This is a genomic window from Brevibacillus reuszeri, from assembly GCF_001187725.1.
Lineage (GTDB): Bacteria > Bacillota > Bacilli > Brevibacillales > Brevibacillaceae > Brevibacillus > Brevibacillus reuszeri.
The window spans coordinates 57,672-173,014 of the sequence record NZ_LGIQ01000017.1; the positions used below are offsets into that span (position 1 = coordinate 57,672).

General features: G+C 48.9%; 109 protein-coding genes, 1 pseudogene and 1 riboswitch (2 of these 111 cut by a window edge). Of the genes and pseudogenes, 26 read left to right on the top strand and 84 right to left on the bottom strand.

Annotation, left to right across the window (positions count from 1 at the left end; all coding sequences use genetic code 11):
- Positions 1-172, top strand: the final stretch of a protein-coding gene (locus tag ADS79_RS31720) for a DUF4386 domain-containing protein (protein WP_049742487.1). 527 nt of this gene lie to the left of the window's left edge; 172 of the gene's 699 nt are visible here — the last part of the coding sequence; its start codon lies beyond the left edge, outside the window; the stop codon is at positions 170-172.
- Between the two features lie 304 nt (positions 173-476).
- Here the strand turns inward: ADS79_RS31720 and ADS79_RS31725 are convergent, their stop codons facing one another.
- The 4 genes from ADS79_RS31725 to ADS79_RS31740 all read right to left on the bottom strand — a co-directional run bounded on the left by ADS79_RS31725 (position 477) and on the right by ADS79_RS31740 (position 4,103).
- Positions 477-1,409, bottom strand: coding sequence for a 5'-methylthioadenosine/adenosylhomocysteine nucleosidase (locus ADS79_RS31725; protein ID WP_049742488.1), 933 nt, complete (start codon positions 1,407-1,409; stop codon positions 477-479).
- A gap of 42 nt (positions 1,410-1,451) precedes the next feature.
- Complete coding sequence (gene ccpA, locus ADS79_RS31730) at positions 1,452-2,462, bottom strand: catabolite control protein A (RefSeq protein ID WP_049742489.1); 1,011 nt, start codon at positions 2,460-2,462, stop codon at positions 1,452-1,454.
- Positions 2,463-2,578: 116 nt separating this feature from the next.
- The gene (locus ADS79_RS31735; RefSeq protein WP_049742490.1) at positions 2,579-2,887 is read right to left on the bottom strand and encodes a metal-sensitive transcriptional regulator; all 309 of its coding nucleotides are present in this window, start codon (positions 2,885-2,887) and stop codon (positions 2,579-2,581) included.
- Positions 2,888-3,005: 118 nt separating this feature from the next.
- Positions 3,006-4,103: a bifunctional 3-deoxy-7-phosphoheptulonate synthase/chorismate mutase gene (locus ADS79_RS31740; protein WP_049742491.1), complete on the bottom strand. Its 1,098-nt coding sequence runs from the start codon at positions 4,101-4,103 to the stop codon at positions 3,006-3,008.
- Positions 4,104-4,376: 273 nt separating this feature from the next.
- Between ADS79_RS31740 and ADS79_RS31745 the strand changes: the two genes are divergently transcribed.
- Entirely contained in the window at positions 4,377-6,554 is a 2,178-nt protein-coding gene (locus ADS79_RS31745; protein WP_049742492.1) for a cell division protein FtsA, read from the top strand.
- Positions 6,555-6,615: 61 nt separating this feature from the next.
- On the opposite strand, the gene ytxJ is transcribed toward ADS79_RS31745, so the two are convergent.
- The 3 genes from ytxJ to ADS79_RS31760 form a co-directional block, all read right to left on the bottom strand.
- Positions 6,616-6,942 carry a bacillithiol system redox-active protein YtxJ gene (gene ytxJ, locus ADS79_RS31750; RefSeq protein WP_049742493.1) on the bottom strand — a complete coding sequence of 109 codons (327 nt, stop codon included), beginning with the start codon at positions 6,940-6,942 and terminating at the stop codon, positions 6,616-6,618.
- Positions 6,943-7,151: 209 nt separating this feature from the next.
- A complete protein-coding gene (locus ADS79_RS31755; RefSeq protein ID WP_236700173.1) occupies positions 7,152-7,550 on the bottom strand; it encodes a hypothetical protein in 399 nt (132 codons plus the stop codon).
- A 156-nt stretch (positions 7,551-7,706) separates the two neighbouring features.
- On the bottom strand, positions 7,707-7,940 hold the full coding sequence (locus ADS79_RS31760; RefSeq protein ID WP_049742494.1) for a hypothetical protein: 234 nt from the start codon (positions 7,938-7,940) through the stop codon (positions 7,707-7,709).
- A gap of 237 nt (positions 7,941-8,177) precedes the next feature.
- On the opposite strand from ADS79_RS31760, the gene ADS79_RS34755 reads away from it, so the two are divergent.
- Together ADS79_RS34755 and ADS79_RS31765 are read left to right on the top strand one after the other, a co-directional pair.
- Positions 8,178-8,270 carry a YjcZ family sporulation protein gene (locus ADS79_RS34755; protein ID WP_084766158.1) on the top strand — a complete coding sequence of 31 codons (93 nt, stop codon included), beginning with the start codon at positions 8,178-8,180 and terminating at the stop codon, positions 8,268-8,270.
- A 167-nt stretch (positions 8,271-8,437) separates the two neighbouring features.
- Positions 8,438-9,550 (top strand): aminopeptidase, encoded by a 1,113-nt coding sequence (locus ADS79_RS31765; RefSeq protein WP_049742796.1) that lies wholly within the window; start codon positions 8,438-8,440, stop codon positions 9,548-9,550.
- Positions 9,551-9,639: 89 nt separating this feature from the next.
- Here ADS79_RS31765 and ADS79_RS31770 read toward each other — a convergent pair whose 3' ends face one another.
- Positions 9,640-10,179 carry a PadR family transcriptional regulator gene (locus tag ADS79_RS31770; protein ID WP_049742495.1) on the bottom strand — a complete coding sequence of 180 codons (540 nt, stop codon included), beginning with the start codon at positions 10,177-10,179 and terminating at the stop codon, positions 9,640-9,642.
- A gap of 283 nt (positions 10,180-10,462) precedes the next feature.
- On the opposite strand from ADS79_RS31770, the gene ADS79_RS34760 reads away from it, so the two are divergent.
- On the top strand, positions 10,463-11,077 hold the full coding sequence (locus tag ADS79_RS34760; protein ID WP_236700174.1) for a S1C family serine protease: 615 nt from the start codon (positions 10,463-10,465) through the stop codon (positions 11,075-11,077).
- Here the strand turns inward: ADS79_RS34760 and ADS79_RS31780 are convergent.
- Positions 10,960-12,072, bottom strand: coding sequence for a YheC/YheD family endospore coat-associated protein (locus ADS79_RS31780; protein WP_049742497.1), 1,113 nt, complete (start codon positions 12,070-12,072; stop codon positions 10,960-10,962). The two genes, ADS79_RS34760 and ADS79_RS31780, sit on opposite strands and share 118 nt — an antisense overlap.
- Positions 12,073-12,316: 244 nt before the next feature.
- Between ADS79_RS31780 and ADS79_RS31785 the strand changes: the two genes are divergently transcribed.
- The 3 genes from ADS79_RS31785 to ADS79_RS31795 all read left to right on the top strand — a co-directional run bounded on the left by ADS79_RS31785 (position 12,317) and on the right by ADS79_RS31795 (position 14,351).
- Positions 12,317-12,637 (top strand): winged helix-turn-helix transcriptional regulator, encoded by a 321-nt coding sequence (locus ADS79_RS31785; RefSeq protein WP_049742498.1) that lies wholly within the window; start codon positions 12,317-12,319, stop codon positions 12,635-12,637.
- A 114-nt stretch (positions 12,638-12,751) separates the two neighbouring features.
- Entirely contained in the window at positions 12,752-14,056 is a 1,305-nt protein-coding gene (locus tag ADS79_RS31790) for a recombinase family protein (RefSeq protein WP_049742499.1), read from the top strand.
- A gap of 16 nt (positions 14,057-14,072) precedes the next feature.
- Positions 14,073-14,351: a S1C family serine protease gene (locus ADS79_RS31795; protein ID WP_049742500.1), complete on the top strand. Its 279-nt coding sequence runs from the start codon at positions 14,073-14,075 to the stop codon at positions 14,349-14,351.
- Between the two features lie 30 nt (positions 14,352-14,381).
- On the opposite strand, the gene ADS79_RS35785 is transcribed toward ADS79_RS31795, so the two are convergent.
- Positions 14,382-14,528, bottom strand: a complete 147-nt coding sequence (locus ADS79_RS35785) for a hypothetical protein (protein ID WP_162839560.1) — start codon at positions 14,526-14,528, stop codon at positions 14,382-14,384.
- 65 nt (positions 14,529-14,593) lie between these two features.
- On the bottom strand, positions 14,594-14,875 hold the full coding sequence (locus ADS79_RS31800; RefSeq protein WP_049742501.1) for a DUF2325 domain-containing protein: 282 nt from the start codon (positions 14,873-14,875) through the stop codon (positions 14,594-14,596).
- A 277-nt stretch (positions 14,876-15,152) separates the two neighbouring features.
- On the opposite strand from ADS79_RS31800, the gene ADS79_RS31805 reads away from it, so the two are divergent.
- On the top strand, positions 15,153-15,752 hold the full coding sequence (locus tag ADS79_RS31805; protein WP_049742502.1) for an IMEF encapsulin system ferritin-like cargo protein: 600 nt from the start codon (positions 15,153-15,155) through the stop codon (positions 15,750-15,752).
- A 36-nt stretch (positions 15,753-15,788) separates the two neighbouring features.
- Positions 15,789-16,637 carry a family 1 encapsulin nanocompartment shell protein gene (locus ADS79_RS31810; RefSeq protein ID WP_049742503.1) on the top strand — a complete coding sequence of 283 codons (849 nt, stop codon included), beginning with the start codon at positions 15,789-15,791 and terminating at the stop codon, positions 16,635-16,637.
- Positions 16,638-16,684: 47 nt separating this feature from the next.
- Here the strand turns inward: ADS79_RS31810 and ADS79_RS31815 are convergent, their stop codons facing one another.
- The 10 genes from ADS79_RS31815 to ADS79_RS31860 all read right to left on the bottom strand — a co-directional run bounded on the left by ADS79_RS31815 (position 16,685) and on the right by ADS79_RS31860 (position 27,651).
- A complete protein-coding gene (locus ADS79_RS31815) occupies positions 16,685-17,803 on the bottom strand; it encodes a GerAB/ArcD/ProY family transporter (protein WP_049742504.1) in 1,119 nt (372 codons plus the stop codon).
- The gene (locus ADS79_RS35420) at positions 17,796-18,032 is read right to left on the bottom strand and encodes a hypothetical protein (protein ID WP_049742505.1); all 237 of its coding nucleotides are present in this window, start codon (positions 18,030-18,032) and stop codon (positions 17,796-17,798) included. Before ADS79_RS35420 ends, ADS79_RS31815 begins: the two co-directional genes overlap by 8 nt.
- Positions 18,029-19,234: a Ger(x)C family spore germination protein gene (locus ADS79_RS31825; protein ID WP_049742506.1), complete on the bottom strand. Its 1,206-nt coding sequence runs from the start codon at positions 19,232-19,234 to the stop codon at positions 18,029-18,031. Before ADS79_RS31825 ends, ADS79_RS35420 begins: the two co-directional genes overlap by 4 nt.
- A complete protein-coding gene (locus ADS79_RS31830; protein ID WP_049742507.1) occupies positions 19,231-20,775 on the bottom strand; it encodes a spore germination protein in 1,545 nt (514 codons plus the stop codon). The genes ADS79_RS31825 and ADS79_RS31830 overlap by 4 nt, the downstream gene beginning before the upstream one ends.
- Before the next feature lie 166 nt (positions 20,776-20,941).
- On the bottom strand, positions 20,942-22,150 hold the full coding sequence (locus ADS79_RS31835; RefSeq protein WP_049742508.1) for an aminotransferase-like domain-containing protein: 1,209 nt from the start codon (positions 22,148-22,150) through the stop codon (positions 20,942-20,944).
- Positions 22,151-22,357: 207 nt separating this feature from the next.
- The gene (locus ADS79_RS31840) at positions 22,358-22,828 is read right to left on the bottom strand and encodes a hypothetical protein (RefSeq protein WP_049742509.1); all 471 of its coding nucleotides are present in this window, start codon (positions 22,826-22,828) and stop codon (positions 22,358-22,360) included.
- Positions 22,829-23,055: 227 nt separating this feature from the next.
- A complete protein-coding gene (locus ADS79_RS31845) occupies positions 23,056-24,237 on the bottom strand; it encodes a pyridoxal phosphate-dependent aminotransferase (protein ID WP_049742510.1) in 1,182 nt (393 codons plus the stop codon).
- An 82-nt stretch (positions 24,238-24,319) separates the two neighbouring features.
- A riboswitch (SAM riboswitch) is annotated at positions 24,320-24,426 on the bottom strand.
- A 395-nt stretch (positions 24,427-24,821) separates the two neighbouring features.
- Positions 24,822-26,078 (bottom strand): MFS transporter, encoded by a 1,257-nt coding sequence (locus tag ADS79_RS31850; RefSeq protein ID WP_049742511.1) that lies wholly within the window; start codon positions 26,076-26,078, stop codon positions 24,822-24,824.
- Between the two features lie 3 nt (positions 26,079-26,081).
- Positions 26,082-26,564, bottom strand: a complete 483-nt coding sequence (gene moaC / locus ADS79_RS31855) for a cyclic pyranopterin monophosphate synthase MoaC (RefSeq protein WP_049742512.1) — start codon at positions 26,562-26,564, stop codon at positions 26,082-26,084.
- Positions 26,565-26,703: 139 nt separating this feature from the next.
- A complete protein-coding gene (locus tag ADS79_RS31860) occupies positions 26,704-27,651 on the bottom strand; it encodes a DNA-3-methyladenine glycosylase family protein (protein ID WP_049742513.1) in 948 nt (315 codons plus the stop codon).
- Between the two features lie 171 nt (positions 27,652-27,822).
- Here ADS79_RS31860 and ADS79_RS31865 point away from each other — a divergent pair, with 171 nt between their 5' ends.
- The 5 genes from ADS79_RS31865 to ADS79_RS31885 all read left to right on the top strand — a co-directional run bounded on the left by ADS79_RS31865 (position 27,823) and on the right by ADS79_RS31885 (position 31,749).
- Positions 27,823-28,371 carry a methylated-DNA--[protein]-cysteine S-methyltransferase gene (locus ADS79_RS31865; RefSeq protein ID WP_049742514.1) on the top strand — a complete coding sequence of 183 codons (549 nt, stop codon included), beginning with the start codon at positions 27,823-27,825 and terminating at the stop codon, positions 28,369-28,371.
- Positions 28,364-29,077, top strand: coding sequence for a 2OG-Fe(II) oxygenase (locus ADS79_RS31870; RefSeq protein WP_049742515.1), 714 nt, complete (start codon positions 28,364-28,366; stop codon positions 29,075-29,077). The genes ADS79_RS31865 and ADS79_RS31870 overlap by 8 nt, the downstream gene beginning before the upstream one ends.
- Positions 29,078-29,088: 11 nt before the next feature.
- Positions 29,089-29,907, top strand: coding sequence for an SPL family radical SAM protein (locus ADS79_RS31875; protein WP_049742516.1), 819 nt, complete (start codon positions 29,089-29,091; stop codon positions 29,905-29,907).
- A 104-nt stretch (positions 29,908-30,011) separates the two neighbouring features.
- Complete coding sequence (locus ADS79_RS31880) at positions 30,012-30,719, top strand: molybdenum cofactor biosynthesis protein (RefSeq protein ID WP_049742517.1); 708 nt, start codon at positions 30,012-30,014, stop codon at positions 30,717-30,719.
- A 4-nt stretch (positions 30,720-30,723) separates the two neighbouring features.
- Positions 30,724-31,749 (top strand): ThiF family adenylyltransferase, encoded by a 1,026-nt coding sequence (locus ADS79_RS31885; RefSeq protein WP_049742518.1) that lies wholly within the window; start codon positions 30,724-30,726, stop codon positions 31,747-31,749.
- 641 nt (positions 31,750-32,390) lie between these two features.
- Here the strand turns inward: ADS79_RS31885 and ADS79_RS31895 are convergent.
- From ADS79_RS31895 to ADS79_RS31905, 3 genes are read right to left on the bottom strand one after another with little or no spacing between them, the layout of a single operon-like run.
- Complete coding sequence (locus tag ADS79_RS31895; protein ID WP_049742520.1) at positions 32,391-33,473, bottom strand: HAMP domain-containing sensor histidine kinase; 1,083 nt, start codon at positions 33,471-33,473, stop codon at positions 32,391-32,393.
- Positions 33,470-34,147: a response regulator transcription factor gene (locus ADS79_RS31900; protein ID WP_049742521.1), complete on the bottom strand. Its 678-nt coding sequence runs from the start codon at positions 34,145-34,147 to the stop codon at positions 33,470-33,472. The genes ADS79_RS31895 and ADS79_RS31900 overlap by 4 nt, the downstream gene beginning before the upstream one ends.
- A gap of 2 nt (positions 34,148-34,149) precedes the next feature.
- Positions 34,150-35,904, bottom strand: coding sequence for an ABC transporter ATP-binding protein (locus ADS79_RS31905; RefSeq protein WP_049742522.1), 1,755 nt, complete (start codon positions 35,902-35,904; stop codon positions 34,150-34,152).
- Positions 35,905-36,242: 338 nt separating this feature from the next.
- Between ADS79_RS31905 and acnA the strand changes: the two genes are divergently transcribed.
- Complete coding sequence (gene acnA / locus ADS79_RS31910; protein ID WP_049742523.1) at positions 36,243-38,975, top strand: aconitate hydratase AcnA; 2,733 nt, start codon at positions 36,243-36,245, stop codon at positions 38,973-38,975.
- Positions 38,976-39,198: 223 nt separating this feature from the next.
- On the opposite strand, the gene ADS79_RS31915 is transcribed toward acnA, so the two are convergent.
- The 4 genes from ADS79_RS31915 to ADS79_RS31930 all read right to left on the bottom strand — a co-directional run bounded on the left by ADS79_RS31915 (position 39,199) and on the right by ADS79_RS31930 (position 44,279).
- Positions 39,199-41,046, bottom strand: coding sequence for an ABC transporter ATP-binding protein (locus ADS79_RS31915; protein ID WP_049742797.1), 1,848 nt, complete (start codon positions 41,044-41,046; stop codon positions 39,199-39,201).
- Between the two features lie 59 nt (positions 41,047-41,105).
- Positions 41,106-42,836, bottom strand: coding sequence for an ABC transporter ATP-binding protein (locus tag ADS79_RS31920; protein WP_049742524.1), 1,731 nt, complete (start codon positions 42,834-42,836; stop codon positions 41,106-41,108).
- A gap of 139 nt (positions 42,837-42,975) precedes the next feature.
- Complete coding sequence (locus tag ADS79_RS31925; protein WP_049742525.1) at positions 42,976-43,563, bottom strand: NAD(P)H-dependent oxidoreductase; 588 nt, start codon at positions 43,561-43,563, stop codon at positions 42,976-42,978.
- 62 nt (positions 43,564-43,625) lie between these two features.
- The gene (locus ADS79_RS31930) at positions 43,626-44,279 is read right to left on the bottom strand and encodes a TetR/AcrR family transcriptional regulator (protein ID WP_084766170.1); all 654 of its coding nucleotides are present in this window, start codon (positions 44,277-44,279) and stop codon (positions 43,626-43,628) included.
- A 253-nt stretch (positions 44,280-44,532) separates the two neighbouring features.
- Between ADS79_RS31930 and ADS79_RS31935 the strand changes: the two genes are divergently transcribed.
- Positions 44,533-44,859, top strand: a complete 327-nt coding sequence (locus tag ADS79_RS31935) for a DUF3892 domain-containing protein (protein ID WP_049742526.1) — start codon at positions 44,533-44,535, stop codon at positions 44,857-44,859.
- Positions 44,860-44,909: 50 nt separating this feature from the next.
- On the opposite strand, the gene ADS79_RS31940 is transcribed toward ADS79_RS31935, so the two are convergent.
- Together ADS79_RS31940 and ADS79_RS31945 are read right to left on the bottom strand one after the other, a co-directional pair.
- Complete coding sequence (locus ADS79_RS31940) at positions 44,910-45,383, bottom strand: DUF4188 domain-containing protein (protein ID WP_049742527.1); 474 nt, start codon at positions 45,381-45,383, stop codon at positions 44,910-44,912.
- A 9-nt stretch (positions 45,384-45,392) separates the two neighbouring features.
- Positions 45,393-46,028, bottom strand: coding sequence for a TetR/AcrR family transcriptional regulator (locus ADS79_RS31945; protein ID WP_049742528.1), 636 nt, complete (start codon positions 46,026-46,028; stop codon positions 45,393-45,395).
- A gap of 162 nt (positions 46,029-46,190) precedes the next feature.
- Here ADS79_RS31945 and ADS79_RS31950 point away from each other — a divergent pair, with 162 nt between their 5' ends.
- The gene (locus tag ADS79_RS31950) at positions 46,191-47,357 is read left to right on the top strand and encodes a glycosyltransferase family protein (protein WP_049742529.1); all 1,167 of its coding nucleotides are present in this window, start codon (positions 46,191-46,193) and stop codon (positions 47,355-47,357) included.
- Between the two features lie 20 nt (positions 47,358-47,377).
- On the opposite strand, the gene ADS79_RS31955 is transcribed toward ADS79_RS31950, so the two are convergent.
- From ADS79_RS31955 to ADS79_RS32010, 12 genes are all read right to left on the bottom strand, one after another.
- Complete coding sequence (locus ADS79_RS31955) at positions 47,378-48,121, bottom strand: IclR family transcriptional regulator (protein WP_049742530.1); 744 nt, start codon at positions 48,119-48,121, stop codon at positions 47,378-47,380.
- Positions 48,122-48,433: 312 nt separating this feature from the next.
- The gene (locus ADS79_RS31960) at positions 48,434-49,258 is read right to left on the bottom strand and encodes an aldo/keto reductase (protein ID WP_049742531.1); all 825 of its coding nucleotides are present in this window, start codon (positions 49,256-49,258) and stop codon (positions 48,434-48,436) included.
- A 118-nt stretch (positions 49,259-49,376) separates the two neighbouring features.
- The gene (locus ADS79_RS31965; protein WP_049742532.1) at positions 49,377-50,015 is read right to left on the bottom strand and encodes a pyridoxamine 5'-phosphate oxidase family protein; all 639 of its coding nucleotides are present in this window, start codon (positions 50,013-50,015) and stop codon (positions 49,377-49,379) included.
- Between the two features lie 63 nt (positions 50,016-50,078).
- The gene (locus ADS79_RS31970; RefSeq protein WP_049742533.1) at positions 50,079-50,957 is read right to left on the bottom strand and encodes a pentapeptide repeat-containing protein; all 879 of its coding nucleotides are present in this window, start codon (positions 50,955-50,957) and stop codon (positions 50,079-50,081) included.
- A 134-nt stretch (positions 50,958-51,091) separates the two neighbouring features.
- A complete protein-coding gene (locus ADS79_RS31975; protein ID WP_049742534.1) occupies positions 51,092-52,123 on the bottom strand; it encodes an agmatinase family protein in 1,032 nt (343 codons plus the stop codon).
- The gene (hutI, locus tag ADS79_RS31980) at positions 52,120-53,391 is read right to left on the bottom strand and encodes an imidazolonepropionase (RefSeq protein ID WP_174769609.1); all 1,272 of its coding nucleotides are present in this window, start codon (positions 53,389-53,391) and stop codon (positions 52,120-52,122) included. The genes ADS79_RS31975 and hutI overlap by 4 nt, the downstream gene beginning before the upstream one ends.
- An 8-nt stretch (positions 53,392-53,399) precedes the next feature.
- Positions 53,400-55,070 (bottom strand): urocanate hydratase, encoded by a 1,671-nt coding sequence (gene hutU, locus ADS79_RS31985; RefSeq protein WP_049742799.1) that lies wholly within the window; start codon positions 55,068-55,070, stop codon positions 53,400-53,402.
- Between the two features lie 164 nt (positions 55,071-55,234).
- Positions 55,235-56,731 (bottom strand): response regulator transcription factor, encoded by a 1,497-nt coding sequence (locus ADS79_RS31990; protein WP_049742536.1) that lies wholly within the window; start codon positions 56,729-56,731, stop codon positions 55,235-55,237.
- Positions 56,732-56,838: 107 nt separating this feature from the next.
- On the bottom strand, positions 56,839-57,396 hold the full coding sequence (lepB, locus tag ADS79_RS31995; protein WP_084766171.1) for a signal peptidase I: 558 nt from the start codon (positions 57,394-57,396) through the stop codon (positions 56,839-56,841).
- 116 nt (positions 57,397-57,512) lie between these two features.
- A complete protein-coding gene (locus ADS79_RS32000) occupies positions 57,513-59,303 on the bottom strand; it encodes a sigma-54-dependent Fis family transcriptional regulator (RefSeq protein ID WP_049742538.1) in 1,791 nt (596 codons plus the stop codon).
- Between the two features lie 66 nt (positions 59,304-59,369).
- Positions 59,370-59,783 carry a VOC family protein gene (locus tag ADS79_RS32005; protein WP_049742539.1) on the bottom strand — a complete coding sequence of 138 codons (414 nt, stop codon included), beginning with the start codon at positions 59,781-59,783 and terminating at the stop codon, positions 59,370-59,372.
- 83 nt (positions 59,784-59,866) lie between these two features.
- A complete protein-coding gene (locus tag ADS79_RS32010; RefSeq protein WP_049742540.1) occupies positions 59,867-60,601 on the bottom strand; it encodes a sigma-70 family RNA polymerase sigma factor in 735 nt (244 codons plus the stop codon).
- A gap of 212 nt (positions 60,602-60,813) precedes the next feature.
- On the opposite strand from ADS79_RS32010, the gene ADS79_RS32015 reads away from it, so the two are divergent.
- Positions 60,814-61,476: a CPBP family intramembrane glutamic endopeptidase gene (locus tag ADS79_RS32015; protein WP_049742541.1), complete on the top strand. Its 663-nt coding sequence runs from the start codon at positions 60,814-60,816 to the stop codon at positions 61,474-61,476.
- A gap of 89 nt (positions 61,477-61,565) precedes the next feature.
- Here ADS79_RS32015 and ADS79_RS32020 read toward each other — a convergent pair whose 3' ends face one another.
- Complete coding sequence (locus tag ADS79_RS32020; protein WP_049742542.1) at positions 61,566-63,311, bottom strand: glycoside hydrolase family 9 protein; 1,746 nt, start codon at positions 63,309-63,311, stop codon at positions 61,566-61,568.
- A gap of 174 nt (positions 63,312-63,485) precedes the next feature.
- On the opposite strand from ADS79_RS32020, the gene ADS79_RS32025 reads away from it, so the two are divergent.
- The gene (locus ADS79_RS32025) at positions 63,486-65,831 is read left to right on the top strand and encodes an endo-1,4-beta-xylanase (protein WP_049742543.1); all 2,346 of its coding nucleotides are present in this window, start codon (positions 63,486-63,488) and stop codon (positions 65,829-65,831) included.
- Here ADS79_RS32025 and ADS79_RS32030 read toward each other — a convergent pair.
- From ADS79_RS32030 to ADS79_RS32110, 17 genes are all read right to left on the bottom strand, one after another.
- Positions 65,812-66,930, bottom strand: coding sequence for an acyltransferase family protein (locus ADS79_RS32030; RefSeq protein ID WP_049742544.1), 1,119 nt, complete (start codon positions 66,928-66,930; stop codon positions 65,812-65,814). The two genes, ADS79_RS32025 and ADS79_RS32030, sit on opposite strands and share 20 nt — an antisense overlap.
- Before the next feature lie 44 nt (positions 66,931-66,974).
- Positions 66,975-67,781, bottom strand: coding sequence for a WecB/TagA/CpsF family glycosyltransferase (locus ADS79_RS32035; protein WP_049742545.1), 807 nt, complete (start codon positions 67,779-67,781; stop codon positions 66,975-66,977).
- Positions 67,778-68,854 carry an NAD-dependent epimerase/dehydratase family protein gene (locus tag ADS79_RS32040; protein WP_049742546.1) on the bottom strand — a complete coding sequence of 359 codons (1,077 nt, stop codon included), beginning with the start codon at positions 68,852-68,854 and terminating at the stop codon, positions 67,778-67,780. Before ADS79_RS32040 ends, ADS79_RS32035 begins: the two co-directional genes overlap by 4 nt.
- Positions 68,842-70,044, bottom strand: coding sequence for a glycosyltransferase family 4 protein (locus tag ADS79_RS32045; protein ID WP_049742547.1), 1,203 nt, complete (start codon positions 70,042-70,044; stop codon positions 68,842-68,844). The genes ADS79_RS32040 and ADS79_RS32045 overlap by 13 nt, the downstream gene beginning before the upstream one ends.
- Complete coding sequence (locus ADS79_RS32050) at positions 70,041-71,564, bottom strand: class II glutamine amidotransferase domain-containing protein (RefSeq protein ID WP_049742548.1); 1,524 nt, start codon at positions 71,562-71,564, stop codon at positions 70,041-70,043. The genes ADS79_RS32045 and ADS79_RS32050 overlap by 4 nt, the downstream gene beginning before the upstream one ends.
- Positions 71,565-71,577: 13 nt before the next feature.
- The gene (locus ADS79_RS32055; protein ID WP_049742549.1) at positions 71,578-73,158 is read right to left on the bottom strand and encodes a N,N-dimethylformamidase beta subunit family domain-containing protein; all 1,581 of its coding nucleotides are present in this window, start codon (positions 73,156-73,158) and stop codon (positions 71,578-71,580) included.
- Positions 73,155-74,567: a UDP-glucose dehydrogenase family protein gene (locus ADS79_RS32060; RefSeq protein WP_049742550.1), complete on the bottom strand. Its 1,413-nt coding sequence runs from the start codon at positions 74,565-74,567 to the stop codon at positions 73,155-73,157. The genes ADS79_RS32055 and ADS79_RS32060 overlap by 4 nt, the downstream gene beginning before the upstream one ends.
- A gap of 29 nt (positions 74,568-74,596) precedes the next feature.
- Complete coding sequence (locus ADS79_RS32065) at positions 74,597-75,553, bottom strand: NAD-dependent epimerase/dehydratase family protein (RefSeq protein ID WP_049742551.1); 957 nt, start codon at positions 75,551-75,553, stop codon at positions 74,597-74,599.
- A gap of 27 nt (positions 75,554-75,580) precedes the next feature.
- Positions 75,581-76,507 (bottom strand): glycosyltransferase family 2 protein, encoded by a 927-nt coding sequence (locus tag ADS79_RS32070; RefSeq protein ID WP_049742552.1) that lies wholly within the window; start codon positions 76,505-76,507, stop codon positions 75,581-75,583.
- On the bottom strand, positions 76,504-77,829 hold the full coding sequence (locus tag ADS79_RS32075) for an O-antigen ligase family protein (RefSeq protein ID WP_049742553.1): 1,326 nt from the start codon (positions 77,827-77,829) through the stop codon (positions 76,504-76,506). Before ADS79_RS32075 ends, ADS79_RS32070 begins: the two co-directional genes overlap by 4 nt.
- 11 nt (positions 77,830-77,840) lie before the next feature.
- Positions 77,841-79,157 (bottom strand): lipopolysaccharide biosynthesis protein, encoded by a 1,317-nt coding sequence (locus tag ADS79_RS32080; RefSeq protein ID WP_049742554.1) that lies wholly within the window; start codon positions 79,155-79,157, stop codon positions 77,841-77,843.
- Complete coding sequence (locus tag ADS79_RS32085) at positions 79,151-79,762, bottom strand: sugar transferase (protein ID WP_161807334.1); 612 nt, start codon at positions 79,760-79,762, stop codon at positions 79,151-79,153. Before ADS79_RS32085 ends, ADS79_RS32080 begins: the two co-directional genes overlap by 7 nt.
- Before the next feature lie 17 nt (positions 79,763-79,779).
- On the bottom strand, positions 79,780-80,679 hold the full coding sequence (gene galU, locus ADS79_RS32090) for a UTP--glucose-1-phosphate uridylyltransferase GalU (RefSeq protein WP_049742556.1): 900 nt from the start codon (positions 80,677-80,679) through the stop codon (positions 79,780-79,782).
- 12 nt (positions 80,680-80,691) lie between these two features.
- Complete coding sequence (locus ADS79_RS32095; RefSeq protein ID WP_049742557.1) at positions 80,692-81,351, bottom strand: YveK family protein; 660 nt, start codon at positions 81,349-81,351, stop codon at positions 80,692-80,694.
- Between the two features lie 284 nt (positions 81,352-81,635).
- Positions 81,636-82,631: an LCP family glycopolymer transferase gene (locus tag ADS79_RS32100; RefSeq protein ID WP_049742558.1), complete on the bottom strand. Its 996-nt coding sequence runs from the start codon at positions 82,629-82,631 to the stop codon at positions 81,636-81,638.
- A 204-nt stretch (positions 82,632-82,835) separates the two neighbouring features.
- Positions 82,836-83,231 (bottom strand): hypothetical protein, encoded by a 396-nt coding sequence (locus ADS79_RS32105; RefSeq protein ID WP_049742559.1) that lies wholly within the window; start codon positions 83,229-83,231, stop codon positions 82,836-82,838.
- A gap of 174 nt (positions 83,232-83,405) precedes the next feature.
- Entirely contained in the window at positions 83,406-86,501 is a 3,096-nt protein-coding gene (locus ADS79_RS32110; protein ID WP_049742560.1) for a DNA translocase FtsK, read from the bottom strand.
- 174 nt (positions 86,502-86,675) lie between these two features.
- Between ADS79_RS32110 and ADS79_RS32115 the strand changes: the two genes are divergently transcribed.
- Positions 86,676-87,968 (top strand): hypothetical protein, encoded by a 1,293-nt coding sequence (locus tag ADS79_RS32115; protein WP_049742561.1) that lies wholly within the window; start codon positions 86,676-86,678, stop codon positions 87,966-87,968.
- A 51-nt stretch (positions 87,969-88,019) separates the two neighbouring features.
- Here ADS79_RS32115 and cysC read toward each other — a convergent pair whose 3' ends face one another.
- From cysC to ADS79_RS32185, 14 genes are all read right to left on the bottom strand, one after another.
- On the bottom strand, positions 88,020-88,637 hold the full coding sequence (cysC, locus tag ADS79_RS32120) for an adenylyl-sulfate kinase (protein ID WP_049742562.1): 618 nt from the start codon (positions 88,635-88,637) through the stop codon (positions 88,020-88,022).
- Between the two features lie 26 nt (positions 88,638-88,663).
- Positions 88,664-89,812: a sulfate adenylyltransferase gene (gene sat, locus ADS79_RS32125; protein ID WP_049742563.1), complete on the bottom strand. Its 1,149-nt coding sequence runs from the start codon at positions 89,810-89,812 to the stop codon at positions 88,664-88,666.
- 40 nt (positions 89,813-89,852) lie between these two features.
- On the bottom strand, positions 89,853-90,569 hold the full coding sequence (locus ADS79_RS32130) for a phosphoadenylyl-sulfate reductase (protein ID WP_049742564.1): 717 nt from the start codon (positions 90,567-90,569) through the stop codon (positions 89,853-89,855).
- Positions 90,566-91,651 carry an inorganic phosphate transporter gene (locus tag ADS79_RS32135; RefSeq protein ID WP_049742565.1) on the bottom strand — a complete coding sequence of 362 codons (1,086 nt, stop codon included), beginning with the start codon at positions 91,649-91,651 and terminating at the stop codon, positions 90,566-90,568. Before ADS79_RS32135 ends, ADS79_RS32130 begins: the two co-directional genes overlap by 4 nt.
- A 28-nt stretch (positions 91,652-91,679) precedes the next feature.
- Positions 91,680-93,149 (bottom strand): uroporphyrinogen-III C-methyltransferase, encoded by a 1,470-nt coding sequence (gene cobA / locus ADS79_RS32140; RefSeq protein WP_049742566.1) that lies wholly within the window; start codon positions 93,147-93,149, stop codon positions 91,680-91,682.
- A 34-nt stretch (positions 93,150-93,183) separates the two neighbouring features.
- Positions 93,184-93,423, bottom strand: coding sequence for a DUF3906 family protein (locus tag ADS79_RS32145; protein ID WP_049742567.1), 240 nt, complete (start codon positions 93,421-93,423; stop codon positions 93,184-93,186).
- A gap of 40 nt (positions 93,424-93,463) precedes the next feature.
- Positions 93,464-95,080: a nitrite/sulfite reductase gene (locus tag ADS79_RS32150; RefSeq protein ID WP_049742568.1), complete on the bottom strand. Its 1,617-nt coding sequence runs from the start codon at positions 95,078-95,080 to the stop codon at positions 93,464-93,466.
- Entirely contained in the window at positions 95,046-95,849 is an 804-nt protein-coding gene (locus ADS79_RS32155) for a sirohydrochlorin chelatase (protein ID WP_049742569.1), read from the bottom strand. The genes ADS79_RS32150 and ADS79_RS32155 overlap by 35 nt, the downstream gene beginning before the upstream one ends.
- A gap of 201 nt (positions 95,850-96,050) precedes the next feature.
- Positions 96,051-96,818: a potassium channel family protein gene (locus tag ADS79_RS32160; protein WP_049742570.1), complete on the bottom strand. Its 768-nt coding sequence runs from the start codon at positions 96,816-96,818 to the stop codon at positions 96,051-96,053.
- Positions 96,819-96,874: 56 nt separating this feature from the next.
- Positions 96,875-97,312, bottom strand: coding sequence for a DUF350 domain-containing protein (locus ADS79_RS32165; RefSeq protein WP_049742571.1), 438 nt, complete (start codon positions 97,310-97,312; stop codon positions 96,875-96,877).
- A 26-nt stretch (positions 97,313-97,338) separates the two neighbouring features.
- Positions 97,339-98,580 carry a glutathionylspermidine synthase family protein gene (locus ADS79_RS32170; protein WP_049742572.1) on the bottom strand — a complete coding sequence of 414 codons (1,242 nt, stop codon included), beginning with the start codon at positions 98,578-98,580 and terminating at the stop codon, positions 97,339-97,341.
- Between the two features lie 3 nt (positions 98,581-98,583).
- Complete coding sequence (locus ADS79_RS32175) at positions 98,584-98,847, bottom strand: hypothetical protein (RefSeq protein WP_049742573.1); 264 nt, start codon at positions 98,845-98,847, stop codon at positions 98,584-98,586.
- Positions 98,848-98,858: 11 nt separating this feature from the next.
- Positions 98,859-99,308, bottom strand: coding sequence for a hypothetical protein (locus ADS79_RS32180; RefSeq protein WP_049742574.1), 450 nt, complete (start codon positions 99,306-99,308; stop codon positions 98,859-98,861).
- Positions 99,309-99,479: 171 nt separating this feature from the next.
- Positions 99,480-100,256: an inositol monophosphatase family protein gene (locus tag ADS79_RS32185; protein WP_049742575.1), complete on the bottom strand. Its 777-nt coding sequence runs from the start codon at positions 100,254-100,256 to the stop codon at positions 99,480-99,482.
- A gap of 205 nt (positions 100,257-100,461) precedes the next feature.
- Between ADS79_RS32185 and ADS79_RS32190 the strand changes: the two genes are divergently transcribed.
- A complete protein-coding gene (locus ADS79_RS32190) occupies positions 100,462-100,839 on the top strand; it encodes a hypothetical protein (RefSeq protein ID WP_049742576.1) in 378 nt (125 codons plus the stop codon).
- 78 nt (positions 100,840-100,917) lie between these two features.
- Here the strand turns inward: ADS79_RS32190 and ADS79_RS32195 are convergent.
- Positions 100,918-101,393, bottom strand: a pseudogene (locus ADS79_RS32195) (PaaI family thioesterase).
- A gap of 219 nt (positions 101,394-101,612) precedes the next feature.
- On the opposite strand from ADS79_RS32195, the gene ilvD reads away from it, so the two are divergent.
- Positions 101,613-103,289 (top strand): dihydroxy-acid dehydratase, encoded by a 1,677-nt coding sequence (gene ilvD, locus ADS79_RS32200; RefSeq protein WP_049742577.1) that lies wholly within the window; start codon positions 101,613-101,615, stop codon positions 103,287-103,289.
- A gap of 421 nt (positions 103,290-103,710) precedes the next feature.
- Here ilvD and ADS79_RS32205 read toward each other — a convergent pair whose 3' ends face one another.
- On the bottom strand, positions 103,711-104,211 hold the full coding sequence (locus ADS79_RS32205) for a C40 family peptidase (protein WP_049742578.1): 501 nt from the start codon (positions 104,209-104,211) through the stop codon (positions 103,711-103,713).
- Positions 104,212-104,701: 490 nt separating this feature from the next.
- On the opposite strand from ADS79_RS32205, the gene trmB reads away from it, so the two are divergent.
- Together trmB and ADS79_RS32215 are read left to right on the top strand one after the other, a co-directional pair.
- Complete coding sequence (gene trmB, locus ADS79_RS32210; protein ID WP_049742579.1) at positions 104,702-105,346, top strand: tRNA (guanosine(46)-N7)-methyltransferase TrmB; 645 nt, start codon at positions 104,702-104,704, stop codon at positions 105,344-105,346.
- A 162-nt stretch (positions 105,347-105,508) separates the two neighbouring features.
- On the top strand, positions 105,509-105,694 hold the full coding sequence (locus tag ADS79_RS32215; protein ID WP_049742580.1) for a DUF4083 family protein: 186 nt from the start codon (positions 105,509-105,511) through the stop codon (positions 105,692-105,694).
- A 28-nt stretch (positions 105,695-105,722) separates the two neighbouring features.
- On the opposite strand, the gene ADS79_RS32220 is transcribed toward ADS79_RS32215, so the two are convergent.
- The 5 genes from ADS79_RS32220 to ADS79_RS32240 form a co-directional block, all read right to left on the bottom strand.
- On the bottom strand, positions 105,723-106,583 hold the full coding sequence (locus ADS79_RS32220; protein ID WP_049742581.1) for an ABC transporter permease: 861 nt from the start codon (positions 106,581-106,583) through the stop codon (positions 105,723-105,725).
- Entirely contained in the window at positions 106,555-107,517 is a 963-nt protein-coding gene (locus ADS79_RS32225; RefSeq protein ID WP_049742582.1) for an ABC transporter ATP-binding protein, read from the bottom strand. Before ADS79_RS32225 ends, ADS79_RS32220 begins: the two co-directional genes overlap by 29 nt.
- Before the next feature lie 76 nt (positions 107,518-107,593).
- Positions 107,594-108,775 carry a DUF4367 domain-containing protein gene (locus ADS79_RS32230; protein ID WP_049742583.1) on the bottom strand — a complete coding sequence of 394 codons (1,182 nt, stop codon included), beginning with the start codon at positions 108,773-108,775 and terminating at the stop codon, positions 107,594-107,596.
- Positions 108,772-109,320 carry an RNA polymerase sigma factor SigX gene (locus ADS79_RS32235; RefSeq protein ID WP_049742584.1) on the bottom strand — a complete coding sequence of 183 codons (549 nt, stop codon included), beginning with the start codon at positions 109,318-109,320 and terminating at the stop codon, positions 108,772-108,774. The genes ADS79_RS32230 and ADS79_RS32235 overlap by 4 nt, the downstream gene beginning before the upstream one ends.
- A 145-nt stretch (positions 109,321-109,465) precedes the next feature.
- Complete coding sequence (locus ADS79_RS32240; RefSeq protein ID WP_049742585.1) at positions 109,466-110,182, bottom strand: AAA family ATPase; 717 nt, start codon at positions 110,180-110,182, stop codon at positions 109,466-109,468.
- Positions 110,183-110,249: 67 nt separating this feature from the next.
- On the opposite strand from ADS79_RS32240, the gene ADS79_RS32245 reads away from it, so the two are divergent.
- Positions 110,250-111,674 carry a L,D-transpeptidase family protein gene (locus ADS79_RS32245; protein WP_049742586.1) on the top strand — a complete coding sequence of 475 codons (1,425 nt, stop codon included), beginning with the start codon at positions 110,250-110,252 and terminating at the stop codon, positions 111,672-111,674.
- Positions 111,675-111,880: 206 nt separating this feature from the next.
- On the opposite strand, the gene ADS79_RS32250 is transcribed toward ADS79_RS32245, so the two are convergent.
- The 3 genes from ADS79_RS32250 to tkt form a co-directional block, all read right to left on the bottom strand.
- Entirely contained in the window at positions 111,881-112,231 is a 351-nt protein-coding gene (locus ADS79_RS32250; protein WP_049742587.1) for a hypothetical protein, read from the bottom strand.
- Between the two features lie 100 nt (positions 112,232-112,331).
- On the bottom strand, positions 112,332-114,902 hold the full coding sequence (locus ADS79_RS32255) for a transglycosylase domain-containing protein (protein ID WP_049742588.1): 2,571 nt from the start codon (positions 114,900-114,902) through the stop codon (positions 112,332-112,334).
- 252 nt (positions 114,903-115,154) lie between these two features.
- Positions 115,155-115,343, bottom strand: partial view of a transketolase gene (tkt, locus tag ADS79_RS32260; RefSeq protein ID WP_049742589.1) — the 3' portion only. It continues 1,818 nt past the right edge of the window; 189 of the gene's 2,007 nt are visible here — the last part of the coding sequence; the start codon falls outside the window, past its right edge; its stop codon occupies positions 115,155-115,157.

A 115,343-nucleotide genomic window follows, 5' to 3' on the forward strand; every position in this document is an offset into this window, starting at 1 on the left:
TGGATCTGTATTATCGATATTGGCAAGCTTACTTTTTATGATTCGCTTCATCGGTCTGGATGCAGCCTACATGATGTTGAACCTTCCAATAGCGCTTCAACAATTGATTTTGGCTATTTGGTTAATTATGAAAGGATTCAGCCAGGTGAAACAGGATCCTGTATTCCATTGAGTTGACATAGTTGTAAGGAAGCTTTGATCAGTTTTTCTCATCCTTCATCAACTGTAACGGAATGAATCGGATACAGTTCCACTCTAGTTCATACTGTTGTAGCGCTGTTAAAGCAGCCCTTCTGTCACGCGAGAGCAGGGCTTACCTTACAGCATTTCATGGACTTCGCGAATTTCATCTCCGTACATTACGTTCGCGAAAAAATTGTTTCTTCCTTTATTTGTAACTGTATCACTTTATTTTCTCCGCAACACAAAAAACGACCTCTCCGAAGAGAAGCCGTTTTCCATCGATTTGATCCTCTTTATTTGGTGCTAACCAGCTCTTCCAGCTCGGACGGAGCATAGCCTTTGACTGCTTTATCTCCTACTACAGTTACTGGCACACCCATGAAGCCGAAGCGCTCTACTTCTTCCTGGTAAGCACGGCTGGTCATAACATCACGAACCTCGAAGGCAATTCCTTTGGCCTTCAGCCATTCTTTGACCAGGTTGCAGTCTACGCAGTTTTTGGTTGAATAGACGATCACTCCGGAGTCTTGCGAGGTCGCTTTGAGCATATTGCGCACGATCGCGTACGAACGCTCGGAAGCGAGCTTGGTGAACTCAGTGAAGTTAACATGTGCTGAGCCGTCGGCCTTGTCGGACATCGAACGAACGACAACGAATGGAATTCCGTTCATCGCACATACTTGTCCGACTGAAGCACCTTCCATCTCCGTGCAAAGTGCTTGAAATTGTTCGTGCAGCCATTGAACTTTTTCGCGGCTTGCGACGAATTGATCGCCTGACAAAATACGTCCGCTGACTACCTGCACACCAGCATCCAGCTCTTTCCCTGCATCGATCGCTTGCTGGATCAAATCCGAATTCGCACTCCAGATCCATTGCTCTGTAAACGGAATCTGGCCTGGTGCAAAGCCAAGCGGTGATACATCAATATCGTGCTGGACACAATCAGTGGAGACTACAATGTCACCAATATTCAGGTCAGGGTGTACTGCACCTGCCACCCCTGTAAAAATCACGCGATCTACTTGGAATTGATCAATCAAAATTTGGGTGGTTACCGCTGCATTTACTTTGCCGACACCCGATTTGCACAGCACGACTTCTTTTCCTTCCATGACACCGGCATAGTACGTAATGCCAGCCTTCACGGTTTGTGTCGTCTGCTCCATCGCTTCCACATACAGCGCAATTTCCTCATCCATCGCGCCGATAATTCCGATCCGCATCATCCATCCCCCTCTTGCTGCTATCTTATTCGTATCTGTGAATCAAGCTTGCTCCGGTCTTGTGCTTTCCCGGTACTCAATTCGATGCGGCAGAAGTACTACATGTTCTTCTACGTTTTCATTATTCATATATTTGGTCAACAGGCGCATAGCAACTGCCCCGATATCATACATCGGCTGTACGACAGATGTCAGTCGTGGGCGAACCATTTCTACCAGACGGATGTTGTCGTGTCCAATCACTTCAATGTCATTCGGTACATGAAGCCCCGAGTCTTGAATGGCATGAATCGCTCCGATCGCCATTTCATCATTTGCCGAGAAAATAGCTGTAGGTGGTTCTGCCAGCTTGATGAAGTCATTTGTCACGCTGAGACCAGACTCATAAAAGTAATTTCCGGTAGCAACCAGCTCTTCGTTAAGGCCGATTCCTGCGTCCACCAAAGCTTTTTTGTAGCCTTCAAAGCACATCAAGCCACCCAGTGGATCATTCAACGGGCCTGTAATCATCGCGATGCGCTTATGGCCGCGATCAATCAGGGCTTGTGTCGCATCGTAGGCAGCCTGGAAGTGGTCAATACTCACAGACGGCAGCACGTTATCAGCGTCGCGTGTAGCTGCCAGAACGGTCGGTACGGAGGTGCTGGTGAGTGCTTGCAAATGATCTTCTTTAATCTCCGCGCCCATGAACAAGAGCCCGTCCACCTGCTTTTCGAGCAAGGTGTTGATTAACTGCAATTCTTTTTCCATACGTTGGTCGGAGTTACACAGAATAATGTTGTACTTGTACATGGTGGCGATATCTTCAATTCCGCGCGCCAACTCAGAGAAAAACAAACTGGAGATGTCCGGGATGATGACACCGACTGTTGTTGTTTTTTTGCTGGCGAGACCACGTGCGACTGCATTTGGTCGATATCCCAAGCGATCAATGGCAGCCAACACCTTTTTTCGGGTTAAAGGCTTTACGTTCGGATTCCCGTTCACAACACGGGAGACCGTCGCCATAGAAACCCCCGCTTCTCTTGCCACATCGTAGATAGTAACCGGCATCACACACCCTCACTTTCCCCATATAATGGTTTTCATAATTATTTTCATAAATATATGCACTTATGATACGACAAGCTGTAAGTGGTTGCAATCGTTTTTACAGCTTGCGTATCCGCTCATTTCATTAGTTTGTTCATTGTTTTCAACAACTCGTCAATAACTTCGCTATCCCCTTGCTGAATCCGCTCCATGACACAGCTTTTCATGTGTCCCTCCAGGAGGATTTTACCAACGGCATTCAGTGCGGATTGTACTGCTGCGATCTGGTTGAGGATGTCGTCGCAGTATACATCCTTCTCCACCATCCCGCGAATCCCGCGGATTTGTCCTTCTACCCGATTGAGCCTGGATACGAGATTGGACTTGATTTTATCCGTACGGGGAGTCGATCGGTCAGACGAGCAGCATTGGTTCTGGTCATCCATCTGGCACAGCCTCCTTCGCCAATATAGCCCCTATCCTTAGCTTACCTTGCCCACACGTTTTTCGTCAAATAGGAAAGGGCCCTCCCGTAACTGGAAGGGCCCTTCGCTTTTGTCTGTTTTATCCGCGGGAAACAATTGCTTCGCCTTTGTACAGGCCAGAAGCGATCAGCTCATCTACAAATTCGTTGAATTGCGGGATGTTCAGCTGTTGCTTCGCATCGGACAGAGCCACGTCCGGATCAGGGTGAACCTCTACCATGATACCGTCGGAACCAACTGCGATACCAGCCTTCGCGCAAGGCAGGAGCAGATCACGACGACCTGTGGAGTGCGTCACATCTACGAATACAGGCAAGTGTGTCTCTTGCTTGAGAAGTGGTACAGCAGAGATGTCCAGTGTGTTGCGGGTCGCTTTTTCATACGTACGAATACCGCGCTCACACAGCATCACTTGTGTATTGCCCTCGGACAGGATGTACTCTGCAGCGTAAATGAATTCTTCAATTGTAGCTGCCAAACCGCGCTTCAGCAAAATCGGCTTGTTTACACGACCAGCTGCTTTCAAAAGCTCGAAGTTTTGCATGTTACGAGCACCGATCTGGATGACATCAATGTACTTGGAAGCCATCTCGAGGTCACCAGGTGTCACGATCTCACTGATCGTTACGAGATTGAACTCATCACCGATGCGCTTCAGGATTTGCAAGCCTTCCTCGCCCAAGCCTTGGAAATCGTATGGAGAGGTGCGTGGCTTGTAAGCTCCGCCGCGCAATGTACGCAGACCACGTTGAACATGGTTTTGCGCAACCGCTCTTACTTGCTCGTAGCTTTCTACGGAGCAAGGACCTGCGATCAGGATCGGGCTGCTGCCACCAAATTCCACACCTTTTACGGTGATAACTGTGTCCTCGGCTTTTTTCTTGCGGCTAACCAGGAGAACTTTTTTCTTGTCATCGTCTTGCAGTTCCAACGATACTTGGAAAATTTGTTTGAACAAATGACGAACTGCGTTGTCATTGAATGGGCCCTTGTTATTTTCTACCAAAAGGTTGAGCATTTGACGCTCGCGCTCTGGATCAAAGCGATTGCTTCCTTGTTTTTCCTTTTCTTTGCCCAGCTCTTGAACCAGAGCAGCGCGCTTGTTGATCAACTCAAGAATTTCCAGGTTGATTTCGTCTATCTGCTTACGCATGATTTCGATTTGATCGTGTGCCATCTCTCTCCACTCTCCTCTTTGTATAGTTTCTCTCGCGTACAGCTCATTTAAAATTAGGGTTATTATAATTGATTCAAAGTCCCTTGTCAGCAGTTTAGCGCCAAAAAGCGCGAAAGTAAATTGTAAATATTTTTCTGCCTTTGATTAAGTTCGCTAAATCGAAAGAAGATTCCTTGTTTCGACAGGATTCTTTTCGTTTCGAGTCGAACTCTTACATATGTTTTCCATTTCCTATTTTACTGATACTCATCTGGAACGAGGAGTGACCTACCTTTGTCTGAACATACAGAAACAGCTTCCACTGAGCTGATTTTTTCTTTGGATATTGGCACCCGCAGTGTCGTCGGACTTATTGTGGAAGCGGATGGCGAGCGATTTCGCGTCCTGGACTGTGCTGTTCGGGAGCATGATGAGCGCTCGATGCTCGACGGACAAATCCATGACATCATCGCGGTTGCCAAAGTCATTCAACAAATAAAGGAAGAACTGGAACAAAAACACGGAAAGCTGCATCAGGTGGCAGTTGCTGCTGCAGGACGCTCGCTTCGCACACGCCGTGTCAGAGTCGACATGCCGCTTTCCCGCCATGCCTTTATTACCCGCGATGATGTTGTCACACTGGAGTTTGCCGCAGTGCAGGAAGCTCAAACCCAGCTGGCCAAAGAGCTAAACGAACAGGATGTGACTCGTTATTACTGCGTAGGCTACAGCGTAGTTAACTACCATCTGGACGGTGAGCTGATCGGAAGCCTGATTGATCAGCGTGGGGATACAGCCAGTACAGACGTCATCGCAACCTTTTTGCCACGGGTTGTGGTGGATTCCCTGATTGCTGCCTTGAAGCGCTGCGATTTGGAAATGCAAGCACTGACCCTGGAGCCAATCGCTGCGATCAATGTACTGATTCCCGTAACCATGCGGCGCCTTAACATTGCGCTGGTTGATATTGGCGCCGGTACATCTGACGTTGCCCTGACCGAAGAAGGGGCCATTACAGCATATGGCATGGTGCCTGTCGCTGGAGACGAAATTACAGATGCGCTGATGAACGCATTTTTGCTGGATTTCCCGATGGCGGAAGAAGTCAAGCGTGTCCTTTCCACCACTGAACAGGTGACCTTCACCGATATTTTAGGCTTGGAACAGACAATGAGTGCTGCTGAGGTAATTGCTGCCATTGATAACGATATTCAGGTGCTTGCAGAAAAAATCGCCTTTAAAATCATGGAGCTGAATGGAAAAGCTCCCCAAGCCGTTATGTTGATCGGTGGCGGTAGCTTGACACCTGGTCTGACAGGCAAAGTAGCTCAGGTGCTGCAGATTCCGGCAGCGCGAGTCGCTGTCAGAGGCGGAGATGCGATCAAGCAATTCGTCGGCGACCAACCACTGTTATCCGGTCCTGAATTTGTTACACCTGTAGGAATTGCTGTAGCTGCGCGTCGCCATCCGCTGCGCTACGTTACCGTTACGGTAAACGATGCTCCCATCCGTATCTTTGATTTGCGGAAAATGACACTCGGGGATGCCCTGATCGGTGCCGGCCTGGACATCCGTCGCCTGTATGGACGACCTGGCCTTGCCATGACTGTCACGATCAACGGTCGAATCAAAATGATTCCGGGCGGTCACGGCACACCGCCCGTCATTGAAAAAAACGGGGAAGCCGCTGGTTTGGATACACCGATCACCGATGGCGACAAGATTGTCATCATCGCAGGTGTAAACGGTGAGGATGCTCATGCAGAGGTTAAGGATTTGCTGGAGCGACTCGATACATTGGAATTAATCTGCAATGACCGTCCTCTCTCTTTGGGCCCGATCATCCTGGTCAATGGTGAGTCGCAGCCGCTGCATGCTGCCCTCTCCGATCGCTCCGAGGTCGAGATCCGCCTGCCACGCACCATCGAGGAAGTGCTGCACACTGCCCAACTGTCTGAAACTGGCGATGGAGAGGACGCGCCGTACTTACAGTTTAGCGTGAATGGACACAGCTATTCGATTCCCTCCCGGAGCGAGGTTATTTTGCTCAATGGGAAAATAGCCACTCTTTCTGACTATGTTCGCCAAGGAGATGATCTGGTTTACCGCGTTGATGAAATTACCTCCCCAACGATCCGCGACGTCATTCCTTTGGATGAGTGGGTTCAGGAGACGGTTACCGTTTTATTTAATGGAGAAAAGGTCGTTCTGCCTGTCGCACAGGTTGCCATCACGATGGATGGTCGTGCAGCGACACCAGAGGAAGCTGTAGTGGATGGCGCTGTTATCCATGTCAAATCGTCTCCATCAGCCCCTCCTGTTTTTAGCGATGTGTTTCGCTTTGTCGATGTTTCGCTGGAGAAGCCCGACCGGGAAAGCATTTCCGGCTTCGTCATGCTGGTAAACGGTGAGCTGGCGACCTTCCAGACCGAATTGAAAAGCGGTGACAAGCTGGAGCTGTATTGGGAATAATTTTTTATCTATATGGAAAAGAGCTACCGAACTCAGCGTGAGTTGGTAGCTCTTTTTGGTTTTATTCTTGTACGGCTTGTGTGATGGCGTCCTTGGTGATTTTCCAGTGAGAGGTGTGCCACTTTACTTGACCGTTTTCCAGCAAAAAGATTTGCGGGGATTCGTGCTTGATTTCAAAACGCTCTGCTACCGCATTTGATACCGGACGATCCTCGCGTACGAGAATAACTGCAGACGGCATGGCATTGTCTTGTACATATGCCTGGAACTCATCGTAGGCTGCCGTACTGATGGGGCAAATTGTGCTATGTTTAAACAAAAGTCGTTTCCCGTTTTCATTTACAAACTGATCCAGCTCTTCTGTAGAGTGCAGCTGTTTTTGGCTCACAAACCATCTCTCCTTTTATCTGATGCCATGTGATTTCCAGTATACAAAACTCATTGCCAGAAAGTCTAGGGAGGAGAAGGTCTAGCTGTTGGGGAGGAGAGGAAACCAGCTTTCCCTTTTTGAGATGGCTGACAAAAAAGAAAACGAGCATAAACAAGTGAAAGACGCCTACTTTTATAGGCGCCTTTCCTCCCTCTATCTATAGAATCCTATACCATGATTTTCGTTAACCGCTCGCGTAGCTCAAGCATCCACTTTTCGTCACCAAGGGACTGCGCCAACAAAAACAGATCCAAAAGCTCGTTGACCCGTTCGCTGAGTACGTCGCGTACGGTTGAGTCTTCGTTCCCATTAGCAATCAATACCAATAAGTTGGATAACTCTGACATTTCTTCAAACTCAATCGCCTGACGCTGCGGATGTTGGCCCAGTTCCTCCATGAGTGACTTTAAGTCGTCCTTAATTACGTCCACCACTTGGGAATTCGCGCAGTTATCGTCTACGCACACGTGTACGGGCACATTCATGATTTTCACGCGGTTTCGGTACACCACGTTGCGCAGCACGATTTCCATGTCGTTTCCGCAGCGGCTGCATTTCTTCTGCAATGATTTCACCCCTATTCCATATGTATAGCTCTCCTACGTATTCGTGAAACCTCCCTTCAATCCTGCTAAACACGCAGTGGTACTTGGTGGATACAGTGGCAGGAAAGAACAAAAAAACGATGCCTAATTGGCATCGCTTTTGCTGTGCACCTTTGATCAAGCGTAAATCGCGTTGACTTTTTCACAGTGCGGGCAGACAGCAACCTTCCCGGCGTGACCTGCTTCGTCCTCTACGCGATATCCGGTAATTTGATCGGAGAAGCAGAACAGGCACTCCGTATTAAAATCCATATCGTATTGAGCTTTCCAAACAATGGACTTAAAATCTTCCCCTACATTGATCGTGATGGGAAAGAGGTCGTGTTGAAGACTGGATAATGATCTTTGCATGCCACTAACATCCTTTCGTTTTTGCAAAGTCTTTTGGTATCCTCTAGCTTTTCCTGCTTTTCAGAATAATAAACATAGAACTGCGGATTTTTCGTGAAGTGCGAGTACCGGAAAAGAATACACGAAAAAGAATCTTCCCAAAAATGGGCGAATGCCCGTATCGGCTCTGTGCGAAAACCCATATGTTATGGATGTAAGCACAAGACGCTTAACACACTGAGGGAGGATGTTTATCACATGAGTAGCATTTTCAATGGGGAATTCGACGGCTTCACTTTAGTCTTGATTCTTTTCATCCTGCTGGTAATCGTTGCTTGCAGCTGCAATTAATTTTGCCAACCACTAGCAATTTATAGCGGGGAGTTGCATATATAGTAAAACCGAATCCTGTTGTGCGTTTCACCTGGATGCTACCCACTCATATTGGGTAGCTTTTTTCTATGCAAGTTGTGTACAATACTACTGAAAAGACATGGAAAGCGAGGGATCCTTTTCCTATGAAAGATCCACGTATTGAACAATTAGCTGATGTTCTCGTCAACTATTCTACCCGTGTACAATCGGGCGAAAATGTTTTGATTTATGCGATTGGCAACGTTACTGAGCTCGTGCGTGCAGTGATTGCCAAAGTATATGCAGCAGGTGGGAATCCTTACGTGCAGCTGATCGACCAAACCGTTCAGCGCGAGCTGCTGCTCGGAGCAAACGAGACACAGCTTGGCGTAATGCGCGAGGCAGACGTTTCCTTCATGAAACAAATGGATTGCTACATAGGTATTCGCGGTGGCGATAACATCAGCGAACTGGCTGACGTACCTGGTGACAAGATGCAGCTGCATTCCAAGCTTCTGATGCGTCCTGTTCTGGATGTTCGTGTACCGGATACCAGATGGGTGGTTCTTCGTTATCCGAATGCTTCGATGGCGCAGCTGGCTAACATGAGTACCGCTGCCTTTGAAGATTTTTATTTCAAAGTGTGCACGCTTGATTACGGCAAAATGGATAAAGCCATGGACAGCCTCGTGGAATTAATGGAGAAAACAGACAAGGTTCGCCTCACTGGACCAGGAACCGACCTCACCTTCTCTATCAAAGGAATCCCTGCGATCAAATGTGCCGGGGAAGCCAACATTCCTGACGGGGAAGTATTTACAGCCCCTGTCCGCGACTCCATTAACGGTACGATTGCGTACAACACGCCATCTCCTTACCAGGGCTTCACTTATGACAATATCAAGCTGACCTTCGAGGATGGCAAAATTACCCAGGCAACTGCAAACGATACCGAAAAAATCAATCAAGTATTTGATACAGACGAAGGCGCCCGCTATGTAGGGGAATTTGCCATTGGTGTGAATCCGTACATCCAAAATCCGATGAAGGACATCCTGTTCGATGAGAAAATCGATGGAAGCTTCCACTTCACTCCTGGCCAAGCCTATGATGAAGCCTTCAATGGAAACAAGTCTTCCATTCACTGGGATCTCGTCATGATTCAGCGTCCAGAATGGGGCGGCGGAGAAATCTGGTTTGACGACCGTCTGATTCGCAAAGATGGCCGATTTGTTGTGCCAGAGCTGGAATGCCTCAATCCGGAAAACCTGAAGTAAGCATCATACCTTCGATAAATTTATGCGTACGCAAAAAAAGCGAAGCGACCATGTCGGTCCTTCGCTTTTTCTATGTATTTGTCCGGTTCTTAAACCGGAACAGAATAGGCTGGTTGTTTGACTAACGAAGACATTTTTTGCTCCAGGAACGATATGGTCGTCTCGAGATGATGAATGGTGTACTCCCAGCAAAAACGCTGATACTCGTCAAAATGAGCCTCTAGCTTTTTAAAGTTCACTTTGCTTTGTTGCAGCATATCACGCTGGAGCTCGATGCAACCTTCTAGCAAATTCTTTTGCTCCTCGTTCGTACGGCTTTTGCCAAAAAACATTTTGACTAACATGTCAGAGCGTAGGACTGGTGGCAAAATGGGCGTTTGAATCTCTTGGCGGAATGCATTCTTTCCGAGATCAGTAATGCTGTACAGAATTTTGTTTGGCTTACCTGATTGAATAATCTCCTGCTTGGTCACATAGCCTTCTTCTTCCAGTTTGCGAAGCGCCGGATAAATTGCACCAAAGCTAGCGTCATAGAAGAACCCGATGCTGTTCGTAAACGCTTGCTTGATGTCGTATCCACTCATCTCGCCGTAGTTCAAAAAACCAAGTATGATCGTCTTAACATCCATCTCTTCGCATCCTCCATTAACATACTTTTTCTCTCTCTCTAGCAACGGTAAATCAGACAGCTCAATTCTTACAGACAGAAGGTATCTGCAAAGCCTTTATGTTCTAAATATTCTTTAACTACAGGTATTATAATTCGATTCTAATAATTATACCAATGCTATTTCTTTATTATATCAATCAAAAATAATGATAATCATACATAGCTGTTCGAAATTGGGCGTCCCTTCCCTTTCGTCTCCCCATAAGATGATACATACCTATCTGCTGTAGGGGGAGAGATCGTTGAAAAGTAAAAAATGGTCCCAATATACGCGAGTAAAGTACCCTGTGAGCAGCAGCAGCTTGCATCCCTTTAATTTTTTTGTTCCTATTGTAGAGCGCGTACAGGAGGGTGTCGTCTCCATTGTTACTGAGGACGCTCCCCATACCAAAGATGTAGATTCATTAATCCGCAGCTTGATTAATGAAGAAGAGCCATCGTCTCCAACTGAACGTAGCTTTGGTTCCGGATTCATTTTTCATCCTAAAGGCTACATTCTGACCAGTGAGCATGTGATTGGCAAATCCAAAAACATCTTCGTCAAGCTTTTCAACGGGCGAGTGTTTGAAGCCAAGCGCATCCTCGCTGATCGTGTTCGCGACTACGCTGTGATCAAAATTGATGCAGACTGCAGGCTGTATCCGCTGCCGCTTGGCCACTCTTCTCACACAAAGGTTGGCGAATGGGTCATCAGCATCGGTTCCCCACTCGTTGTCATAGAGACAAAAACCAAGCTCTCCTACACTACTTCTTTTCTTTGCTTCTCCTGTTTTCCCGATCCGGCTTTGGCGAGCTGCAGGGCAAATTGTATGGGCCGCTCGATTGCCAGCTCATATGTTTTTCGGTCACCCATTTGACGAAATACCTCTCGACCTGGTTTCGGGTTAACCTCGATAAGCCACGCACGTCCACTCACATCTACGCCGATATCCAACCCAAACTCCATCATCCTGCCGAACTTCTCCTCCAACGTCTGTGCGATTTGATGAGCCATCGTATGACACTCGCGTTGAATTCTTGGGGCACTCTCCTCTCCGAACCGCTTGACCATGAACTGTGGGAAAGAAATTGCCTTGCCGCCTCCGTGCAGATTGGAGGTAGCGCTGCCACTCGTCCCCATCCGAACAGCACATCCTGTCACATCCCACACCCCCTCCTCATTCTTTTGAATCAGGAGTCGAACATCCGCGACCCGATTCGGTATTAATGCCAAATCCAAACCTTGCTGAACCAAAAAATTGCCATCGCTGATCCGCTGCTTGGTTACCCAACGCTTGACCCAGTTCTCTACAGCCACAGCATTTTCCACCCGAATATTGTGCTTGCCATACTGCTTGTCGCGACCTTGCAGCTGGTACTGCTTCCCGACAGCTGCCACCTTCAGAATGCTTCTTCCACCTGTACCATTCCCAGGCTTAATATACAACAGGGGATGTCGACGGAGCATCGCCATGACTTTTCCTTTTTTATACACATGGGTTTCTGGCACCCAGCGGCTCACACGCTGATCCTCTGCTAGCAGCTTGGTCACTCGCCACTTTTTACTAAAGGGGCTGTTCGCAAAATCAAAAAGACCGCTGTGTCGCAGCCTCATGTATTGCGGCACCCGCCTGCGGTAACGGTCAATGACAACCTCCGGCCACGGAAACCATTTGCTCTCCCAGCCACCACCGGCTTTCGGCGTGAAGCCTTTTATTTTGCGTTCTTTGGTGTTTACATCCTGATGCGAGAACAAATACACCTCTGCCCCCAGCTTCCAGCCTGCCTTTACCAGGCGCCGCAAATAATCCGGCTCGGAAAAACGCTGCCCCTCTCGCCAAGTCAAAATGCCAATCACCTGCTTTTGACGCATTTCCTCACCCTTTCTTCGTCGATCCTATCGCCTTCAGTCTATGTGCTTTTGCAAACAGGAGAGACGCCTTGAGATGAATCGGGCTTGGACAACTTTTCATATGACAAGGTTTCCAGCATAGGGGGCTGCTCTTCTGGTGACAACTAGATAGGGGCTGGACTTCTCCTACACTTGCCTTACTTACTTTTTTCAAGTTGTTATGGTACAATAGAAAGCAAACATGTTTTATTGAGGTGACGCCGTCATGAATCAGGAATTTGCTGGCGAACACATGTGTCCAAAGTACGAAGGTGCGATCAATGTTCTTGGCAAAAGATGGACTGGTTTAATCATTCATGTCTTATTGCGAGGAACCGTGCGCTTCAAAGACATTCGTGAAATGGTTCCGCATATGAGCGATAAGATGTTATCGGAGCGGTTGAAGGAGCTTGAAGAGCTGGGAATTTTGGAACGCAGAGTATACCCTGAGACTCCTGTTCGCATCGAATACGAATTGACAGAAAAAGGAAAGGATTTACGTCCAGTCATTGATTCCATCCACGAATGGGGTCAAAAATGGATGTAGCTCTCCCCCGTCTATTCCGGTTATCGGATAAACGGGGCTTTTTTTGTTTGGACAGACATAAGCTCCCTCCCCTTGCTGTAGAATCTAGCATCCTGATACGACAGGAGGGGTTCGATGAGAACGGCCGTCTACATGAGGGTCAGCACGGATGATCAGGCCAAGGAAGGATTTTCTATTCCCGCTCAACGAGATAGGCTGCTCTCCTATATCCATTCCCAGGATTGGACGTTAGCTGACATTTATTCAGATGAAGGCGTCAGCGCCAAGGACACGAATCGCCCAGAGCTGACACGCCTGCTCGAAGACGTCAGAGCAGGTCAGATTGATGTCGTGCTTGTCTATCGTCTTGACCGGCTCACCCGATCTGTTTTGGATCTGTACCAGCTCTTGCAGGAGTTTGATCGGCATGGGGTTCGCTTCAAAAGTAGTACGGAAGTTTATGATACGACGACAGCCATCGGACGTTTGTTTATTACGCTCGTCGCCGCTTTGGCTCAATGGGAGCGTGAAAACTTAGGGGAACGGGTAAAAATGGGGATGGGGCAAATGGTGCGTGAGCGCAAACGTCCTGGCGGTCCGCCCCCCTATGGGTATGATCTGGTCGATGGGCAATTAATCGTAAATCCTGAGGAAGCAGCGGGAGTTCGCACCATGTTTGCGCAATATGCCCAGGGAGAATCACCACGACGAATCGCTGAAGCAGCCAATCAACAAGGACTGCGGGGAAAGAATGGCGCGCTGTGGAGCGCAAGTGCTGTTTTGCGCCTGTTAAAAAATCCGGTTTATTATGGAGCACTTCGCTGGAATTACGCCAATACCGAGCAACGCCATAATCCCCCCGAGCATTGGCTGATCGAAGAAGAAGCGCATTCTGCGATCATCGAGGAAGCTTCCTACCTCCTCGTTCAAAACCGAATGACAGCACGCAGCACCAAGCATCCGCGCACCCTTGGCTCGTCATTTCTCTTTTCCGGCATTCTTCATTGCTCACGCTGCGGATCAGCCATGCGAGGAAAAACAACCCGTACCAAACGATCCGCGGGAGGGCACTATACGCATTATTATTATTGGTGCAAAAAGAAGGTGGCAGGCTCATGTAACGCTCCAGCCATACGCCAGGACTGGATTGAGCAGCTGATTATAAAAGAGCTGTCGCGTTATTTTGTGGAGTCGATAACTGCTGCATCGGAAGCAGCTGGCGTTTTGCAAAAACAAAGGAGGCTAAAAACCCCACAGCCCCCCTCCTCATTCAACGATAAAGAACGAGAGCAGCTTACAAACTGGAATGATGTTTGGCTTTGTGCAACAGAAGATGAGCGAAAATTACTTGTCAGCTGCCTCATCAAGCATCTGGAAGCAGAAATGGATCCGACGGCGAAAAGTCGCTCGATCCGTCTCACACGACTCGACTTTCATTAGCTCGGATTTTGCCTCTATGGGAGTCAGTGGTTCCCCACTTGGTTTGGAAAACTCTGTAACAGCAGGTATCATTAGCGCAAAAAATCGACGCCTGCAGGTAGCCAAGAGATTGTATGAGGAAATTTTCCAAACAGATGCCGCAATTAATCCCGGTAATAGCGGCGGTCCGTTGATCAATTTGAATGGCGAAGTAATCGGTCTGAATGCCTTTATCATTCAATCGAGCCAATGTCTGGGCTTTGCGATTGGAATTGATGCGCTGAAGCAGCAGCTTGATCAATATGTCTTCAAATGAGAAGCAGGGCTGGAATAGAAAAAACCCCGTCTACCGGGACGGGGCTTGCTTCTCGAATGCGATGAGGTAAATGTCTTGACCTTCGTGGTTAATCTGTTCTTCTGCCTGTTTCAAATGTTGCAGCTGTGCGGCCGTCAGCTGCGCGATAGGCAGATCAGTAAGTGAATTTGGCTCCATGCGTCGTCATTCCTCCATCAGTATCAGACTCGTTACGTAGTCTGTCCAGATCAGGAAGTATGTATTTACGCAGTCATATCAAATGCTTTGGCAATGGCAGCACATGAGCGTTTACAAAAGAGAATCGGCAGCTCGCGGTCTTTCGCCTGGCTTTTTACTGTTTTCGCCAGATTATGGTTGACGAAGTCAGTCAGGACAAGAATCATATGGATGCCTGAAGGAATTTTTACGCCGGTTTGCGAGCTTTTGCGCCCCGTTACGTGATGGATTTCCCGGAAGCCTTGTCCTTGCAGCAGCTCAATAATATTCCCGAGGCGATCTCCGCCGATTACTAAAATGGATGACATAACATGTTACCTCCTTTAATTTGGGTGTGCATTTGATTTATGTTTTTGTTCTCAGTCAGTCAATTGATAATGAATATCACTCTTATTGATAAATATTATCATTCCCAATTAGCTTTGACAATACTCTCCACGATAACTTTTTTGTAAAAATAGAAAACTAAACAAAACGGACTCGACATTTTTCATAGAAAGCATGGAAATTGTACATAGTTGTTGCCCGGTGCATTTTTCCAACGGTATAATGAATAAATAGATCGCAATAAGGAGGTGGCGTAGGGTGCAAGAAATTTCACAGCTGCACGCCATTTTTGATCGCACAAGAGGTTATATCAATCGTTTCATGGGGATCATCCAGCCGATTATTGACGCTGCCCAGGACGAGCATACGCGCCTGTATTACCACCATATTTTGGAGGAAGAAGAACAGCGTATGGGACGCCTGCAAGAGCTCATTCCTTATCTGGAATCGCTGGCTGCTGAGAATAAGACGGACAAGCTGAGTGACCGGGAGCTGTCGCAAATGCTTTCCGATATTAATTTGGAGCGTTTTGGGCTGCACAACTTCCGCGAGCATCTGGAGTTGTCTTTGTATGAGTTCCAGGATGATGCGACTCGCCAAGTCCTTGACGGAATGCGCGAAAAAACGCATGAGGACTATTTGCATGTGAAGGAAATGATGGCGACACTGAGCAGCAGATTTTCCGATGTGTACCAAGCAGATCTGACAGACCACGATGAAGGGCACGACATTCATCAGGTGGACCATCTCAAAGCCTCTGCTTCTGCTCCGCACGGTGTTGCATCCGTGATCAAGCACTCCCCCGCTCCTACCCCTGCCAAAAAAGGACTGACGGTAGGCAGCTTGAAAGGAAAGTAAGAAAATCACGATCCTTTATGACTTGGAGGTTACGCTATGGACAAGCTTCGTAAATACCCTGACTCCCCATTGACCCATGATGAATGGAATCAAATGGACGCAACTGTAATCGACATGGCCCGCCGCCAGCTGGTTGGACGCCGTTTTATCGATATATACGGACCACTCGGAGAAGGCATTCAAACCATTACAAACGACGTGTATGATGAATCCCGCTTTGGCGGACTCTCTCTGCGCGGGGAATCGCTCGAAATGACGCAGCCTAGTCGCCGTGTCAGCATGACGATCCCGATTCTTTACAAAGATTTCATGCTCTACTGGCGTGATGTGGCGCAAGCTCGCACATTGGGCATGCCACTCGATATGAGTGCTGCTGCCAACGCTGCTGCTGGCGGTGCACTGATGGAAGACGATCTCATTTTCAACGGTGCTGCTGAATTCGATCTGCCTGGCCTGATGAATGTCAAGGGTCGTCTCACCCATCTGAAAAGCGACTGGATGGAATCCGGCAATGCATTTGCTGACATCGTAGAAGCTCGAAACAAGCTTTTGAAAATGGGACATAGCGGCCCGTACGCGCTGGTCGTCTCCCCGGAGCTGTATTCGCTCCTGCACCGTGTGCATAAAGGCACCAACGTACTGGAGATTGAGCATGTACGCAATCTGGTGACTGACGGTGTCTACCAGTCTCCTACGATCAAAGGACGCTCCGGCGTTCTCGTAGCAACTGGTCGTCACAATCTCGACCTCGCGATTGCTGAGGACTTCGATTCTGCTTTCCTCGGCGACGAGCAAATGAACAGCCTGTTCCGTGTGTATGAGTGCGTAGTACTGCGCATCAAGCGTCCAAGCGCTATTTGCACTCTGGAAGAAACGGAAGAATAAATCGCTTTCTATGAAAAAGGCGTAACCATTGACAAATGTCACATTGGTTACGCCTTTGCTTTTTCATTTGAGCTTTTTCCCAAACGTGATCGAATCCAATCCACAACCAAATAAAGAATCGGAATTGCCTCTGTCACGATCAAAAACATCACTTCACCATGCCCCATTAAACGCGCCAGGTCTGCTCCTGTCCTTACCATAAAAATGGATATCCCTGCCATCAATACTGTCATCGATAAAGATAACGGCTTGTGATCCTGGAGAGAAAAACTATGGGTAAGGATGAGGACTGCAACATACAGGAACAGACTGATTTTAATAAAGAGGCTGGTCAACCAAATCGCGATCAGCACCGGGTCCAGGTTTTCCAAAAAATATCCGGCTCGTATATAGCGGATCAGTTCTAGCTCGGGGTAGATCAAATTGCTTGTCAGGTCAGGACCAAAGATCAAGATCGTGGGTATCAGATTCGAGAAAATAATGAAAAGGGAAGTAACAGTCGCCCATACTAACGACTTCATCGTTTTTTGCTGATTGGAGAAAAAAGGAAAAAGAAATAGGATAAAGCTCATTTGTCCGTACAAGGACGCAACCAAATAACTGGCACTGCCAATGCCCTCCCAATTAAAATGGTTGAAAAAGGCAACGCTCATGTCCTTGTTCATTTCTCCCATGACAAACATAGGAATGAGCAGCATCCCAATCATCGTCAGGAAAAAGATCCCCTGTGCGCATCGAAAAATGGTCTGAACCCCTGAACGCACAGCGTAGGCAACACAAATACAGAAAATGAAGGTTACAGCCCAATCAGGTGTATCTGGCAAAAAAACTTCAACCAAAAAATCCTGCATTTCCCTCAAGACAAAAGCAGCTGAGAACAAATAAGAGAAAATCATGATCAAAACCAACGGATAATGAAGCCAGCTGCCCACGATTTCTTTTCCATAATGACTAAAGAATCTTGTTGGTCGCCTCTTCGCCAAGCGATACGAAAAGTAAGGAAAGAGCAAGCCGCACAATGAACCGATCAGTAAGGAAACCCACACGCCAAACTTGGCTTCACCCACCAACGCGCCTTGTCGAAAACTGAGAATGGTTGTAAAAAGATATTGCGAGAAGAGCATGTACAGTTGGGTTGGGGTGACCTTCTCGTACTTATCATTCATTCTTTTCATTACTCCACACGATGAACTTTTCCATTGGATCAAATACCATTTCGATGACATCCGCGAGCATAAATTGATCTCTGAAGAAATACAAGGCTTCCATGCTCAGGAACGTAAAGATCACAAAAGCAAATACAATGCGATAGGTCCGTACAGTCCGGTTTTTACAGTATAGATATCGCCATTCAAAAAATAATAAACATGCATAAATAATCGCGATGATGATCATTTTTTTCCCTCCGGATGTGACGTCTTCCGAATTTTCGTCGGCTCTTTGACACTTCCTATCCGTTTTATCGTAATATCTGCTTCCGTAATGATTTTTATCTGACGGCTGTATAGTTCTCTCCATCGCGTGGCAAGGGTATTCCATTCTTTTGGATAATGCCAATCGACATACTGGCCAAATGAAAATACATCAGCTCCCGCCCTCCTCGCCTTATCAATCGCTCCGTTCATTCTCTCCTCGACCAGAAGTTCAATTCCCCTCTCGAGTTTTTTACGCTGGAGCGGATCTTGCAAATTCACATTGGAATCTGATGAAATAAGCGAAGCCTCTGCTTTTGTCTTGATCAATATCGTGACCTGATCACCCGAAATAGATGGCTTGATTTGCGTGCGGGCTTTGTTGATCATGTAGTTCACACTTTTTCCATCCGTGGAAGAGCGAACGGAAATCTCGGCATCCTTCAGCTGTCCCAATATCCACAGAGCCCCTCTCATCTCATCTGTGGAGAGCTTCTTCTGGAGCTTTCCTTCTCTGAAAATAGCTGCCCCATCTGTTCCTAACCATTGGACTACTTCTGGCTTTTCACCTGGCATATTCTTGGCCTCGATCTTTAACAAGGGCAGGATCATGTCTCCCCCACGATACGTCGTGATCAAGCAATCTGTTGTCGTTGTATTTACCGTCACATGCTCTCTCCCGTAAGAAATCAGAATATCAGCCGGGAATCGTTCAAATACGATGGGAACCATAGTTAAGTCCAGAACTCTTCCCTCTGTCACAAACAGATCGGCATTGATATGAAACCTCGGTTCACGTGCAATAAACTCCAAAATAGGGGTAATCCCTTCTTTGGCCAGTTCATGACCAATGACCACTACACTGGTTTGTCCAAATGTAATTTTTCGAGAAAGATCAGATTGGATAGAGCGATAGGCTTCTCCGATGTCTTGACCCGTCTTGGTCACATACGTATATGGCTTGCCGGTTTGCGTGCCACCTGTTCCCGCTTGCCCCGGAATCAACCGATTCGGCAGAGGAAAAGCAAGCGTCAATTCAACACCAGACTCGGCCTTATCTACCAAAAGCATGCGGGCAAAGCTTCTGTTGTTTAATTCTACAGAAGACCAGCAGCCCGTTGTCAGCAGCAGGGGGAGCATCGCAATAAAGATGATCAGCTTTTGCAATGGCGGATTCGCTCTCAATCTCCCATCTCCTCATCTTCCTCTCCCGGTTTGCTGGACTTTGGTTTTGGCTGCCTCCACTTGTTTAGCTTCTCATGATACGGTCTTTTCCGCATGAACCACCACGGTGCGCGAATAAGCGTGTCTTTCAGATCACTGACAACGAATGGTGTAACAGGTGTCAAATAAGGAGTTCCCATTGAGCGTAAATTGATGAGATGGATGTAGAGCAAAAGTAACCCACATGCAATCCCGAACAGACCGAATATCCCAGCCAGAATCATGATCGGAAACCGGAGAAATCGAACAGCAAGACCCAGATCAAAATGTGGAATAATGAACGAAGCAATCCCTGTAAAGGAAACGATGATGACCATTGCCGCAGAGACGATTCCAGCCTGCACTGCTGCTGTCCCGATGATCAACGCCCCAATAATCGATACAGCCTGTCCAATCGACTTGGGAATTCGTACAGCAGCTTCTCTCAATGCCTCAAAGGATATTTCCATGATGAATGCTTCAACTAGGGCAGGAAACGGCACAACTTCGCGTGATGCGGTAATCGTAATCAATAGTTTGGAAGGTATCATTTCGGGATGAAACGTCGTGATTGCGATGTAAAAGGACGGAAGGAGCAGCGAGATAAAGACGAACAAATAGCGAATCCAGCGTATCCAGGTCCCCGCCACATACCTCTGGTAGTAATCCTCTGCGGATTGGAGCAGCATGAACAGCGTAACAGGAACAATCAAAACCATCGGCGAGCCATCGACAATGACAGCCAGTCGTCCTTCGAGCAGTGCAGCAGTGACGACGTCAGGTCGTTCCGTGTATTGCACCTGCGGAAAAGGCGAAAAGGGAGAACTGTCCAGATGCTCCTCTAAATAGCTGCTGCCCAGCACTCCGTCTATCTTGATTTGCGACAAAACGGTTCGAACCTTTTCAATCAGCTCATTGTCACAAAGTCCTTGGATATGAAGCATCATCACTTTCGTTTGTGTATAGGTGCCAATATGCATGGTTTCCGTCTTGAAATCCGGTGACTTCAGCCGTTTTCGAATGAGTGACAAGTTGTCGTCAGCACTTTCGATAAAGGCTTCTCTGGGCCCTCGAACCGTTGCTTCACTTGTTGGCTCATCAATGGCTCTTCCTTTGACAAATGGCAGCTTAAATCGGATTGCCCTCTGCTCATCCTCTATGACAAAGAGAACCCGACCTTCGACTACGGCATTTGGCCCAGCCTCAAGTGGAATCACTTCATAGTTTGAAACGGGCAGCTGCTTACGCTCAAAAATGGAGACACGAAATTCTTCGTCAGTGCTCGCATCCAATGAAAAAATCGCCCGCAGCACTTCCTCCTGAATGTTTTTTTGATCGGTCAACCCCGCCACGTAAACTAGTGCACACTTTTGATGAAATCGCGATTCAAACGTATGAATGACTAAATCCGAGCAATTGGCCAGCCGTTCTTTCAGCCAGCTCAATTGATCATGAATCGGGCCCATATCATCTGTATGCTGCCCAGTCCTGCCCCCACTTCTGATTCCCCATTTTCGATCCACATCGTCTCCCCCTTCCTCGCTTTATCCATTCGTCCTGATCCTTTCTTTTGAGAATAGCCTTGCACGAACTTCCTGCCTTTATTCTTTGATGGATAGCGAGGTAAAAACTGCAAAAAAAGACAGCCAACATAGGGCTGCCTTCTCTTTTGTCTATTCGGTTGAAGAATTACTGTTGAACGGCTTGGCTCTGGTTGTACTTTTCTAAAGCTGCGCTCAGTCTGGAAATTGCCATCTGTGTATCGTCACGATCCAGCAGTGTGTAATTCAAGCGCATTGTATTCGACTGCGCTTCAGCTGCATAAAAAGGTTTGCCCGGCACGAATGCCACGCCTTCCTTTACAGAAGCAGCTAGCAGCTTTTCTGAATCGATGTGCTCAGGCAGGGTGACCCACAGGAACATACCTCCACGTGGTTTTTCCCACTTCACGCCATTCCAGTTTTGAGCGAGCATCAGCTCATTCATCCATTCCATCCGTGCTTTGTAGGAGGCTCGGATTTTCTCGATATGGCTCTCGAGGTCAAAGTTGTCCAGCAATTGATGCAGCGCGATTTGGTCGATCGTACTGGATTGCAAATCAACTGCTTGCTTCGCTTTTACCATCATCTGGATTACACGCTTGTCCCCAATCGCCCATCCCGTACGCAAGCCAGGTGCTACGATCTTGGAGAAGGTACTGGTGTAAACGACGCAAGAATCTTCCGGATGCTCGTCGAGAGAGAAAATCGAACGATACGGCTCTTGTCCGTCAAACTGGATTTCACCATATGGATCGTCTTCCAAAATCAAAATATCATTTTCCTTACATTGACGAAGCAACCCAAGGCGGCGCTCCAAGCTCCAGACCTTGCCTGTAGGGTTTGCAAAGGTTGGAATCACGTAAGCCATTTTCGGGCGATACTGTGCGATTTTTCGGGCCAGATCTTCTAAATCCATGCCCTCTTCATCACCATCCACCGGAATGGCACGAATCCCACGAAATTGGAACAATTGGACCGCAGCCAGGTATGTGGGATTTTCTACCAGCACGACGTCGCCTTCGTCCAAATAGACTTGACAGAGCAAGTCGACGGCCTGCTGGGAGCCGGTAGTCAGCAGCATATTGTCCACGCCAACATTCATATGTTTTTGCTTCATACGAGAGGCAACCCACTCGCGAAGCGGAAGATATCCGTCTGTTAAGCCATATTGAAGAGCTTTTGCTCCGAGATCAAACGATCGGACAAAGGCTTCACGCATTTCTGCGATGGGAAAAGAATCTTCAGCTGGTAAGCCTCCAGCCAGTGAAAGCACTTGATTGCCTTGGGTCAGCTTCAAGATTTCCCGGACCGCCGAAGAAGATAATGCTTCTACCGATTTTGAAAATTTGTACTCCATGTTCCGTTCCCCCTTGATTTTGCTTATTCTTGTTTTATCACTGTCAGTGAACAATGTCCAATCCTCGCTAGCTATGGGGAGATAGGTTTTGACTATGTCGAGCGATTGTTCGCTCAACAGGTGGTGTCTGTTGACCTCTCTTTTTTTTGCATGCAAAAAACCCCTTTCTCCAGTGGAAAAAGGGGTCTTATATGTATACCATGAAAGCTACGCGATACGGAACACACGCGCTTTTTCTACTTGTGGCAGGAATGACAAATCGACGTGTCGCAATGCTTCTTCTACACCGATGTCCTCCGCGAGTAGCAAAGCTTCTTCCTGAAAAGTCGGTGTGCAGCTGCCTTCATTCAACTCACACAGTCGCTTCAAGCGCTTTAGGCGATCTGCTGCTTTTTCAGCTCGCATACATTCATTGGTCAGCTCACATACATTGACGTGGCGGGCATCCGCAATCATGCTGATATCGTTGACGTGAACAATGAGTCGCTGTCCTTCTTCCGTCACAAAACCGATCGAGCAAAAATGCGCACCTGACATTTCCATACGAGTGAGAACAGCATTGGCAAAAACTTCACCTGTACGCAGCCGTACCTGGCCTGCTTCAATGGCTCCGCCTACCTTACGCTCGTTGGCGATCACCGTATACATATCCGTGTAACCGTTAATCTGATAGCGCATGTTACCCTCCTGCTTTGCATAAATGACGACTCAGTCGCTGAGACTAATTATCATTAACATCGTATAATGAAAATCATTATCTGTCAACAATGAGAATGATTTTTATTGAGAATGACCCCTGCACTTTTCTATCATCACTATTTTGCCCGATTTTGCTTTTTTGCTTGCATGAAAAAAGACCACACCTGCTGCTTACCAGCATATGTGGTCCGATCCATTGCAAACACCTATATTTTTGGGGTGAACAAGCCTAACTTTTCGATGCGATTCACGGCTTCTGCCAATCGTTGTTCATCCGATAGCAGCGCTGCTCGAACATAGCCCTCTCCCGTAGGACCAAAGCCATCACCTGGTGCAACCACCACATGCGCTTTTTCCAGCAGCAAATCAGAAAACTGAATGGAAGTAAAGCCACTAGGAATCGGCAGCCATGCAAAAAACGAACCCTGTGACGGCTGTGCCTGCCAGCCAATTCGATGCAAATTGGAGTACAGCGCGTCGCGACGTCCCTCGTAGACCGCTACCAGATCGCGTACACACTGCTGCGAGCCTGTCATGGCACGCGCTGCAGCCATCTGAACAGCTCCGAACAAGCTTACGAAATAATGGTCCTGTATCAAATTGATCAGACGAACGAGCTCACGATTTCCAACCATCGCGCCTACGCGCCAGCCTGCCATGTTGTATGTTTTAGACAGTGTATAAAACTCCACGCCCACTTCTTTTGCCCCCGGAACCTGCATGAAGCTGACCGGCTTTTTCCCGTCAAAGCTGATCGCTCCATACGCAAAATCGTGGCACACAACGATTTCGTTTTTACGAGCAAAACGAACCGTTTCTTCATAAAATTCTAACGGCGCATTCACCGCAGTCGGATTGTTCGGGTAGTTCAGAAACATCAGCTTGGCCCGCTCCAAATCCGCATGGGATAGCTGGCTGTAATCCGGAAGAAATTGATTCTCCGCTTTGAGCGGCATCATGACCATTCGCCCATCTACTACCGCTACACCTGACCAATAATCAGGATAACCCGGATCTGGTACCAGAGCTACGTCCCCTTTGTTCATCAGCACCTGGCAAATCTCAACAAGCCCAGTTTTGCTGCCGAACAAAATCGCGACCTCTTCTTCTGGATCGAGATCGACGTCAAACTCTTGCTTGTACCAGTGAGCCACGGCCTGCTTCAGTTCCACTCGTCCGGAAAATGGCGGATACTTGTGGTGCAAAGGCTGTGCTGCTTGGGCCTGCAATTCTTCTATAATATGGGGCGGCGTGGGCAAGTCAGGGTTCCCCTGACCTAAATTGATGACATCATGACCAGCAGCGATTACCTTGTTTACTTTGGCCACGAGGGTAGCAAAAAACTGGGTCGGCAGGCGATCAATCATGTCGGAGGGTTGAATGCGCATCGTTCTTCAGTTCCTTTCTGATTCCATACTGCAAAAAACCCCTTATTCTGTACAGAAAAAGGGGTAGATCAGCTTCGTCACGTCCTTATCTGTCAGGAAATTATCCTGCTGGAATTGGCACAGCATCTGTCAGAACAGATCCGCTGCCGGGCTTCATAGGGCCAGTCCCTCCACCTCTCTTTATAAGTAAAGCACACGGAATATAATGTTTTTAGCAATTTTATATTACTTGAGCGGGTGTTTTGTGTCAAGACTACCTGGGACGCTGGGGAAAAGCACTTTTCCGGCTGTGGTAGTGGGGAGGAAAACGGAGAAAATGCTCCGGATTCTTGGGATACTTGCTGGGGGCGATACTGCTCAGCTCCGTGAAAAAAGCGAAACCGCGTCCAAAGTGGCGGGTTCATGAGGCGTCTCAGAGGTGGACGCTTAAGGGCGTGTTTCGCTTTTTTCGCTCCGCTTGGGATGTATCCCAAAGATCCTCTCATTTTCTCCATTTTCCTCACGACAGCTGGGGTGGTTTTCCCCTGTTTTTTAAACAGAAAAAGACGCACTGGGCGTCTTTTCGTCAGGTACATTGCTGAGTGCTACATTTTTTCTGCCGTTTGCACGGGAACTTGGTGGCTTCGTTTTTGGAATGAACTGTGGAAAGCAAAGAATATGACGGATAACAGCGCCAAACCAGCCATGATGTAGAGCAGTCCTTGTGCCTGGAAGTTTTGAAAGATGAAGGCACCGAGGAGTGGGCCGAGCATCCGCCCTGCTGACCCGGTTCCAGAGACGAGGCCTTGGATGAAGCCTTCCCGCCCTTCTGGTGTAAACTCGGCAGCTACGGTTGGAACTGCCGGCCATACGAGCATTTCTCCCAGCGTCATGACGAACATCGCAGCTACAAATCCTGCATACGATGTCGTTTGCGACAAGATGAGCATCGACAGAACGAATACATACGAGCCAAGCAGCATTTGAGCCTTGAGCGTACGGGCAAATCGTCGAATAACCCATGCGATCAACGGCTGACCGAACAAAATCAAACCGCCGTTAATCGTCCACAAGAGGCTGTATTGACGCAAGGAAATGCCTAGTGACTGCATGTATGCGGACAGGACGGTCGTCCATTGGACATACACAATCCAGCTAATCAAAAGCCCTGCACAAAGCATGACGAGCGCGCCCCAGGCAACGTTTTTCACCGGTTTGACAGGAGCTGCTTTGCCTACTGACTCGCCAGCAGTCTTCGTGCGATCTCCCCCGCTCTTTGCTTTTTCTGCCATTGCTTTTACATGTCGTGGCAAAATAAAGGCAAACATGGCAAGAACGATGATTTGGGCAAAGGCGTTGCCAAAAAAGGTCAAGGCAAACGACACACTCGCCAAAACTCCGCCTAAAGCAGATCCGGCAGCTACCCCCGCGTTGAGCGCTACGTAAATCATGTTGATTCCTTTGCGGCCTCCCTCTGGCCATAAGACGACAGCGAGCGCATTAATTACCGGGGATAATGTCCCGTAAAAAAGTCCATTTAATAAGAACAAAATCGTATACACGGTAAAATCATGAGTCAAGCCCAAGCAAACCGACATCATGATGATGCCTGCGGAGGAGAGCAGGATCGTTCTCATTTTCCCCCAGCGGTCAAACAGCATCCCGCCAACCAGGCTGCCAACCAGAAACGCTCCCTGATTTAAAAGCAACAAAAAGCCGGCAACAGTAAGCGGCTTTCCTAAGTACTCGTGAATATAGATCGTTACAAGCGGCCAAATACATGCCATTCCAGTAGAGAAAATGACGGCAGCAATCGCCAATAGCCGAATGCTGCTCGGATAGGATTCCCATTTCTCTTTCATGAGTTATTTCTCTCCTCGTATGAAGTCACCGCTTTTTCCACCTGTCTTTTTGAGGAGGCTTGTCGGTCCAATTACCATTTCTTTGTCCATCGCTTTGCACATGTCGTAAACAGTTAGGGCAGCCGTACTTACAGCTGTTAAGGCTTCCATCTCTACACCCGTTTTTCCCGTTGTTTTTACGGCTGCCTCAACTTCAAGGATCGTTTCATTGGCAAACGAAAAACGGATATCAATACCTGTCAGTGGCAGTGGGTGACACATCGGAATGATTTCCCACGTCTTTTTCGCAGCCATCACGCCTGCTACCTGGGCTACAGCCAAAACATCTCCTTTTTCCACACGCCCCTCGCGAATACGGGCAAGTGTTTCAGGCTTCATGATGATCTGACTGTAGGCAATGGCTTCACGCTTCGTTACGTCCTTCTCGGAGATATCCACCATCCGCGCCCTGTTTTGTTCGTTAAAATGCGTTAATTGGTCGCTCATTTCTATGCTCTGTCCTCCATGCAAGCAGGCATCTAGAAGACCCTGCCCAAATGTCACTCGCTCATTCTTTCATCTACTCCTTACCTTACTCCCGCCGCTGTCGAAAAGCAATGAGAACATAGAGGAGGATGTGCCTCTTTTAATAGAGAAATCTCCATAAGTAAAAGGTTGCATAAGATTCCCAGTTATTCCAGCCTGTAGACAATCGGATCAATTCTTCTTTTGTTGGTTTTTCATCTGTACCTAACAAATATTTGATCGCATTGTGCAGTCCGACATCATCAATCGGAAACGCCGATGGAATTCGCAAACAGCGCATCAATACATAATTGGCTGTCCAGGGGCCAATCCCGCGGATCTGAACAAGCTGTTTTTCGGCTGCTCGCCCTGTGCCAGCAGCGAGTAATTGCTCTTTGCTCAGTTTTCCTTCTACAATTAACCGCGCCACATCAATGAGATACTCGCTTTTTTTTGCTGTCATTTTGAGCTCCTGCAACTCCTCCGGGCGAAGGGCAGCGATACGCTCAGGATCAGGAAACAGCCAGTAAACTTCACCCTCACAGGTTACCGGTGTGCCAAAGCTCTCTACCATGCGTCTTTTCAACGTATAGGCAAAGCTCATATTAATCTGCTGCCCAATGATCCCCCAGCTAATCGCCTCGAATAAATCAGGAATCCCGACATTGCGCAGCCCATAAAACGAATCAACCGCTCTTTGGAGGAGAACATCTGTTTTGGCGAGCTTGTAAAACGGTCGCAAATCTGTCCCCAGATCAAACCAGTCATGCACATAGCGTGCTACTGCTGCTCGTCCCTCTTTTGACTTGGGCGCGGTATCACCCAAAAATCGAACTGCCATGTCATTTTTGCCAGCGTCGCTGATTTCCACAATCGATAGCTCTTCCCCAGCAGGAATGGCTCGGTAAATTCTCCCGTTTTTTATATGAAACAAGCATTCATTGGGGGCTCCAGCTAGGTAGTCCAGATTTTGTGAAAAGCTGAACTCCTGTGGCAAAGACAAGGTCAGCACTTGTTCCTGATCCTCCCAAGAGCAGTCCCACGCCTGATCTTGTGTGTATGATTTCATCGTTATCCCCCTCATGTCATTCCTGTCTATGTTTTATCATAACAGCTCACGACGCTATTTCGTTATCTTGCTGTTTCATTTCAAAATCCGTACAACAAGCTATGATCAGCGCTATACTGTGCATAAGTTGAACACAATGAATAACGCTAGCTGATTGAGGAGGAATTTGACATGCGTACAAATAAAAAGCAAACAATATATTGGACAAAGCTCGTATATGGAGAGTGGAGTTTGTATCTTGCCGCTACGGAAAAAGGGCTTTGCTATGTCGGGTCGCTGCACAAGCCTTTTGAAGAGCTGGATCAATGGTCGAGCAAGCACTTCCCAGGCAGCACGCTTGTAGAGGATGCTGCAGCACTAAAACCGTATACGGCAGAAATCATCGAATATATGCAAGCGAAACGACAGCAGTTTACCATTCCGTTCGATTACCAGGGTACTTCCTTTCAGCTGGCTGTGTGGGATGCCCTTTGCCAGATCCCTTATGGAGAAACCAAATCGTACTCGGAGATCGCCCATCAAATCCAAAAACCGGCAGCTGTACGGGCAGTAGGTACTGCCATCGGAGCCAATCCTGTATTAATCACGGTCCCTTGTCATCGTGTCATCGGAAAAAATGGTGCACTCACCGGTTATCGAGGCGGACTGGAGATGAAGTCCAGACTGCTTGAGCTGGAGGGTGCGGGCAAGCAGTCGAGAGGGAGTATGCAGCATGCCTGAGCGGATTGCCGAGAGGATCGCTGCTCTTGACTGGATGCACCTGCAACATACGCTGGACGAACAGGGCTTTGCAGCGCTGCCCTCCCTATTAACCCCTGATGAATGTACGGAAATGATCGCAACCTACACCGATGACTCGCTCTTTCGGAGTACGATTGATATGGCCCGGTACCGTTTTGGGATTGGACAGTATCGATACTACCAGGCGCCCTTACCCCCTTTTTTACAGCAGCTGCGGGAAAGCTTCTATCCTGAACTCGCCAAAGCCGCAAACCGATGGTTGGATCAGCTCGGTCAGGAAGCGATCTACCCGACGTCCCTGCCCGCCTTTTTGGAGCACTGTCATGAAGAGGGACAAACACGCTCCACTCCTTTGCTGCTCAAATACGAAGCAGGTGGATACAACTGCTTGCATCAGGATTTGTACGGCGATGTGTATTTTCCTTTTCAGGTCGTGTTTGTCCTGAGTCAAAAGGAAGTCGATTACACGGGCGGTGAATTTTTGCTCATGGAGCAGCGCCCTCGTGCGCAAAGCAGAGGGCATGTCGTTACCCTAGAGCAAGGGGCAGGACTTATTTTCCCGACGAACCATCGACCTGTTGCCGGATCACGCGGTTATTATCGCGCTACACTGCGTCATGGGGTAAGTACGATTACCTCGGGAGTCAGGTACAGTCTGGGGATCATCTTTCACGATGCCAAGTAAGGAGAGTTTGAGTGAAGACTGCGCTTTTTTACAAGAACCCGAAAACACTGCTTAATAAAGGAAGCGGATTTTTATCTGATTACACCCACTCCCTAAATCCGTATACCGGATGCTCGTTCGCCTGTTCCTACTGTTATGTCAGGCAAATGCCTGTATCGCTTTTTCGCGAGCAGCCCTGGGGAACATGGGTCGATATCAAGCAGGAGGCCGCCACGCTGTTGCGCAAGGAGCTTCAGCGGGCAAAAGCCAAGGGCAAGGTCACTATTTTTATGTCCTCTGCTACTGATCCGTATCAGCCAATCGAGCAAAAGGAAGAGGTTACTCGATCACTGCTTAAGGTCATGGCCGAGGAGCCGCCTGATTTTCTTCTGGTGCAAACCCGCAGTCCACTCGTCCGGCGTGATATTGATCTGCTCCAGCTTTTGCAAGACCGCGTGCGTGTCAGCATGACCGTAGAGACTGATTTGGATGACATACGCAAGCACTTTTCTCCCCAGGCTCCGCCAATACAAGCTCGCCTCAAGACCCTGCAGCTCTTAGCTGAGGCTGGAATCCCTACACAAGCCACAATCGCTCCTGTTTTGCCGAGCAGTGAGGCATTTGCTCATCGCTTGCGCCCACTGGTTAACCGTGTTTGTCTTGACGATTTTTATATGGGGGATGGCAGTGGAGGCCAGCGAACGAAAAAATTGGGGATTGCCTCACTCTATGAAGCACTGGGTAAACCTGAATGGTATGAACCGACCGCCTACCAGCTCGTGTATGAACGTCTTCTCCGTGTCTTCGACGCGGAGGAAGTGTATGTGAGTCAAAAAGGCTTTGCTCCGTAAGCGGGAAGCAGGTTTGTTCTCTCCCTAACATTGGCAACTGTGGCGGATTGTGATATCTTCTAGCCATAGAGAACTGTTATCTCAACGGGAAAAGAGGAGTTGCCTTGACGACTACCATTTTGTTGTTTGCTGGCCTTGCCGAGCGAGCCAATGTTCGAGAAATACAATTGACCCTGCCAGAAAATACGAATGTCCGTGATCTCCTGCAGCTGGTCGGGGAGCAATACCCAGCCCTCTCCCCTCTGCTAGGCAGCTGCTTTGTTTCGATTAATCATGAATACGCTACGCCAGATAGAGTTATCCAGCCAGATGATGAAATCGCCCTGCTCCCTCCAGTGAGTGGCGGTGAGGAAGAGCCTCGCTTTGCGATTACAAGGGAGCCGCTTCATGCAGACAAGCTGATTCGACTGGTCAGCAATCCGCATGCGGGAGCAATTCTCACTTTTGTTGGAACCGTACGTGAATTTACTCATGGTCAGCGGACCGTCTATCTCTCTTACGAAGCGTACGAACCAATGGCCGTTGAAAAAATGAAGCAGGTGGCAGCGGAGATCGAGGAGCGCTGGCCTGATGCCGAGGTCGCCATGCACCATCGGATCGGGGATTTGGCTGTTGAAGAGATCGCTGTGGTTGTCGCAGTTGCGACTGCACACCGCAATGAATCCTTTGAAGCTGGGCGCTATGCCATCGAGCGCTTGAAGCAGATCGTGCCGATTTGGAAAAAAGAAATGTGGGAAGATGGAAGCGAATGGAAGGGACATCAGCAGGGTCCCTGGAACCCCTTGGAGATGACGGAAGGAAAGGTGGAATAACCCCGTGGATACCCGCTATTCTCGCCAGATCTTGTTTGCTCCGATCGGGCGAAGTGGACAGGAGAAGCTCGGGCAAAGCCGTGTCGCCATCGTCGGGATGGGAGCACTCGGAACCGTCTTGTCCAATCATATGGTCCGTGCCGGAGTCGGCTTTGTCCGCCTGATTGACCGTGATTTTGTAGAGCCAAGCAATTTGCAGCGTCAAATGCTCTACGATGAGTCGGATGCAGCCGAGCATTTGCCAAAAGCGATTGCTGCCCACGCCAAGCTGAGTAAAATCAATTCGCAAGTGTCTATCGAGCCGATTGTTGCCGATCTGACTGCATACAATGCGGAGCAATATTTGACAGACGTCGATCTTGTGCTCGATGCTACCGATAACTTTCAAGTTCGCTACCTTGTCAACGATGTTTGTGTCAAGCACGGCATTCCTTGGGTGTACGGCGGGGCAGTCAGTGCGACTGGCACCTTTACCGCGATTCGCCCGGGAACAACCCCTTGCCTGCGCTGTCTGTTTCCGGAGGCTCCGAACCCGGGAGAAATGGCAACCTGTGATACGGCCGGTGTCATCGGTCCGATTATTCATATCGTTGCTTCTTATCAGGCAACCGAGGCTTTCAAGCTGCTGGTAGGCGCAACCGACGCGCTCAATCCAAACCTTGAGCACTTTGAGATTTGGAACAATCGCCATCAGCAAATCAAGGTTGCAAATGGCCGCCGTGCAGATTGTCCAGCATGTGGACATCGCGAATTTGCCTTTTTACAGCCGGATACACAGGAAGGACAAGCTGTTTCGCTGTGTGGACGCGATACGGTGCAAATCTCTCCTTCTGCAAAGGTCTCGCTCGATCTCGATGCGCTTGCAGAGCGTCTGGCCCCGCTTGGTCAGATCGAGCGCAATAAATTTTTGCTGCGCTTTCGGGTCGAGCCATATACGCTTGTCGTTTTCCCTGATGGACGCGTGCTCGTCCAAGGAACGGACGACAGCAGCCTGGCTCGTACCTTGCATGCGAAATATATTGGAGCTTAATCGCTCTGTTGCTACTATGAACAAAGACGTCTTTATTCTTGAAAGGCGTCTTTGTTTTTTGTTGTTGTTCGTGGCTTCAGTGGTGGGGAGGAAACAGGAGAAAACGCTCCAGGTACTTGGGCCTCTAGCGGGGAGGGAGCACTGTCCGCTTCCGTGGGAGTCCCAAAGACCTTCGCTATTTTCTCCTGTTTCCTCTCCCAGCTGTACAGATATTCAAAGCGTTAAAGGACATAGCTTGTTCAATCATAGGTGGAGGTTGTGATTAGAGAGCACAGCGGAGCATTTTTCAGAGCTATAGGAATCGAGCAGTTCGCTTCAAAAACAGCGAAAGCTCTTTGGGATACCAACCAAGGCGCAGAGGAAAAAACGAAACACGCCTTTAAGCGTCCACCTCTGCGAGACCCCTTGATACATCCACTTTGGACGCGGTTTCGTTTTTTCCTCGGAGCCGGGCTCGGATACTCCCAGCTAGTATCCCTAGAAGCTAGAGCGTTTTCTCCTCTTTCCTCCCCTCCACCAATAGCAACGATCAAGTATTCTTTCATTCTTTCGTCTGACCGCTGAGGTACCTTGCCATGCGCTCCAGATTTAATAAGCATCGCAATTATTAATCCCAATACGTACAAAAAGTCCCCTTTCCTCTACGAATGGGGACTTTTTGTATCCGCTGCTGCAATCGGCAATCGGACAGTAAAGGTCGTACCTTCTCCAAAGTGACTTTTCACTGTAATCGTGCCCTTATGCATGTCGATAATCTTTTGAACGATGGAAAGACCAAGACCGCTGCCACCCTTGCCCCGGTTGCGTGATTTATCCGCTTTGAAGAATCGCTCGAATATTCTCCCCTGATCCTCCTCGGTAATTCCGATCCCAGTATCTGATACATGGACAACCAGATCATTTTCTTCTCGATTCAGCTGAACCGAGATTGTCCCGCCTGCTGGAGTAAATTTGATGGCGTTGCTAATCAGATTCATCCATACCTGACTGAGCATATCTTCATCAGCTGTTATTTCTGCCTTTTCCAAATCAACATCCATCTCGATTTCTTGCTCCAGCCATTGCGGCTCACAAGCCAAAATAATTCCCCGAATCTGCAAATCCAGGCGATATTTCTTACGTTCGAGCGGCTGTTGCACTGCTTCAAGGGAGGATAGTCTCAGCAGATTGTCACTTAGCTTGGAGAGTCTTTTGCTCTCTGTTTCAATGATCTCCAAATAGTGCAAACGCTGCTGATGCGTGAGCTGCTCATTGTGCAAGGCGCGGGCAAACCCGCTAATCGAGGTCAGTGGAGACTGAATTTCATGTGATACGTTCGAGATAAACTCCTGCTTCATCTGCTCCATCTGGTTCAGCTGCTCCGCCATGTGATTGAAGCCATCGATGAGTTCACCCCATTCACGATTCAGCTTAAAATCGAGATTTACCTTAAAGTCACCCTTTGCGATCCGGTTGATCGCATTGCGAAAAGCATCGAAAAAATCGTATTGTCTCGGCTTTCTGAATCTGATGATCACCGCCAGCATGAAAAACAAGACAAAGCTAAGGAACGTGTTTATGATTCCCTTGAAGTATTCAGATAGATGTAGATCGACATTATTATAGAAGAAATTCGTTAGCCAATACGCAAGTGACCAGCATAGTGCCATGACCAGCATAAAACCGATGAATCCAAGCACCCTGAGAAAAAACACTTTCCACGAGTGAACCGGGTTTCTGCTCATTGGTCCAGCTCCAGTCGATAGCCCAATCCGCGAACCGTTCGAATCAAAAAGCTGTATTCTTCCTGTGGGAACCTCTCGCGCAGTCGATTAATATGAACATCAACGGTCCGCTCATTCCCTTCAAAATCATAGCCCCAAATTTGCTCGATCAGCTGCTCGCGAGTAATCGTTTTGCCCGGGTTGCTGCCTAGTTTGAACAGGAGCTCGAATTCTTTTAGCGGAATCGTCAGCGGTTTGCTTCCCTTGGTCATTTCAAACGTTTTTTTGTTCAAATGCAGCTGCCCAATCTGCACGGTATGGGAAGACTCGATCCGATAACGCTTCAGCAGCGCTTTTACCCGAACGACCAGCTCAGCGGGCTCGAACGGCTTGACGAGGTAGTCATCGGTTCCCAGCTCAAAGCCTTTGATTTTTTGTGAGGTCTCCCCTTTTGCAGTCAACATGAGCAGCGGGATATCGGGATAAAATCGTCGCAACTCCCGGCACAGCTCCCATCCGTCCATATTCGGCATCATGATATCCAGAATGACGAGGTCTGCCAGAGCGGTAGCAAACAAGGAAAGAGCTTCTTCTCCGTCTCCCGCCTCGATGACTTCAAAGCCCTCCCTCTCCAGAAAGACATGGACCAGCTCGCGAATATGCGGATCGTCATCTACTATCATCAGTCTGGTCATGGTTACACCCTCTCTTTTACGCGTAATTGCTGTGTAGCAAATTCATTGTACATAGGATGACTGTCGAATAGCTCATCATGCGTTCCCTTACCAGTAATTCGGCCTTTTTCCATGAACAGTATTTGGTCCGCATCAACGACTGTGGACAAGCGATGGGCAATCACGAGTGTCGTGCGTCCCTTCATTAAATTCTGAAGCGCCTGCTGCACGATGATTTCCGATTTGCTGTCCAAACTGGAGGTTGCCTCATCCAGCATGAGAATTTGCGGATCACGAAGCAGCGCTCTGGCAATGCCAATTCGTTGTCTCTGTCCTCCTGAGAGCTTGACACCTCGCTCTCCTACCTCGGTGTCATAGCCATCCAGGAATTCGGAAATGAACCCGTCGGCATAAGCCATTTCTCCTGCTTTTCGCAGCTCCTCTTCACTTACTTCACGAAAGACACCATAACAAATATTTTCACGGATCGTTCCGGCAATCAATGGGCTTTCCTGTGACACATAACCGATTTTGCTTCTCCATGATGCCAGCGTATAGTCCTCTATCGATGTATCGCCCAGCTTGATTTGTCCTTGCTGCGGCAAGTAGTAGCGTTCAATCAAGGAAAAAAGCGTCGTTTTTCCGCTTCCGCTAGGTCCTACAATCGCATTTACTTTTCCTGCCTGAATGGTAAAGCTGACATCATCCAAAATCGTTTCTCCATTTTCATAGGCAAAGCTCACATTCTCAACCTGGATAGGCAAGCTGGCATTTTCCAGCTTCTGACCGGATGTGTGGTCCTCCTCTGTTGCTTCTAACGTAGTAATCATTCGCTCTGTTGCCCCCATCGCCTTTTGCAGCTGGGTAAAGAAATGCGTAAATTGTCCAAGTGGCATCATGATTTGTACGAGGTACAGGATAAAAGCGACCAGCTCGCCAGCCGTCAAAGCACCAGATGATACACGCATGCCACCGTATCCCATAACCACGACGAGCAGCACCATAATGACGAGGGAAATGAGCGGACCGATCATGGCCTGAACTCTGCCTTCCTTGACTCCAAATCGAAACAGTTTGTCGATGCCTTGCTTGCCACTTGCATATTCGTGCGGTTCTGCGTTCGACGATTTTACGAGACGTATTTCAGACAATACTTGTGTCATGATCGTAGTAAAGCTGGCCGTTTCATCTTGCAGTCCTTTGGATATTTTGTACATTTGTCTGCCCAGCGGTACGAGAATCAGCAGCGCCAGGGGTACAGCAACCAGCATGGTCAACGTCATTTGCCAATCCAGGTAAAGCAAAGTAGCGATTGAACCGATAATAGAAATGGTTCCTGTAAAAAAGTTGGACAGATGATCGGTAATCAAACCTTTGACTACGCCTGTATCATTCGTCATCCGGCTGATTGTTTCCCCTGTCCGATGGTTATCGTAATACGGGACAGGCAGGACGAGCAGCTTTTTCCAGAGTCGATCCCGGAGTGCGGCGACGATGCTCTGTCCGACGTGGTTTAGCATGTAAATGGAGAGTCCGCTGGAAACCGCCTGCGCGATAAATGCTCCCGCCAAGAAAGCGATTTGTCCACTGCTGACAGATGAGAGCGCAAAGCCATCGATCAGATCCTTGGTGAAGAGCGGGATAGCCAGGCTCACGAGTGTTGTTGCAATGCTAAGGAAGAGCGCCGTCCCCAGCATCAGCTTGGAGGGATTCGTTTCCTTTATTAATTGAAAGAACGGACGCAGCTTACCTGACGTACTGCTTTGTTTGGTTTTCATCTCTTTTATATCTCCTATTCCTCTTTACTTACTCGCGGGCAGGAATTGCACCGCATTTTATATGGCGACATCAATCGCGTGCTTCTTCCTGCTAATGAAACGATACCGTATGAATGTAAACGAAATATAAACGGGATAATACAGGAAGTCTGGAAATTTTCCTTTCCTTTTTGCAGGAAAATGGCTTCGGCGTTTTTTCTTCCGTGATTTTGTATAGAAATGATGAATTTGGGGTAGAAGACGAGAAACAAATCGAGTATAATAGGGTCGTGATGAAGAAGAAACGAAACTATGTTTCATCTGATGAAACTCCAAGTAACAATAGGGAGGTTGTATACATGGCTAACAAAGATGCTTACAAAGTAAAATCTTCCCTGCAGGTAGGCGACAAGTCTTTCGCGTTTTATCGCCTGCAAGGATTGGAAGAACAAGGACTTGGTGATGTTTCCAAGCTTCCATTCTCCATTAAAGTTCTGCTTGAGGCTGCTGTACGTCAATTCGACGGACGCGCGATCACAAAAGAACACGTACAACAACTCGCGACTTGGACAAAAGGCCGCGACGAAAACCAAGAAGTACCTCTCATGCCAGCTCGTATCGTACTGCAAGACTTCACCGGTGTACCGGCTGTAGTTGACCTCGCTGCGATGCGTATCGCGATGAAGCGTGCTGGTGGAGATCCTAAACGAATCAACCCACTCGTACCAGTAGACCTCGTTATCGACCACTCCGTCATGGTAGATGATTTCGGTAACGCATCTGCTCTGGACAACAACATGAAATTGGAATTCGAACGCAACCAAGAGCGCTACCGCTTCCTGCGTTGGGCACAAACTGCGTTTGACAATTTCCGTGCGGTTCCTCCGGCAACTGGTATCGTTCACCAAGTTAACCTGGAGTACCTCGCAACTGTAATCGCTACTCGTGAAGTAGACGGCGAGCTCGTAGCTTTCCCTGACTCTCTCGTAGGTACTGACTCCCACACCACTATGATCAACGGTCTTGGTGTTCTTGGATGGGGTGTTGGTGGTATCGAGGCAGAAGCTGGAATGCTCGGCCAACCTCTGTACTTCGTAACTCCAGAAGTTGTTGGTTTCAAACTGACTGGCACTCTGAGTGCTGGTGCAACTGCAACCGACCTCGCTCTGACTGTTACGCAAATGCTGCGTAAAAAAGGCGTTGTAGGTAAATTCGTTGAGTTCTACGGACCTGGCTTGTCCAACATCTCGCTGGCTGACCGCGCAACCGTAGCCAACATGGCACCTGAATACGGCGCTACTATGGGCTTCTTCCCAGTAGACTCCGAAACGCTTAACTATATGCGTCAAACTGGTCGCGAAGAAGACCTCATCTCCCTGGTTGAAACTTACACCAAAGCACAAGGTCTCTTCCGTACAGACGATACGCCAGACCCAGTATTCTCCGAAACATTGGAACTGGATCTGTCCACTGTAGTACCAAGCTTGGCTGGTCCAAAACGCCCACAAGACCGCGTAGAACTGACTGCTATGAAGGAATCCTTCAATAACAGCCTCGTTACGCCAATCGACAAAGGCGGTTTTGGTCTCTCCGAAGAGAAAATCGCAGCTTCTGCAGATGTAACGTATGCAAACGGTGAAAAAGCTACACTAAAAACTGGTGCGGTTGTTATCGCAGCGATCACTTCCTGTACCAATACATCAAACCCTAGCGTAATGCTGGGTGCAGGTATCCTGGCGAAAAAGGCTGTGGAAAAAGGCCTGACAAAACCTGCTTTCGTAAAAAGCTCTCTGGCTCCAGGTTCCCGCGTAGTTACGCAATACCTGACTGACGCTGGTCTGATCGACTCCTTGAACGCTATCGGCTTCAACGTAGTTGGTTATGGTTGCACCACTTGCATCGGTAACTCTGGTCCATTGCCAGAAGAAACCAGCAAAGCAATCGCTGACGAAGACCTGACTGTTGCAGCTGTACTTTCCGGTAACCGTAACTTTGAAGGCCGTATCCATGCACAGGTAAAAGCGAACTACCTCGCTTCTCCTCCATTGGTTATCGCTTATGCACTGGCGGGTACTGTAGATATCGACCTGACTACAGAACCAATCGGTACTGGCAAAGACGGTCAGCCTGTATTCTTGAAAGACATCTGGCCATCTCCACAAGAGATTTCTGCGGCAATGGGTAAAGCAATGAACCCTGACTTGTTCCGCGCTGAGTACGGCCAAGTGTTCACACAAAACGATGCTTGGAACAAAATCGATGTTCCAACTGGCGATCTGTACGAGTGGGATGAAAAATCCACGTACATCCAAGAACCGCCATTCTTTAAAGACCTGGCTGGTGAAATCGCAGCGATCGCAGACATCAAAGCAGCGAACACCATCGCACTGTTTGGTGACTCTGTGACAACTGACCACATCTCCCCAGCTGGTAACATCGCACCAACCAGCCCTGCAGGTCTGTATCTGCAAGCGAACGGCGTAGAGCGCAAAGACTTCAACTCCTACGGTGCTCGTCGTGGTAGCCATGATGTTATGATGCGCGGTACATTTGCGAACATCCGTATCCGCAACCAAGTGGCTCCTGGCACTGAGGGTGGCGTAACCAAATACTTGCCAACTGACGAAGTAATGTCCATCTACGATGCTTCCATGAAGTATCAAGCAGACGGTACGCCACTCGTTGTATTGGCTGGTAAAGAGTACGGTACTGGTTCTTCCCGTGACTGGGCAGCAAAAGGTACTTTCCTCCTCGGCATCAAAGCGGTTATTGCTGAGAGCTTCGAGCGTATCCACCGTGCTAACCTTGTTGGTATGGGCGTTCTGCCTCTGCAATTCGCTGATGGCCAAAGCTGGAAGTCCCTTGGCATCGATGGAACTGAGTCCTTCAGCATTCTGGGTCTCTCCGACGATGTTCAACCTGGCCAACGCGTAAAAGTACAAGCAACCAAGAAAGATGGCAGCACTTCCGAATTCGAAGTAATCGTGCGCCTCGACTCCATGGTAGACGTAGACTACTACCGCAATGGTGGTATTCTCCAAACTGTTCTTCGCCAACTGCTGGACGAAGGCAAACCAGTTACAACAAAGTAAGAGATTGAAATAAGTTCATAGCAGCACCCACCCAACGAAAAGGGCAGTCTTTCGAGAAATCGGTAGGCTGCCCTTTTTCTATTTCTTTCTGGACGACACGGTAAGGCCCACCTACGAAATCATTTATCCATAAAAAGCGCCAAAGCAAAAACCACCCTTTATTACTAAGGGTGGTTTTGTCTTAAAAGCAGCTTTGATTTGGATCCTTTGCAGCTTTGTCTGGTCAGCTCACTTGCTGACTCGTACTTCCCTCGGAAAATTGACTGTTATACAAATCTGCGTAGAAGCCGCCTTGCTCCAGCAGCTCTTCATGATTGCCCTGCTCAATAACCGTTCCTTGATTCATGACCAGAATCAGATCCGCGTCACGAATGGTAGAAAGTCGGTGGGCGATGACAAAGGATGTTCTACCCTCCATCAGTCCCGTCATTGCTTTTTGGATCAAAAGCTCTGTCCGCGTGTCTACACTGCTTGTTGCCTCGTCAAGAATCAAAATCGTCGGATCAGCCAAAAAGGCGCGGGCAATTGTCAAAAGCTGCTTCTGACCTTGTGAAATATTCGATGCCTCTTCATTCAATATCGTTTCATAGCCTTCTGGCAGAGTCCGTACGAAGTGATCTGCATGCGCTGCACGAGACGCCTGCATAATCTCCTCATCACTCGCTCCAGCCCTGCCGTAAGCGATATTTTCTTTGATCGTGCCGTTGAACAGCCATGTGTCCTGCAGAACCATCCCAAATTTATTTCTCAGCTCGCTGCGCGGCAGCTCGCGTATATTGGTTCCATCAATCGTGATTCGGCCCTCTCCAATCTCGTAAAACCGCATAAGCAGGTTGACGAGGGTCGTTTTTCCGGCTCCTGTTGGTCCAACAATGGCTACCGTCATTCCGGGCTTCACATCGATATTCATGTTTTGAATGAGTGGCTCGTTTTCTTTGTAGCCAAAGGAAACATTTTCAAATCGCACATGCCCTGCAAGCCCCTCAGCAGTAGCAGAAGTGGAATCCGCATCCACATCTGTAGACTCTTCCGGCTCATCGAGTATTTCGAAGACTCGCTCTGCTGCTACGAGGGTGGACTGAATGATGTTTGCGATATTCGCTGTTTGCGTAATCGGCTGGGAAAACTGCTGGGCGTATTGGATAAAAGCCTGCACATCCCCGATCAAAATGCTGCCACGGGTAACGAGCACACCACCAACCACACAGACGAGCACAAAGCCGATATTGCCGACAAACATCATGAGCGGCATCATGATTCCAGAAATGAACTGCGCCTTCCAGCCAGAGTTGTACAGCTTTTCATTGATCGCTTCGAACTTCTCAATGGCCTGCTCTTCACGCCCGAACGCTTTTACGATCTTGTGCCCGGTGTACATTTCTTCGACGTGACCATTCATCTCGCCGATGGCTTGCTGTTGTCCTTTAAAATGCGGCATGGAGCGAGCTGCTACCTGCTTGATAACGACGAAGCTAAGCGGCAAGGTTACCATCAAAATGACTGTCATGAGTGGACTGATGGTCAGCATCATGACGATGACACCCACCAGAGTAATTACCGAGGTAATCATTTGCGTCAAGCTTTGCTGCAAGGTACCGCTAATCGTATCCACGTCATTGACTACACGGCTCATGACTTCCCCATGTGTTCGTCCGTCAAAATATTTGAGTGGAAGTCTGGCCAGCTTCTCATTCGCTTCCTTGCGCAGTGCATAGACCGTCTTCTGCGCAATTCCTGCCATTAAATACTGCTGCACATAGGCAAACAAGGAGGAAAAGAGATAGAGCCCAATCAAGGTCAGAATAATTTGCCAAACGGCACCAAAATCAAACGCTGCCCCTGGCACTCCCTTTAATTTCTCCATGAAGCCTTCAAAAATAGTCGTCGTGGCGTTCCCCAGCAATTTCGGACTGAGAATGCCAAAAACTGTACTGAGTGCGGCTGCTAGGAAAACAATCGTTAGCCGAAAGCGATACGGCTTCAAATAGCTAAGCAGACGTCGCAATGTTCCCTTGAAATTTTTTGCCTTTTGTCCAGGCATCGTCATCATTCCAGGTCCGCCAAAACCCATCGGTCTTTGCGCCCCAGGTCCTCCACCAGGTCCATGAGGTGTACGCTGCTGCTGCTTACTCATGCGATTTCCTCCTCCGTCAGCTGGGATTTGACGATCTCTTTGTAGACGTCACAGGTATCCATTAATTCATGGTGAGTGCCTTTGCCTACAATCTCGCCTTCCTCCAGCACGATAATCTGATCCGCATCCATGACGGTATTCACGCGCTGGGCAACGATGATGACGGTCGCTTCTTCTGTCTCGTTCTTTAGAGCTGCCCGCAGCTTGGCATCTGTTTTGAAATCCAGAGCAGAAAAGCTGTCATCAAAGACGTAAATCTCCGGCTTTCGAATGAGCGCTCGTGCAATGGACAGTCTTTGCTTTTGCCCACCTGACAGGTTTGCTCCTCCTTGCGCCAGCACCGTTTGGAGTCCGTCCTTCATCGTGGCGACAAAATCGGAAGCCTGCGCGGTCTGTAGTGCCTGCTCGACCTCCTCGTCCGTCGCTCCTTCATTGCCATAACGAATATTGTCTGCGATCGTTCCCGTGAAGAGCAGCGCCTTCTGCGGGACAAAGCCAATGATTGCGCGGAGCACATTTTGCGGCAGGTCACGCACATCCGTGTTCCCGATACGGACACTTCCACTTTCGACATCATAAAAGCGCGGGATCAAGCTGATGAGTGTAGACTTTCCTGAGCCCGTACCACCAATAATCGCCGTTACCTGGCCGGGCTTCGCTGTGAACGAAACGGAAGACAAGGCTGGCTTCTCTGCACCCGGGTAGCGGAATGTCACCTGATCAAAAATGACTTCTCCTGCCTCCCTGGCTTTTTTTGCTTCTGCCTGTTCCTTATCCAGGATGACAGGGTCTGTCGCCAGCACTTCATGAATACGCAGCGACGAAGCAGAAGCCCTCGGCACCATACTGAACATCATGGAAGCCATCATCAGCGAGAATAAAATTTGCATCGCATACTGTAAAAAGGCCATCAGATCACCGACCTGCATATGTCCGGTACTGATGCGCAGGCCGCCAAACCAGATGATCGCAATCGAGGTCACGTTCATCATCAGCATCATGATTGGCATCATCGCCGCCATGATCTGATTCGCTTTGATCGCAGTCGCCGTGAGGTCTTGATTGGCCTGATCAAAGCGTGCACGCTCATGCTCGGTTCGATTAAAGGCACGAACGACACGGATTCCGGTCAAATATTCGCGCAACACCAGATTCAAACGGTCGATCTTGGTTTGCATCGTCTTGAAATAAGGAATCCCTTTGGACCCGATCAAATAAATCGCCAAAGCTAGGATCGGGATCGCCCCAATAATGACAAGAGACAGCTTGGCATCCTTAGATACCGCCATGATAATCCCACCGATACACATCATCGGTGCCATGACCATCATTCTCAGCATCATGTTAAGCACTTGCTGGACTTGCGTAATGTCATTCGTCGTACGAGTAATGAGGGAAGCCGTGCTGAGCTTGTCAAACTCCTGCAAAGAAAAACGCTCGATATGACGAAAAACACTGCTGCGCAGCCGCATCCCGAAGCCTGAAGCTGCACGAGACGCCAGATAGCTGGCACAGACTGACAAGATGGCACCAACTGCAGATACAAGGAGCATGAATCCGCCAATCCTCCATATATAAGCAGTGTCCTCCTTGACGATTCCTTCGTTGACGATATCTGACATCAACGTAGGCAGATACAGATTGGCAATCGATTGAAGCAGCACAAATACCATGGTCATGATGACCATATACCGGTAAGGCCGCAAAAAACGCAGTAATCGTAACACAAGAATCACCCTCCGGTACGGATTGGACTATGGGAACAAATTTTAACTGATCCATTCCTCCAGAGCAAGTGGTAGCCATCATTTTCCTACCTTCGTTCCAAGACAGCCTGAAACTTCGCCACTGAAGGGCCAACAGTGATTACCCGTTCATTTTTTGCTTCATCTCCGCAAGCATTCGTCGCCGGGCAATGCGAGGATCGAGCTCCGGATTCACTATGTGCTGAATGTACTGTCTGGCGCTGATCTCGATTTGCTCCTCGGTAGCCTGAACGGCTCCATAAAAGGTGAAGTGAGGCAGCATCGTCATTCCGACCTGATTGGCAAAAGCTTGCAAGGGACGTGTCAATTCACTGATCGTGTAGCCAATCAATCCGCCCGCTTGATATGTTTCATGCGCACCTCCGATTGAGATGGCGAGCAGCAGCTCTTTTCCTGCTACCGCCTTTCCACCAGATCCAAACAACCAGGCTGTCGTGAACACTTCATCTAGCCATTGCTTCAACAAAGATGGTGTTCCATACCACTGAAACGGGAATTGCAGCACAACCCGCTCATGATCAGCTAGCAGCGTTTGCTCATAAGGGACGTCTATTGCTTTATCAGCGTATGAGGCATACAATTCATGCACCATGACATGCTCAGGTTGCTTCAATAATTCCACAGCCCACCGTTTGTTGACGCGTGATTGCTGCAACTGAGGATGGGCAACGATAACTAATGTCTTCATATGAAACTCAGCTCCTTTTTATTTTTGACTGACACGAAAGTCAATTTTAAAATCAAAAAAAATTACTCTGGTCTAATGACAAATAATGCCGACTCGATCACTTGCTCAAACAGCTCCTTGAGCTGCTCGTTGATCTCCTGAGCTGTCGCCCCTTGGTCAGCGAGGTCTTGCTTTGTCTGGTCTAAATAATTCATTCCCTGCGATACGGCACCCCAAAATTGCATGGCCATCAGACTCGCCTCTCCAGTACGGATCGTTTTTTGCTCCATGCCTTTCTCAACGGCTTGTGTCATCGGCTGCAGGAAGGTCTTTACCCATTTGAACGGAGAAAATTGCTCCGCTGTATACAAATAGTGTACATCCAGGCTGATTCGCGTGAAAAAGCGAGACACTGCAGGCTCTTCCAATACTTGCCGGCAAACAATTCGTGCATACGTATGGAACAGATCAAATGCGGAGCCCTCTTGCTCGAAATGCGTTTTCGTAAATTGTTGGGTCTTTTCCATCACATACTCGAAAAGCTCACGAAATAAGGTCTGCTTGTTTTTAAAATAGTGATAGACCAGCCCGCGCGCCAGACCAGCCCTCTCTGCGATCTCCCCAATCTCTGATGCAGCGTATCCTTTCTCTGCATAAACGTGAATCGCCGCCTGCAAAATTTCCTGTGTCCGCTGCTTACGGATCTCTTCATTTTGTTCTTTGGTACGTGGTGACATGATCAAGCCCTCATTTTTCATTGACATTCGTGTTAATAAGAAAACCTCTATCGAGGCTTCTTTAAGGAGGTGCGACCGCGTTTTAGCGGAAAGTTTCCATGCGCTCCAGAATTCATAAGCGTCGCGATTATAATTTCTTATACGTTCAAAAAGATACATGCAAATGGAACCTTTTGTCAACAACACATTTCCCGAAAACGAATACATGTTCTCCCCTTCTTTTAGGCAACCTTATAAAAGAGGAGGGATTGCTATGAAGGAACAAAGCTTTGAAGAGATTTATGCCGCCTACAAAAATGCTGGCGAAGAGCAAGCCATAGAGGATAACGATGGTTCCACCACCTTACCCGATGCTTCCGGCAAAGAACAAATTGTCGCCGTCCGAAAAAATGACGATGGAGATTTGATCGCATTCAAAACCAGCGCGGGACGTGAGCTTGATTACGTCACTGCCCTTCAGGATGCAAAAGCAGGCAAGCTGGCACATGTGGACGTCTTTCATAAATACGGGCGTGATATTTTGCGCAGCGAGCCTGATGGCATCAAGGAAAACAATCTGGATAACCTGCCAACCTTTTAAAGTGGAAAGCAAATACCCCGCCTTGCGGATAAACAAGGTGGGGTTGATTTTTATGCATTGGTTAATCGTTGACGCGCTGATTCCCGCTTTCCTGTGGCAGGAACGAGCGTGCCGACCTTCCCTAAACCAAACGCAGGCATATTGACATACACATTCTCGTATTTCCCTGCTTCCACCAGGTAGGTCTCGTGAAAAATGCCCACGCTACCATCTGAGCCTATTGCCTGATTAAACTTTCGCCAGGCAGTCAAATGCTTGTGGCTGTTTCGCGCATATTGCTCCAGATGCTCGTAGGAACGCCAATATTGAATCTGCGTGATCGTCCGCATGTTGATGCTCCCGCTATCTCCCAAAAACCCAATCTCGGGGTTCTGATACAGCTCTTGCAGCATTCCCCCCATCGCATTTGCTACTGGAACCCATTTGTGTATAGCAAGCAAGCGATTGATGCGCATCCCGATAATAAAGACGACGAATGATTCGTCCATCTGGGCAGTAAATCTTCCCGGCATGATTTTTGACATAGCTGTCACCTACTTTAACAAGGATTTGAGATGCATTTCGTAAAAAGCCATAAAATCACTGGCACGAAACAAATGAGCAGACAAATACGCACCGTAGAACATGGAGAACAGTAAGATGACAGCTTCCTCGTCACTTATGCGCGGCGAAAGATCTCCATCCTCCCGTGCCTCCATCACTGATTGTTTAAAAATGTCATGGAGCGAAACCTTGGCGATCTCCACCCTGTTCGCTTCATGTGGAAAAAGCAAGTACAGCTCAGCTTCTGACAATGTCGGTATCCAAGGATGCATCTTCTGTTCAGATAAAAAGCTGATTAGACTCAGCATGATTCCGGGATACTTCTTTCCGTCCTCTGTCACTTTCGCAAAAATGTAACGGACTGCCGCTAGACCCCGCTTTGAGCTATTGGACAGCTCCACATAGCATTCCGCCTGCCAAATACTCATGAAGTAAATCAATAAATCCTCTTTTTGCGGAAAAAATTTAAAGAAAGTGACCTTGGATACTTCTGCATGCTGACATATATCTTCGACAAGCACACTCCGAAAAGTACCCTCCCCGATGCGTTCGAGGCACCCTTCCAGAAGAGCCAGCTTCGTTTTTGCTTTTTTCTTTTCGCGTAATGAAATAGTTTCTGACGTCATGACCTTTTTCCTTTCGTTGGGTTCCCCTTGAATTAATAATAGTAAATAAATTAACCTTAGTAAAGTATTTTATTTGAGTTCGTTTTTAATTTCTTGATTTCAAGTAGCCTTTGACGCCCAACTCCATACGATAGTGAAGAGCCCTTCGAAGGAGAGAATCACATGAGAATTTGTTTTTTTTGCAATCTCATCGAATTCAAGCCAAAGGGGAATGTTCTGCAGTTTTTTATTCTGCTACGGGCACTTGATCGAAAAGTGGCACAACTGCCAGCACACGAGCGGGATCAATATTCGTTTGACTGCGTCCTCCCCTTCCAGTTCCGTAACGGAATGGGCGGCTTTACCTTTCAGCACGTCCGGTTTTACAGGTCCAATCACCCGATCGAGGATATCATCCGCCGTGATAAAAACAAAAATTACGATTTCATTTTTATTCGCGGACGCAATGAGGCGATCAAGCTTTTAGACCAAAAGCCTTCTCTTGGTTCGAAGCTGTTGTTTTTGGCCGTTCAATACAATTTGAACGATCCGTATATCATGGGCAGACTAAACCGCATCTTCAAGCATTCCCGGCTCGTGTTTTTCCAGACGGAGCCGAATGCCCAGCGCTATCGCACCTATCAGCTTCAGAGGGGGAATTACTCGAGTCAGGACCTCGACCGCAAAATTCAAGTCCTCCCCCAGTTTGTCGAACCACCGAGGGATTCTCTGTATGAGCGGCCTCAAGGCGAACCACTAGACCTGATTGTGGCAGGGGTCATCCGTCCCCGGTATGGGTTATCCGTCGCTACGAAGGCGATTCGCTTTATTCGTGAAAATCATCCACAGGCCAAGCTGCGTGTTCTGTATCCATCTATCGTCGGCAAATATAAAAAGCAGGCAAAGACGCTATTACGCAAGAGCGGCGTGGTAGATCACGGACAAAAGTCAATGTGGACGACCAAGAAGCTGATCCTGAAAAGCGGCATCGGTATCGCCTTGCTCTACGATAAAACGAGCGACCAAAACCCGTCCCATTCGTACTTGTCTCGCATACTGGAGTATATGGCCCTCGGTGTTCCCGTGCTGACTACCCGAACGATTGGCAATGTCGCATTGCTTGGTGAAAACTACCCGTTGTTTGTACTGGATGCCTACGATATTGCCGGACACTATGAAAAGCTGTGTAACCACACCTTCTATCAGGAAATGAGCCAGTACGTTTCCTCTCGCGGAGAACGCTTTCTCGCAGATCATGCCGTGCAATCGTTTTGGGCTACCGTGCAGGAGGAATTTTTGATCGGGCCACGAGCTACTGTACCACTAATAAATAAGCCAACACCCCCATAAGCAGGAGCGTTGGCTTGCTTCTATTTCATCATTTTTCCCATGCGATACGCTGCCTCCATGATGTAGGGCGCGTAGTCCTTCATTTTTTCCGGAGTGAGACGATTCGAAGGGCCCGAAGCTGCAATGGAGGCTACCAATTGTCCATTCCGGTTAAAAATGGGAGCGGCTACAGCTGCCGTCCCCAATTCCCTCTCCTCCACACTCGTTGCAAAGCCTTGCTGCTTGATTTGTACGAGCTGCTCCGCATAGACCTCTTTAATGACAAAATCAGGCCAGTCCGGGTCGTTCAACAGCTCTTGCAGGAAATAGGGCTCCGCATAGGCGACCAGCACCTTGCTGGATGCTCCTACCGCGAGTGGCATACGCGCACCAATGGGCGCCACTCTGCGAATAGGCTGTCTGCTCTGTACAGCCTGAATACGTATCCGCTCGCTTCCATCACGTACATACAGACTGATTGTTTCCTCTACCAAATCCCGTAGCCGTTCCATTTCAGGTAAAAGTAAAGTTGCCGGATCGTCGTTATGAGTCAGATTGGCCGACAGCTCCCATATCCGAAATCCCAAGCGATATTTCTCCGTTTCGATATCACGGATGAGAAAGCCTTTGTTTTCCAACGTTGCCAATAATCGATGCACTGTGCTTTTATGCAGGGAGAGTCGGCTGGAAATCTCACTTAGCCCTAAATCCGTGGAATCCGTAAAACAGAGCAGGATATCCAAAGCCCGTTCGACGGCTCGAACGTTTGCTTTTTGTTCTTCCATCTGTTATTGCACCTGCTTCCTAAATGAATCCGTCTGTTTCATCTGATGAAACAAATATGCTACTTTTCAGTATACGAAAAAATAAAGCATAGTAAAGAGCGAATCCGTCAGAGAATACAAATCCTGCCTATTTTTTTCTGAGGAGGACATTCCCGCAAGCGCCGAAACAATTAGGGTGTGCCCAGGCAAAAGAACGTAAATTGCTTCACATCACGATTGGGGGAATGACCTCAACTGTTTAGCCAGCCTATCAGTCGAAGAAAAAGGGGCGCCGACCAAATCGGCTTCCCCTTTCTCTTTCATCTGCTTTTCTTAGAAATCGAAATTGTCCGGGTCTGGTCCAATTCGTTTGTTTTGATTCAATGCGCTAATTTTTTCTACATCCTCTGCACTAAGCGAGAAGTCAAATACATCTGCGTTTTGACGAATACGCTCAGGTGTAATGGATTTTGGAATTGTTACTACCTGGTTTTCCAAATCCCAGCGAATGATGATTTGAGCTGGAGACTTGCCATATTTCTGTCCCAGTTCTACCAAAAGCGGATGGTCCAGATTGCCTTGCATCAACGGGCTCCAAGCTTCGAGCTGGATATGACGCTCCTTGCAATAGGCATGCAGCTCTTTTTGCGTCAGCATCGGGTGATATTCCACCTGATTGACCACTGGTGTAATCTCGCTGTTTTGACGCAATTCTTCCAAATGATGAATTTGGAAGTTGCTTACGCCGATCGCGCGTACGAATCCGTCACGATACAGTTTCTCCATTGCCTTCCACGTTTCTACAAACTTGCCTTTTACTGGCCAGTGCACGAGGTACAGGTCCAGAGTATCGAGCCCCAGCTTTTTCATACTGGTGTCAAAAGCCTTGAGAGTTGTCTCATAGCCTTGATCTGCATTCCACACCTTGGTCGTGATGAATAGCTCTTCGCGATCGATTCCGGATTGACGGATTCCTTCGGCTACGCCTTCTTCATTTCCGTAGACGGCCGCCGTGTCAACACTGCGGTAACCCGCTTCAATAGCAGAGCGAACTGCCAGTGTTTCGTTGCCTTCCTTTGCTTTCCAAACACCGAGGCCCAGCCAAGGCATTTTGACTCCGTTGTTCAATACCGAGCTATCTGTGATAGGTGTTGCCATCCGATCTCCTCCCGACTATCGCTGATTAATATGTACCGATTAAATTTTAGCATATTTGACCCAGTGTAGAAAACATGGCCGCGCTGTGCTTTTTGGCACAGACGCGGCACTTCCCACCCTAGTACAGACGTTTTGTATAGCTGTCCTGTAAGCCTTCTGCTACCTCTTTGGCGGTTACGCCTGGCAGCTTCACATGGTCTGCCAGGATTTGCGGCACATTTGGAGTCGTTCCTTCTTCTGGCCACGTGTCTGGCTTCCAAAGTCCAGAGCGCATGAATGCTTTGGCGCAATGCATGAAGCACTCCTCAACCTGTACTCCGATTCCGATTGTTGGTACTCTCCCTTTTACCGCCATCTTCTCCAGGAGCTCGGCATCCCGAATGATGCAGGCACGTCCATTGACTCGCAATGTTTCCTCCAGTGTCGGAATCATGAAAATAAGGCCGATCTGGGGATTCGCTAATATATTGGTAATCGAGTCCATGCGCTTGTTTCCTGGTCGCTCTGGGATGATGAGATGATGCTCGTCAACGATATGCACAAAGCCAGGAGCATCACCACGCGGGGAGGCATCGCATTTTCCATCTGCACTCGCTGTTGCAATAATGAGGAATGGCGCTTGTCCGATAAAATCGCGGACATGGCTATCAATCTGTGTGATCGCTTTGTTCTGGACGAGCTGGCTTGGTTCACCATACATTTCACGAAGCTCATTTTCTGACGAAATCACTTCGCGGAATATTCCGAAACCTGTCATGACAGACACCTCGATTTCTTGGGATCATAATCTTGATGTCATCATACCATATTTTTCAGTCCGTCACTGCCCTTTGGAAGACCAATGTGGCGGACGAGCAAGGGATGGTGGCAGCTTGGTGTCTGCATCTCCTTTTGCTGCATTGAGCTGCGCTTGGGTGAGAAACAGACTTCCCGTAAGGTCCGCCCCCCTGATGTCTGCATCCCGGAAATCTACGCCGATCAGATCCGCTACTCGCATGTCTGCTCCTCTGAGGTCGGCAGCAATCAGGTAGGCTCCTCGCAAATTGGCGTAGCGAAGGTCTGCCCCTTTGAGCCTCACCCCAATCAAATCAGCTCCACGACCATAGCTTTTCTGGCGGCCAAGTGGACCTTTATGCTGACGACGAGCTTCATCACGCACAAGCTCACTGGTTCGTAAAAGCAGAGCATTGACCTTTTGCCCGATTGCAGCCACGTCCACTTTTAACAGCGAAGCGGGGGGAAGCTGCGTGTATTGCTCCGTCTTGGCGAGTGCCTGGCTCAACTCATCGTGAATCTGACAGGCTGCCTCCCGCGCAAGCGCTTCGGACAAGTACCAGAGAAGCTCGTGAAGCTGCCACATGATCGGGAATACCTCGTACATCTGCTTCGCCGATCCTGGTGCCTGCCGCCAGTCTTGTCCTTCGTAAGTAACCTGTGATACCTTTTGCCCAGCACCAAAGCAATCATAAACCGTACAGCCTCGAAAGCCGATCTGTCGGAGTTTGGTATGCACACCACACCGGAAATCGTCTTGCAAGTTATGACAGGGCTGACCTCCAGCCTTATCGATCGCAAAATCTACAGAAGCGGCAAATGGCAGTGCGACACAGCACAAGCCAAAGCAATTCTCACAATCTGCCTGTAAATCGAGCCGGCTACTGCCGGAAAGCGGTCCTTTATTATCTCTATTTTGTCCCATACCGCGATCTCCTTTATGACAAAGATAGCATTCTCGTTCAAAGCTACCTTTTACAATTCCTGTATGGTATTACTGAATCATTCATTTGTCAATGGAGTCGGAAGTGAAACGGAAACGACAAAAAAGCTGCCCCTTTACAGGCAGCCTTTCGGATCATCGGGTTCCTTTTTATTGAGGTGCTGGTGATATCCGGTCAAAAAGGAGAGCATGACGTGCACAGCGGTTTTGACTGTTGCTTCTCGTTGATCCTTGAACGGATCGAGACAGACGATATCCATTGCTTTTACTTTGGAAAACAGACCTGCTGCATGCACAGCTTCGAACAATTCACCACTATGCATTCCGCCTGGAGTAGAAGCTGGCACCCCCGGTCCATAGCTGCAATCCAGTACATCCATATCAACCGTCAGGTAAATCGTATCTACCTGTTGTCCAAGAGCCACGAGTGCTTCTGCTACTGCTTCCCCGACACCTTTTTTCCGCGCCTGACGTAGCGTCGTATAGCGTACTCCCGTTTCATCCGCATACGTTTTCAGCGAGCGGGCATTGAAAAAGCCGTGCAAGCCGATGTTGTGAACATCCTCAGCTCGAATCGTCCCGCTCTCAATCAGATTGCGAATCGGAGTCCCGTTTGAAGGGCCATTGTCCGTCAAATCGCGCAGGTCAAAATGTGTGTCGAGCTGCAAAATGCCGATTCGCTGCTCGGGATGAGCATCCTTGTAGCCTTTGATCAGCACCGCTGTGATGGAATGATCGCCACCCATCATCAGCGGCAGCACCTCTGGATGATGCGTGCGCATCTGTACCATCGCTTCGCGGATGTTTCGATGGCACTGGGCAATATCCGTCACATGCTGGCGTACATCCCCCAGATCAAGCACACGCAGGTCAGACAAGTCTACATCGTGATCGAGATTATAGGTAGTGAAATACTTCCACGCTCGCCGCATCGCCTCTGGATTTTCACTTGCTGCTGAGGCCGAGATGGAGGATCGGGAAAGCGGCACGCCGAGAATCGCCACATCGTACGCAGACCAGTCTGTGCTAGCCGCGGTACTGACTTCCAGCGTAGTGATCCATTCGTTTACTTTTGGCTCAGCAGGAGCGTGGCTTCGATCCCATGCAAAGCTCGGAGGTTTTAACAATGGATATGGATAGCTGCTCACACCAAGCTCCCTCCTGCCACAACGATTGCCCCGTTTTTCACAACCGTGTCAACATGATTGATTCCATAGCGATATTGCAGCGTCATGAAGTCAGGAACATCAAAGATCGTAACATCCGCTTTTTTCCCTGCCTCAAGACTGCCGATTTCGTGGGCACGCCGGATCGCATGGGCCGCATTGATTGTAGCAGCTGTCAATACTTCCGCTGGTGTCATTCCCATTTTCAAGCAGCCCAAATTCATGATGAGCGGCAGTGAAACCGTCGGAGACGATCCAGGATTGCAATCGGTCGAGATTGCTACCGCTACACCCGCATCAATCATTTTTCGGCCATTCGCTGACTCTGCCATCAGGAAAAAGGCGGTCCCCGGCAGCAGCACAGCGATTACGCCTGCCTCCGCCATCAGCTGAATCCCGCGATCGGAGGCACGCAAGAGATGATCTGCTGATACTGCCCCAATTGCTGCTGCCAGCTCCGCTCCCTCATACGGCTCGATTTCGTCTGCGTGAATTTTCGGGAGCAGGCCATGCCTTGCACCTGCTTCCAGGATTCGTTTGGACTGCTCCGGCGTAAATACCCCGCGCTCACAAAATACGTCATTAAATTCTGCAAGCTTGCGCCTTGCCACCTCTGGAATCATTTCCTGAGTAACGAGCTCGACGAATGCCTCCGGGTCTTCACGATATTCCCGCGGGACGGCATGGGCACCCATGAAGGTGCTGATAATATCCATCGGATGTGACTCGTGCAGCTGTTTGGCTACCTCCAGCTGCTTGATTTCGTCCGCAAGAGTCAGCCCATACCCGCTTTTTGCCTCGACCGTTGTCACTCCATGCAACAGAAATTGATCCAATCGACGCTTGCTTTGGGCAAACAGCTCCTCGTGACTCGCTTCTCGGGTAGCTGCCGTCGTGGAATGAATTCCTCCGCCGTTGTTCATGATTTCCATATACGTAGCGCCATTTAGCCGCATGTTGAATTCATTTTGCCGGCTGCCCGCATGCACCAGATGTGTATGCGGATCAACCAGACCAGGAGTGACGAGCTTGCCTGCAGCATCGATGATTTGTGCCTCATGGGCGCGATGACCATACGCCTGCTCCAGCTCTTCATCCGTACCTACTCTCTGGATGACACCCGCTTCCAGCCAGATACTTCCGTCTTCTATAATGGTCAGCTCATTCATCCGATCGCCAACGACTGGCTCCTCTGACCCGCCAGCCAGTGTTGCAAGCTGGCTGGCATGGCGAATCCATACTGGTTTGATCATGGCTCTTACTCCTCCATCATTGGGATATGGACGCCTTTTTCCTTGGCTGTCTGAATAGCGAGGTCGTAGCCAGCATCTACATGACGAACAATCCCCATGCCTGGGTCCGTAGTCAAAACGCGCTCCAGTCGACGTGCCGCTTCTGGCGTACCATCTGCAACGATGACCATCCCCGCGTGCAAGGAGTAGCCCATTCCGACTCCGCCACCATGATGAACAGATACCCAGCTCGCTCCACCTACTGCATTGACCATTGCATTGAGGATTGGCCAGTCGGCAACCGCATCACTTCCATCCTTCATTGCTTCGGTTTCCCGATTCGGCGATGCGACAGACCCGGAGTCGAGATGATCGCGTCCGATCACAATCGGTGCTTTCAGTTCGCCACGCGCCACCATGTCATTGATGATCTGACCAAAGCGTGCCCGCTCTCCATAGCCTAACCAGCATATGCGCGAAGGCAGTCCCTGGAACTGAATGCGTTCTTGTGCCATGCGAATCCAGTTGCACAGATGGGTATTATAGGAAAACTCGCGAAGAATGACCTCATCCGTCTTGTAAATATCCTCAGGGTCGCCAGAGAGTGCTACCCAGCGGAATGGACCCTTGCCCTCGCAAAATTGCGGGCGAATATAGGCAGGAACAAAGCCCGGAAAACGAAATGCATCCTCTACCCCTTCGTTTTTCGCTACTTGGCGAATGTTGTTTCCGTAGTCAAAGGTAATCGCTCCTTTTTCTTGCAGAGCGAGCATGGCGCGAACGTGCTCAGCGATGCTTGCTTTGGATCGGATTACATACTCATTTGGATCACTGCTTCGCAGCTGTGTAGCTTCCTCAAGGCTCATGCCAATCGGAATATATCCGTTTAGCGGATCATGTGAGGAGGTTTGATCTGTCAGAACATCCGGGATAAAATTACGTGCCAGCATCTCTTTCAATACGTCCGCCGCATTCCCTAAGAGACCGATGGAGATGCCTTTCTTCTCACGCTTTGCTGCTTCTGCCAGGCGAATTGCTTCATCCAGACTTTCTGTCATCTCATCCAAATATTTCGTATCCAATCGACGCTGAATTCGTGTGCGATCTACCTCGATATTGATGCTCACGCCGCCATTGAGAGATACGGCAAGTGGTTGTGCTCCACCCATTCCTCCCAAACCGGCTGTAACGGTGATCGTTCCTGCGAGCGTGCCTTCAAAATGCTGTCTGGCACATTCAGCAAATGTTTCATACGTTCCTTGTACAATGCCTTGGCTGCCAATATAAATCCAGCTTCCTGCGGTCATTTGTCCGTACATCATCAGCCCTTTTTTATCGAGCTCGTGGAAATGCTCCCAATTCGCCCACGCAGGAACGAGATTGGAGTTTGCCAAAAGCACACGTGGTGCATCTGTATGTGTTTTAAAAACAGCCACCGGCTTGCCGGATTGGATCAATAACGTCTCGTCGCTCTCTAAGTTTTTCAATGTTTCGACAATAGCATCGAAGCATTCCCAGTTACGTGCTGCTTTGCCGATTCCTCCATACACGACCAGGTCATCCGTTCGCTCTGCTACATCAGGATTCAGGTTATTTAACAGCATCCGCAATGCCGCTTCTTGTACCCAGCCTTTTGTATGTAGCTCGGTACCGGAATACGCTTGAATCATTTGCTGAATGGTTTGTGTCTTCGTCATGACTTCCACCTGCTTTTCTCCAGATTGAATCGCTTATAGATTCAGTATAGGAAAGCAAAAGCACACAAAAAAGGCACCACTCTTTCGATTTGGTGCCACTTTTTTCGGTCGAATTCGGATCAACTGATCGTCTCGCCGAAATTTTCTCTCTTTTTATTCGATAGTTATCTTTTCTTTTGATTTCGTAAAAGACGTGGAGTTGTACCCAGCTTTTCCTTGAAAATTTTGCTGAAATAATTGGCATTTACAAAGCCAGTCCGATGTGCGATCTCGCCAATGGATAAGGTTGTCTCCATCAGCAGGCGCTGTGCTTCCTTTACTCGCATGGCGGTCAGCAGCTGCCGGAATGATGTTCCTTGCTTCTGCGTGAATAATGTACTGAAATAAGCAGGGCTGCGATCAACATGACGGGCAACATCCTCCAGGCGCAGAGCAGCGTCCGTATAGCGCCTTTCCATGTAACGGATAGCCTGCTCGATGACATCTGCTCTGACCTCATCCCCCTGTTTTTGGACCAGATCCATCAGAGATTGAATAAACAACAAAAGGCAAGCGACAATCCGATACAGAATCGGTGAATACAAGATGGTCTCAAACACCCGATGGTACTCCTGCTCCAGTACTCCATGGTCCAATCCATGAGATTTCATGTAGCGACGTACCTGAGCCAAAATACTTGTCAAGCGAATCCGCAAAATGCCTGGATCGGGAAAGGGCGCCTCTTTGTAGGAAAAATGCTTGTACATCCACTGCTTCAGCTCTTCCTGATCGCTGCCATGCAGCATGTCTACCCACAGGCGCTGTTCAGATGGAGTCAAAAAAGGATCAATCGTAGTCCATTCAACATGATCGTCCACAATCCACAGCTGCCTGTACCCTTTAAAAAAGCGAATGGACAAAGCCTGGCTTGCGTCCTTATACGCTTCATGCAAGCTCTGCTCTCGCTGCCTGGAATCATACATGACCAGAAAAAGTGGGGAATCGCCCCCCCCTTCCCAATCCATCAACAGACGCTTGCCTGTCTGGTGCAAATGGGTCACTGACTCGGGATCGTCTAACGGAAACACACCTACGATTCCATCACTAAGTGGTAAAAGAATCGGCTTGTCACGAAACGGATAGTCTTCGAAAAAACGAAGCAGCTCCGGGTGACGCTTCGGGTCTTCCAATTGTGCGAGCATCATCGCGTAAGCATTCCCATGCATGGGGCGCGGAAAAAACAAATCCAGATACGAAACCTCTCTGAACAGTCCTGTCGAACCGCTCACCTCTTGATTGATCTGATTCCGAGAGATCCGTTCCTGACAGCAGCGAGTCAACACGCGTCTGATATACTCGGGGGTTTGAGGCTTGATCCATAAGTCGCGTGCATGCAGCTCGATTCCTTGCATCGCACGCTCAAACGTAGCTTCTGCCGTCGTGACCAGTACAGTCGGCTTGTACTGCTCCACCAGCAGCTTGAGTCGCTCCCATTGCCCCTTACCAATCATGTCCAATTCGAGACAGATCACTTCAGGTGTTTGCGACTCCATTAATTGGAATACTTCTGCCATCGTCCCCGCCGAAAGTACTTGTTTATACGGAATCGCACAGCTGGATACGAGCCAGCTCATTCCAGTACGTTCATTCGGATCTCGGTCTGCAATCATGATGCTGGGCATGGACAGCCCCTCCTTTTTCAATGGCAGAAGATTTAGACGACAAAAATTATCTCCCTCTGTAGAAACAAAGGTTGCCCGCAATTGGACAACCTTTGGTGTAAGGCTTTTTAAGATGTAAATGGATTTTCGATCATTGTGCCCATGATGTGATCTACCGGAATAAATCCGATTTCCCGCGAATCAGTACTGTGATTGCGATTATCTCCCATCACGAAAATATGGTTTTCGGGAACAGTCAGTTTTCCGTCTGCAACGAACTGCATGGCTTCCTTGATATACGGCTCATCCAGAGCAGTACCATTTCGGTATACTTTTTGATCCTTGAATTCCAGTACGTCTCCTGGTTTTCCGATGACACGCTTGACGTACATGGAGTGATCCTCTTGTGTTCCTGTCAACAGAGACACGAGCGGGTGACTGGTGAGGTCGTCCATAAAGGAGCGCTCTCTTTGTACGCGACTGTCAATGACAACGATATCCCCATAATTTGGAAGATAAGAAAACGTATGTGAAAGTTTTGACACGTAAATTCGCTGTTGATCCTGCAAGGTAGGGTCCATGGAATGACCATCAACCTTATATGGCTGGAACACAAAGATTCCTAGGACCAGGGCAAAAGCTACTGCAAAGGCAATTGAACGAACCCATCCCATAATCTCTTTCACTCTCATTCGACACTCCTCTCATAGCCTTCTTCCAAAAACCTTCCCACACATCATACCACAAACAATAGACAGAAGCCAAAAAGCCAGCCCCCGGGGAGCTGACCCTGCTCTCTGCCTTATTTAGACAGACCGTACTCTTTCATTTTGCGGAATAGGCTGGCGCGACTGATGCCGAGCAGCTCGGCAGCTTCTTCTTTTCGCCCTTTCCTAATCTGGACACGTAGTAATGCTTCCGCAATCGCGAGCCGCTCCATTTCTTTTAGCGAAAGCAGCCCTTCTCGTTGTCCTTCATGCCCGGATGAAGCTGACAGGGCGTCACGCTTCCTAGCTTTCACAATTGCGCCAGGCAAACTCGTCGCTTGGATGGAAGCTGCGGTTTCCATGTTGACTGCATACTCGATGACATTCGCCAGTTCGCGGACATTACCAGGCCAGTCATGATGAAACAAAAGTGCCTTTGTCTCTTGCGAAAATCCAACAATAGGCTTGCCTAATCGGGTCGCACACTCTATCAGACAACGATTTGCCAAGGTCAAAATATCCTCACGCCGATCTCTCAAGGACGGCAAATGAATCGGAATCACATGTAGACGATAAAACAAATCCATACGAAACAAGCCTTGAGTGACCCGCTCCGGCAAATCCAGATGGGTTGCCGCAATGATTCGAGCATGAACAGGAATCGCCTTGCCAGCTCCTCCTACACGCTGAACCTCTTTTTCCTGAAGAACGCGAAGCAGCTTTCCTTGCAAATGTAGCGGCATGTCGCCGATCTCATCCAAAAAGAGTGTGCCCGATCCAGCCAGCTCAAACAGGCCCTGCTTGCCTCCCTTTCGTGCACCGGTAAAAGAGCCTTCTTCGTACCCGAACAGCTCGCTTTCCAGCAACTGCTCAGGGATGGCGGTGCAATTGATGGAGATAAACGGCTGGGCATTTCGCTGGCTGGCTTGATGAATCGCTTTGGCAAACAGCTCTTTTCCCGTACCGCTCTCGCCTTGAAGCAATACAGTAGAATCGCTCTCCGCGACTCGCCTCGCCACGTCTTTGGCTCGCTGGATAGAAGGACTGCTTCCTACGATAACGGCAAAAGCATCCTCCCGCTCATAGCCGCCAACCTGCCTCGCGATTTCTACGACCTCCTCGACATCATCGAGGGTAATGACCCATTCCCGTATTTTTCCATCGAGCACGATCGGCTTGAGCGAAAACAAAAATTCCTTCGCCTCGTGCCCGATCTCCAGCACGACCTTTTTCGGATTCGCCTGCATTTGATCTGCTTCCCGGATCGCCGCAAGCCATGCTGTTATGTCGAGCGCGGCAAAGCAATCCTGTGCCCCAAGCTGTAGAAACTGGCGTGCCCTTTGATTGGCCTGAACGATTCGATCCCCCTGATCCACTGTGAGCATGGCTTTATCTAGGTCGTCCATGACGACACGCAGCTTTTCCAGCGCAAGCTGCTGCTCCACATACATGAGATGCTCCTTGAGCTTGATCGAGATCAGCTCAGCCATCTTTTGCAAAAAGTTCAGGATCGAGCTGACATCGGAGAACAGCCGCTCCCGTTGCTCCTGATCAAAAGCGAGCAGGCCTATGACACCCACCTTTTGTCCATCCAGCATAATCGGACAGCAGATTTCCCCCGTTTCCGCACAATTGCCAAAGTGGGCGCACGGCCGACAACGCTCATCTTCGCCGGGGCGTGTGATGACCACAGGTTGTCCCGCAAACAAGGAGGAACGATAGACGTGATCCTGACCCGCCATCGTGTGCAGTACGCCTGCCTGTGTTCGTCCTGTTCCAGCTATCCGCATCAAATCCGTGTCAGCAATTTCTACCTCTACGCGCAGAACGGATGCCACCGCCCACGCAATCTGCTGGACACTTTCCTGTATCTCGCGCAAGGACATGCGGATTCCCCTCTCTGTCGTATCTTCTGTCTTTATTATACCGTAGACGCGAGGAGAACCCAGAGATTACGCATTCGCTGCTTCGTCTTCCGCAGACGGCCAACCGCCCCACAGATTGGTCAGGTGCCCATCCGGATCACGAAGCGTAAAGCTGTAGCCACCACTCTTTTTGTAGCGCATCTCGCTCGTCTCAATTCCTTTGCTGCGCAGGTCTTCATGCACAGCATGAATCTGATCTACCTGCAGAGAGATGATTGGTTGCATCTCCCCAGCCATATTGCTGAAATCCAGGCGGGGAACACTCGGGCTCTGTACCAGTCCAAGTCCTACTCCTCCAATATTCAGCCATGCCTCATGATCTCCCGGTGTATACTCAAAGGTAAACGGAACACCCAGTACTTCCCGGTACCACTTCACCGATACCTCCAAACTTTTGACTGGCACTTGAATCACAGCGAAATGACGTACGAATGTGCTCATAGCACTCACTCCTTTTTATGTGGGTGAACCACTTTTGGACTTTCTCTTTCCTAAACGTAAAAGTGAGGCAAAAAGAAACGGGGTCATGGCCATTCCTGAAAAAAAGTAATCAAATGACCATCTGGGTCTCGCACGGAAAAAAACAGCTTGTCCGCACGAACAGAAACTTTCTCGATACGCACGCCATGCTCCGCAAATTGCAAATACGTATCGCAAAGGGCGTACGGATCACCCGCGCGAAAAGCTGCCAAAAATTGCTCGAAGTCTTCTTTTGTTACAAGCGCTGCCGCGGCCTGCCTTTTTCTTAAGTCACCATCAGAATCGTCTCTGTCGCCTCTCGCTTGACTGGCTAACGATTGCAACCGATGGCGCGCCCTTTTTACTCCTTCCTTTACCGCCCCGACAGTCATGTTCAGCAGCCTCGCCGTTTCGGGTGCCGTAAAGGAGAAAATATCGATCAAAAGAATCAATACCATCTGCCGTGCATTCAAACGATTCGCCAGCTGTTCAAAATTTTCTCGAATCGTAAATGGATCATCTGGAACGGACTTTTGTAAATGGAGAGCTTCATCGAACACCTCGCCCCGCCTATTTGTCTGTTTTTTGCGACAATGATCGATCCACGCATTGGTGGCGATCTGTTTGAGATAGGCTTTGCTCAGCTCTCGTTCGGGCTGTTGTTGAATCGATCGGTACGCCTTGGTCAGTGTATCCTGCAGCAAGTCCTCCGCATCCCACTCGTGTTTGGCAAGCAGGAAACAATGCTTTCGAACGTCCGCCAGAAAAGGCTCCATGCGTGAAAAGGATGTGGTGCTCATCAAATCCCTCCGAAGCTGCCTGAAATACACATTTATTGTAAATTTTTTACTGATTTTTCGTCAATGCGAAAATCCTTGCTTCTTCTGCTCTCTCCCTCTCACACATTTTCGACCAGAAGGTACCAGACAAAATTGGTACTGCACTCCTCCCACACTTCCCGCTACGATGTGAATAGATAGTCATACCTATTTGATGAACTGGCGGCGATTTCATGTTGATGACTCTGTTTTTGCTCGTTCCGACGCTGCTCATTTTTCTCGGTCTGCAAATCATTGGCAGTGTTCCTGTTACGTTTCTACTATTTTACAGCTGGCTTTTATTGGCTCCTGTGACGGATTTTCTTATTGTGAAAAAGGCTACCCGCCGACAGACACTTCATGCGCTTGGCTTATCCTTTTCGCGGAAAAATGTTTGGACTGGCTTGGTCACGGGAGCTATTTTTTTGCTCGCCATCCTAGGCGGGGGTTATTTCTCTCATACGGCACTCTTTGATCGAAACGATCTGACAGAGCTGCTTGCAAGCTGGAATTTTACAGGTGCACACATCGGAGGTTTGATCCTGATCCTGATGGTGGTCAATCCGATACTGGAAGAAGTATATTGGCGCGGCTATATGCATGAAAAGCTGGCGAAGCACTATAGACCCGTAACCGTCATCGTCGTGACGGCTGTCTTTTACAGCCTCTATCATTTCCTTTCCGTCATACCGCTTTTTGCATGGCCGTACAATATTGTGATGGTCGTGCCCGTGTTTTTGGCCAGGGTAATTTGGGGGTACATGCGTCATCGGCAGCACTCGCTGTTTGGCTCGATCATAAGTCACATTCTAGCTGACATCGGGATTATGGGCATCTATCTCTTGTTTTTGACGTAAGAAAGCCTGCCTTTGAAAAAGGATTGCGGTGCTTATCCTGCTACCGCATCGCTCTTTACCCAAAAGGCAGGCTGCTTTTTTTCGATGAGTTACTGAAACTGAAACAATCGCGAAAACCAGGTTTGCTCCCTTCTCTGATGCCATTCGTTCAGATAGCCGGCGACGACTACCAGTGCGGCATTGTAATCAATCGCATTTTCATTGGTTGCATACGAACGGGAATCATCGACATAGCTGTGCGGTCCGAGCTTTTTGGGAGCAATCTTGTCGTTTGTATAGGTGTTAGGACCTCCTACCAGCAATCCTGGAATCAAGACGCCACTGGCAACCGTGTAGCGATTGTGCGGCTGCATCGGCGAAGAGATTCCTATCCCCGTAACAAAAGATTGCGCCAGTGGATTTGCTCCGAGTACCCAATCCAGCTGCCTGGAGATAGCATGCGGATAGTACGGCTGCGGGTTTATTTGATTCGCTGTTGCCAGATGCAGTCCATATCCGAGTGTTGTTCTGGTTGAGCCCCAATCGTAGTCCGCAGGCTGAAGCGGGCTGCCATAGGGACTGTGATTCATTTTGTTGACAACCACGTCTGCATGCTGGATCAGTCTTTGGCGCAGCTCGCTTGCCAGCTCCCACTCCTCCTGAGCTCCAAGGGCAAGAGTGAGGATCGCCATGGAGGAAGTATTTTGCCAATAGGAAGGTACGATCCTGGCAGGATTAAGCTCCAGCTCCTCTATATGCTGCTCTACATAATCTCTGAAAACAGGGTGGCCTGTCGTCACATACAGCTCTGCAGCAGCCCAAACACGCTTGTCCCTGTCGCTGCTAGGGCGATACGCCTGCTTGTCCCCCAGGGAAAGAATTTCTTTCGTTTTTGTCAAAAAGCTCCACGCCTTCATGGATGCATCCAGTAAGCGCTGGGAGTAGCTCTCGTCATACGGAAGGTATGCTCGTGATGCTCGCGCCATCGCTGCTGCAAAAATAGCCGTGTCAGGTGTAGAAATATCATAGATATACTGGGTAGCCAGATCGTCCTGTGGCAAGATCATCCCAGGGAATTTGGCTGTCGCTACACTGTGATAGACGGCTCCGTCCTGCCTTTGCATTTTCAGCATCCAATCCAGCTCTACCCGAATGACGGCGAGTGCATCCGGATCATCACTTGCTGGCTGTGACAGATCCAGTACTCCATCTTCCGCGGTTTGCGGTGCCAGCTCTTGTAATAATAGCAGCTGCGCAACGGTAACCCCTGCATTGGACATGTATTTACCAAAATCTCCGGCGTCGTGCCAGCCGCCTACCACGTCTCTGCTCTGGCTTTTATCCGTGAAAAGTACTGCCGGATTGATATGGCATTCGGCGTGCTGGACGTGTGTCAGCGGGTCGTCAATGGCCACTCCGCATCGCTGTAATTCATACGAGCGCATCGCTTGCTTGTAGACGGCCTCGTACACACGCGGAGAAATTTGAAAGGGGGCGCTGGCCATGCCATTTGGCAGACGGATTTGGTATGTACCAGACTTCTTGTAGCTGGAGAAATCCAGGACGTACACTTCTTTTCCTGTACTTTCATCCAACCTGCTCATCTTCGGCGTTCCTGTAAACACAGTCTGACCATCCAGCAGCTGAACAAGCGAGAACTGTTGAACGGACAACGTCGTATATGCAAATTTGACAGCAGAGGGAGCGTAGCCCATCTGGTTCACTCCGACATCAGCGGAAATGGGAGTTAACACTACCGTTGGAGCATGCTGCTGTTCTTTTCTGATGAAAATAATACCGACAACCAGTACGAGCATGATGACAAGCACCAGCTTCCACCGCAAAAGCAAACGCAACGCGATCACCTCCTTTCAGAAGAAAATAATTAGGTAAAATTTGTAAAACAATGAGTCAGATAGCTCTTGTCTATTTCTAAACAAGATTGTACGACTGCTTATACAAGCACCTCCTCGGCTTCATATCATGAGAGTATCTACTCCACTAAACGGACGGAGGTCATGAAATCACCTATGAGTAACAACTATTTGACTGGCCCCATTGATAGGCGCTTTTTCGGTATTCAAATTGAGGACGTCAATAATGCTCGTCCACTAGGCTTTGGACTGATGCGGTTAGAGACGAACTGGCGAGAGATTGAAAAATCAAAAGGCAATTTTGAATTCAGCAAAGTCGACAAATATGTCGCTTTTGCCACACAAAACAATCTCGACATCATCATGCTGCTGGGGCAACCACCTGACTGGGCAACAGGCGGCAAATGGTCCTCTGACTACGGGTCCTACTACAACAGTATCCCGCCCAGCAACATTCAGGACTGGCGCAACTACATCCTTGCTCTGGGACAGCGCTACAAAGGAAAAATCATGTATTACGAAGTGTGGAATGAAGCGAACTTAAGCGGCTTTTATTCAGGCACGCTTGAAAAGCTGGTCGAGCTGACCATGGAAGCATACAAGACTTTGAAAGCTGTTGACCCAAACATTCAGATCATCAGCCCCAGCTATACAGGAGCAAGTGGTGTAAGTGGCATGGGTGACTTTTTACGCGCAGGAGGGGCAAATTGGATTGATATTGTCGGGGTGCATCTCTACGGGTATCCCAAGCCGCCAGAGGCTATGATTGATCTGGCCTATGCGTACCGCAAAACAATCACGCAAGCTGGAGCAGGCTCACTGCCGGTCTGGAATACCGAGAGCAGCTGGAACAGCTATTATTACAAAGGCATTCTGTATGGAAGCGACGAAAACGACTATTCCAATCAAATGCCTGACGATTTGGCGATCGCCTATATTCATCGGATGTTCCTGTGCAACTGGGTTGCCGGAATGAATCGCGCAGTATTCTACGGAATGGACCAGCCATGGTCACGAATCCGGCTGCTCGACCTCGCTCATCTTCCAAATGTCGCGGCAACCGGACGTGCTTATCAGCGAATGGTCGATTGGCTTACTGGCGCTACTATTCACCAGTATGTCGTTTCTCGCGAGGGCGTACACACAGTTTCACTGACCTATCCTGATGGCCGGGCTGGTTATATTTTGTGGACAGACGATGATCGCTCTGTCTTGTTCCCTCTCTCCGCCGAGCTCGCCATCAGCCAAACCCAGGCTGCCGACGGAACGGCGCTCCCCACCTCTGATGCCATTACGGTGACCAATCTGCCGCTGTATGTGAAGCTGCTCAGCTCGCAAGTGGAGGCGCCTGTTTTTGACCGAAAGGCAGATGCGGATACAGAGCTTCTATACAATCATGACTTCCGCATGAATTTCTCAGACAGTACGTTTCCGATTGGCTGGGAGCTGCTCGGCATGTCTGCTAGTAAATATAGTGGCACCGATTCTCCAGCAGACAAAACCGTTCTGACGCTCACTCCTGCTGGTCAGTATGGGCAAATTCTCCAGCGTTTGAAAAAACCTCTGCAAAAAGGGTACTCCTACAAGCTAGCGATTACTTACAAGCTCCCTCCTGCAACGACACAGGGCAAATGGGGAATCGGGTTTGAAGTTAGTTCTACGGGAACACCCTTTATAGACGAAGCCTACCTCCCTCTCACACCCCAAGACACATTTTTGACCAGAGACGTATCGTTTTTCTATGACTTTGGAGATCCAGATCCCTCACCTGACCTTCGACTTACACTCGTAAACCTGTCACCGGATGGGCAGCAACAAACCTTGTATGTGTCGAGCATTTCGTTGACGCAGATCGGCGAGATCGAAAATAATGTGCCGCACGCTTACAATATCACCTATTCGCCTATCGTACCGTCAGCAGGGTCTTTTACCAAAGGCGATCAATTTCTGTTTACTGATGCAGACCTTATCGCTTCGGAGGGGATTGGCTGGGTCTGTACTGCCTCCGGTACATTTGGCACTTTAAAATCGGTAAACGGCAGTCTGACGAATGGCTCCAATGTATTGGTTGTCACCAAAGCGGATGCCCTGAGTATCGGTGATTACGTCAAGATCGGAACCGACCCAAATGTGTACCTCGTCTCGTATCAGCAGAGTCCAACACGCTATGAGCTTGGTTCCACGGCGAAAACGACGCAAGCCAATCAGGCCGTCTCTTACAGTGCACCCACTTTTGCTCCCCTCGCACAGCCTGCAAAAGGAAAACCGGCCAATCCTACCGTGCCCACCATTGGTCGAAGCCCGTATGTGCTGCAAAACACGAATGCGTATCCACTCGATGTTCTGGTCGCAAAAGGCAGCGTTTCTCTCATTGAGTTTTCCCGCAATGGCACAACTTGGTACGATACGGGACTGGTCTCGGGAATTGTCCGGCTGGCTGCAGGTGACAGAATTCGCATCACATATACCACTGCCCCTAAAATTACGCTTGTTCCCCAGTAGCAAGCTCGCGCCCTTGTGGCGCTTTTTTGTTTATTGTCGTGTCTTCTTCGCGCGGCAAGGCTTTCCCTAGTTTCCCGATCAAGTACTCGTGAAACGGCAGCTTTTGCAGCACGTAGGCAGCGCCCCATGACAGGCACACCCCTCCCACGAACAAAGCCACCAGAAACAGCAGCGATTGATGCAGCGTGGGGAAAAGCATGGAGAACAGTTTGCTCACGCACATCAGGAAAAAGATATGCAGTAAATAGATGCTAAAGGAATATTGGCTGATGGCGACGAGGATACGCGGTACTCTTTTTACTTGAACCGCCCAGGCAAATAAGGAAAAAATCATCCCGATCGCATACAGCAGGACATCGACGCGCTTGGAGGACATGATCGTAATCAGACCACTGTGGTGCAAGAACAGCATCATACAGGCGAGCAATAGCGTTGCCACCCAGATCCAGCGTCGATAGGTGATCAAAGCGGACTTCACCTGATCAAAATAGCGTCCACAGTAATAGCCCGAAGTGAAGTAGAATATCCACCCCAAAAACGGAAGCCACCACGCTTGGTATTCCGAGTGCGGATCATCAAATGTGCGGACAAAGCTGAAATAGCCCAAATAGGCGACATTCACCAATAATGAGACGGTCAGCACCCATTTCCATGACCAACCTTGTCCATAGCGCTGGAAGAGTACGTGCAAGAGATAAAATTGAAAAATAATGAGGATAAAGTAGCCGTGAAATTTGCCAAGAACGAGATTTTGCCACAAAAAATGACCAAACTCAGACAGTGCATGCTGGCCTGTAATCGAGGTAAGAAATGCGTAGAAAACTGCCATCGCGACAAAGGGAAACAAAATAAACTTGATCCGCTTCCACAAAAATGTTTTTGGTGATTTGACTGAGCGGGAGTACGAGATCAAAAATTCGGAAATGAACACAAAAAGTGGAGTAGCGAACATGAGTAGCAATAAAAGTGAGGTCCAGATGCCTTTTTCCAGGGAGGCATCTGCCTCTTCATACATCTTGTTGATCATAATGCTGGCGGAATGAATCAGTACTACACAGAGGCAAGCAACAGATCGAAGCAAAAAAATCTCTCTGATCATTCCTCATCATGCTCCTTTGTCATGGATCGAGTGTACTCATTCTTCTATCCATACGACTCCTCTTTTTCCGTTTGATCCGGCAGCAACACCGGAATTCGCTTGATCCCCAGCCTTTCAGCAAACAGATTGAACAAATAGAGGGGATTCAAATACAGATACCTGCGCCAAAGCCGCTTCGGCTCTTGAATCATCCGAAACAGCCATTCCAGCCCTCGCTTTTGCATCCATGCGGGCGCTTGCGGCAAGAGGCCCGCGTGAAAATCAAAGGCAGCGCCTACCGCAATCAATGGCATCGAGAGCTTGTTGCGATATTCGTACACCCACGTTTCCTGCCGGGGACAGCCCAGGCCGACGAGTACCAGCCTGGCTCCACTCTTTTTGATCTGCGATACGACCTCCTGCTGCTCGATTGTGGTGAGCTGGCGAAATTTGGATGGCTCCATACCCGCAATGATCAGCCCCGGATATTTCTCACACAAATTTTTGGCGAGCAGCTTAATCGTTTTTTCGGTACTGCCATATAGAAAGACTGGCAGACTCTCTTCTGCTGCTGCCCGCATCAACCGCAGTGTAAGCTCTGGACCGTAGACGCGATCAGGCAAGCTGATTTGGTGCAGCAGCCGCAATCCCCACCGCACGGGCTGTCCATCCGGGACAATCAGATCCAGCCCATTTAGCCGCCGCTGGTGGACGCTGTCCAAAAAGCCCGTCATTACTCCGTGCACAGCCAGCGCTGTTACGGCGAACGACTCGCCTTCTTTTGCGTGTGAAACTATCTTCTCCACTGCACAAGCGTAATCGACTGCAGCGATCCTCACTCCGAGAACCGGATGTACACCATAATCAATCATGGCGTCACGCTCCAGCGCTCTTTGTTTTCCTGATAAATTTCCTCCAAAATCATCTTCATGGAATATTGCATACTCCAGTTCGGATAATGCTGCATGAATTTCTCCAGGCTGCTCACGTACCAAATATGGTCTCCTGAGCGGTGCTGATCACTGTAGCCAAAATTTATGGCTCTGCCTGTTTCGTCCTCCACCATGTGAATGGCTTCGAGGACAGAAATGTTGGAGTAAATCCCTCCGCCGAGATTGTACACCTCTCCTGGAGCTGGTGGATGCGTGTATACCGCGTGAATGGCGCGCACAACATCATGAGCATGGATGACATCACGGACCTGCTTCCCCTTGTACCCGAAGATCGTGTATGGCGTACCTGTCATGGCGCATTTCATCAAATAATTAATAAATCCGTGCAGTGGAACACCTGCCTGCCTGGAGCCACTCAATACGCCTCCCCGAAAGCAGACTGTCCTGATCCCGAAGTACCTCCCGTATTCTTGTACGAGAATATCAGCTGCCAGCTTGGAGGCCCCAAAGAGCGAGTGCATATTTTGGTCCACGCTCAAATCCTCTTTGATACCGTTCTGATACGGATGAGCAGGGTCTATCTCCCAGCGCGTCTCTTTCTCGATCAATGGAAGCCGATTCGGAGCATCCCCGTATACCTTGTTCGTAGAGGTGAAAACAAAGACGGCACCTGGGCAGTATTTCCGTGTCGCTTCCAGCAAATGAAGAGTGCCATTCGCATTCACAGCAAAGTCCGTAATCGGATCTTTGGCTGCCCAGTCATGCGAAGGCTGTGCGGCTGTATGGACGATCAGCACAATCTCCTGTCCGTACCTTGCAAAAATGGGCTCCAGCTCATTCGCATTGCGTATATCTGCATCGTAATGCTCATAGTTGCTGCGATAGCTCTCGATGAGCCGGGAGCGATTCCATAGCGTAGAGCCTTCTGCTCCAAAAAAGGTTTGCCGCATATTGTTATCAATCCCGACTACCTGATAGCCACTTTCGGCGTAAAATGCTGCTGTCTCTGATCCGATCAATCCGGCTGAACCGGTTACGATTACGACTGCCATATTTGCTCCTCCTTCGATATGCGGGGTGTACCGGGATTTTCCTTGCCAATCGCCTGACTGATCCCATAGGCGAATCGCTCGGCCATTTCTTCTATCGTGTACGTGAGCTTTGCCTTTTGACATCCTTCCTGCAAGATGCGCAGCTGTTGATCATCTGTCAACAATTGCGCCACGGTTTGTGCATAAGCTTCCAAATCTTCGGGATCATCAAGCATCACACCGTTTTCCCGATTGACGAGATACTCGATTTCGGGACTGTGGTAATCGAGCTTGGTTGTGATCAGGGGTACGCCGAGGGCAAACGTATCCAGCACAGCAAGTCCAACCAGTCCTGGCATGAGAAACAGCTTGGAGATTTTGAAATACGGTACTTTCTCGGTTTCAAACTTAGGTCCGATATAGTTGATCCATGAATGTTGGCTGGCTGCCTCTTTGACGAGGGAATCGTCCATTCCCGCACCGATAAAGATCATCTGAAAATCAGGGACAAGCTCGCGTATTCTGCTACATACCTGCAAGAGAAAAGGGATTCGTTTCTCCGGGTAGATGCCACCTGTGTACAGACAAACATTGTCGCTGGTAATGCCAAGTGATTGTTTAAAAGCCGCAAGCTTCTCTGGTGTCCATGCTTCGCTCGCGCTCACAAGCTGTTGGGTATCAATTGCATTTTGCACGGAAGTAATTCGCTCTTGCGGAAAGCCTAGCTCGCGGACAATTCTGGCGCTAAGCTCATTGTAGGCAAACCACCAATACACTCGCTTTGACAGCCATGCCTTTACCCGCTCTCCCGACCAGCTTGCATTATGCGCTTGTAAATTTCGCCCGTGACCCCAAAACGCAATTCGCCGAATCCCCAGCTGATTTTGAAACATCAGGTAGTAGTTAATGAGGAGCTTGCTCGCCTGCTCTACAATGACCAAATCTGTGTCTCGCAAAAGCGAGGTGCAGGGCTGCCAGTACAGCTCACGCGAACCGAACCGAAAAATTTTGTTCTCAATTTTGTGCGCCCACTCCAGCTCGATCGAATCTTTTTTGACAGCTTCTGAGTGTCCCGGCTGTCCGTAGATCAGTACAAAGTCGATGTCGCGCTCTTCCAGTCGCTCTTTGAGCAGCTCATAAAACCGGCGCCGGTACTGAGGCAATGACTTGTACAAAATGGCTACGCGATACCGTCTCTTTCCCTGGCTCACGTCGTTCCCTCCCCGCGCTTGCTGATTCCTCGGCTACTGAACGCTTTTACCGCTTGATTGCCATAATAAAGGCTTCCTCGCAACAGTTCTTTTCCGCAATGTCTGAGAAATTTGAGTGGTGGCAGCGGGTTGATCGGCGCATTCAATGTCTCTGGCCACATCTGGTTAATCATTTTGCGGTACAAATGATTTCGCGTGCCATAGTCATGCTTGACCGATAGCAGGGTCACGAGCAGCTTGCGGTTGTTGAACGGGCTGAATTCTTCGATTGCAATATCTTGCTCCGCGGAGTGAATCGCACCCCATCTTCCGTATAGCTGCTCCCACTCAAACATCGTAAGCAGTCTGATTCCGAATCTCTCCTCGTACGACCTGATCGGATCTAGCCACTCTTCATAGCATCGAAGCGCATACGCATGCTCCCCCAGCTTGATGTTGCGCGACAGGAACCGGCCATCAATTGTTCGATTGGGATGGTAATCGTAATAAACCTCTCGGGCGATCTCGCTGTAATTTCCGCTGATGTTGATCCGCCCTTCTGACATGAGATAATGCTGGTAAAAGATTTGCGATTTGGGTAAATCACGCATTTGCGTACTTTGCTGGTTGATTTGCACAAAGGTCTCATCCACTTTTTCGAGTGCTGGATGGATATGGAATTTTTTCCCTAACGAAGCAAACAGAGCTGCTGGTACTTTCACATCTGTCGCTTGTTCTGACAAACCGGAGTGGAGCGCGATATAGTAGTGAACCTCTTCGCTGACCTCCTTGCTTGCTGCAAGCAAAATCCGGCTGTCCAAGCCTGCCGTTACCGGAAGCATCACTTTTGCACGATTGGCGATAGCGCGCAGCGAACCCTTCAAGATTTCTACCGCCCCCCGGACTGCCTCCTCTATCCCAATCGGCTCTAATTTGCACAGTGGCCAATAACGTGTGATCGTCCCTTTTTTGATATCGAGATAATGGTTGGGGGTCAGATGCTTGATTCCTTTGTAAATCGAGCCATCCCCAGGCCAAAGCTGCTCCATTTTCCGATACTCAGCTGACTGGACAAACGCCTGCAGCTCCTCATCGTCCTCTGACTCTGCTCCTATCAAATGGGCGAGCATAGATGCCTGTGACGCGCACCAAACACCATCTGATTGTACGGAATAAAAGACTTGCCGCATGCCGACAGCATCCGTGAACAGCTTGATCTGTGTATCGTTCTGGTAAATCAGCACCCATCTGCCGCCACAATGTTCGATCCCTGCCAATAGCTCGTCAAACGAGCTGGAGTTCTTGTGGACGTCATTCAAAATATCTGCATTGGACCACTCAGGATGATAAGGATCAATGATGTATCCAAGCAACGTCAAGCGATAGCCATGGCAAGTAGATTGCGTAATGTCCAAATCAGGATGAACGCTAAGAAACAGTCCTTGATCCAGCTCTATCCCCTGCCAGTCGTTTCGATCCATGTACCTCGTGCCTAGCACAAACTGGCGGCGATACAAAAGCCTTTCCATATCCTTTAACATCGCTTTTCTCCTTTTACGTAGGCTGGATATAACGATCCAACAAGTTTGCGGTTACTCCCTGAATGATTTCACTTACACTACCTCTTTCGTCATTCCACGGGTTCGACAGCCCAAAGCACCAGTAAATCGTACCCGCATCGAACACAAATGCATCCGTCCAGTAGCGATAGATGGTCGTATGCGCAACAGCTGTTTCCCCGGTCGTATTTACAAGCGGAGAGGCTGCGATGATTTCCAGATTGGATGGTGTAAATATATGATTTTTCACCGAATCATACTCCCACCCGATCAAGTGCTTCACCTTGTCCCCCTCTTTCACATCCAGCCCTTTATATAACCAATGTTTCGGCTGGCTTACCACCCAGTCGGGACCGGTATACACGAGTCCGTCATACATTTGGCCAAGCAACTGATTCTCCGGTTCGTTCAAATTGCGCCATTCAGTCGTGAGTAGCTTGCGATGCTGTGTCGGGTCCTCTTCGATGGCCCGGTATTTATAACAAATCTGAAAGCGTGGTTCCTCGTCATTGGAGAGAATTCTCCCCTTTTCATCCTCAAAGCGAATTTGCCAAAAAATATTGTTCGCTCCCAGATAAGCCAAGTGCACGCCCTGATCGCGCAAATGCTCCACGTACAATCGCATTTGGCGTGAGTAATACTCGTCATGGCCGAGTGAAATGAACCCTTTTGGACGCCATTTTACCCTGTTCAAATGCGTGTCGATATTGGTCACATACCCGATGTCGTAGCCTTTTGACTCCAGCCAGTAGACAGTCGGATATTCCAGATACAAATCTCCTGAACCGTGATACTGCTCATACGGCCGATTGTAGGAAATGGCGACGGCGACTTTTTTCCGATCCGTATCGTAGTCGACATATTCATGGGTCTTTTCGTCGTAATGACCGTAATATCCATAACCACCCCATGCACTGTAGGCATGCCATGTCGTCACGGCTGACTGTACCATAAAGTCATGCTCATACTTTTCATCGCGAATCAGGAAAGGGATATACGACTGAAAACCATCAGCATCTGTCATGCGTACAATATAAAGTCCCGTTACCCAATCCTCGGGAATCTTCAATGAATAGGAAGACTTCCATTCCAGATGAAGCAGCTTCGTTTTTGGATCAGGCTCTGGAAGCCCATGTCGCCCTTCCGTTTTTGACCACCAGCCTTGTGCCTGTCCGATCAAGTCTGATTTGGTAAAATGCAGCCTCGCACCTTTGCCTTGGTAGTAGCCGAGGCGATACACATCCAATCGGTACTTGATGCCACCAGTTCTCGTACTGATATAAAAACGAATCGTTTCGCCAGCCACGACACTTGTACTAGATGCGTAACCCGCGATTGCTCCTGCCGCAGGCTTTGTTACCCGCCAGTCGGCATTGCCCGGCTTTTTGTTTTCATCCACAACCACCGGCTTACGCGGAAACACCTCACGCGGTGGCAATGCGAGTGCTGGTGCAGCACTGTCCAATTTCCACTGGTTATGCCATAAAGGGATATTTCCGATCGAAAACAGCATGCTAGATAACGCAGCGTACTTCAGAAATTTCCGACGCGTCATTCGCACCTGGTCGTCTTTCATCCCCCCATCACACCATCTCCCGCCACACTCGGCGAAATCGTAGACAAGCCAAGACCTTCATAGCAAAAGCCAAGGGCTGTGAGTCTAGCAGATTCCAAATAATTGCGTGTATCGAGCACATAGGGACGGCGCATCACGGGGTACATCGCTTCCCAGTCGAGCTCCTGGTATTCCTGCCAATGCGTGAGTAGGATGACGGCATCGGATCTCGTACCCGTTTCGAGCGGCTCACGGCAGTACGTAACCTTCAAGTGGCTGTTCAGGGATTGAAACATCGCCATCCCCTGCGGATCATGCACACGTACGCTGGCGCCGAGCTCAACCAATTTTTGAATGATGTACGAGGCCTGTGTCTTGCGTGCATCATCTGTATCCGGCTTGAAGGTGAGCCCCAATATGCCGATTCGCTTCCCGTTCAATGATTGCAGCTTGCGAACAACCTTTTCCACCACATGCAGATGCATTCGCTCGTTTGACTCGATTGCGGCTTTTACCACCGTCATCTCGCTGCCGTACTTTTGACTCGTTGCGAGCAGCTCAGCGGTGTCCTTGGGGAAGCAGCTCCCACTCCAGCCGCTCGATACCTGCAAAAATTTCTTGCCGATTCGCGTATCGAGTCCCATGCCTTCTGCGATATCGCGCACATTGCCGCCGAGCACCTCGCATAACCGCGCCATTTCATTGATATAACTGATTTTCACAGCCAGAAAGGCATTTGCGGCATATTTGATCAGCTCGGCACTTTTGGCATCCGTTTCAAAGTAAGTGGCTTTCGGCATTTGAGGATGATAGGAGAAAGGAAAAAGTTCGGATAATTGATCGTACCCCACTCTTTCAATCAGATTGTGATAGAGCTCCCTCATCACCTGCAAACCCTGTGGCTGGACTGTACCAACAACAATCCGATCCGGGAAAAAAACGTCTTCCAGTGCGTACCCTTCACGCAAAAATTCTGGATTGCTGACAACGGTAAAATCTTTGTCGGCCACTAAGCCTGAGGCTTCCTCAACCAGAGACGCGACAAGCTCCGATGTCCCTACTGGCACTGTCGATTTGTTCACAATGACAGTGAACCTTTCTTTGGAAAGAGCCCGCCCGATATGCTCTGCCGCCAGCTTGATATAGCGCAGATCAGCCGTTCCATCCTCCTGTGATGGCGTTCCGACTGCAATAAATACGACCTGCGCTTCCGCCACTGCGTCATAGGACGAGGTGACAAACAGATTTCTCCCGATTAAGGCGGGGAGAAATTGCTCCATGCCCGGCTCGTAAATCGGGCTTTCTCCCCTGTTCATTCGCTCAATCTTTTTCTGGTCGATATCGATAATGGTCGTCTGATGACCAATCGCTGCAAAAGCAGTTCCTGTCACACTCCCTACGTATCCAGCCCCGATGCACACGACATTCATCGGCTGCTCCCCCTCCTTTTTTCGCTGCTCTAGTTTACAATCAGCTGATTTCGATACGCCGCGATCGTTCGACTCAGCCCTTCCTCGAGATGAATCTGAGGCTCCCACGCAAGCAGCTTCCTCGCCTTTTCAATGACCGGACGCCGCACCTTTGGATCATCAAGTGGCAACGGATGAAAGCTGATCCGACTCGTAGACTGGCTCAGCTTCTTCACCAGACGGGCTACCTCTAAAATCGAGATTTCCCTCGGATTTCCAATATTGATGATTTCACCTGTCGCAGCGTCCTTCTCCATCATCAATTGAAGCCCGCGTATATTGTCATCCACATAGCAGAAGGAACGCGTCTGATTGCCATCGCCGTACACGGTTATGTCTTCCCCCGTCAAGGCTTGGGTGACAAAATTGGAGATGACCCTGCCGTCGTCATTACGCAGCCCCGCTGAGTAGGTATTGAAAATGCGCGCAACCTTTACCTGTACCTCAAAGCGCTGGAAATACTCGTAGCAAATGACCTCACCCAGTCGCTTCGCCTCGTCATAGCAGGCCCGCGGTCCCCACGTATTTACATTGCCGCAATACTCCTCTGGCTGTGGATGCAAGGTCGGATCACCATAAGCCTCGCTGGTGCTCGCATATAAAAACCTGGCGTGATTTTTCCTTGCCAGCTCCAGCATCTGCTGAGTGCCGATTGTATTGGCTGCAATCGTATCGAATGGAGCACTCTGATAAAAAACAGGCGATGCAGGCGATGCGAGATGATAGATTTCACTCACACCATGGACTGCTTCCAGCTCAAGCACGTTTGGAGCTGATACATCACACTCGAAAAACTCAAAAAGGGCATGGCTGCGAACATCCTCGATATTTTGCAGTCGCCCCGTAGATAGATTATCGATGCCAATCACCTGCTTGCCTTGTGCGAGCAGCGATTTTACAAGATGCGAACCAAGAAATCCGGCTGCGCCTGTTATTAGCGTTGTCATATAAGCTCCTCCTGCCTGCTCCCGCTCTTATACTGCGTGCGTCCTCTGATACTCCTCGTAACGCTTTCCAACCAGCCCCATCACCATCCCGGCTCCAAGACAAATGCTTTGCAAGGCTTTGATGAAGGTGATCCGCCCCAACAGGAGAGCTGGCAGCGCAAGTACCAGACCACTCCCTATTCGGATCCCTCCTTTGATCGCACGAATTACGAGCTTTGCTGCGCTTTGCCTGATGTCTCTTTCACAAAGGGTGTATGTGTTCCCAGATCGGTAAGCACGCTGCAATAGCCAGCTCACTTTTAATCGGCTAAGCGGCAGCCATTCGTGCACAATCGCTTCATCTGCCCAGACAATATCGAAGGCCAGCGCTTTGACCCTCATGAAAAAATGTGTATCCTCGCCTCCGGACAAGGCGTATCGCTCGTCAAACCAACTTTCTATTCGAGCAAATACTTCCGTTTGGATGAGCACATTGCCCGTCCTCGCGAGCCTCAGCGCATAGCCTGTCGGGTGGCGAGACCGCTCATAGCATCCGCTTTTTACACTCCATGCCGGAGCACCCTCCGGATATACTGGCAAAACTGGTCCTGTCACAATCGCCGCTTGAGTCATTTGCTGCACCGCAAGCAGTTCATCCAGCCAGCTCGGCTCTGGCACCTCATCGTCATCGATAAAGGCGATAAAATCATGCTCCTCCCATGCCAGCGCAACGGCACGATTTCGAGCAAATGAAATTCCCCGACGTTTTTCGTTATACCAGACCAGTTTCCATGGATAGCCCAGTTGCAGGCTGGAGCAATAGGCAACCGAGCTAGCAGCCGGATCATTGTCAACCACGACCACCTGTACGGCTGAAGGCTGCGTTTTTATGAAAGCCTGCCTGGACAATCCGTCCAAAAGCCTTTTCAGACCATCGGGTCGTTTGTAAGTAAGGACACAAACCGCTACCTTCATCGCCTTCCTCCTGTCTCCACGGTTAACATGGCTTGCTCACGGGCTTTGCCTGAACCATTTTTATTCGAAAAGGAAAAGCCAAATGCGATAAACAAAATCCAAAAGAAGCTGTTATGATCCAGAAGCGAGGTCTCTGTCACATTGCCCGCAACCATGTAAAGGAGAAAGAGCATTGGCCAAAAGCTTTCCCAGCTTTGGTTGGTGCGAATGTATTGAACTGCCTTGATAAAGCGGGTAAAAAAGCTGAGCAGGATCATGATCAAACCAACGACACCAACATCGAGAGCTGCATCCAGAAAGCCATTATGCGAGTTGGGCGGATTCCAGTTGGATACCATCCACAAATAGGCAGACTCTCCATCCCATCCGAGCCAGAATCCGCTGTAGCCATAGCCAAACCAGGGATGCTCGCGAATCATTTCGATGACTGTCGCCCACAGCTCTGTTCTTCCGGTCAGTGTCATATCACGCCCGAAGGATTCCAGTAGCACCTCTGTATTCGGAACCACCACCAGGGCAAAAATCACGCCTAGCATTGTGGCAGACATCCAAAGCAGAAGCTGCCCATAAACGTTCCAGCGAAAGGAGTAAAGAAAAGGAATACAGCCGAGCAAGACGACGAAAACAACGATCGCGGTCCGTGACTCTGACAAAACCAGCAGGCTCGTACAGAGAAGAAAGCCTCCCCATGAGATCCAGCGCGGCCATTGCTTCATCATGATGACCAGGAAAAATACGATGGCCCCCAGACACATGAGTCTTCCCAGTTGATTTTTATGGGAGTAAATACCTCGCCACGCCATGCTGCCCTCGTGCAGCATTTTTCCCACATCGGGGAGCACCAGCGTGATGACCAGGCTACAAACAGCACCGCCCAAAAGCATCCAGACTACCATCAGAAACTGCTCTCGCAAGGTGAAACGCGCTGCCATGTAAATCGCCACCAGGGTAGTTCCGAAATAGGCGAAGCTACGCCGCAGGGTAATATCAGGAGCATTCGACCAGAGAAACGAGAGCATAATTAGAGCCAGCAGCAGGAGGGAAAGCTTGTCTCGGGTCAAGATGGCGAGGACCCGCTTTCTTTGGATCAGGATCAACACAAAGGCGACACCGTAAATGATCTTCCAAAGCAGCTGGAGCAGGGCATTGCCCTCCACCACATTTTCTGGTTGCCCGCCTTGAAAAAAAGGGAAGAACGCTTGCGAAAACAGCAGAAGAGCTATGATAATAAACACTTGTTCAAATCGGATGAAAACTTTGCTCTCCCGATAATGCTTTTTCATGGCAGAGGCTCGTGTTTCAAGGATCAATACATCCTGCAAAACGGTTCCTCCTAGTTGGTCAATTGTCCCGTAACTCCCACGATCCGCTCTCTGCGCTGCAAATATCCGATGATCCCCCAATAGCCGCAGCATAGAAGAATATCACCAATGATGCTGACCACGATCGCTCCCTTCCATAAAAACAGAGGAACGATAAGGATATGTAACACGGCAACGAGGGCGGCAACAAACACCTGAATCGCAGAGCGCCAGCCTTGAAAACCTGCTCCAGTCAATGCGTCTGCGGCAAAAAAGTGCAAGCTTTTCAGAAGCGGAATCAGCGCCATCCACTGCACTGCCTCTACAGCAAAGCGGTAATCCTCCCCCAAAATCCAGGGCAATACAGGAGCGATCAAATACAACCCGAGCCACGCAATCGCTGAGTAAGCAAGTGAAATCAGGAGCAGCTTGTTTGCATAACGCACACTTGCTGTAATCCCGTACTTCCCTTCCTGAAAAAAGCGGGAAAATGCTGCGCTCATCAGGGAGTAAATCGGAGCGAGCGTAACATCAACAATTCTGCTTGCAGCAGCATAAATGCCAGCGTGCTGGGCGGAGGCATATTTTACGAGAATGGTTTTTCCAATATCCGAGTAGACGACCAAGGATGATTGGCTGATCGAGAAATACGCTCCGCTCCTCCACTCCTTCACCACTTTTTGCAGATGAAGCTGCGGTCCTCCCAGCTCGTGAATAACCAGCGCCAAAGCTGCAACCGCCATTACACCTGTTGTCAAAAAGTAAAGGATTGCCCATTCTTCAACGCTGTGCTGTGCTGCAACAAACAAGAGCGCAAGGGCGCCTGCCAGTCTGACTACTCCCATCAGCATATTGAGCTGAGCTGTTCGTTTTAAACGCTCAAATGCCTGATAGGACTGTCCGCAAATCTCAAGCACTCTGTACATGATCAGATCCGATACAGCCACCCACACGATGATGCTCGTGCTGATTGATTCTGGAAGAAGAAATCGTCCCAAAATAATGGCAAACACCGTCAAGGCAATTCCTGAAACAGCCGTCATGAACAAAGCGTTACCGAAATATTCACGAAACAGTTCTTTATCCCGGGAGACGTTCATAATCAACAACTCACCTCTGCCAAGACTGGAAAAGGGCGTCAAAATCGCGACCAAAGTCACGACACCAATGAACAGGCCATAGCCGCTTGCGCCCAATGTTCTGGCAATGATGACGAAGTAGACCATTTGCAGCAGCAGACGAATCCCGTCACCGAGGAGCATCCAGAGCGTATTGCGCAATAGCAGCCCATTCATAGCACTATGCAGCTTGGAGAGGTGTTTTCCAAAGGACATCCATCGCGCTAGCATGTATTACTCCTAACGATCACTCGAATGGTTTTATATACAATCTTGACATCGAGTGCAAAAGTGAGGTTTTGGATGTAGGAAAAATCATGGTGCAGGTTTTCGTGAATCGGTTTGTTCCGATCTGGGCTGATTTGCCAGAGACCCGTGATGCCTGGCTTAACGAGCCAACGCTGCTTTTCATAGTAGGAGTACACTTTCTCGACAATCATTTTTTGCTCGGGTCTGGGACCGACGAAACTCATTTCGCCACGGAGGATGTTGATTAATTGCGGGAGCTCATCCATGCTGGTCTTACGCAAAATACGCCCGAACCGAGTAATACGTGGGTCAGTAGCAGCAGAAGGGGATACCCCTTCCTGCGGAGAGTCGACATACATGGTGCGGAACTTGTAAATCGTAAATTCTTTGCCGTATTTGCCTACACGCTTTTGCCGGAATAGGACAGGACCTGATGAATCGAACCAAATGGCGATCGCCACCAGAAGCAAAAGCGGTAGAAGCAGCAAGAGAATCAACAAGGCAAAACTGAAATCTAGGACATTTTTCAAACAACTCGCATAAAAAGAGCGGCTCGATCTCAGTCCATTCACAGGGATGAGTTCCATATCCTTCACAATCTCCATTACACGGGTAGCTTCCAATTGTTCACGAAATATCTGTTGTTCATCTGCGCCAGATACAGCCCGAAATCTCTGCTGAGTTCTTCATTTTTCATGGCAAATTCAATCGTTGCTCGCAGGAATCCGAGCTTGCTGCCTACGTCGTACAGTGTGCCCTCGTACCTGTACGCGAGCAGTTCTTCCTCCTGAGCCAGGATTTGCAAGGCATCTGTAAGCTGAATTTCTCCCCCTACGCCTGGCTTTGTTTGCGCCAGGATATCAAAAATACGTGGTTCGAGAATGTATCTGCCAATAATCGCAAGGTTCGAGGGTGCGTTGCTCTTTGGCTTTTCGACCAGATTATGAATGAGATCCAATCGCTCCCCCACCGGAACGCCATCGATCACTCCGTATTTGTCCACTTCGTTCCAATCCATGGCTTCGACTGCAATGATGCTTGTTTGCTTTTGCTGATAAATGTCCATCATCTGCCTCAGGCATGGGACTTTGCTATCAATGACCATATCCCCGAGTAGCACTGCAAATGGCTCATTCCCGATGAATTTGCGGGCGCACCAGATGGCGTGTCCCAATCCGAGCGCTTCCTTTTGCCGAATATAATGAATCTCCACTAAATTAGTCAGGCCCTCCACGATCTCGTACAGTTCTGTTTTGGCCCGCTCCATCAAATTGATTTCCAGCTCGTAGTTTTTGTCAAAATGGTCTTCGATGGCACGCTTGCTACGTCCCGTTACAATAATGATATCCTCGATGCCGGAGTGGACCGCCTCCTCAACGATGTACTGAATCGTTGGCTTGTCTACAATCGGTAGCATCTCCTTGGGCATTGCTTTGGTGGCGGGAAGAAATCGTGTACCCAGTCCTGCTGCCGGGATCACAGCCTTTTTAATTCTTTTTTTCATAACCGATTCACCTCACGAATAATTGGCTCTTTCCAGCTGCGCAACCTCCGCCCGTGCTTTTTTAGGCTTTTTCTGCACGGTGGAGATGGTTTCTATCAAAATGATCAGGAATACAACCATGAACAAACCAGCACAGAACGCAGCGGCCATATTCAGGTACGGCTTTGGCGATACGGGAAGCGTTCCTTCTTTGTACTCTGCTTCGTCTACGATCATGACGTTATCAATGTTCATAAAAAGATTGATGTTTTGCGAAAAGGAGCGAGAGATTTCATTGACGATTTGGACAGCATGCAAAGGATTCGGATCAGAATAGGTGACCGTAATAATAAAGGAAATGTTGGATGTTTTTACTTCTAGCTGTTTTAATAGGTCTTCTGGGGTGATGGACAAGTCCAGCTTACGAATGACATCCTGCGCAATTTTTCGAGTCTGGATGAGTCCGCTGTACGTTTTGATTAGCTGCTGGTTGCTGAGGATACTGTTGTATAAATCCTGTTTGTCCAATTCTTGCGGCTTAACCAGCATCGTCGTTGTCGCTTCATACGTAGGAACCATCACGAAGTAGCTGATGTACGCTGCACACGCAACACAGAGTAGCGGAATCGTTGTCATCAGAACCCAGCGCGCTCGCATTGCTTGGAGAATAACCATGACGAACTCGAGATTCATAAGGAAAAGGACTCCTTTTCTAGTCTTATCAAACAGATCACCTCTTGCTTTTGTGTTGTTTGCGCAGGTAACTTTTTTCGGGAACTTGTTTAAGAAAATGGGACTATCATTCTGGACCTATCTTTTCCTGTCCATTTGCGTTTATATGAAACAATATGAGTGATCGATCATCAATTATTCTCGTTTAAAAATATTTTCTGTGTATCTTTTGACCCCTTAAAATTGAAATAAAAAAACCACCCTTTTTCGCAGTGGAAAGGGTGGGATAAATAGCACTGACAAGCTTATGGCTTTTCACTCGCAACGACTACATCAGAAGTCACAGGTTTCTTGAATTCCTCTACCTGTTTTTTGATTCGTAACCGTTCCTGATTGGATACGAGATAGTAGTAGATACCGTTTATCTTTCCTCCTTCGCCGCTTACTCTGGTCGTCTCTATTTGTTCCAAGGAACTCTTGTAATCAAGCATCAATTCTTTCATGTTTTCAAAAGTGAGATTCGTCTTGAAGCTAGATCCTACTACTGCTAAAAGATCATCAAGCTTGCTGACGGTGCTGATTCCCTTCGCCTTATCCATCAAATCCCTGATGACCTGCTGTTGTCTTTTATTTCGTCCAAAATCTCCCTCGGGATCATCATAGCGCATACGGACGTACGCTAATGCTTTTTCCCCGTCCATGTGGCTTGATCCTTTGGGAAACTGGTAGCCTTCGTAATCAAAAGCAAATGTGTTGTCTACTGTGACACCACCAAGCGAATCAATAATGTTTGAAAAGCCCTCCATCTCCACTTTTACATAGTAATCAATCGGAATATCTAAAAATTGCTCGACGGTTCTCACGGTGGCCGCAATTCCACCAGCGTGGTACGCATGATTAATCTTGTCTGGCTGTTTTCGTCCTACGATCTGGGTTCGGGTATCACGCGGGATACTCATCATCAACGTCTGTTTTTTCTCCGGGTTGATTGTCAAAAGGATGAGTGTGTCTGATCTGCCCACATCTCCTTCCCGCTTGTCTACTCCAAACAGCAATAACGTAAGGGGCTTTTTCTCGATTGCGGAATGAGCTTCTGGTACAGGCCTCTGTGCAGGGGGAGGGTCTTGTTCTTGTGCCTGAGACGATAGCGTTGTTGTTTCCTGTGCTTCTACTGGTGGCAAAGGCTCGTAAATCATGCTTGCTGTCGCTTTTACGTTAGCGTAGAGCTGAAAAAAGAAAATGGTCATTGCACTGCAGACAATCAGTACAACGATGAGCAACACGTAGACATACCGTTTCATGATCCCGCATCTCCTAATGTACGTCTTGGACATCCGTTCTTTACTCATTATTACGACGTAGTCCTGTGCTTTACGACTCTTTGCGAACAGAATAATCATGAGCCACCTACCAAGCAACTGGATAGTGAGAAGTCCCACTCTCGCATCAGGAAAAGAAAAAAATCTCCCTTTTTGGCGGGAGATTTTTTATGATAGCTTCCGTTACTAGCTGACTACCTCTATATTCGGGTTATATCGTTTCACATAGGTGTAAATCTCTTCACCAGAAAGCAAGTTTTGTATGAGCTGTACGGGTTGACTCGCCAAATGTGCCTCCAGTTGTTCTTTTCCCCGGCCAATCCGTTTCGCAGCAACGTCTGGCAATGTCAGCACATGAGGTACCAGGACTTGGAGATACCAAATGCCGTTGTGCTCTTCGGAGACGTCGATCTCTAAATCAACGTCATTGCTTGCAAATTCGAACAGATGGTTAAACAGTGCTTCTCTCTTTGACGTTTCCAGATCAGCAATATGTACTTTTATCACGCTCAGATAATGTTCCTCGTTAAACAGCACGAGCTCTTCGTTAATCGGTTGGTACTTTTTCACTAAGAAATCCATGATGCCCCCCTCGTATTTGTTTGACCTTATTTCTTGTTTCTAGCATACTACCTTTCCGAATATTTAGGCAACTAGCGATACTCTTCATCCGGAATTGTTTATGATTCTTTATTTTCACGCCAAAAAAGAGCCTTACCACCAGGGTAAGACTCTTTTTCTTGCTTGCTGAACTCGTTAGACCAATGTCGAGCCTTCTACGACAGCTTGCGCATCCTCGAGGGATATCAGAACTGCCCGTGCTTTGCCGCCGCTTTGCCCAGCAACATAGCCGTCTGATTCCATCATTTCGATCAGACGTGCCGCACGATTGTATCCGACGCGGAAACGGCGCTGTAATCCGGAGGCGGATGCTTGTCCCTGTTCTGCGACATATACAAGCGCTTCTAAATAGAGTGGATCATCTCCAACATCAAAGGACTGGACCTGCTGCTCCAAATCCTCTTTGCTAAACAAGTAAGCTGGCTTTCGCTGCTTTTTAATCACTTGTGTAATTCGTTCAATCTCATCATCCGAAACAAAATTACCTTGCAAGCGCACTGGTGTTGTTCCACTTTCGAGGAAAAGCATGTCGCCACGTCCCAGCAATCTCTCTGCACCCGATTGGTCGAGGATGGTGCGGGAATCGACTTGTGAGAAGACGGCAAATGCCAGACGAGTAGGAACGTTTGCCTTGATGTTCCCCGTGATGACATCAACCGATGGGCGCTGTGTCGCCAGTAACAAGTGAATACCGCAGGCACGGGCTTTTTGTGCGATCCGAATAATGCAATCCTCCACATCCTGCGGTGACACCATCATCAGGTCAGCAAGCTCATCGATCACAATGACGATGTACGGAAGGGGATCGTCTGTCGTCTGGTTGTAGCGATCGATATCCCGCACTCCTGCATCAACAAACAAGGCGTACCGCTTCTCCATTTCCTCAACACACCATTTTAGTGCTGCTGTCGCCTGCTTCGCTTCGGTCACGACAGGCGTTATGAGATGCGGCAAGTGATTGTAAGGAGCGAGCTCTACCATTTTTGGGTCGATCAGTAGTAGGCGGACTTGCTCTGGTGTTGCTTTGTACAGCAGACTGACGATGATCGAGTTGATGCAGACGCTTTTCCCTGATCCGGTCGAGCCTGCGATCAACCCATGGGGCATCTTCTTGATATCTGCAATAATCGGTTCCCCGCCAATGTCCATTCCCAGAGCCACTGCTAATGGCGACGGATGCTGGTGGAACTTCTCGGAGCCGATCATTTTCTCAATCAAAACTGGCTGACTCGCCAGATTCGGGACCTCAATTCCGATCGCATTACGGCCCGGAATTGGCGCCTCGATCCGGATATCCTTCGCAGCCAAATTCAGCTTGATATCATCGACAAGACTCGTAATCTTGTTAACCTTGACCCCTGGTGCTGGTTGCAGCTCAAATCGAGTTACAGAAGGGCCCTTTACAATTCCAACCACATGCGCACTTACATTAAAATTGGACAGCGTCTCTTCCAGGAGAAGCTTTTGCAATTGCGTATGCTCGTCATCATCGTCGCTCGGCGGCGGACTTGGATTGAGTAGCTCCAGCTGCGGTTTGACGTACGGTGGTGGCTCAGGCTCCTGCACAGGCTCCTGCTCCTTTACCGGTTCACTCACTGGTGCACTAATTGGTACACGCGCTGCCATCGGCTGCTTGATTGGTTCCGAGATCGGCGGTTGCTGATCAAGCCCTGCTCTTTCCAACAGTCGATTGACGTCTGATGTATATGATGCGACATTGCTCACTTCTGCTGCTGACGTATTCGTCGTCGTTGCCAGTGGAGCTGGCTCATTTGGCTGTTCAACTGATGTAGCTGCCTGCTCTGTCACTGACAGCGTAGACCGAGCAGCGGCCGTTTCTTCCTCAATTACTTTTGGTTCGAGGTGAGCTGCTTCTTCGGCTTCCTCTACCTCTTCTGTTGCTTCGAGGTGGGCTACTGTCTCAGCTTCCTCTGCCTCTTCTGTTGCTTCGAGGTGGGCTGCTTCCTCCGCTTCCTCTACCTCTTCTGCTGCTTCGAGATGGGCTACTGCTTCGGCTTCCTCTACCTCTTCTGTTGCTTCGAGATGGGCTGCTTCCTCAGCTTCCTCTACTTCTTTTGTTGCTTCGAGATGGACTACTGCCTCAGCTTCCTCTGCCTCTTCTGTTGCTTCGAGATGGACTACTGCCTCAGCTTCCTCTGCCTCTTCCGTTGCTTCGAGGTGGGCTGCTTCTTCGGCTTCCCTTACCTCTTCCACTATTCCGAGGCTAGATGCTTCATCCTCCGCTTGGTAGGCAACTCCCGAAGTCAATTCTCCCTCTGCTGCGAACTCTACTAGATGTTGTTCATCCGCTTCTGCCACGAGCACCTCACGCTCAGCAAGCTGAGCTAAATCAATCGACTCAACGCTTGTGGCAAGCTGTATGTCGATTTCTTCTTCCTCGTCAGTCTGCTCCGCTATTTGCATGTGAGGCGCCAATGTTGAAGCCACTTCAGCTGCTGCTTGCGAAACCTCATTGCCAGCTTCTGCTTCCGCATCTAGCTCACCACGTTTGTTCCCCAGCTCCGGCGCCATGTCATCGGCACTGCCCTCCTCTGGAAAATAACGCTCGGCAATTTCTTTTTCCCATTGCTTTAGCTGATTTAGCTGCTCTTCTTGCTCCAAGCGCGGATACACAATCCCAGAGGTCGTATGTATGCGATGCTCGACCTCACGGGTAGCCGGCGTAATTTTACCGTAGACGGGCGAGATGATCTCAGACGGCTTGTACGACTTTTTTTCCTCTGATGAAACGGGTGGGCGAGCCACTTTTTCCATTTGTTTTTCGGGCTGCCGCCTTGTCTGCTCCCGGTTCGGCTCGAAACGTGCCGGGGGCTGCTTCTCTATTTTCTGCTCTACTCTTGGGGCAACAGGCATCTCTCGATTCTCACGAACCTCTCTGCCAGTGCGTGACGTCTCGCGTGTATACGCATTTCTTTCCTGCTCAAAAGCAACCTGCTCGCGTGTCACCGTGTTATTTCTTGCTGCTTCCTTTTCTTTGCGCTTTGGCACCTGATACGCATCTGGAACCACAGGAAAACGGAATTGTCGTTCCTTTCCTGATCGAAAATCGTCCGTATCACGATTGTTTGCCCGCTCTTTGGGGTAGATGTTTTTTGTCTTTGCCTTGAGCTGACGGGGAGCGGGATTTACTGGAGAGCGTACTTCTTCCTCCACTCTTTGTTCTGCTTCACCCTGAAAAAAATTCATCAGCTTTTGAAGCCACAACCACATGGTACAAACGCCCTTTCTTTCATAAACCATCTTTTCCCTTTCATCTTACCACGAAAATGGGGCTTATTTTGCCTGAATGGCGATTTTTTTCCTTTATTTGCGAAACCTTTTCTCATCTCGGACGTACTACATTGTGGGAACTAAAACAAATATTACATAGGGGAGGAACACAACATGTGGAAAAAGGGAAGTGCTTTATTGCTTGCCGGTATGCTCGTGCTTACAGGTTGTGCCAATGAAGCATCTTTGGTGCGTGATTCCATCGTCGCATCCATAGATAAACCAAACTACGATTTTCAAGGGACTTTGAAGCTGACAGGTGACGTAGAGAAGTTACCGGCAGCATTCGGAGAAACAGCGGTAGATAAAGAGGGACAGGCGTTCCTGGCAGCACTGAAGGCCGGCGTAACAGCAAAAGGTTCTCAACAAAGCCTGCAAAACGCAAAATTCCAGCTTGAAGTAAACGACGACAAATTGCTGCGCGACAACAAGCTTTGGACTGGCGATAAAAAAGCGTCTGTTGAGATGATCGCTGCAGACAATAAAGTATATGTAAAATCTCCATTGGATTCCAAATACTTGGTCATTGACGCTACTAGCTCCAATCCATTTGGCGGCATCGATAGCACAGAGGGAGTAGACCCTGCCAAGCTGAAAGCGTTCCAGGACAAAATGAACGATCTCACGTTGAACTTCATCAAAAAATACGTGAGCCAATACGGCTACAAGCTGGCTGACGCGAAAAACCTTGGTGTAGAAAAAGTAACGCTGCCAAACGGCGACAAAGTAGATGCAACACACGTAGCGATCAAAATCGACGCCAAAGAACTGGTTAAAATGTTCTTCTTCACTGCAAATGATGCTGTAGCTAGCCAAGATGTGAAGAAATTCGCGATTGATTTCATGGTTCTCACCAACACTTTCGCTGAAGAAATCGATCCAGAAATGGGTAAAACAACTGAAGCTGAAAAACGTGCCCTGGCAGAAGCAACCATCTCCGAAGGCATGAAGTCCGCGAAGCAATGGCTCGACGAAACAGGCAAAATTTACACGCCTGAAAAAATCGTAGAAGAGCTGAAAAAAGAAGGCTTCCAAAACTTGGCTTGGAACCTCGACTTCTATGTAGACAGCGCGAAAATGCCTGTTCACCAAAAGAGCTCTTTGAACGTAACATTCCAAACAAAAGATATGAAGCAAGCTCTGACAATCGGATTGGAAGCAGATCAGTATGCGTACAACTTCGGTAAAGCTACCAAGTACGACATTCCAGCAAAAGACGCTGGTCTGACTGTTGAGCAGCTGTACAAGGATGAGAAAGCGATCAACAGCTTTAGCGACAAAGGCTTCATGCGTCCTTTCGCCCAAAGCATGCTGGAGCAATATAAATGGCAAAAAGAACTGGAAGCAGAATGGGAAGAGTACGATGCAGAAGAACCTGCAGTTGTAACGCCTGTAGCACCTAAATAGCTTCCTGGCATACAGAAAAAGCACGGCGCATAGAGCGTCGTGCTTTTTCTTTTACGAAGAGATCGAGATGATCCCCCGTTTTTCAAGATAAGTAATAACCGTCCGGACAGATTCCTCAATTGAGTGCTCATTGCTCTCGATGACCAGCTCAGCTACCTCAGGCTCTTCATAAGGGGAGGAAATTCCCGTGAACTTGCTGATCTCTCCACTTCGTGCTTTTTGATACAGCCCCTTAACGTCACGTCGTTCGCACTCTTCTAACGGGCATTTCACATACACCTCGATGAATTCTCCTTCGTCTACTAGACTGCGTGCGAGCTCTCTGTCTTCGCGGTAAGGGGAAATAAACGCCGTTAAAGTGATAACCCCGGCATCTACAAACAGCTTGGCAACTTCACCGATCCTGCGGATGTTTTCTTTTCGATCATCTGGTCCAAAACCTAATCCCCGATTCAAGCCATGCCGGATGTTGTCACCATCCAGTACATAGCTCGCCAGGCTGCGCTGGTGCAGCTCATACTCTACTGCATTTGCCAGTGTAGATTTGCCTGCACCCGATAACCCGGTAAACCAGAGAATCGCACTCTTGTGACCTGTTCGCTCTTGACGCTCCTTTTTCGTTACCGTTGTCGGATGCCATACAATATGGGCTGTAGTATCTCTGCTCAAAAGTCTCACTCCCTCTCTTTTGCCGATTACACAGAAAGTGGCCGCAAGCCCTCGATCAATACCCGGGCTACCTCAGGTCGGCTAAATTCCGGCGGCGGGGCCTCTCCTCGTGCCAGCATCTCCCTTACTTTGGTACCCGACAGCGCTACATGCTGCTCGGCTCCATGCGGGCAGGTTTTTGTTGAAGCCATGTTTTCGCAGGTACGGCAGTAAAAGCTGTTTTCAAAAAACAACGGGGTAATCCCCAGCTCTTCTGCTGTAAAGTTGTGAAAAATATGCTGAGCGTCATAGGTGCCATAGTAGTTGCCGACACCTGCATGATCCCGTCCGACGATGAAATGCGTGCAGCCGTAATTTTTCCGGACCAGAGCATGGAAAATGGCTTCACGCGGTCCAGCGTAGCGCATCGCCGCAGGAAAAACGGCAAGCTGCACCCGACTCTCTGGATAATATTTTTGCAGCAGCACCTGATAGCTCTCCATCCGCACGTTTGCCGGAATATCATCTGCTTTTGTTTCTCCTACCAGAGGATTCAGGAACAGACCGTCCACAATTTCCAGTGCAGATTTCTGAATATACTCATGTGCCCGATGAACCGGGTTACGGGTTTGAAAGCCTACAATCGTCTTCCAGCCCTTTTCCCGAAACCGCGCTCTGGTTTCGACTGGATCATAGTAATGACTGGCAAACTCGCCCTTCTCTGTTCGTTTTATAAGAGTGATGGGACCTCCAAGATAGACCGCTGGTCGCTCCAGCAGCTTTTTCACACCCGGGTGGTTCTCATCGACCGTACCATACACCAGCTGTGCCTCACGCAGCTTATCCGGGTGGAAAATATCCGTGATGCTGAGCAGCCCGTAGATGGTTCCCTTATGGGTCAGGCGCACCTGCTGGCCAATTTGCAGATGGTTGGCGACGTCCTCCGAGACGGGCAATGTGATTGGAATGCTCCAAACGCTTCCGTCGGCAAGACGCATCCTTTCGATCACAGAGTCGTAGTTTTTTTGATCGAGAAAACCTGTAATCGGGCTGTATCCTCCGATGGCAATCAGCTCCAGATCCGACAGAGAAAAGGCATCGATTTCTACATCACGATCCTCTAGCGACAAATCTGCTTCAGGGTCAAACCGATTTATCAAGTCATCTTTGCGTTTGGCACTCTCACTCACTTGCATTCACTCCTCATCCTTATTTCTATCTCTTTTTAAGAGAACATCATTTCGCCAGGTGAAGACCACATTCCGTTTTGCCAAGCTGTGACCAGCGACCCGCACGAGAGTCTTCTCCCTCTTTGACTGGACGTGTGCATGGTTCGCAGCCGATACTTGGATAGCTCTGGTCGTGAAGCGCATTGTAAGGCAGCTCAAACATATGGATGTACTGCCAAACCTCCTCTGCCCTCCAATGGATAAGCGGGCAGATTTTCAGAGACTGAAATTTTTCATCACGATTGACGAATTGCACGTCGGCTCTTGTCGCAGATTGCTCTCTGCGTAGTCCAGACATCCAGGCAACTGTCCCTTTTAGCACGCTCTCCATCGGGTCGACCTTGCGAATTTGACAGCAAAGATCCGGCTGGCGTTTCCATAGCTCAGCTCCGTGAGCTTCTGCTTGCTGTGCAAGAGAAATCTCCGGCTCCTTGATCGTCAAGTGAAGCTCTGGATACCTTTTTCGAATCTGCTCGATCAGGGCGTATGTCTCCGGGAAATGAAGATGGGTGTCTAAAAATGTGACGCGTGCATTCTTTTTCACCCCGCTGATCATATCCAAAAGCACCATCGCTTCTGCCCCAAAGCTGCATGAATAGATCAAATCATCGGAAAACGTATCATAGGCCCATTTGACCACTTCGATGGTGTCACCTTTGGCCAGGCTTTTATTTATGTGTACGAGCTGTTCGTCGGTTACCGACGAATAATGCAAACTGCTCATATGCCTCCCCCTTGATCGTTGATCGAACTATTCTCCCTGCGCACCAGCCGAATCAATGCGACAAACCCAAGCGTCGCGACAAAGACGCTGACCAAGACCACCAATGTATACAGATCAGCGCGCAGAAACAAATGGACAAAAGCAAACGATACGACGAGTGACGATACTGGTGAGACGATCCAGACCATCATGATCTGCTTGATAATTCCTTTTTGCCAGAGTACAAAGCCTTTTTCCGCCGTTCCGACCCCAAGTATGGCGCAGGTAGTCGCCTGTGTAAGTGGGACAGGTATGCCGAACACCGAAGCGACGATGACGAGTGTCCCTCCTGTAAAAGAAATGGTGCTCCCTTGCAGCAAAGAAAGAGACGTGATTTTTTTCCCGTTCGTCTCCAGCACCTTTCCACCAAGCAGTACACAGCCCAGCGCTACAGCGAAACCGCCGAGCCAGACGCCGGAATCACTTGTCATCAAGCCAGCCCCAACCAGTGGACCTACAGCATTGGCGACATTGTTCATTCCAGCAGAAAAAGCTTCATATACACCACAACCTACCAGCAAAAGTGACAGCCACCGCTCTCCTTTTGAACCGGGCTTTTGCAGATTCGGCCAGCGCTCTTGTACGCGCCTGATCAGCTTGCCCGAAAAATAAGCTCCGACAAAAGCCGCTGCTGGCACGAGCAGCCAAAAGGAAACGATGACGAGCAATTGGCTAACATAGAGCGATTGATAGGCAAGTCCTACTCCTACGATCGATCCAACCGTTACCTCACTCGTGGACAACGGAATTCCTAGCAGATTCGCGCCAAATAAGGTGAACGTTGCGGAAGCAAGCACAATGACCACGACCTCGACACTCATCAGCGTAACCGGAATAATTCCTCCACTGATGGTTTTGACCACCTCTTTGCCACCCAAAACAGCGCCCAGAAGTGCTGCAATGGCTACCAAAAGCATGGCGATCCGTCTATTTTTGACAGCTCCGCTGCCATATGCTGCGCCCATAGATGCGGCTGTCCCGCTCGCTCCGATATTCATGGCGAAAAATAAGGCAATGGCGATTGCGACATAACTCCAATCCACGAGCCGCACTACCTCCTGTCATGCAAATCTAGCAGAATACAACCTTTTCGGGTTCTGGAGCGGTGAGCTCGATCTGTTCAAGTGTCACAACGTTCCAGCCCATTTCTCTCGCTCTCGTCTCTGCCTCATGGCCGATGCATAGGATCGGCTTTGTTTGCCATTCTGCCCCTGCGATTGACTGCAGGGCAGGCAAGTCATAGCTATCTTCGGTTGCGAGCCAGTCGACCGGGTAATTCACAAGCCATGTGGCGGCTGGATGCTTCTGGTCCCACTCGAGCTCGCCTGCCTGAACCGTATGGGTGACTGTTCCCAAAGAGTGCAGAACAACCATGCCATGGCCCGGTTTGAGATAGAGCAGCCGCTCCCCTTTACGCAGAGCAAGATAGTGATGCAGATGAGTCGGTTCCAATGCCTGGTCGATCACCTGATCCGGGTATAGACCGTTTTTCTCCAGGGCATCTGCTGCACGTTTACCTCGGGCAGCCAGCTTGCTTTTGATTTGCCGCAGATCGAATTTGCGCTGACGCAGCACCCTAAGGAAAAAAGAGACTTGCCGTTCATCGTCAAACACAAGCCATTGATATGAGGCAAAATCAGCAGGAATCCCCATGTCTAAAGGCAATGATGCCGGGCTTTCTACCAGTGGAATCGAGATGACTTCTGCCCCAAGCTGCTCCAGCTTCGTTGCGAGATTCCCAGACCGCTCCATACCTGGCTTTGAAGTAACAGCAATCCTTTTTCCGAAAAGGGGACGCGATTCGAACCAATTCAGAGATTCCCGAAGTCGAACCACTTCTCCGATGACGATAATGGCTGGCGCCGTAAAGCCTGCCGAAGCTGCCTCCTGATCAATGGACTCCAGCCTGCCGACTACTGTTTGCTGCTCACGAAGGGTCCCCCAGCGAACCAGGGCGACCGGAGTGTCTTTTGCTTTGCCATGTGCGAGCAGCCGCTCTTTGATGCGAGACAAATTTTTCACGCCCATATAGATCACGAGAGTTTCTACAGAAGCGAGTGCAGCCCAGTCCGGCTCCTTTTCCGCATTTTTGTCGCAAAGATGACCGGTAACAAACGCAACCGATGAGTTGTAATCCCGATGGGTTAGCGGAATTCCTGCATATAGAGCAGCGGCCATCCCGGAGGTGATCCCAGGCACGATCTCATACGGTATGGCATGAGCCAGGCATACCTCAGCCTCTTCGCCTACCCTCCCAAACATGCTCGGGTCCCCTCCTTTCAGCCGCACCACTATCTGCCCCTTTTGGGCTTCCTGTATCAAGAGGAGGTTGATTTCGTCCTGTGGCAGTGTGTGACGATCCGCTTCCTTGCCGCAGTAAATCAGCTTGGCTTCCTTCTTGACGTAAGTCAGCAGCAATGGATTGGCAAGTCGGTCGTAAATCACGACGTCCGCGCGCTCCAGTGCTTCTTTGCCGCGGATCGTGAGCAGCTTTGGATCACCGGGGCCTGCTCCTACAAACAAGACACTGCCTGATTTCATCCTGTCCTACCTCCTTGATGCCATCACCATGGAATCAGCTAAAGTGAGAGGTTTCTACTACAAACCCTACACCTTGGCGCCCCAGCGGCTTCTTTTCGACCAGACTAAGCTCCTTAATCTGGGGTGGAGCGACCGTGTGACGCAATATATTGTTTTCTGCGGTTGAAAATGCCCGCTCATCTGATTTGGCAATTACGACCACTGTCAATAGCCTGCCTTCCTCCAGCACGGCTTCCAGCTTGTAGAGATAGCTCTCTGTCTGTTCCTCTGCCATCCTCTGTCCCTCTTTTCTCGTAGCCTTTATCACGTGTGGTTTACGCTGTTTGCAAAATGTCGTCCACCTGCTCCTGAATATGTGCAAGCCCTACGCGTTCTACGTAGCGCCAATACTGCTCGCCCTCTTGACGATCTTCCTTGTAGAGCGTAATCAGCTGGGCGAGGAATGGCCCCAATCGATCTACCGTGATCCTCGCATTCAGTTTGCGGTTAAATTGCGCCTCCTCCAGCGTACCGCCCACATGGATGTCAAATGCCTCTACCATCCCGCCTGGCGTCTTCACAAGCGCTCCTTGCAGTCCAATGTCGGCGATCTGCCGTTGACCGCAAGAGTTCGGACAGCCGATCATATGAATGCGCAGTGGTGTATCCAAGACAACCGTGTCATCCAGATACTGAGCCAGCGAGCGCATCCGTTCTTTTGTTTCGACAATAGCCAGATTGCAGTATTCCGTTCCTGTGCAGGATACCGCATACCCGACAAATGTACTTGGGGTTAATTTGAAGCGATTCACAATGAGAGGCTCTTCCTGGAAAGCCGCGACTTTTTCTTTTGCAATATTGCGAATAAGCACGTTTTGCGTATTGCAGGTGCCAATGGTTCCATCCCCGTACTCGTCTGCCAAACGAGCTAGCTCGATCAGCTCTGCTGCATTCATGCGACCAACAGGAACGGACAAGCCTGCGTAGTAGAGATTCGCCTGGCGTTGCTCGTGAATACCATAAAAATAGCCGCCATTCCAGCCTTTGAGTAAATCCTCACCACTTGCCTCCAGCTCACCTATCAGGTTGATCAGCTCGTCTTTGAATTTCTCCGGTCCCCAATCGGCTACCAGGAATTTCAAGCGGGCATGTGTTCGTTTTTGCCGATAGCCAAAATCACGGAATAGTGTCGTGACGCCTTCAGCTACTTTCACCACTTCTTCTGGACGAACGAATATATCAAGTTGCTTGGCAAGATGCGGCTTGGCAGACAATCCGCCACCTACCCATACATGGAAGCCGATGACTTCCTCGCCAGCGATCTTTTTCTTCGCAGGGGTAAAAGCGAGATCGTTGATTTGTGCGTGAGCAGCATTGTGTATATTAGCCGATATGGACATTTTGTATTTGCGCGGCAAGTTGGAGAACTCGCGGTTGAGCAAAAAGAATTTCTCCAGCTCTGCTACCAGTGGACGTGTATCAATCACTTCGTGTGGGTCGATCCCTGCCAATGGATTTCCCATGATTTGACGAGGGCAGTCTCCACATGCTTCAAACGAGGACAGCCCAACAGAAGCTAGTCGATCAAAAATGTCCGCCAAAGTTTCAACCGTCAGCCAGTGAAACTGAACGGCCTGACGCGTCGTGACATCTACCAGATCGCGTCCGTAGTCCTGAGCGATACGTGCCAGCACTCGCGCCTGTTCACTGCTCAAAATCCCGCCGGGAATCCGTACGCGCATCATAAAGTGACCGTCCTTTGGGCGCTGCTGATAGACGCCCGCCCATTTGAAACGGTCCATATCAGAAGATTCAATCGATTGAAAGCCTTCTTTGGAATACGTATTGACGATCGTCTCGATGACATCCAGTCCATCCTTTTCCAGCTTGGTGAATTCCATCTTGTTCAAGGAAGGATCATCTTCCCATTTCCACTGCTTTCTCTCTGCCATACTCATACACGCTCCTTTGTGTGTTTACTAGCGCCATCCGAATCGACTGCGTAATCCATTCTGCAATCAAGGGATGGGGCAAATATGCACTACCCTCATAGCGATACGATAAGCCTTGCAGCCGATCAGGGATCGCTCGACGAGTGAAGTAGCCTTGGCTGACGAACAACGGAAGTACAATGACCTCTCCTTTTTCCGCAAGCAGACGAGCCTGTTCCCGCAACGTATCGGGACGCAGGGTTGCATAGCCCGCCGCCGAGAAAGAATAGCGATTTTGCAAGCGAAAGGTTAAACGCAGAAGCAGCTTCTCCCAGCGCTCGTGGCATCCCGGCAAATCACTGCCATGGCCCACAAGCAGCAGGGATTCGTGGGCTGGATTGCTGGATAGCTCAGCGATTCGCTGGGCAACGATATGCTCCACGACAGGATGGTCCTCGAGCGGGGGACACCAGAGAACCCGCGCACGTGTCTCCACCGGAACTAGCTCGGTCTCGCCTGATGGCCAGGCATCCAAGCCAAGCATGCTGCGAATTTCCCCGACATGGTTACTTCCTGCTGTAGCAAATAGTGGAACAACTACAATCCTGCGTGCTCCTGCCGCCTCCAATCTCTCCCATTCATCATGAATGCTTCGACCCTCTACTCCTCCCAGATAGGCTACCCGGATTGGCAAAAGAATGCGGCACTGCTGAACGGCTGATTCTACAAGCGCCAGCCAGTCTGGATCGGGTGAACCATGAGCAATTACCAATACCGCTGTTTTTGACATCGGATAGTCCCCTTAATTGAATTTATTTTCTATTTCATATGTGTTTACTCGGAATTATATAGGCGATCATTTTCCCCGTCAACATGAATTTCCATTGTCCTCCCAGGATCAATCTAACTACCTACTCCTATTGATTTACAGATAAACAAAAAAGCAAAAACCAGTCCTCCCTTCAGTTGGGTATAGGACTGGTTTGCGTCTTTATATTTCATCCTGTTTTCGTGTCCTTCGATAGAGCAAATCGAGGCTTTCTTTCAATGTTTCATATTCTTGTTCGTTTAGATCCTCTATTTGCTGGATGTGTCTGATCGTCTGCTGCTTCATCTCGCCTGTCAATCGATCTTGCGCCTTTGGTGCTTTGGCATCATGTGTTTCGGTCCAATGTGTAGCAAAATTAGCCGTCAATGCCCCGAGCATGCCGATTCCCGTCAGCATCAGAATCGCTGCCATGATCCTTCCTCCTGAAGTCACCGGTGAAATATCCCCATAGCCCACTGTCGTTGTGGTAACGATCGACCACCAGAGCGCATCCTGAAAGCTCTTGATATTGTCATTTACACCGTATTCCAGCAAATAGATCGCGGTCGAGCTCCACAGCATAATAATCGTAACGACTCCAAACACCCTGCGCATATTCCCGGATCGAACAATTCCCCACAAAAACGGCGATGCCCGTACGATGCGGATTAGCCGGACAACACGCATGATTCTCGCAATGTAGAAATACGAATCCAGCGGGATCATCGCTACCAGATCAAACCAATTGGAAATCACAAATTTTCGCTTGTCTGGTGCCAGCCAGAGCCGGATCACGTATTCCACAACGAGTAGCGCAATAAGCGCATTGTCTACTACATGCATAAGTTCGTCCGTCAGCAACGGGTGATTGGAAAAGTCTGCTGATAAAAGAATGGCATAGGTAATCACAAGCATGATCACAAAAATCTCATACATGATCCGCCAAAACAATGTAGACGCCTCCCCAAACACTCGATGTCCAACCTGTTACCGCTAGTGAACGAGGCTTAGTAGCTGATAAGCGCAGCCATCAGCAAGCCAGCGGCGATGCTAAGACGGGAGGCGAAAATACCAACAGATACGTTGCCGTTCGGTATTTCTGAGACGACTTTAAAAGGCGTAACCCATTCAAACAAATAGAAGATGATGACTTGAAAAATCATTCCGACGACGCCCCAGACTACTAAATCCAGCAGATTGACCGAGTGATACACCGCCGAAGCAAGCACAATGGCGAGGCCGATGATTTTCCCTCCCAGGTCGTGTGCAGCTGCTTTTGCCGCAGCCATTTTTTTCGGATCATCTGTCTGTGCCCCTTGTTTAATCAGATCAAACTCCTTATAAGGAGTAGTAAAGGTAAAAACAAAAATCCCGATGACCAGAATCGGAATTGTCACTGCTAAATACGCCAAAAAATTGAGGATGTACCCCCATTGTGAAAGCATATCGCTCTCCGCTCCCTTCCATATTCTTATCCTTCGATACCAACCGGCAAATAATAAGACAGATTGTTTGTAATCGGACCTCCGACACGGGCGACCAGTGCGGACGCTTTCCCTCCGATCCAAAAAGACCCCCAGAGCAGACGACCATCATATGAGCCCTTTTCTGTTTGCACGCAAATCTTTGGCAGCTCCACCCTTTTTTGATAAATCATCGGCTGCTCCCAGTAAAACTCCTCTTGGTCCTTTTCCAGGACTTCGCCTTGTGCAGCGAAGATCACGACCCCTCCCCCTTCTCGTCCAAAAATAGGCTTGGTGACGTAATCCGTAACACCTGCGAATCGATTTTCAAAATAAGTCGGCAGCATGTATTTTTCAATATCAGTCTGTTCCTCTGCTGTAAAGAACTGATTGGATTCATGCAAATTCCAGATAAGTGCCTGAAGCGCTTTGGTTTGGATCAGAAAGGCAGACGGTGGATTCATGATCGCCAGCTTGCGCTCTGCAATGAGTGCCAGCACATGCTCTCCGGTGGGGTAACCATCTTCGTCTTTTTCTATCGCCAGCTTTTCCAGCGCGTGTAATCGATACAGCACATCTACCGGGAGCAGGTCCTCGCCTTCTTTTACATACAAACGATCCTCCCATACACGCAGCAGCTCCAATGGCGCAAATTGGGCTGGAAGTCCTGACAGCCTCAGCAAATACTGCGTCGTGCCTTTATCTTCCTCATGCCAATCCAATGAGCTGAACCAAATATGCCGAGTCTCGTAACCTAGCCTGCGATAACCCTCTAATGCTCTGGCAAAAGTATTCCTGAGATGTGCTTCCATCCCGGCGTTCGGATCTTCCCGATTAAAAAAATGGCAAGCGCGGCCATTTACATAATAAGCTTCTACAATCCCGGTTGGCGTATCGCTGTTGCATTCCAGCATTTTCAAGCCCTCTGTTGTTTGGGCAAAATCAAACCGCCCAATCATCGTCGGCTGGATTTCGTTCACACCGGTTCGTACGGCTCCTATAGCCGCTTGGGGTACGCCCAGCTCAAGAAGCAATGCTGGATCTGCCTGCTGAAGCACAGGGACAACCTTGGCAAAAATGCGTCCCAATCGCTCCGTCGCCAGTGACAGCTCTTCCCGAAATTCACGCGAGATCAGATGGATATCCGCCAGCGCATACTCTTCTCCGTACATCCAGTCCCACGTAAACACGCCTTCCTCACGCATCGGTTTATACAATTGTTCTCGCCGATCCTGATCGGATTTCATCATCGTTCACCCCGAGCTGGACGTGCCAGAGCTGCCGATTCCGCCCTTGGAGCCACTTGTAATTCCAGATGTATTGCTATTGTACTTGCTGCCACCAGAGCCTACGTAGGTAGAAGAGCTTCCACCCCTGCCACCATCGTCACAATATCCATCATTGTTGGAATCGTAGCAATCATCATCGTATCCGTTTGCCCCTGACGAGCAGCCACTAATCGTCAAAGCAGCAGCTACAAACAATCCGACTACCTTGGCAGACTTTGTCTGTGCCATTTTTCTTCCCCCTACATGGACGGCTGTGCGTAATAAATGTACACATGCCGGTCTTCATCCACTTCTGCCGATGTTTTCTCCCACTCTACTCCATCTACGTAAAGATAATCACTCTGCAGGTGCAAAAGAGCATCGTCATCACTTTTGAAAGAATACGTATGAATCAGTGGGTAATCAGCTGTTCCTTCCTTATAGTGTCGCAGCTCGATCTGAATCCCTCCCCAGCGTTTGACCACAGGGTAGGCATAATCGACTGCCTGTTCTTCCGTAGAGCGCTTGACGTAAATCACGTAGCATTTCGGTTCAACGGCACAGGACGTTTTTTCATAGACGACATGCCCCTTCACCAAGTAATCGCAGGCAAAGCGCAGCGATACTTCATCCTTATCAATGTGATCGTAATAAAACAGCAACGGAAAGCCGTTTGCCTCATCCAAAAGCCTGTATTCTAGCCTCGTCAACCTACCCACCTCTTTGTCTCATGTAACAGGATAACCATATATACGCGCCTCGAAATAAATGGTTGCCCAAAAAGAAAACATCCGCAGATAAAAAAACCCTCTATCGAGGGCTTCTCATCGAGGTGCGACCGCGTTTTAATGGAAGGTTTTGCCGAAGCTATTTCTGCTCCTTTATTCGTGAATCATGACGCGAATCGTCTCGTGCAGCAGTCCATTGCTGGCAACTAGCGAACGCATATGCTCCGATTCAAACGCCTCATGCTGATAGGGCACTCCCTGCCAATCTGTGATGGTTGCTCCTGCTTCCTCGGCAATGACAATCCCTGCTGCCACATCCATGATCCCCGAGCGCTGCATCACGATATATTCAATCCAGCCGTTTGCCAGCAAGCACCAATCCAGCGCTGGACCTACATTGCGTAAAACACGTTTCGTTTCCATGACAAATGGATTGGTGAATGTCAGCTCCTGTTCCTTGGTAATGCTGTTTCGTCCACGAATATACGTACCCACAGCCCGTGCTTTGTCCGTTCTTTTATTTACAGAGATGCGTTTTCCGTTCAGGTAGGCACCCTTCCCTTTTTCCGCCCAAAACATTTGTCCTGCGACCGGATTGTATACGACCCCCAAGACGAGCTCACCCCGATGCTGCAAGGCAATCGAAACGGAGAAGTACGGATAACCAATAAAGTAGTTATTCGTACCATCGAGCGGGTCGACGATCCATAAATACTCTTCATCCCGTGAGACCATCCCTACTTCTTCCGAAAAAATCGTATGGGTAGGAAAATGGCCGTGTATTATCTCGATAATTCGGCGTTCGCTCTCTTTGTCTTCTGGCAGCTTCACATCATTGTGCAGCTCTTCGTCAGGGACAAGCTGTTCCAAAAAGCGTTCCTTTAAAAAAGCACCTGCTACGCTCGCTGCCTCTTTAGCAATCTCCAGCAATGATTCCATCTCCTTCTTCGTTTCCCGATTGTTTTCCCTTGCACTTATGCAGCAAGCTTTTCTATTATAGAGAGATACCCAGCGCCATGTCGATGAAGCGTTCCTTCATCAGCCATAAAAACGATCCTATTTTAGGAGGTCACGGCGTATTTGCGAGGGCAAGGCAAATGATAGAGATGCCCGACGCTGACCAAGGAGGGGAAATATGAATAGTAACTTCATTCGCCTGAAAAACATGGAGGGTGAGCTCAAGTTCACCCAAATGAACAATAATCTCGGCTGCACAGTCACGAGCAAGGAACTGATTTTTTTCAAGCCTCATATGACGTACCATCTATTCCTGCACGACATCGTGAGCATGGTTCCGGTTACACTTGGTGCAGCACCGATTTCGTTTCGCCAGCAAAGTGAAACGATACAAGCTTCCTTTGGATCTGATTATTACAAGCTCAACGTAAAATGGGGACGAGTCATCTCCCGTTCTGGCATTGTCGAGAAGGAAAACATGGAGTTTATTGTGCCGCTTTCGGCTAAAGTGTTGTCCTACATTTCGCAATACAGCGGACTTGTTGTCATTCGCTGAGCAATATTATTCGTGACTGTTATGCAGGAGAGAAAACAGGAGGAACTGCTCCTCTTTTTTTCTCTCCTGCTTTTTCCCCTATTTCTTCAAAACAATGAAAGTCCCCGTTCCATGTGCAACCCGTTTGTTCCGCTCATCGTATACGGTGCTCTCCATAACGACCAAGGTCTGTCCCCGATGCAAAAATGTCGCCTCTGCGCGAAGCCGTTTCCCTTTTCCTGGCCGCAGGTAGTTTATTTTCAGTTCTGTTGTTACTGCATATTCAGCAGGCGACAAGGACCGATTGATCAAGGACCCCATCGCAGAGTCAATCAGGGTGGCGAGGATTCCCCCGTGAACAGCTCCACCCGAGTTATGCATGTACACAGTCAGAGGCACATCAAACGATAGGTCTGTTTGGCCTCATCTACAAACTCGCCCTTCAACCCCAGGAATCCGGATACATAGGAGCTGTTGCGCTCGCGCTTTTGGCGAATGGCCTGAACGGCCAGCTCCAAGATTTTGCGCTCGTCCTCTGTCCCTTCCGTCCATATATTTTTTAATTCCTCTATCATTTCGTTCACTCCAACAAAAAAATATTCGTTTCTCTATTTTAGCCCAAACACTCGTATTTTGCTATGATACCAAAGCTTATCTTGGTCAGAAGTGCCTCTGCCAAAGTGCTGGACTGAGCAAATGTTCAGACTTTTACGGTTGTTTCTAGTAATAAAAATTGATAAGATAGTCAAAACAAAAAGACAGGTATTTTTCTAATAGGAAGGGAGATTTTTAAATTGGCTAGACAACGCAGTGATATGATCAAAAAAGGCTTTGACCGCGCACCACACCGTAGCTTATTGCGTGCAGCAGGCGTAAAGGATGAGGATTTCGACAAACCGTTTATCGCCATCTGCAACTCGTACATCGACATTATTCCAGGTCACGTGCATTTGCAAGAGTTTGGTAAAATCGTCAAGGAAGCTGTTCGTGCTGCGGGTATGGTTCCGTTTGAATTCAATACCATCGGCGTAGATGACGGAATCGCAATGGGACATATTGGTATGCGCTACTCCCTGCCAAGCCGTGAGATCATCGCAGACAGCTTGGAAACGGTTGTAGCTGCACACTGGTTCGACGGCATGATCTGCATTCCGAACTGTGACAAGATCACTCCTGGTATGATCATGGGTGCCCTGCGCGTAAACATTCCAACCGTTTTCGTTACTGGCGGCCCGATGAAAGCCGGTAAAACAAGCGATGGCCGTTCTATCTCACTCTCTTCTGTATTCGAAGGAGTAGGCGCGTATCAGGCTGGTCTGATTGATGACAAACAACTGGACGAGCTGGAGCAATATGGATGTCCGACTTGCGGTTCCTGTTCCGGTATGTTCACAGCCAACTCGATGAACTGCCTGCTTGAGGCAATCGGTCTGGCCCTGCCTGGAAACGGTACTGTACTCGCAGTTTCTCCTGAGCGTCGCGAGCTGGTAAAAGCATCTGCTGAAAAACTGAAAAATCTGATTGAGCGTGATATTAAACCACGTGACATCGTGACACTCGAAGCGATTGATGATGCTTTCGCTCTCGACATGGCGATGGGTGGATCTACTAACACCGTGCTTCACACGCTGGCGATTGCACAAGAAGCTGGCTTTGAATACCCAATTGAGCGCATTAACGAGGTAGCGAAGCGAATTCCGCATATTTGCAAGCTCGCTCCTTCTTCTGATTATCATATTGAAGATTGCCATGAGGCTGGCGGTGTGTCTGCCGTTCTCAACGAAATCGCGAAAAAACCAGGTGCGATCCATCCAGACCGCATTACGGTTACCGGTCAAACACTGGCAGAGAATATTGCCAATGCCGAGATCAAAAACGATCAGGTGATCCGTCGTCTGGACAACCCGTACAGCGCTTCTGGCGGTCTGGCTGTCCTGTTCGGAAATCTGGCTGAGCAAGGCTCCATCATTAAAACAGGTGGGGTAGATCCTTCTATTAAAAAGCACGAAGGGCCGGCGATTTGCTTCGACTCGCAAGAAGATGCACTCGCTGGAATCGCGGCTGGCAAAATCAAATCCGGTCACGTTGTTGTTATTCGCTACGAAGGTCCAAAAGGTGGCCCAGGTATGCCAGAAATGCTGGCACCTACCTCTCAAATCGTTGGTATGGGTCTGGGTAAAGAGGTTGCTCTTGTTACAGACGGACGCTTCTCTGGTGCTTCTCGCGGTATCAGTATCGGTCACGTATCTCCTGAAGCTGCTGAGGGTGGCCCAATTGCTTTCGTACAAGACGGTGATATCATCTCGATTGACCTGGAAGAGCGCACCATTCATCTGAACGTAGACGAGAGAGAGTTGGCACGTCGCGCAGAAGGCTGGAAAGAGTTTGAGCCAAAAGTGAAAACTGGTTACCTGGCTCGTTACTCAAAAATGGTTACCAATGCAAGCATGGGTGGCATTTTGAAAATCTAATCACCATCTAATAAACAAGCTCTTGTATCGGGGAGATTCCCTTATACAAGAGCTTTCTTTTTTGACATGTCAGGCTAGATGCTCTTTTGCTTCCTGATTGCCAGCAACAGCCATTTGCAACAGCCCAGCGACAGTAGCAAAGCTCGTTAGCAGGATTGGACTCAAGCATGCTTTTCCTGCGCCAATGATTCTGTAAGCGGCACGCCTTCATGCCTCGCTTCCTCGATAAATTTAACGCTGCCCCCTTTGTCAAATATCTCCAAGCTGCACGCTCTTTATTAAGAGCTTTCTGAATGAAACGCAAAAAAGGAGAACCCTTTCCGGATTCCCCTTTCTCACCTGCTTGCTTATTGACAAATATTACTTTCGACCTAGGTGAAACATATCATGTTTCTATGCGTATTATTAGTAGAGTCACAGATTAGAGGAAACGACGCGCCGAGACAAAGCGCTTTTCCCATGACGTCCCTTTGAAAGTGGAAAAAGTAACGCCTGGTTGCCCATACGTATGTAAGATCTTATTGTTACCCGCATAAATAGCCACATGCGTAATCCGTTTGGAGGTCGTCGTTTGGCTCGCCTTGAAGAAAATCAAATCTCCCTTTTTCAGGTTGCTCTTGGACACACTAACTCCTTTTTGGGACTGAGCACGTGAATCACGAGGCAATTCTTTTCCAACTGCTACGCGAAAAACCCGTTGTGTAAATGAAGAGCAGTCAAATACAGCAGTCGTGTTTTTACTCGCTCCAAATTTATATGGTGTACCCAAGTATTTTTTCCCAGTGGCAATTACTTTGTCGGCCTTGGCTTGTGTCCAGGCTGCATGCGCTACATTTTGATCTCCCGGCAATGGTGCAACGATTGCTGTCATTCCCAGAGTGAGCCCCATCAGGATTCCTACGATTGCTTTATGTAATTTCATGTTGTTCATCCTCCCTTTTGATCGTGTTGAAAAGGTATTGTACTTAGCTCGTACATAAGCAGCTCTATCTTCCCTTTCCGAAACGCGTTGCATGGCTTTATATGCAAAGTTTGGCTGACCTCTCACTTGTTCTCTACTTTACCAAAGCTATTCCCCCTTGAGATTGCCAAATTATTGCCAAATCGCCTCGCCACTTCTGGTTAACTTTTCCGCTTGACGCAAAAAAGCCCTATTTTATAAGCATTCCTCAAATTTTCTGTTAATTTCATTTCCATGATGTTCCTCGCAAATGTGCTAAATTTATCCTGCCCTTTTCCTCGGAAGCCACTTGTTATGCGACTTATGACCTAGTCCCGTTTGAAAAAATTCCTAACTAGTGATATGCCTCGTTGTCTTTGCTGGAATCTCTCAAGTCTTTCTTCTCTATGCTTGCAACCTAGCAAGACTCATCGTAAAGTAGATAGGAGTTCGTTTTAACAAGGAGGCACATATGCGACTGCGTAACATCCCAGGTGCCGAATCGGCCCTGCGTGAATATCCGACATTCGTTGATCACCCCGTTAGCTACAAGGGACGGTGGAATGAACGCTTCGGAAATGACAATCCAATCCACATCGAAATCGGCTGTGGAAAAGGACGTTTCATTAATACACTGGCTGAGCGCCACCCTGCCGTGAACTTCATTGCCGTTGAGCTAAAGGCAGAGGTCGTCCTGCGCGCCGTTCAGCGCACTGAATACCGCGAGATTCCCAATCTGGCATTTGTCCAGTTTGATGCCACCCAGCTGACTGAGCTGTTTGCGGATCGTGAAGTTTCTCGTCTCTATCTCAATTTTAGCGATCCATGGCCAAAAACACGTCATGCCAAGCGCAGACTTACCTACGCGAGCTTTCTCCAGACGTATCGCCAAGTGTTGAAAGAGGCTGGCGAGATTCATCTCAAGACAGATAATGAGCCGTTGTTTGAGTTCTCCCTCAACCAATTTGCAGCGGAAAGATTTCAGATGCGCAACATTACCTTTGACCTGCATCAGTCCAAGCTGGCAGAAGAGAATGTAATGACAGAATATGAAGAGCGCTTTTCTTCTCGTGGACAACGAATCTATCGAGTAGAAGCCAGCTGCCAGATCAAGTAAGAGCACACAAAAAATCGCCTGACCCAGCCAGAAGAGAGAAATTCTCTTCCAGTGAAGTCAGGCGATTTTTTTGTTCAATCAAAATTTACTTTTTTACCCAGTTCAGGGAGAAAAAATGATACAATAATTTGAACCTAAATTTTCCAACCGGAGGCTGCAATTATGCTAGAATTTGGATTCGCCCCTTTTATCCCCATACTGATCATGCTAGCGTTTTACGCGCTGATTGTGTATTTGATTGTCTGCGTCATCCGTTTTATGAAAAACAAGAACCGGCATGATCAACAGAAGAATGAAAAGCTGGATCAAATCATTCAGCTATTAAAAGAAAGAGAACGGCAACCCTAGCGCCGTTCTCTTCTTATTTGCGATCTGTTTATACATCGCGTTTCTGAAAAACCCGAACCGCCAAAAGCAAAGCTGCTACACCATAGAAAAGCGTGTACACAAACATAGCAGTACTCGGTGCGGAAGCAGTGCCAAATATCCCTTGTGAAGCAAATGAGATCGGATCGTCCGCTGTATCAAATAACGCAATCGTCGATTGTCTGAACAGCGAATCCGTCGGAAACAACAAGCTGGAGATGATTCCGATGTTCATGAGCGAGCTGTTGCCGATAATCGAGCCCAGCTGCTCAATAAAACCGCCAATAAAGCTGATCCCGTACAGGATGATCAGGATAATTCCACCTGTCACTGTTGTCGTGATACTGCTCAGGAGCAAGGAGACACATACGAGAATGACAGGCATCAACACAAAGTAGCAAAGGGAAGAGATCATTTGCCCAACACTGACATCGACGGCCATGACGCCCCCGCCGACCCACTGATTAATCCCGAGCAAGCCCAGATACATCACGGCCGAATAAACGATGAGCATACTCGCCAAACCACCAAACTTGCCGAGTAAATACTGGTGTCTGGGCAGTGACCGCGCAAGCCAGGTATCAATCTGATGACTCTCTACCTCTGAGGCAATACTGCCAACACTGCTCAAAATCGCCAGTAGGGCAGTAATAAAGGAACCGAAATACAGCCCCATTCCAAGCATTTGCGTAGAGAAAAAGCTTTGCTGTAGCAGCATGTCACTGGTTCCAAGCATGTCGTTCATTTCTCTTGCTGCGTACCAGGTAGCCACCCCAAACAAGAGCAGAAAAGCAATCGACATCATGATCGTGATCGCAAAGATGCGCTTGGAAATCATCTCTCTATACGTGATTTTCACGATTGGCCACATGTGCTTCCCCCTCCTTTTTCTGTACCCAGTATAAGAATACTTCTTCAAGCGACTGCTGCTTCCTCACTACCTCATGTACAGCAGCGCCTCCTGCAATCAGTTCTGATAAAAGCGCTGGAACCCGTCCATCTTGGTCCAGGGTTAACAGCCAGGTCGCCTGCCCTTCCTTTTGACCGAGCAGCCGTGTGTCTGTGACATAGTCAGGAAGGCTTTGCGGGAGATGCTCGCTCACCTGATCCAGTGTCAACTCGATCTGCGGGGCAACAGCACTCAGCTTGCGCCACTCGCCATGCACAACCAGCTCTCCCCGATGAATGATCCCTACATGGTCGCAAATGCTTTCCATTTCGCTCAAGAGATGGCTGTTGAGAAATATCGTTTTCCCTTGATCACGCAGTCTCGCGATCAGCTCGCGTACTTCTTTTCGTCCAATCGGATCTAAAGCAGATGTTGGTTCATCTAAAAAAATTAGCTCTGGATCAGACAGCAATGCACAGGCAAGACCGATGCGCTGCTGCATGCCTTTTGAAAAGCCGCGAATTCGCTCCTTTTCCCGACCAGCCATGCCCACCTGCTCTACCACGTCGCGAATGATGGTTTTGCGCTCGCTACGGGACAAGCCGCATAGCTGTGCATGATGCTCAAGCAGCTGCGTGCCTGTCAGCCAGTCCGGATAACGGAACAGCTCTGGCAAATACCCTACCTTTTTGCGAGCTTCTACACTCCCAATCGGGTGTCCCAGCATAACGGCCTTGCCACTTGTTGGATGCAGCAGTCCAAGCATGGCACGGACAAAGGTGCTTTTTCCCGCTCCATTTTGTCCGAGAAACCCAAAGACGGAGCCTCGTGGGACCTGCAGTGTAATATTTTTGCAGCCTGCCTTGCCGCCATATTGCTTGGACAGCCCCCAGGTCTCGATTACGAAATCAGACATCTGTCTCCTCCACTTCCGCCAAAAACAGGATAAAGCAGAGTCTCCCTATGTGGGAAACTCTGCCATCTCGCCGTATTTACTTCATATTTTTTGCCAATGCCAGCAGCTCTTCTTCGCTTGTATTGCTGCCGCCCAGTGTATGGATTTGGCCATTTTCCTGCCAGATCAGCTGCTTGCTATACGAATTGGTGATGAAAACTCCTGCCTGGCCGTGTACTTTGACATCCTTCATTTTACTCTCTTTATCTTCCACATACGGAAGTGGGAGAGTATGCTGCCAGTCGTCAATGCTCAGCATTTGTTTTTTCACGTTATCCGGGATAAATGGCAAGGACAGCATTGTGTCTCGCAGCTGCGCCATATCTACACCTTCTGGTGCCTGCAGCTCAGGAGCACTTACGATAGAGTAAGAGATGCTGTCCTTGTCATTTTTCATCCAAATGTTTTGCATGTTGGACACGTGCAGGGAGAAGCGCTTCCCACTCAATTTTTCGTCAAAACGGTTTTCTACCTTCAGTTGAGCCAGAAGCTTGTTTGCTTTCTCTGCATTCATCTCAAAATGAATCGTGTACGGTGAGCTGACATCTACACCTTCGATTGTCATATCATTTGGCAAAGCTGGCAGTTTCAAACCTGCTTTTTCAGCCGCTTCTCTACTATTGTAATATTGATTATGCTCACCTTTGTCGATCTTGCCTTGAACCTCTTCATCAATCCACAGCTTGCCGATGCCCTTGAGCTCCATCTCGCCTGCCTGGCCGCTATTTAGCCAGCCTTCTACCTGCTGCAAATCATTTTGCGTCACCTTTACAAACTCGACCTTATCCATTCGGAAAATGGACAAGAAATCATTAGCCGCTGCCTGTACCTGCGGAATGGATAGCGATACGAGTAAAACCGCTGCTGCCGATGTTCCTGTCACCCATCTCTTCGTCTTTGTATTCATGTTCTTCCATCTCCTTTTTGCCACATGCTCTTTATGCGTAGTCCGATTTTGTGAAACAGAGCCCGGATGTTGCCCGATTCGTTGAGAAAAGGTCTGCCAAGCAGCCTCCGTATTTACCTTTACCTGATCGGTCGGACGAAAAAGCTGCTGCTCCAGCGCCCTGCGGGTCCAGGAATCGAGCGCAGACAACTCTTCCAGCTGCTTGCTGCATTCCGTACAACTCTCTAGATGAGCCATGAACTGCTCGCTTTCCTGAAGACTGCATTCCCCATCCAAAAATGACTGAATAAAGCCTGCATCTGCACATTTCATCCTTCTTCCCCCCTTATCCGATCATACAGCTTGCGAAATTTGCTCTTTGCTCTTGATAAAATCGTCCCTACGGAGCTGACCTCCATGCCTGTTGCTTTTGCCAATTCCGCATAAGGAAACCCCGAGTACTTCATGACGAGCAAGGTTCGCTCCCTCTCGTCGAGCTGTGCGAGCACATCCCGCACTTGATCAATCTCTTCCTTTTCCAGGCACATTTCTTCTGAGGAAGGAGACACGCGCTCCTGCTCTGCAGCTCCGCGCTCTTGTCTGTCATACCTGCGCTTTTCCGACCGGACATAGTTATAGGACGCATACAGTGCTGCTTTGGAAAGCCATGCAGGGATGTGTTCAATGACCGAACGATCTGTATGATAAAAGGAGAGGAATACGTCCTGAGCTATATCCTCAGCCGTTTGCTGGTCTTTTACAATCCGCATGATTTGCCTGACGACAAAGGGATAATACGTCGTGAACAAATCCTTGAACGAATCTGTCTCATCCTGGACATGCACTCGATTCATCATCAGTTTTGCATGCACCTCCACTAGCTCTCCCCCCTCTCACTTCTGTACCTTGCAATCCTCATTGATTTTCAGGCCGCTTTTGCTTGGTTCATCTAATAGAAACCGCCGAAGCCATTTTTGTGACAGGTGGGGGGAGAAATTTTTTAACGTATACGAATAGGTTTTCTTATTCTGCGAGAAATTTGGCCGGATTCTCCAAAAATCGGCGGGTAATTTGATAATGCTCCGTCTCCTCATAACGTACCTGGACAAGCGGGGAAGCATCAAAATTCAGGATGGTAGCTCCCGGAAACCCCATCAGGATCGGAGAGTGTGTCGCGATTAAAAACTGTGCCCCCTCCGCAACGAGATCCTGCATGACATACAGAAAAGCTAATTGACGCATCGGAGACAAGGCTGCCTCGGGCTCGTCCAGCAGATAGATGCCTTTGCCACTAAACCGATTGGCGAACAAGGCGAGGAACGATTCCCCGTGTGACTGCTCGTGCAAGGAGCGCCCTCCATAGTTTCTATAGCGGGTCGGATTGATTCGCTCTGTTTCATCAATATGACTGGCAAACTGGTAGAAGCTCTCGGCACGCAGAAAAAAGCCATTGGTCAGCTTTGGCATCCACGAGAGGCGTACGTAATCGCCAAGGCTCGCTTCCGACTTGTCCACGTCATAAACATTGTTTCTGGACCCACCAGCTGTATGAAACCCGCATTGATAGGCAATCGCCTCAAGCAGGGTCGATTTTCCCGAGCCATTTTCCCCTACAAAAAAAGTGACCGGAGCCTCCAGCTCGATCTCTTCCATTGCTTTTAGGGAAGGAAGTCCAAACGGGTATTTCTTTGTTTCGGGAAAATCGTCGCGAAGAAGCTTGATCGTTCGCAGACAAACCATCTTTTTCTCCTCCATCCTCACTATTTTGCTCATCTGTGCCGATACAACCTAATAAGGGGGAGTATCGGTGGACAAGGTTTCCTTTTTACAAGAAAAAAGCGCATTTCACATGAAATATCCGGAGCAAAGCGACCTCTCCTTTTACCGGTGGTTTACCGAGCAGCATCCTGACGAGGCGATCGGTTGGTATCATCTTGGACGCGAGCGAGAAGCGCGGGGAGAGACAGAGCTGGCGCTTGCCGCCCACAGACGCGGACTGCAATCCAAGCAAGGCCCCTTCTACGATGAGGCGAGAGAAGCCTATCAAGCACTATTGCGAGCACGAAGGCAGCAGCAAGGAAGAAAAAGAGTACGTTTGCTGCTTGCCTCCATGCTATTTCTATATTTTCAGTTTGCTTTTTCACCAGGACTTTTGACAGAGCCGCCGAAAAACGAGGCGACTACAAAAGCAACGGTTCCAAAGCCGGAAGCGATTCCAGATCGACCGCATGTCGAAGTCATCGCAGTTCCCATGAATCTCAGCAAGGAAGAGCGGGCAAAGCAAATACGCCGCTATCTGGAAGCAAGGCGTCCCGCACTCACACAGCCATTTACCGTCATTGCAGTGCCTGAGGTTCCTGGCAGTCCGTTGTTCACGCCACTCTTGTTTTATCAACCAAAGGAAGTACTAGGTGTCATGCATTACAATCCGCTGAATCGGACTGTCACGAATCAAAAATGGTTTGATCGTCCTGGACGTTATGAGCAGGAGCCATTAGTGCTCTCGGCAAGAACGGCTCTCGAGCAGGAGCAAATGACGTTGCAGCATGTTCTCGTCCTGCGCAATGCCCTTTTTCGGACCTATCAGCAAACCGGACTATTGCCTGCCCGCCTAGCTGACCTGGCAGGAGCCTATCCGAGCAATACCCTGCCGCAAATCCCTGCACCACTCACTGAATTGGGGCTGCTCTCTTATGAGTATCGTCCGGAATTGTTCCGTCCAGAGTCTGCCTGGGCGAGCATACGTGAGGTTCTGCCGCTTCCCGGATATCCTGAGCCAGTGCAGGCGCTGGAGCCGCTCCAGATCCAGCTGTCAAAATCGACGCGAACGATGCGGCTTGTAAGCGGCTCTCATATCGTGCGCAGCTATTCTGCGGGCATCGGCAAAAATGGCTCGACACCTGAAGGCTACTATACCATTTCGCAGAAGATCAGCCGCCCACGCGGTCATGACAACATTTACGGAACGCGCGGTATGGTTTTTTCCGGGGACGGTTATGCCATCCATGGCACCAATCATCCAGAGAGCATCGGCAGCGAGGTTTCACTCGGGTGCATTCGCTTGCATAATAAAGACGTGGAAGAATTGTACAGCTTCGTTTCGTTAGGAACAGAGATGGTCATATCCGATCTGCCTGAATCAGTCAAGCCATGGAGTAATCCAGCTCCGTTCGTCATGGCCGCAGGTCCAAAGGAAGAGACGCCTTCCGTTACTTATAATTGGCTGCACTAGGCTGGTTCTTACGTTCCTTCTTTAGTAGAAAAGACGAAAGAAAGTGGAATTCGTTACGCTAGAAAGTTTCTCCATCAACCAAAAAAGCGCGCTCCCTTTACGTGGGAACGCGCTTTTATTAACGTATAAGAATTTTCTGGAGCGCAAGGAAACCTTCCGCTAAAACGCGGTCGCTCCTCCTTGAGGAAGACTCGATAGAGGTTTTCTTATTTTTCTTCTTCAAGCTGACTGATCGTCTCTTCTTGTTCTTCTTCCGCTTTCCAATAATCGAGCACTTTTCCTTGTAGAACTTTCCCCTTGATGAATTCTACTTGCTGCTCACTGAAATCCTCTGTCCATTCGACGCCCAGTTCCTCAGCCAGACGTACCACGGTCAAAAGCTCCGACCATGCAACGTATCGTTTGTACCAGAAAAACTGAGGCTGTTCATTCATGTATGGGTATAGATCGTCAAAATCGGTGTGTTTACAGTCGAGAGCTCGCTCAAAATTCACCTTGGTTTGGCGCAATTGTTCAATGAAAAATGTGGGTAAATCCTTTTTTGCGTAGTCAGACATGGACTGTCCCCCCTGTCTCCCGATTTATTGGTATTGTACCACGCGAAAGAAGTTGTGCAAATAGGTGAATCTGTTTGAGTTGTTCATTCTATGCTAGACGTCACCCATTTGTTCCTTCTGGAAATGGTTGCTGTGAGCCATCCTCAGGTGGTGGCGGTAATTCAATCCCTCCAGAGCCTGGTTGGTTTCCATTCGGATTTCCTATATCAGGCGGTGGAGCTTCTCCATTGTTGTTTGGATTGCTTGGATTGTTTGGATTGCCCTGATTTCCATGGTTACCGTTATTTCCTTGACCACCTGGCGGCTGACCATTTGTCTGGTTGCCATTGCCATTGCCGTTATCAGGTGGTAGCTGACCGGAATCACCATTCCCATTTCCTTCTGGCATTCCTCCTTGATTATTGCCGTCCTCATGATGGTCCTGGCCGTCATTAATCAAGTTCTCAAGCTGCTTCGTGTTGATATCCACAATTGGCGAAGGGGTCTGTTCCTGCCCTTCCTTGTTGCGAGGAACAACCATATAACGATATTTCACTGGGCTATTCAATACATCAACATAAATCGTATCTTTAAAATTGGCAGCGATCAATTCGCGCTCGCCATTTTCTTTTACTCGGTAGACGTCGTAGGTGTAGTCAGGCTCGCCACCAATCCAGCTTAAAACAACTTGCAGTTGATTGTTGTTATCCATCGTCATGGTCGCTTCCAATTGAATCGGCGGAGTGGCTTCTTCCTCTGGCTCTTCTTCTACTGCTCCACCAGGTCGGACAAAGTCCGTAGACTTCACGCCTTTAAGACCTTCTGCCAATACTTTGGCAAACATCTGAGCTGTCAAACTGCTACCTTGACGCATCAAGTGATTTTTATCCTCTTTATCAAAGCCCATCCAGACTGCTCCGACGTATTCAGGTGTGTAGCCTACAAACCAGGCATCCTTGTTGACGCTGCTGTCTCCGATTGTGGATTGGGTTGTACCCGTTTTCCCGGCTACATGGCGACCGGAGATACGAGCTGCTTTACCGGTCCCCTCTTGAACTGCTCTTTCCAGCATGGTGTGGACAGTCCACGCTGTCTGTGGCTTCAGAACCTCGGTTTGTTTTACTTCATACTCGCGCAAAATACCAACGGATTTGTTTTCAATCTTGGTGATGGTATGCGCCTCAGAGACTACACCTCCATTCACAAAAGCTGTATAGGCTTGCGCCATTTTCAGCGGAGACGTTCCTTTGCTTAGACCACCCAGCGCGATCGCCAGGTTGCGGTCCTCGGGCTCCATATCAATACCGAATTTCTCCAAATATTTCAATGCCGTTGGTACTTTAATCTCGTTCAACAGCCAAACAACCGGAACGTTCAGTGAGTCAATCAATGCCCGGTTCATGCTCACGGTCTCGCTGTACTTGTTGTTGTAGTTGCGCGGCTCATAGCCGTTAAAGCTTTGCTTTTTGTTGCTCAGCGAGGAGTTTGGACCCCATTTTTTACTATCGATATCAATCGCCGGACCGTATACCGCGATTGGCTTGAAGCTCGAGCCCGGCTGACGCTTCATATCAGTTGCCAGGTTGAAGCCTTTTACGGCGTAATTACGCCCGCCCATCATGCCTGCAATTCCGCCATTTTTGGCATCTACCACAATCATGGAAGACTCTACACTGCGCTCTGTTCCGTCTTTCGGGAAGTTTTTCGGATTGTCATACTCTTTGACCATGGCATCCTGGATTTTCGGATCAAACGTCGTATAGACGGACCAGCCGCCGCGATACAGCTCTTCCTCTGATACGCCATACGTCTCTTCTGCTTCATCTACCAAATGATCAAAATATGCCCGGTAACCTTTTTTCAATCCGGAAGAACCTGGCACTTCGGACGGCTCCGTTGGCAGCGGCTCTGCCTGTGCCTCATTCTTTTGCTCTTCTGTAATGATGCCTTGCTCTGCCATCAGGCGAATAACCGTATCCCGGCGAAGCTTGGCTTTCTCTGGATTGTTGAATGGGTTGTAGGTAGTCGGTGCTTTTGGAATCGCCGCCAGCATCGCTGCTTCTGCAACTGTAAAATTAGAGTCAGAAACTGACTTACCGAAATAATACAGCGAAGCATCCTCGACCCCGAATTCCCCTTTCCCCAAATACACGCGGTTCAGGTACATCTCCAAAATCTGATCCTTGGAGTATTTTCGCTCCAATCCAATTGCGATACTCATTTCTTTCGTTTTACGCCAAAATGTTTGATCTAGGGTGAGAAATACGTTTCTAGCTAACTGTTGGGTAATCGTACTGCCGCCCTCTGCCAACGAGCCTTTTTTGATGTCATTGACGATGGCTCCACCAATCCGAACCATATCCACGCCCTTGTGATCGTAAAAGCGTCGATCTTCGACAGCGAGGAAGGCATTAGTTAATATTTTTGGCATTTCACTAATCGACTTGTATTCACGGTTTTTTTCACGAATCAAGCTCGTGAGCTCATCACCGTTTTTGTCATATATTACGGTTGGTTCTGCTTTCAGATCCTTCAATTTTTGCTCATTTTCCTCAATCATCCGGTCTCCGGCGTACAGCAAGGAAAAGTATCCCCCGATTACGCTCAAAAGAAGAAAGATTGCAAATGATACAGTAATCATCAGCAAGCTGCCTTTTTTCTTTTTGACCTTCTTCTTGGCCTTTGTTGCCATTTTTTACCTCCTGAATTCTCTCTCCCCCACATCATTATAGACGATTGCATTCGAAAAAAGTTTCTTTGCGCGGGTAGCTATCTATCACTTGGTTGTATTTTGGCGGCTTTGGGCTTTTACGGGCTGCCTTTTTGTGGCGGCCATGGGCTGCCTTTATCCTACCACTCTTTTTCGCGTTGTACGGTGGAAAAGTATTGGAAAAAGCCTATCTTCTATTAGATAGAAGATAGGCCCCTCCCGGAATCCGCTCGTTTACTTCAGCAATTTTTCAGCTTGTGCTACTACGTTTTCAACGGTAAAGCCGTATTCTTTCATGATGCGGTCCCCAGGTGCAGATGCGCCAAACTGGTTGATGCCGATAACGATTCCGCCATCTCCTGCATAGCGGTCCCAGCCCATTGGAGAGCCCATCTCTACTGCTACACGCGCTTTTACATCCTG

What these genes read in the sequence shown, in the direction of transcription:
- ADS79_RS31810 (WP_049742503.1), top strand. Translation starts at nt 15,789, where the DNA reads ATGGACAAGCTTCGTAAATACCCTGACTCCCCATTGACCCATGATGAA.
- ADS79_RS32145 (WP_049742567.1), bottom strand. Translation starts at nt 93,423, where the DNA reads ATGGCAGAGGAACAGACAGAGAGCTATCTCTACAAGCTGGAAGCCGTG.
- ADS79_RS31770 (WP_049742495.1), bottom strand. Translation starts at nt 10,179, where the DNA reads ATGGATGTTAAGACGATCATACTTGGTTTTTTGAACTACGGCGAGATG.
- ADS79_RS31905 (WP_049742522.1), bottom strand. Translation starts at nt 35,904, where the DNA reads ATGAAAACCAAACAAAGCAGTACGTCAGGTAAGCTGCGTCCGTTCTTT.
- ADS79_RS32130 (WP_049742564.1), bottom strand. Translation starts at nt 90,569, where the DNA reads ATGAGCAGTTTGCATTATTCGTCGGTAACCGACGAACAGCTCGTACAC.
- ADS79_RS31795 (WP_049742500.1), top strand. Translation starts at nt 14,073, where the DNA reads ATGGGAGTCAGTGGTTCCCCACTTGGTTTGGAAAACTCTGTAACAGCA.
- ADS79_RS32085 (WP_161807334.1), bottom strand. Translation starts at nt 79,762, where the DNA reads ATGGAACTCATCCCTGTGAATGGACTGAGATCGAGCCGCTCTTTTTAT.
- ADS79_RS31960 (WP_049742531.1), bottom strand. Translation starts at nt 49,258, where the DNA reads ATGGCAACACCTATCACAGATAGCTCGGTATTGAACAACGGAGTCAAA.
- ADS79_RS32040 (WP_049742546.1), bottom strand. Translation starts at nt 68,854, where the DNA reads ATGGCAGTCGTAATCGTAACCGGTTCAGCCGGATTGATCGGATCAGAG.
- ADS79_RS32035 (WP_049742545.1), bottom strand. Translation starts at nt 67,781, where the DNA reads ATGATTGATTATGGTGTACATCCGGTTCTCGGAGTGAGGATCGCTGCA.
- ADS79_RS32000 (WP_049742538.1), bottom strand. Translation starts at nt 59,303, where the DNA reads ATGTCCTTGCGCGAGATACAGGAAAGTGTCCAGCAGATTGCGTGGGCG.
- ADS79_RS32100 (WP_049742558.1), bottom strand. Translation starts at nt 82,631, where the DNA reads ATGAAACGGTATGTCTACGTGTTGCTCATCGTTGTACTGATTGTCTGC.
- ADS79_RS32030 (WP_049742544.1), bottom strand. Translation starts at nt 66,930, where the DNA reads ATGATCAGAGAGATTTTTTTGCTTCGATCTGTTGCTTGCCTCTGTGTA.
- ADS79_RS32070 (WP_049742552.1), bottom strand. Translation starts at nt 76,507, where the DNA reads ATGAAGGTAGCGGTTTGTGTCCTTACTTACAAACGACCCGATGGTCTG.
- ADS79_RS34755 (WP_084766158.1), top strand. Translation starts at nt 8,178, where the DNA reads ATGAGTAGCATTTTCAATGGGGAATTCGACGGCTTCACTTTAGTCTTG.
- hutU (WP_049742799.1), bottom strand. Translation starts at nt 55,070, where the DNA reads ATGACGAAGACACAAACCATTCAGCAAATGATTCAAGCGTATTCCGGT.
- ADS79_RS32150 (WP_049742568.1), bottom strand. Translation starts at nt 95,080, where the DNA reads ATGGCAGAGAGAAAGCAGTGGAAATGGGAAGATGATCCTTCCTTGAAC.
- ADS79_RS32225 (WP_049742582.1), bottom strand. Translation starts at nt 107,517, where the DNA reads ATGTCTGATTTCGTAATCGAGACCTGGGGGCTGTCCAAGCAATATGGC.
- ADS79_RS31930 (WP_084766170.1), bottom strand. Translation starts at nt 44,279, where the DNA reads ATGTCACCACGTACCAAAGAACAAAATGAAGAGATCCGTAAGCAGCGG.
- ADS79_RS32205 (WP_049742578.1), bottom strand. Translation starts at nt 104,211, where the DNA reads ATGAAATTACATAAAGCAATCGTAGGAATCCTGATGGGGCTCACTCTG.
- ADS79_RS35785 (WP_162839560.1), bottom strand. Translation starts at nt 14,528, where the DNA reads ATGGAGCCAAATTCACTTACTGATCTGCCTATCGCGCAGCTGACGGCC.
- ADS79_RS32015 (WP_049742541.1), top strand. Translation starts at nt 60,814, where the DNA reads ATGTTGATGACTCTGTTTTTGCTCGTTCCGACGCTGCTCATTTTTCTC.
- ADS79_RS32080 (WP_049742554.1), bottom strand. Translation starts at nt 79,157, where the DNA reads ATGCTAGCGCGATGGATGTCCTTTGGAAAACACCTCTCCAAGCTGCAT.
- ADS79_RS32165 (WP_049742571.1), bottom strand. Translation starts at nt 97,312, where the DNA reads ATGCTTTCACAATGGGGGTACATCCTCAATTTTTTGGCGTATTTAGCA.
- ADS79_RS32005 (WP_049742539.1), bottom strand. Translation starts at nt 59,783, where the DNA reads ATGAGCACATTCGTACGTCATTTCGCTGTGATTCAAGTGCCAGTCAAA.
- ADS79_RS31815 (WP_049742504.1), bottom strand. Translation starts at nt 17,803, where the DNA reads ATGAATGATAAGTACGAGAAGGTCACCCCAACCCAACTGTACATGCTC.
- ADS79_RS31865 (WP_049742514.1), top strand. Translation starts at nt 27,823, where the DNA reads ATGCGTACAAATAAAAAGCAAACAATATATTGGACAAAGCTCGTATAT.
- ADS79_RS31785 (WP_049742498.1), top strand. Translation starts at nt 12,317, where the DNA reads ATGAATCAGGAATTTGCTGGCGAACACATGTGTCCAAAGTACGAAGGT.
- ADS79_RS32155 (WP_049742569.1), bottom strand. Translation starts at nt 95,849, where the DNA reads ATGTCAAAAACAGCGGTATTGGTAATTGCTCATGGTTCACCCGATCCA.
- acnA (WP_049742523.1), top strand. Translation starts at nt 36,243, where the DNA reads ATGGCTAACAAAGATGCTTACAAAGTAAAATCTTCCCTGCAGGTAGGC.
- ADS79_RS31735 (WP_049742490.1), bottom strand. Translation starts at nt 2,887, where the DNA reads ATGGATGACCAGAACCAATGCTGCTCGTCTGACCGATCGACTCCCCGT.
- ADS79_RS31725 (WP_049742488.1), bottom strand. Translation starts at nt 1,409, where the DNA reads ATGCGGATCGGAATTATCGGCGCGATGGATGAGGAAATTGCGCTGTAT.
- ADS79_RS31935 (WP_049742526.1), top strand. Translation starts at nt 44,533, where the DNA reads ATGAAGGAACAAAGCTTTGAAGAGATTTATGCCGCCTACAAAAATGCT.
- ADS79_RS32105 (WP_049742559.1), bottom strand. Translation starts at nt 83,231, where the DNA reads ATGGATTTCTTAGTGAAAAAGTACCAACCGATTAACGAAGAGCTCGTG.
- ADS79_RS31850 (WP_049742511.1), bottom strand. Translation starts at nt 26,078, where the DNA reads ATGAAAGAGAAATGGGAATCCTATCCGAGCAGCATTCGGCTATTGGCG.
- ADS79_RS31940 (WP_049742527.1), bottom strand. Translation starts at nt 45,383, where the DNA reads ATGTCAAAAATCATGCCGGGAAGATTTACTGCCCAGATGGACGAATCA.
- ADS79_RS31970 (WP_049742533.1), bottom strand. Translation starts at nt 50,957, where the DNA reads ATGGGACAAAATAGAGATAATAAAGGACCGCTTTCCGGCAGTAGCCGG.
- ADS79_RS31835 (WP_049742508.1), bottom strand. Translation starts at nt 22,150, where the DNA reads ATGGAGTACAAATTTTCAAAATCGGTAGAAGCATTATCTTCTTCGGCG.
- cobA (WP_049742566.1), bottom strand. Translation starts at nt 93,149, where the DNA reads ATGAAATCAGGCAGTGTCTTGTTTGTAGGAGCAGGCCCCGGTGATCCA.
- ADS79_RS31870 (WP_049742515.1), top strand. Translation starts at nt 28,364, where the DNA reads ATGCCTGAGCGGATTGCCGAGAGGATCGCTGCTCTTGACTGGATGCAC.
- ADS79_RS31965 (WP_049742532.1), bottom strand. Translation starts at nt 50,015, where the DNA reads ATGACAGGTTTCGGAATATTCCGCGAAGTGATTTCGTCAGAAAATGAG.
- trmB (WP_049742579.1), top strand. Translation starts at nt 104,702, where the DNA reads ATGCGACTGCGTAACATCCCAGGTGCCGAATCGGCCCTGCGTGAATAT.
- ADS79_RS31950 (WP_049742529.1), top strand. Translation starts at nt 46,191, where the DNA reads ATGAGAATTTGTTTTTTTTGCAATCTCATCGAATTCAAGCCAAAGGGG.
- ADS79_RS31900 (WP_049742521.1), bottom strand. Translation starts at nt 34,147, where the DNA reads ATGACCAGACTGATGATAGTAGATGACGATCCGCATATTCGCGAGCTG.
- ADS79_RS31955 (WP_049742530.1), bottom strand. Translation starts at nt 48,121, where the DNA reads ATGGAAGAACAAAAAGCAAACGTTCGAGCCGTCGAACGGGCTTTGGAT.
- ADS79_RS32025 (WP_049742543.1), top strand. Translation starts at nt 63,486, where the DNA reads ATGAGTAACAACTATTTGACTGGCCCCATTGATAGGCGCTTTTTCGGT.
- ADS79_RS35420 (WP_049742505.1), bottom strand. Translation starts at nt 18,032, where the DNA reads ATGATCATCATCGCGATTATTTATGCATGTTTATTATTTTTTGAATGG.
- ADS79_RS32220 (WP_049742581.1), bottom strand. Translation starts at nt 106,583, where the DNA reads ATGTGGCCAATCGTGAAAATCACGTATAGAGAGATGATTTCCAAGCGC.
- ADS79_RS31845 (WP_049742510.1), bottom strand. Translation starts at nt 24,237, where the DNA reads ATGCGCATTCAACCCTCCGACATGATTGATCGCCTGCCGACCCAGTTT.
- ADS79_RS31800 (WP_049742501.1), bottom strand. Translation starts at nt 14,875, where the DNA reads ATGTCATCCATTTTAGTAATCGGCGGAGATCGCCTCGGGAATATTATT.
- ADS79_RS32230 (WP_049742583.1), bottom strand. Translation starts at nt 108,775, where the DNA reads ATGAAATGTGCAGATGCAGGCTTTATTCAGTCATTTTTGGATGGGGAA.
- ADS79_RS32050 (WP_049742548.1), bottom strand. Translation starts at nt 71,564, where the DNA reads ATGTTAAAGGATATGGAAAGGCTTTTGTATCGCCGCCAGTTTGTGCTA.
- ADS79_RS31840 (WP_049742509.1), bottom strand. Translation starts at nt 22,828, where the DNA reads ATGCGCTATCAGATTAACGGTTACACGGATATGTATACGGTGATCGCC.
- ADS79_RS31765 (WP_049742796.1), top strand. Translation starts at nt 8,438, where the DNA reads ATGAAAGATCCACGTATTGAACAATTAGCTGATGTTCTCGTCAACTAT.
- ADS79_RS31915 (WP_049742797.1), bottom strand. Translation starts at nt 41,046, where the DNA reads ATGGGTTTTGGCGGACCTGGAATGATGACGATGCCTGGACAAAAGGCA.
- ADS79_RS31945 (WP_049742528.1), bottom strand. Translation starts at nt 46,028, where the DNA reads ATGACGTCAGAAACTATTTCATTACGCGAAAAGAAAAAAGCAAAAACG.
- galU (WP_049742556.1), bottom strand. Translation starts at nt 80,679, where the DNA reads ATGAAAAAAAGAATTAAAAAGGCTGTGATCCCGGCAGCAGGACTGGGT.
- sat (WP_049742563.1), bottom strand. Translation starts at nt 89,812, where the DNA reads ATGCAAGTGAGTGAGAGTGCCAAACGCAAAGATGACTTGATAAATCGG.
- ADS79_RS31740 (WP_049742491.1), bottom strand. Translation starts at nt 4,103, where the DNA reads ATGGCACACGATCAAATCGAAATCATGCGTAAGCAGATAGACGAAATC.
- ADS79_RS32065 (WP_049742551.1), bottom strand. Translation starts at nt 75,553, where the DNA reads ATGACAACGCTAATAACAGGCGCAGCCGGATTTCTTGGTTCGCATCTT.
- ADS79_RS32170 (WP_049742572.1), bottom strand. Translation starts at nt 98,580, where the DNA reads ATGATGAAATCCGATCAGGATCGGCGAGAACAATTGTATAAACCGATG.
- ADS79_RS32095 (WP_049742557.1), bottom strand. Translation starts at nt 81,351, where the DNA reads ATGAATCTCGAGTTCGTCATGGTTATTCTCCAAGCAATGCGAGCGCGC.
- ADS79_RS31790 (WP_049742499.1), top strand. Translation starts at nt 12,752, where the DNA reads ATGAGAACGGCCGTCTACATGAGGGTCAGCACGGATGATCAGGCCAAG.
- moaC (WP_049742512.1), bottom strand. Translation starts at nt 26,564, where the DNA reads ATGAGCGACCAATTAACGCATTTTAACGAACAAAACAGGGCGCGGATG.
- ADS79_RS32250 (WP_049742587.1), bottom strand. Translation starts at nt 112,231, where the DNA reads ATGTCTGACTACGCAAAAAAGGATTTACCCACATTTTTCATTGAACAA.
- ADS79_RS31780 (WP_049742497.1), bottom strand. Translation starts at nt 12,072, where the DNA reads ATGCGTCAAAAGCAGGTGATTGGCATTTTGACTTGGCGAGAGGGGCAG.
- ADS79_RS32215 (WP_049742580.1), top strand. Translation starts at nt 105,509, where the DNA reads ATGCTAGAATTTGGATTCGCCCCTTTTATCCCCATACTGATCATGCTA.
- ADS79_RS32010 (WP_049742540.1), bottom strand. Translation starts at nt 60,601, where the DNA reads ATGAGCACCACATCCTTTTCACGCATGGAGCCTTTTCTGGCGGACGTT.
- ccpA (WP_049742489.1), bottom strand. Translation starts at nt 2,462, where the DNA reads ATGCCGGTTACTATCTACGATGTGGCAAGAGAAGCGGGGGTTTCTATG.
- ADS79_RS31990 (WP_049742536.1), bottom strand. Translation starts at nt 56,731, where the DNA reads ATGCCCAGCATCATGATTGCAGACCGAGATCCGAATGAACGTACTGGA.
- ADS79_RS31760 (WP_049742494.1), bottom strand. Translation starts at nt 7,940, where the DNA reads ATGCAAAGATCATTATCCAGTCTTCAACACGACCTCTTTCCCATCACG.
- ADS79_RS32255 (WP_049742588.1), bottom strand. Translation starts at nt 114,902, where the DNA reads ATGGCAACAAAGGCCAAGAAGAAGGTCAAAAAGAAAAAAGGCAGCTTG.
- ADS79_RS31895 (WP_049742520.1), bottom strand. Translation starts at nt 33,473, where the DNA reads ATGAGCAGAAACCCGGTTCACTCGTGGAAAGTGTTTTTTCTCAGGGTG.
- ADS79_RS32175 (WP_049742573.1), bottom strand. Translation starts at nt 98,847, where the DNA reads ATGGCACAGACAAAGTCTGCCAAGGTAGTCGGATTGTTTGTAGCTGCT.
- ADS79_RS32190 (WP_049742576.1), top strand. Translation starts at nt 100,462, where the DNA reads ATGAATAGTAACTTCATTCGCCTGAAAAACATGGAGGGTGAGCTCAAG.
- ADS79_RS32240 (WP_049742585.1), bottom strand. Translation starts at nt 110,182, where the DNA reads ATGGTTTGTCTGCGAACGATCAAGCTTCTTCGCGACGATTTTCCCGAA.
- ADS79_RS32060 (WP_049742550.1), bottom strand. Translation starts at nt 74,567, where the DNA reads ATGAATGTCGTGTGCATCGGGGCTGGATACGTAGGGAGTGTGACAGGA.
- ADS79_RS32115 (WP_049742561.1), top strand. Translation starts at nt 86,676, where the DNA reads ATGTGGAAAAAGGGAAGTGCTTTATTGCTTGCCGGTATGCTCGTGCTT.
- ADS79_RS32055 (WP_049742549.1), bottom strand. Translation starts at nt 73,158, where the DNA reads ATGAAAGACGACCAGGTGCGAATGACGCGTCGGAAATTTCTGAAGTAC.
- ADS79_RS31925 (WP_049742525.1), bottom strand. Translation starts at nt 43,563, where the DNA reads ATGAAGACATTAGTTATCGTTGCCCATCCTCAGTTGCAGCAATCACGC.
- ADS79_RS31860 (WP_049742513.1), bottom strand. Translation starts at nt 27,651, where the DNA reads ATGAAATCATACACACAAGATCAGGCGTGGGACTGCTCTTGGGAGGAT.
- ADS79_RS32110 (WP_049742560.1), bottom strand. Translation starts at nt 86,501, where the DNA reads ATGTGGTTGTGGCTTCAAAAGCTGATGAATTTTTTTCAGGGTGAAGCA.